The sequence below is a fragment of the Marinomonas alcarazii genome (assembly GCF_003208215.1).
GTDB classification, from domain to species: domain Bacteria; phylum Pseudomonadota; class Gammaproteobacteria; order Pseudomonadales; family Marinomonadaceae; genus Marinomonas; species Marinomonas alcarazii.
Genome location: NZ_QKLW01000003.1, coordinates 252579 through 352745, shown reverse-complemented (window position 1 = coordinate 352745; position 100167 = coordinate 252579). Strand labels below are relative to the sequence as shown.

Here is a 100167-nt window from a genome sequence, read left to right as displayed (position 1 = left end):
CCTAAAAACAATAAGCCAACATAAAGCGAATTGACGTGTTAGACGTTTCGCAAGACTTCAATTTTTTTGATCCTAAAAGGATCTTCTGAAGCCTCCAGCGAGCGCCCACACAAATTATCTGACTATCTATTTTAAAGAGCGTGCCGACTTGAATCGTTAACCAAATCGCATTTAGTTAGTTGAACTTGGTCTTCGTTGCTCTGAAGCCTTGTCCGTGTCAGCGAGGGCGTATATTAAGGATCTACAGATTTTGTGCAACCCTTTTTTAGCATTTTCTTTCAATTTATTTTAAATAAAAGCGCATTTGTTCATGAAGCCATCCAAAAAGCACTTTACTGGTTATAAAACAACCAAAAATTACCCATATAAGCCCATTAATCTCACAATTCAGGCATTATTACGGGGACCGAACGTACCACTTTCATCTCTTGGGGGTCAATTGCCACTTGGTAAGCAACAACTTCTACTCCTTTGCCCACTACTTCAATAAAAGCCTGTGCATACTTTTTATCAATATGAACAGCAGGCGTAACAGAATTTATCCCTGTGTGACTCACACAAAAAAACATCACTGCACGATGACCCTCTTCAACCATCTTAGCTAGTTCATATAAATGCTTACGCCCACGATCCGTCACCGCATCCGGAAAGTACCCAAATCCATCGTCTTCTAATAAGGTAACGTTTTTCACTTCAACATAACACTTACGGCCATCGCTACCAGTAAGCAGCCAATCAATACGGCTCTTCTCGCCGTACTTCACTTCAGCCTTCTGTTCTGCATAGCCAACAAGCTCTGTCACTACACCATTAGCAATGGCTTCGCCAACTAACTTGTTTGGATAACCTGTATTAATGCAGGCTAAATATTGATCATCGACTTCCACCAGCTCCCACGTATACGCCAACTTACGCTTTGGGTTATCGCTTTTGGATAGCCACACACGGGCATTATCTTGTTGGCAACGCTTCATTGATCCCGTATTCGGGCAATGAGCAACGACTACTTCGCCACTCGCCAATTCAATATCAGACAAAAAGCGCTTATAACGCTTAATTAATTTCCCTTCTATTAAGGGGATTGGAAATTTCAAACTACTACTCCAAAACTTCTTCGAGATTCCATACAAACAAAAACAGCTCTTCACTCTCCTATAAAGAGAACAAACAGCCGCTCTATTTAACCATACTCAAAGTAATAAACTATGGATCAGGGAGCCGAATCACTTCCCTCTCAATGTGTTTGGCTGTTTCTCTATTAATTCAATCGCAGAAACCACCTCTAACAAAACCATACATCTGTCGACATCAAACCGTATTTCTCTCTCTAAATTCATCAACACTTTTTCCATAACCATGGAAACGTCGAAGTATTCGGTATGAGGGTATATTTTCTAGAGCCAACAAATTTAAGGGTAATGCTGCTCAATTATGGTTTGAAGGTAGGTAAGAAAGGCTTTCACTTTTGCCAATGGGTATTTACGCCCCGAGTACAGTGCATGCAAGACCAAATCGTCTGGCTCATCTTCCGACAACTCGATTTTAATCAGCGTACCTTCCTCTAATTCTGCACGGCAAGCTTCCCAAGGTAATATGGCAAAACCTAAACCTCTCACCGCTGCGGCTTTAGCCATCTGCCCACTATTCACCTTATAACAAGAGGACACATTAACAGCCCCAGCATTCTTAAACCGCCAAGGCATGCCCTGCAATACCGACAAACTGGTGATACAAGGGAGCGAACTCAGCTGCGCAATGGAATTAGGTTTCGTATGTTGTTTCAATAAACTAGGAGACACCACCACACAGCTTGGCCAGCGTACCAGCTCTCTCGCCACCCAACCGGAATCTTCCATAAGGCCTCGACCAAAGCGTATCACCACATCAAAGCCTTCGAGCAAACCCTCTTCAGGATTCAGTTGCGTATCGCAGCTGAGCTGAACCTTAGGGTGTTGGTGACAAAACGCTGCCACCGCTTCCGCCATAAAAGGCAAATCAGGCGTGATGATTTTTAAATGCCCAGAAATGGTATCACCATCCTGATGAACTTCTTGCAGCACATCCCCCATCACCATAAGCAGCGGAGTGATATTGTGGTACAGCCGCTCCCCTGCTTCGGTAGCGATCATTTTCCTTGTGGTACGTTCGAGCAAGCGAACATTCAGCGCCTGCTCCAGCAATGCAACATGGCGACTCACATTCGACTTAGGCATCTGCCGTAACTCAGCCGCGCGCTTAAAACTCAACTGTTCATAAACTTTCTGAAAGCTCAGCAACCACTGTAATTCAATATTTTCCAGCACAACTGTCTCACTCAACGGGATAAATAAACCAAAAATAGCACATTTATCCCATTACTTTGACTTGAAATAATCGTCTCATCATTGACAAGGGAGACAATCAAGATGAACAACGTTAAAAATATGGCCATTATTGGGGCTGGCGTCGCCGGATTAGCCTTAGCTATTTTTGCCAGAAAACAAGGCATTAAAGTCACCCTATACGAACGAGGCAAACACTTCTCCTCAATCGGTGCTGGCGTGACCCTGTGGCCCAATGCCAATTTTGTCATTCAACAACTGGGATTAATGAATAAGGTGCTCAAAACAGGCGGACGACCCAGTTACATGCGCCAATGTAACCGCCAAGGTGAGCAGCAAAACGAATTTGATATAGCAGCCTTAAACGCGGCCTGTGGATTCCCGACAGTCAATCTACTTCGTCGCGATCTCATCCAACTTCTGGCAGACGCACTGCAACCGCTAAACGCTACCGTCATCTTCAACCAAGCCTTAACAAGCCAAGACATGCCTCGATTACAGCAACAATTCGATCTGGTGGTAGGGGCCGATGGACGAATGCACTCGCCTGCTCGTCAATATCTGTACGGCAACACAATACAACCGACGTATCAGGGCTTTATCAACATCATTGGTCTATGTGCAATGGATCACGATCAAAGCATTCACGAATACCGCGACAATGGCGAACGCTTTGGTATCGTCCCTGTCACACAAAAGGAAGGCTACTGGGCCGCCGCATGGCTGTGTGACATGGATGAATCCAAGACCTTAAAAAGCTGGTTTGACGAAATGCACCAACGCTTTCAACATTGGTCTGGCAAGGTTCAACACGTACTTGAAAATTATGATCCCAACAGCGTAAAACGCCTTTTTGTTCACGACCTCGACCCACTCCCTTATTGGCATAAAGACAACCTAATCATTATCGGCGATGCCGCCCACGCGCCTCTGCCCACATCAGGACAAGGCGCCAGCCAAGCCCTTGAAGACGCTTGGCATTTGTCCCAACTACTTAAACAACACCAACCACTCGATAGCCTGCTGTCAGAGTTCTACAGCACTCGCATTCACAAAACCTCCAGCGCGCAACATATTGGCCGACAAGTCGCCCAGCAAATATTTCATCAACCGCCATCCGCGACACAAACCTTACAGGGAATTTCTACTGAGCAATTGAGTAAACTCTATATGGAAGGGCTGGGTAGTAATCACTAAAGACAAAAAAACCCGCTTCGACGAGGCGGGTTTTTAGGTGTTTCTGTTTATTCAGTTAAAGCGTGCCTAACTGAATTATTCCCACTCGATGGTCAATGAGGGCCGCAAGCCCTTTAACTACGGCTGTTTGGGGCTTGGCTCTGTCGTAGTACCATTATTAGTACCATGTTCAGCGTTCTGTTTGGCCTTTTCTTCCCGGCGACGCTTCAGCTCGGCACGCGCCCAAGCAGAGGACTCAGCCATGTCTCGGCGGAGTTCTTGCTTTTCTTCAGCAGTAAGCATTCGCAGCCCCAATATAATTCTATCCACCTCACTTCTCCAGCTTAATTCCACTGTCAATTAGTTCATCCGGCCTGTAAAACACCAGCCTCCTTCCCTCTTAAGGTAGCGATGGCAAGTTTCTTTAGAAAGCGTTGCGCCTACGATACACGTTTCAAGAACTAAGTAAGCAGACACTCACATCACTTTGATATTGATACGATATTACCTTAACCTTTTCAGCGTACTCCAAATACAAGACTTCTTATACGCAATTACAGTGATCTGTATCTAGATTGGTGAAGCCACAACATCAACGTAATTGTTTAACTCAGAATATCGCAAAGCTCTTTCTTTAAATCATAGCATTTATCATTCGGATCATCAGGATGATGCATGCTAGCAAAAATCGAAATTAACTAGATATCCATCAGCTAGATCGATATTACAATTTTTTATAATGTAGTTTAACTTTCTCAATCTCGTCAAAGATGTACTTGAATTTATCAAAGTTGATTTTTGCTTTGTTTGAGCGAACAACCTTAGTAGAAAAGATATGTTTTCCGTAATGTTTGCTTATGTCAATATGATCAGCTGTTGAGAATGTTTTCCCATCAATTACAGTTCCGATAGTTGCTGCATCAAATAAGTCTTCCATTGCTGAATCTTTTCCGCCAGCATTTAAAGGAGTCAAAATAAGATACAGGTTATGGAACAAATGAATAAAACCACTACTTTTTAGTGTACCCATATCGTTGGGACATGACTTAACTTTATTCACTAAGTGTTTCAATAAATCTTTAGGGCCAGTATCATTATCAAGCACTAGAATGACTGGGTTCTTGGCTTTCTTGTTTTCAAAGCGCTTTAAATCATCAGCATACCTTTGGACAAACCTAACAAAAGGTGTTGCTCCATCACCTATATCGAGAAAGTACATTGTTTTACGATTTAAATCTGGGAACTTTAACTTCGGCGAATAATCTGATTTATCTGTTTTACCTTCAGTCAATATTGTTGGATACTCATTTGCGAAGAAGTGCTTGTATTGCAAAAACTCCGCATAAACTTTCTCTCTTGAGTTCAACTTCCCACGAAACTTATTAATTCCATTGTGTATCTTAGGCTCAGATTTTGGCTCTGGTTTTTTCTTTTCTTCTATATTGTTATAGAAATCAATAGAATCAATAAAAGTTAATCGCCCTTCTAGCTCTGATAGCTTTCCTTCTCTGTATGAGCCATCTTGTTCGGCAATCAGAAATTTTCCTGTTTTGAATAGAGAGTTAGCCATAGCCCTAGTTAATCGCCAATATTCTGACTTAACGCTGACTTTTTTATTAATAACTAAGCCTGTTGCTTCCTGTCTTGAGTCTTTAAATTGCAGTCTTGTTTTTTTAGGGTTTACAGAAAAACCTGCTCGTCTTATCTCGCCAAGCAATTTTGAGCCCAATATTACATTTTCAGCGTCTTTCAGAATAGCTGTAGGAAATATCTTCTTCCTAGTCGAAAAAGTTATATCATCAGCATATCTCGTATATGAGCAGCCATTTCTTTTAGCTAATTTTGAAAGTTTTATGTCCAAGCTATTGGTTATAAGATTCGCAATAACTGGAGAGCATGGGCTTCCTTGTGGCAGACGGTTTTCATAACATGCTATTTGAGCTATAACCGTTGCTATATGGGGGTCTAATTTGAAATCTCTATTAGAAATAAAATACCCGCGTACCCTACCAAAGTTGAAGCTTCCAAAAAAATCTGCCAAATCTAAATTTAATACATTTTTTTTACCACGATGGATACGCGCATTCGTTATGATAGACCTTTCTCGCTCAAAGCCATGAGAAAGAGAACATTCAACTTTGTTATCAAGATGAATAACACTTTTGCAATCCAATAATAAATCAGACAATTTACGCTGAAGGTCTTTCAATTCATCTGATGGTGCACTGATTGTTCTGACACCACCCGATTTCTTGGCGACATCAAATTGATGATAGTGCGAATTTACGTGTGATTGTACGCCAGGTTTGTACAAGGTTCTGGTAAGAAAAGCAGCTGAAACACCCAATATCTCGGCTAATTCAGGTTTCGTTTTAGTTTGCTTAAGTAGTAAATAGTTTCTTCTATGAATCACACTACTCTCTTTTTATAATTAGAGCTAAAGAAGTAGCTCACATGCACTCTTACGCGCCGCTAGCGAGTAATTCAAGAACGCAATGTAGCATCCTAGAAGGCGAGTCACTTGGACCATGTTGTCACAGGTTGCGAAACGCAACCAGCAAATCTGCATGTGAGCCGATTTCATACTACATTGCGACGATATTACATTCAAGTTGTTCAATATACCTGGTAGTCCCTCCCGAACCTCTAAATAAACGCGCGAATAAAACTGCAGGATGGCTTCTAATCTTAGTAGTTAACCCCTTTCTAGTTACATAATTGAGTTCTTCCCCACAAAACTCGCTATCTCTTCGTTCCGTTCCCTTTGCTTCTCTTGGGCGTAGTCGACGTAATCCTCTACATCAAAAGTGTGTTTCTCTGGATCACGCTCTTACCAGTCGGCGTGGGCTTGGCGGGCTTCTTCCTGGTCTGATTCAGATAGTTCACTAAAGCCACCGCTTTGATTTATCCAGCCTTCTTGGCCGCCTAGGGAGTCACTATCAAAAGATGGTGATTGTTCATCGCTGGAGCCATCCCCTTCTTGGTGTCCCATCGAGTCATCGCCTGAGTCCATGCTTTCGCGGATAGATGAAGCCAAACGGCCACCGGCGGTTTGGCCGCCAGACACAAAAAAGCCCGCTAGATAGCGGGCTTCGGAGTGTTTATTGCTGTTCAGTGCAAGGTGTTACCTAACGCTGAATTATTCCCACTCGATGGTAGCAGGAGGCTTAGACGATACGTCGTAAGTCACGCGGGAGATGTGTTCGATCTCGTTGATGATGCGACCAGACACTTTTTCTAGCAGTTCGTACGGTAGGTGAGCCCAACGCGCTGTCATGAAATCGATGGTTTCTACGGCACGTAGCGCAACCACGTATTCGTAACGGCGGCCATCGCCTACTACACCAACAGATTTAACCGGTAGGAATACAGCGAATGCTTGGCTTGTTTTTTCGTACCAGCCAGCGTTGCGTAACTCTTCGATGAAGATAGCGTCTGCACGACGTAGGATGTCGGCGTACTCTTTCTTCACTTCGCCAAGGATACGAACACCTAGACCTGGTCCTGGGAATGGGTGACGGTAAACCATGTCGTAAGGAAGACCTAGCTCTAGACCCAGTTTACGCACTTCGTCTTTGAACAGTTCGCGCAGTGGTTCAACCAGCTGCATCTTCATGTCTTCTGGAAGACCGCCCACGTTGTGGTGAGATTTGATAACGTGCGCTTTACCTGTCTTCGACGCTGCAGATTCGATAACGTCTGGGTAGATCGTACCTTGTGCAAGGAATTCAACTTCTGTCAGTGTCGCCGCTTCTTGGTCGAACACTTCGATAAAGGTGTTACCGATGATCTTACGTTTCTTCTCTGGGTCCGATTCACCGTGTAGTTTACCTAGGAATAGGTCTTCAGCATCAACACGGATGACATTAACACCCATATTGTCAGCGAACATTTTCATCACTTGGTCGCCTTCGTTCAGACGAAGCAAGCCGTTGTCTACGAATACGCAAGTCAGTTGGTCGCCGATGGCTTTGTGAAGCAATGCCGCCACAACAGAGGAATCTACACCACCGGAAAGAGCAAGAAGGACTTTCTTGTTGCCCACTTGTTCTTGCATACGCTCAATAGCGTCTTGCGCGATGTTGGCAGGAGTCCACAAGGTATCACAACCACAAATATCAACAATAAAGCGAGACAGAATACGGCCACCTTGTAACGTATGCGTTACTTCTGGGTGAAATTGTACACCGTAAAATTTCTTCGCTTCGTTCGCCATCGCCGCAATTGGGCAGCTGTCAGTTGACGCCATCAAGGTAAAATCTTCTGGCATTTCAATAACTTTGTCGCCGTGACTCATCCAAACGTCAAGCAAAGCAACGCCATTGTTTGCAATGTGATCTTGAATCTCATCGAACAAGGCTGGGCCTTCATGCTTACGAATTTGAGCATAACCAAACTCACGAATTTCAGAACCTTGAACTTTACCGCCCAACTGCTCTGCCATGGTTTGCATACCGTAACAAATACCAAATACCGGCACGCCCAATGTAAATACAGCTTCTGGCGCACGAGGAGATCCAGGCTCTGGAACGGATTCAGGACCACCAGCAAGGATGATGCCTTTTGGATCGAAGTCGATAACTTCTTGATCTTCCATATCGAAAGCACGAACTTCACAGTAAACACCGATTTCACGAACGCGACGTGCAATCAGCTGAGTGTACTGAGAACCGAAATCAAGAATAAGAATTTTATGAGCGTGGATATCTTGCGACATTATTAGCCATTCCTTTCACTCTACTCAAAGAACCAGGCTTATCGTAGAAGTAATCAATAAAATAGTAAGAGCAGTAAATAAAGATGGGGCGTCTTAAACGCCCCATCTCGGTTTCAACTTATCCCGCCTTAACCGACGTGATAATTTGGTGCCTCTTGAGTGATAGTCACATCATGGACGTGGCTTTCACGCATACCTGCACCGGTAATTTTAGAAAACTGCGTTTTGGTACGCATGGTTTCAATATCAGCCGAGCCTGTGTAACCCATGGAAGAGCGAACCCCACCCATAAGTTGATGAACCACTGCCACCATTGGGCCTTTAGAAGGTACACGGCCTTCAATGCCTTCTGGAACCAATTTCTCAACACTGCTTGAGTCTTGGAAGTAACGGTCACTAGAGCCTTGCGCTTGGGACATTGCACCCAATGAACCCATGCCTCGGTAGGCTTTATAAGCACGACCTTGAAACAAGACAACTTCACCTGGTGCTTCATCAGTACCAGCAAGCAAACCACCAACCATGATAACGCTCGCGCCAGCTGCAATCGCTTTACTGATATCGCCAGAAAAACGTACGCCGCCATCAGCGATAACAGGAATACCACGTGGATTCATTACTTCAGCAACATTCGCCACCGCACTGATTTGAGGAACACCCACACCAGAAACGATACGCGTTGTACAGATAGAACCAGGACCGATACCCACTTTCACACCATCCGCACCGGCATCCGCTAGCGCAATTGCCGCTTCCGCTGTTGCGATATTACCGCCAATAACTTGGATGTGAGGGAAGTTTTCTTTTACCCAACGAACGCGATCAATAACGCCTTTGGAATGGCCATGCGCCGTATCAACAACAATGATATCAACGCCAGCATCAGACAAAGCTTTCACTCGATCGCCTGTATCTGCACCAGTACCAACAGCCGCACCAACACGCAAACGACCATGTTCATCTTTACATGCATTTGGGAACGTCGTGGCTTTATTAAAGTCAGTCACTGTGACCATACCGCGCAATTCAAACTGCTCATTAACAATCAGCACTTTCTCAATGCGATTTTCATGTAGCAATTTGCGGATAGAACCAGATGAAGCACCTTCAAGCGCCGTCACAAGACGATCTTTTGGTGTCATAATGTCAGAGACTTTTTTATCGAAGTCTTTCACAAAGCGCACATCACGGCTTGTTACAATACCAACCAAGTCAGTACCTTCAACAACAGGCACACTTGAGATGCTATTCGCCGCAGTCAAATCCATAAGGTCTTGAACGCTGGCGTCAGGATTAATAGTAACAAGATCACGAACGATGCCACTCTCGAACTTTTTCACACGGCGCACTTCACGTGCTTGCTCTTCAATGGTCAAGTTTTTGTGCACAATGCCAATGCCACCTTCTTGAGCCAAAGCAATCGCCATGCGATGTTCGGTAACCGTATCCATCGCTGAAGACGTAAGCGGAATATTTAGCTCAATGTCTTTAGTGATTTTCGTTTTGAGGCTAACATCCTTAGGAAGAACTTCGGAATAGCCGGGGACAAGCAGTACGTCGTCAAACGTTAAAGCTTCTTGAATAATTCGTAACATAATGGGGAGTTTCCAATGCCAACAAGGGTGTTAAGATGGCAAGTAATTCTACTCCTTTAGTTGCATTGGGTAAATCAAAACCACGAGAGATTGATGAAAAATTTTACAACTTCTGCGTCACAAGAAACTGCTTTTACCGTATCGCAGCTAAATAGACAGATACAACAACTACTTGAAGCCAGCTTGCCGTGGATTTTAGTCGAAGGCGAAATCTCTAATTTGGCCAAACCTGGCTCGGGTCATTGGTACTTTTCTCTCAAAGACGACAGAGCTCAAATTCGCTGCGCCATGTTTAAAGGCAAGAATGCGGCGGTTCGCTTCAAACCCAAAGATGGAGACATGGTTCGTCTGCGTGCCCGCGTCACTTTTTATGGCCCAAGGGGCGATTGTCAGCTTAGTGTCGAAAGCATGGAATCAGCAGGCGAAGGTGCGCTGCAACAAGCATTTGAGCGGCTAAAAAACAATTTACAAGCTCAAGGTCTGTTTGCGGCAGAACACAAAAAACCACTACCGACCAAACCAGAACGTGTTGCGATCATCACCTCACCGGTCGGTGCCGCGGTTCGCGATATGATCATCGCCTTTCGCAGGCGTTTCCCGTTAACCGAACTCACCATTCTGCCCTCTTTAGTGCAAGGTCAAGACGCGTCTAAAAACATTTTAAGACAACTACAGCGGGCCGATGGAAGCGGGCACTTTGATGCCATTATTCTAGGTCGCGGTGGTGGTTCACTGGAAGATTTATGGTGCTTCAATGACGAAGCCTTGGCACACGCTATTTTTGCCGCCCAAACGCCGATTGTGTCAGCGGTGGGCCATGAGACAGATTTCACCATTGCGGACTTTGTCGCTGATGTTCGCGCCGCCACACCAACGGCGGCCGCGGAGCTTTTGAGCCCTGATCGCAATCAGCTGATTCGTCAAATCGAGCAGCAAGAAAAGCAACTGGTTCGACGCATGTCGCGCATTCTCGAGCAAAGCCAGCAACAGCTCGACTTTATGATCAAGCGCATTCGTCACCCAAAAGAACGCATTGAGCAACAACAAAACCAGCTTGATCAACTAAAACGCCGTTTGCAACACAGCATGCAACGCAAAGTATTAGAGCAACAAACCCAAACTGCGAATTTGGCGCATCGACTGGAACGAAACAGCCCCATTCGTCGCATTGATCAAGACAGACAAAAGCTCAAAGACATAGACGCTCGACTTGCTCGCGCATTAAGCAACACCCTCACCAACAAACAAACCGCCTTTGCTCGTATTATCGACAAGCTCAACCTCGTTAGCCCGCTCAACACCTTAGCCAGAGGCTACGCCATTGCTTCTAAAGACGAACAAGTAATTCGTTCCGTTAAGGATGTTAAAAAAGGAGACGCTATTTCCGTCAGGGTTCAAGACGGCACCATTGCCTGCGATGTAACAGAGCATTAGAGCCGCACTATTAAGCGAGCGTACGTTTTCTAGTGCGCTCGCTTATCGTACCGCTGCTATCTTTGGCAAAATACACAAAACAATAAACATCCGAAATAGGCAGATAAAGACGCTTACCGCCTTTTCTAATGCCCCAAAATGGACACTCTAGGTTTCTAATAAAAGCAAAGAAGTTTTAATAAATGAATAATTGTGCAAACACTTTTCATTCCCTAGTATCGATTGAAGACTAACTAGCAATATATAAAATATTATAATGGAGTGACATAAATGTCGGACACTTACCACGTCGGGAGCGGACAGGCCTCAACCACCCAAAAGCCAACAGACAAAAAATTATTAAAACTCATTGTTGCCTCTTCCGTTGGCAACGCATTGGAATGGTTCGATCTAATCGTCTACGCATTTTTTGCTCGTACTATTTCAAAACTATTCTTTCCTACTGACAACGAAACCTTGTCACTCATGCTGGCGCTTTTCACTTTCGCCATGTCTTACCTTATTCGCCCAATTGGCGCGATCGTTATTGGTAGCTACGCGGACAAGATAGGCCGTAAAGCAGCCATGTTACTAACAATCTGGCTAATGATGGCCGGAACCTTTTTAATTGCAGTAATGCCAACCTATGAAACTATTGGACTACTTGCACCATTAGGCATTTTGCTTGCTCGACTTCTACAAGGCTTCTCGGCGGGGGGAGAGTTTGGTAGTGCAACAGCCATGCTGGTCGAACATTACCCTGAACGCAAAGGCTTTATATCCAGCTTTATGTTTGCCAGCCAAGGGCTTAGCGGTTTATTAGGTGCAGGATTTGGTCTACTACTAACGACTACGTTAACCACTGATCAACTGGAAAGCTGGGGCTGGCGCATTCCCTTCTTCTTTGGCCTACTAATCGGCCCGGTTGGTTTATACATTCGTCGACATATTGAAGAAGCGGGTGAGTTCACCACATCAAAAGAAGAGAAAGTGCCATTAATAGAATTGTTTGCGAATAACAAATTGGGCATTCTATTTAATATCGGTGCCATGATACTGTCGACCTCAGTCACTTACTCCATTATTTTCATGCCGACTTATGCCACAAAATACCTTGGCTTAAGCAATTCCATCGGTTACGGCGGCACCCTTATCAGCTACACCGTGCTTATGTTCCTGACACCTTTCGTTGGCATTTTATCCGATCGTATTGGACGCACTCGCCTTATGATTGCGGCAGGCATACTCTTCTTTATAACGGTTTGGCCAGCATTTTTCATACTGTCTAATCACCCAACATTAATCATGCTTGCCTGCGTTCTTTTTTGGCTAAGTGTACTGAAATCCATGTATTTTGGTGGCCTACCAGCCTTGATGTCGGAAATGTTCCCTACACGAGTCAGAGCAACAGGCATGGCGTTGAGCTACAACATCAGTACGACTCTTTTTGGCAGCTTCACGCCTTTCTTACTTGTCTGGTCTATCAGCGCAACAGGTGACCAACTGGCGCCAAGCTATTACTTATTATTAACCAGTTTCGTCAGCCTACTTGCTCTGTATGGCATACGTAAACACTTCAAGATCAACTAGAGATCTGACGCATATTGCTTTCTAACGCCACGTTAACGTGGCGTTTTTTTTGCCTTACATTTGGATTTTGCGACAAATAAAAACGGTGGCCCAAATGGGCCACCGTTTTAAATACACATTATCTAAATACACACCAAGATGTTTACTCTGGCCACTGTTCACCCAGATCCCAGAACAAACCTGCCGCAGCGGCTAAACCTTGCTCAACAACACTTTCCAACAAATGCTCATCGGGCGCGTGCTGCTTACAAGACGGATAAGAGTGCGGCATCCATACCGTCGGCAAGGCCAACACATCTGCAAAACAATGGTTGGGAATCGTACCGCCTAAATTAGGTAAAACCGTTACTTTCTGTTCCAGAGACGCTTCCATCGAGCTCTTAACAAACCCAACCCAAGGGTGAGCTGGATCTAAGCGAGTTGCGTTATAGCCACCTTCGTAAACGACTTTCACGTCTCCCAAGCCTTGCTCCTCTAAGAAAGAAGACAAATTAGCGACTAGGTTTTGCCAATCTGTACCAGGCACGATACGCAAATGACACACCGCTTCCGCCACATCGGGAATGGCACCAATGGGCTTTTTGATATCACCAGCGCCAATAGCAATCACCTCTAACGTGTTGCAACCAAACAATCGCTCACCGACAGTCAGTTCTTTCTCCCCCCATTGATCATTCAATGTTGGGTCGCCAGCATAACCACCAACGGGTAACGCTTGCATCATCTCGGCAGTGACGCCACTTGGTAACGGGGCTCGAAGGCACTCAGCGGTGACTCGTCCATCCGCTGTCGTTAAACTAGCTAGCGCGTGCTGCAAACGTGTCACAGGATTGGTAATAACGCCGCCCCAGTTGCCAGAGTGGCGCGCCCCATTCCCTGTTTCACAACGTAATCGAAACTGACAAACACCGCGTGAGCCCAAGAAAATAGTCGGTGTTTGAGCATTTAATCTTGGTCCATCAGACGCCAAAAACAAATCCGCTTTTAGCGATTCTTTTTGCTCGCCACAAAAACGTTCTAATCCTTTAGAGCCAACCTCTTCACTCATCTCAAAAAGTATTTTAACGTTGTAACCCAGCTTCCCTTTACGAGCATCTAATACTGATTCGAGCGCAAGTAGGTTAATCGTATGCTGCCCTTTGTTATCGGCTGTACCACGTCCAAAGATCTTTTCTCCGATTTGTGATAATTCCCAAGGATGAGTACCCGTCTGCCATAATTCGGCCTGCCCATTAGTTACATCGCCATGGCCATACGTTAACAACGTCGGCAACGATTCATCTTCAATACGCTTAGCAATTAATAACGGCGGACAAGATTCGATAGGATTTGGAAAAATTTCACACTCAAAGCCTAATTTCGCAAGAGTCGGCTGAATTTCATCCGTTAAATATTTCATGAGTTCAGCACTGGCGTCCGGATTTTGGCTTTCTGAAGCAAACGCCACACGACGCGTTAACGTTTCGATAAACCGACCATTTTTAAGGGTCGAAGTAGCCTGTTGTAAGGCGGTTTGACGGCCATTTTGACTCATTGCTTGAGACATAATTTCTCCAAATACACAGATTTATTATGGCATTTAGCTTAAGATGTAATAAGCTTTACAACAATTATCAATTACACAACAAAACCTTCTATAAAATAGAAAGCTTATGAATGACATCTCGTTAAAATACTTTCATGCTGTTGCGAAAACAGGCTCCTTATCCGCAGCTTCTGAAGAACTCCATGTCGCAGTTTCGGCTATCAGTAGACAAATCACCCAACTAGAAGAAAAGCTACAGTTGTCTTTGTTCGAACGTAAAGCCAGAGGTATGTCTTTAACGCCTGCTGGCGATATTCTGTACACTTACTCATTGCGAAATACGTTGGAATTTAAAAACGTGATGTCGGAAATGAGGGGCATAAGTAATATCCAACAACAATCTATTGCGCTGGCTTGCCCAGAAGGTATGGCTTGGGACTTTATCCCTCACATCATGGCGGAATTTCGCTTGAAATACCCAAGTGCACGCTTTTCCTTACAAGTTGTGGATTCGGGCAGAGCAACACAACTGGTAAGAGAAGGCAGCGTCGACGCGGCTTTTACTTTTAATTTGCAACCAGAGCAAGGCGTTGAGGTTTCGTTGCAAGTGCCTTCTCCAATCGTCGCGTTGTTATCCAAAGATCATCCTCTTGCCAGTCAGCAAGACATCAGTATTCGGGAATTAACCGAATACCCTATTGCCATATCCGGATCAGGGACAACGCTCAGTTACTTATTCGATATCGCTTGTCATATTGAAGGGGTGCAAATCATCCCAGCACTGTCTAGCGACTCAGCAGGTTCCATTTACACTTTTGCGAGCGAAAGCCAAGATGCCATTGCGCTCTGTGGGGAGTTAACGGTTGCAAGACGGGCAAAGCGAGATGGCATGGTTATACGACCAATGCGAGAAGCCGCGTTAGCTCAGCGCAGTTTACAAGTACAAATTATGTCGAGAAGAAAGCTGCCTGTTATCGTGAGGTATTTCCTCACTCACCTCACCGAGTCACTTAAAAAGCAAAACGAGCACCAAGCATAAGCAATCTTGAACCAAGCCAATTAACTTGGCTTGGTTCAACTGATTGCATTACGTCACTTTGAACCGCTCAACTTTATCTTTCAGGTGTCTCATTTCATCGCCAATAGCATTGGTTGCCGCTCGGCTTTGATGGAAGAGTTCTACTGTCTGCTCACTTTGTGCCGCCAACATTGACAGGTGCTGGTTGATATCCTCAACGGAAGCATTCTGGATTCCTGCACGCTCTGCCACTTGCTCGTTCATATCAAACAATTGCTGTAAAAACGTATCAAGCGCCATCACTTTTTCAGAAACCAGTTTTTGGCTATCCAAAGTCTGAATGCTTTTCTCACACGCTACGTCCATTTGTGAAGTCACTTGTGTGGATGCAGATCGCAGCTGGGTAATAATGCTTTGAATTTCATTGGTTGATTCACTGGTACGCTGGGACAACATACGCACCTCATCAGACACCACTGCGAAGCCTCGGCCATGCTCGCCTGCACGGGCGGCTTCAATTGCTGCATTTAACGCTAATAAGTTCGTTTGCTCGGAAATAGAGCTAATAACATTCAGCACAGAAACTATTTTTTCAATGTTGTCATTCAATTCCGTTAAGCTGGTTTTACTTTGCAGCATATCGACTTCTAAAGCTTCCAAGAAAACCAAACTGCTTTGCACTTCTTTGCTCGCTTGCTGAAGTTCAGCGTTGCTCTGATCAGACAACTCACCTGCTTTTGTTGCCAAATCCTTCACCTGAGCACTTTGTTCAGTGATGTCTTGAGTGGAAATGAAAATCTGTTCTACCGATTGCTTCTCCGCTTCCGAAGCCTGCGAAAGCTCATCGACCTGATGGTGCAATCCTTCGATTGCACCGTCTGTCGTCTTAACGGCATCATTCACCGTAAGCAATGATCCTTTTAGCGTCAGCAACAGAGAGTTTACCGTCTCCGCTAAGGCACCGATTTCAGCCTTATCAGAGCTCTTAATTTGATAACTCAGATCTAAATTATCGGACACATAGCGCACTTCCTTGCCGATAGCGACAATTGGACGTGTTAAAGAGCCAATCACAAAATGAAGAATGAGCAGAGAAATTAAAATAAAAACGATAGAGTAGAGAAACGCATTCTGTAACTGAGAATAAATCGGCGCCATAATTTGCTGTTTCGGCACAGCAAGCATGATAAATCTATCTAACAGAGGCACCCACAGAGAGCCAAGGTAATAAACCTGCCCATCAATGGTCACATCATTAATGACCATGTCATTTTTATTGTTTAACAGGCTAGAAATTTGGCTTTTATCGACTATTTCCATAAAGGCTGAATCGCCCTTAGCTTGGATAACCCCATCACTTGTCACCAACATAGCACGCCCTTGCAGGCCTACGTTTAGCTTCTTAACCATATCAATCAGCTTATCAGCTTTAATCCCTAAACCTGCGACAGAATAAGGCTTATTCGTGTTCGGGTCCGTGGTATCGCTTCGATAGTTAATAAACAGCATTTCGTTTTCATACTGTAAGTTCAGTTCATAATCATGGCCTGTGGCCAAAAAATTTGGGTAGAACTCTTTGTAAGGATAGTCTTCTAACGGTGTTTTAAAAAACGCTTTGTCATAACCATAATAATCCAACCCGTTTGGACCCTTTACAACATAGAAGGTGGAATCACTGCCCAAGATGTCTTTTACAGACTTCAGCTTATGCTCAATAAAAGGAAGCTTATCGGGGCTCGCTCCGTTACGTACCCAATCTTCAACAAAATTATCGTTTGTCATTAGATGGGAAGCGGTAATTAACGGGGTAATTTCGGTACTGATTTGCGAGGCGAGGTTACTAAGGTGTGTCGGTAACACTTCTTTTTTTAACTGTTCTAACTCTATGTCTAGTGTTGAAATGGCTTGAGTACTGACCGAAACGACAGAACTCACAACAAGCAATACAGCAAGAACAGAGAACATACGACTTCTGATGGATAAACTTTGCCACTTCATAATAACGTCCTTATTATTTACCCTTATTGTAAATTTATCGTCAAATACTACACCGCAAATCATGACAAAAACAAAACAATTTTCTTATCGCAAATAACAAAGTTATTAATAATCGATAACATTGACTCCTATCAATAAAAAAACAGACCCTTCTGCCCCATCGATAAAATCATCACACCCCATATCGCTCAATTTTTTTAATCAGCCCTTGTCGTGAAATGCCCAATTGCTTAGCGGCTTGGGTGCGGTTGCCTTGGTTTTTTTCTAAGGCTTGGTTAATCAATCGAATTTCAAGGTCCCGAACTTGTTCGTCTAATGAGGCGTCGTTCGTTGGTGTGCTTATTGGAGTTTGACGAATAGCCTCACCACTGGGATACAGCAGCTGAATGTCTTCCATGGTAATTTGCCCTTGTGGGCAAATAGACGCGACGCTTTCTAAGGCGTTTTTCAATTCCCGAACATTTCCAGGCCAAGTTTGATCGCGGAACCATTGCACAGCTTCAGGACTGAGCTGTAGCTGCTTATTTTGCTGGTTTTGCAAACGCTGTAAAAATGATTGCAGCAATACTGGGACATCTTCTAGCCGTTCAGCAAGCGCTTGAGTCTCGATGTTTACGCCTTTTATTCGGTAATACAGATCCTCTCGAAAGCTGCCTTCTTGCACCTTGCTCAGTAAGTCGGCGTTGGTCGCGGAGACCACTCGAATATCGATGTGTTTTTGCTCTCGTCCGCCTACAGGGAAAAAGGTACCTTCTTGCAACACGCGCAGCAGTTTCACCTGCATCGCCAACGGCATTTCACCAATTTCATCTAAGAATAAGGTGCCACCATCGGCCAAACTCAATAAACCGACTTTGTCTTTTTCCGCTCCGGTAAAGGCGCCTTTCACATAACCGAACAGCTCACTTTCTAATAAATCCGCTGGAATAGCACCGCAATGTACCGAGATAAATGGTTTGGCTGCACGATGACTTAAATCATGTAAAGTACGCGAGATAACCTCCTTTCCTGTACCTGATGGCCCTGTCACCAAGACGCGCACATCCGTCGGGGCGATTCGCTCTACGAGCGCTCTGACCTTTTGCGAACTGATTGAATGACCGATATACGCTGACGCACCCTTTGCAGAATTACCCGTTTGCTTTAGCTGAGTTAACTCTCGCTCTAAAGTGGTTTTAGTGATTGCTCGACGCACCACAACCGCCAACATATCTGGATCAATCGGCTTGGCAATAAAATCCCATGCGCCAAGCTCAATGGCTTTAAGTGCCAAATCCCGATCCGCATGGCCTGTAATAATGATCACCGGACGACCATCAAATTCGCCTATCGCATCCAAGGTGACTTGTGGATCAAAACTTGGCGGCATGGAAAGATCCAAGAGCACCAGATCCGCATCAAACGATGCCAACGCACCACGGGCTTCATCTAAGCTGCCTGCCGTTTTCACATGATAATCTTGCTTTGCCAACCAGCGACTGGCTAATTCACGAAATGCGGGCTCGTCGTCGACCAGTAATATTTTATTTTGAGTCATGGAATTCTCTATTTGAAATGTCAGTACCAGAAAAGTGGCGAGGTAAAATAAGCTCGAAGGTTACAGGCCATATCGAATCAGAACGATGCTGAATCTTCCCGCCATGAGCATCGACAATACGACGCACAATGGCTAAACCAAGACCACTGCCGCCAGCTCGCTTGGTCACAAAGGGCTGAAATAAGTTGTCGCCTTGTAAACTTGGATCAATCTCAGGTCCATTGTTATTTACTTGGATAACGATCTGTTGATCTCGTTCTTCCGCTTCAATGGATAACTTGCCATCTGGCATATTGCGCAAAAAAGACACGGCGTTATCGATCAGGTTAATGAACACCTGCTGAAGCCGTTGCGGGTCAGCATCCAACTCAATCGTTTCATCAATATCCAGCTCAAACGTGACACCTTCTAGCTGAGCTTGCGCCAAAATACTCGCCACTAAAGATCGCAACGGCGTGGCAACTATTTGTAATGACAAGCCACCTGAATACACCAACATATCACTCACCAAACGATCGGCGCGTTTAAGCTGAGTCTGAATATGCTGACGCGTCTCGGCTGGTGCGTCATAAGCCGCCATAGAAATTATATTCAAAGGATTACGCAGTTCATGTGCCATTGCCGCAGACAAACTCCCCAACTCGACAAGATGCTGTTCGTCCATGCGTTTTCGCTCGGCCACGGCCAAGGCCAAAGAGCGCTCAAGCAAGCCGCAACTGGTTGAAAACAAGGATGCAAACACTTCCGCCGTCAAACGCATACCAGGGCTAGCGTCTTCCCAGCCTATTAAAGTGAAGTGCCAATCAGTACCTAACCGAGAGACTCGTATCGCTAAGACGTCATTTTTTTCTTGAACTGGATAAGCGGAGCTTTGTAGCTGGATCGCCACATTGCGTCTTATCTGCAAAGAAAGTAAACGCTCACCAATGGCAATTAATTGTGGCCAATCTTGCGCCTCTTTTAATTGCGTTGACCAGGTGTCCAACACAGCTTCATTCAATGAGGCTCCAGGATAAATCAGCCGAGAAATCAAGCGACTCAAAGGCTGATAAATCAGCGCAGCCACCACCAAGATCAGCAAGGAGTACAACCACAGCTGCCAACTGGGCACATTTGCTAACGCCTGCAAACCAATACGGCCAGACACCACACTGATCACGGCAATCACACAGAGAATCACCAACATCATGGCAACCCAAAGCAAGGCTCGATTGGCGAAGGCATTCACCGATAAAATCTGGTAGCGCACTACCGCGTAGATCAATAACAGCAAATAGGTTGGCAGCAGTAACATGGGATAAGGAAACCAGCTAATGCCAAAAGAGGGAAACACAAAACTGGTCGCTAACAACAACCCCCACGCTCCAACACCAAACATAGCAAGTATGGAGCGCTTCTTGTTACCAGAATGACGATACCAACCAAATAACAAAACACCATGAGCCAGCATACCGATCAACACGGTATAAGCGAGATTCCACGCCCCCGCCTCGGTGAAGATAAAAAAGGAACGTGTATCCAAAGTGCTAATAGCATCGCCCGCGCCTATCCACCAGCTCTGTAAAACCACAGCAAAACTAGTGAGGTAAAACCAAGGCACCGCTTGATATAAGCGCTCAAGCATCGCTTCTTTGACTGGGCCAGAGTTCACAAAACGAATGGCAAAATGCAGGAAAAAAGTCGGCATTAAGGGATTAGCAAGAATAATGTGGATACCAACTTGCTCGTAGCCTTGGAACAACATCACATGCCCGAAGCACCAAATCGCCATCATAATGGCGAAGCCTGCCAAGGCCTGAAGATCGCTTTGATTTCGTGCTCGCCACAATAACCAAACAGCGACCAAGATGCCGCACACACTGGTCACCAGCATGGCGACTTCAAACATCAACGAAAGCGTCAAAATCGTAAACCTCGTTTACATCATAAAGTGAGAAAATCGTAAACTTTTTTTACACCTCAAGCAAAATTATAAATTTCCCCTTTAAAATCAATAATATAAATTCAGCTAATAGTTGGCCTGCCCTTTGCTCTACTGAAAGAAACCTTTGATCTATATCAAACCACCTTCAACTTATAGGACAACTATCATGAATACTGAATTTTTAATGACTGAAATCATCGCACTTTTTAGCATTGTAGGCTTAGCGCTACTCCCTCTGGCTTTGCAGCAAATGCGTACGCTAAGAATTAAGAGAAATGCCTAGTTTTAACTTCAATCTCTTAACGCTTACTGACACCCAAGGGAGCCATTATGGACCTCGACGTCGCCATTTTATCTCGTATACAGTTCGCCTTTACGGTGAGTTTTCACATTATTTTTCCCAGTATCACCATTGGTTTGGCAACGCTGATTGCCATTTGGGAAGGGCTGTGGCTTAAAACACACAACCCTTACTATTTGCAGCTTGCCAAATTTTGGATCAAGCCGTTTGCCATTACCTTTGGTATGGGCGTGGTATCTGGCATTGTTTTGTCCTACGAATTTGGTACGAACTTTTCCAAGTTCTCCGAAATCACCGGTGCCATTCTTGGTCCTTTGATGGCGTACGAAGTGCTGACTGCCTTTTTTATGGAAGCAGGCTTTCTTGGCGTCATGCTATTTGGTTGGCAGCGCGTTGGCCGCAAGTTGCATTTCTTTGCAACCGTCACCGTAATGATAGGTACTTGGATTTCTGCATTTTGGATCATTGTGGCGAACTCATGGATGCAAACACCAACAGGCTACAAGATCGTCAATGGTAAATTCGAAGTCTCGAGTTGGATGGAAGTCATCTTCAATCCGTCTATGCCCTACCGCCTTACTCACATGCTGGTTGCGTCATTGATTACCGCGACTTTTGTCGTGGCGGGCATCAGTACTTACTACTTGCTGAAAAAGCAAAACATTCCCTTTGCGAAAAAAGGACTGTCCATGTGCATGTGGTTTGCCTTGGTACTAACGCCACTGCAAGCATGGATTGGCGATATGCACGGCTTGAACGTCAAAGAACATCAGCCAACTAAACTCGCTGCAATGGAAGGTATTTGGCCTGCGGAAGAAGAAAACGTGCCGCTGTTACTGTTCGCTATGCCAAACATGAAAACGGAATCAAACGATTATCAAGTCGGCATTCCAAATCTCGGCAGTTTGATACTCACTCATTCTTGGGATGGTGCAGTACAAGGTCTAAAAGCCGTACCGCCAGAAGACAGACCCAATGTGCCGTTAGTGTTTTGGTCTTTCCGTGTCATGGTGGGTATTGGTTTTGGCATGATGGGCATCGCGGCGCTAGCACTTTTATTACGTCGTAAAGGCCGCTTGTATGAAAACAAAGCCTTCTTGTCTATCGTGACATTTTTTACGCCTATGGGTGTCATTGCAGTACTAGCAGGTTGGTATGTGGTGGAAATCGGCCGCCAACCTTGGATTGTCTACAACCTCGTTAGAACATCGGAGATCGTATCACCACTTCCTCCAGAGCGCGTGCTGTTTACCTTAACCATGTTTGTGATCATTTACAGTTTGCTGATTGGTGTTTACCTCTACTTCATGCGCAAACTGATCAAGAAGGGGCCGCCGTCAATGAAAGCTCTCGAACAACAATTGATTGGTATGAAAGCACCAGGCTACGCATTGGCTTGGGTAAAATCCCTAAACACTGAAAACCAAAGTTTAAAAGCACAAGGAGATAAATAATGGATTTAGCACTTTTCTACTTCCTTGTCTTAGGCTTTGCCATCTTCATGTACGTGTTACTCGATGGCTTCGATCTAGGGATTGGCATTCTCTACCCTTGGTTTAACCAAGAAGGCGAGCGAGATCATTTAATGCGTTCTATTTCACACGTTTGGGATGGTAACGAAACTTGGTTAGTATTTGGTGGTGTGGTGTTGTTTGCGGCGTTTCCCGCTGCTTATGCTGGCATTACCTCAACCTTTTACTTGCCTATCATGCTGATGCTGTTTGCTTTGATCTTTCGTGGCGTGGCGTTCGAGTATCGATTTAAATCCGATACATCTCGACCTTATTGGGACCTTGCATTTAGCGCGGGGTCAGCCATAGCAGCATTTTGCCAAGGCATATTGCTCGGCTCCATCGTTCAAGGCGTGCCAGTCGGTGTCGACAGTTTGTCTAGCTTACATTGGCTAACACCTTTTTCTATATTAACTGGCTTTGCCGTAATGGCAGGGTATGCTCTGTTGGCTGCTTGTTATTTGTTTATGAAAAGTCGTGGGCGTATCCAAGATCACGCAGCCAAATTAGGCAAGCGACTCTTGCTGATCACCATTTTAGCCATGGTTATTGTCAGCGTGTGGACAGTAGTGAGCCAAGTAGACATTCGTCAACGCTGGTTCTCCGGCTTAAATTTTTTATGGCTATCGCCCTTGCCTATTATTACCTTAGTCGTTGCCGCATTGGCTTGGAAAGATTTAAACAGTCACTCCGCTGGTATCACTCATCATGAAGGTCGACCATTCTGGTACGCAGCAACCCTCTTCTTACTAGGCTTTGCAGGACTTGTCGTTGGTTTATTCCCGTACCTTATTCCAAGACAACTAACCTTTATGGAAGCCGCTTCGCCAGACAGCAGCTTGCTTTTCTTGCTGCCTGGTATCTGCATCTTTGTGCCCTTGATTTGTACTTACACTTTATGGGGTTACCGCGTCTTTGCCGGTAAGGTGGAAGATTATCAGGAGGGTTACTAATGTCGCTCAAAAGCCTGAAAGAAAAAGCCGCCAAACTCAAACCGTGGCAATGTTTTTTGCTGCTCTACGGCATTGGCTTTATTGCCATATTAACCGCATCTTATGGTATTAAACTGCTGATGACAGGATTGCCTTGAGCAATGCTATTCGTATAAAAAAGCCCCGCACTTTACAACTTTCAATGCGAGGCTTTTTAGCATTATTAAGTAAAAGATTACGATAATGATCGTTACACTTTAGCCGCTTTAAGCGTATCAGCTTTCGCGCCCATGCTCGCTTTCAGAAGCAAAACGGCAAACACCATCACACCCAATACTCGCGCACAGACTACAAATAAGGAAGTGTCCGTAGCAGCCGCAGGCCAAGCAATAAGTATCGCGGCAACAACATATAGTATACGAGTCACCCAAGATAAATTCTCACGTAACCAGCCAGAAAAGCCGATGCTCATCGATGCGGTTGCCAAGGTAGCGAACGAGATTGCCGCGATCACACTCGTCGTTGTCCCAATCAATAAAATACCCGGCATGGTCACGAATAAGAACGGAACCAAAAGCTTAACAAAACCTAACCGCATGGATTCAACGGCCGTTTCATTCGGTTCGGCACCAGAAATTGTCGCCGCCGCGTAAGCTGCTAATGCAACAGGTGGAGTAATGGCAGACACTAAACCAAAGTAGAAAATGAACATGTGCGCCGACAGGGTTTCCATACCAAGTTGTGTCATCGCAGGCGCAACCAATACTGCGAGCAACAAATACGCCGCTGATGTTGGTAATCCCATACCCAAAACAAAAGACGCCAATGCAGTGAGTAATAAAACGGCCCATAAATTGCCATCACCCAGTTCAATGATCAAACCAGACAACATCAAGCCCATACCAGTCAAATTCAGAATACCGATAATCACGCCAGCGGCTGCAACAGCCGCCACTATCGGTAGCGTCGAAGACAAGGTTTCCTTACAAGCCGCTATCAAATCGACCACATTTATACGAGTGGCTTTTTTCCAAGGACAAACAAGCAAACCAGCCAAAATCCCCATAACGGCAGCTTGGGTTGGTGATTTACCTGAAATCATCAGACCGATTAAAACCACCAGCGGAAGCAAAAGATAGCTCTTTGTTCTCAGTGTATTTAATAACAATTGTAAGCCAGCTTCGGTATCCCTTTCTAAATTAAGGCGTCCAGCTTCTAGCCGCACTGAAATCATCAGCGCTAAAATATACAAAAGTGCAGGAACCAAAGCGGCCATTGCAACTTCCGCATAAGGAATCCCAATCATTTCTGCCATCAAGAAAGCAGCAGCCCCCATGACCGGTGGCATAATTTGCCCCGCCGAAGATGCAGCGGCTTCGATCGCTCCAGCCAGTTTTGCACTGTAGCCTACGCGTTTCATCAACGGAATAGTAAAAGTGCCTGTAGTCACTACGTTGGCCACAGCGCTGCCGTTAAGGGAGCCAAGCAATGCGCTAGACAAAGCCGCAGATAAGCCAGGGCCACCTTGCACACGTCCAGTCAAACCACGGGCCAAATCAACAAAAACTTCACCCGTACCAATTTTAGTTAAAATGGCACCAAACAAACCGAAGAGGAAAATATACTCAACGGCGACCCCCATTGGTACACCATAAACCCCTTCAGTCGATAACATCAGAGTTGAGGTGAAACGGCTAATGTCATAGCCACCATGACCATATTTACCAGGGATCAAATAGCCAAAATACGCATAAAGAAAAGCAAGGGCCATCAAAATAATCAATGCCCTACCTACAGCAATACGAACAAAGACAAACACCACCGCAATCAGAGCAATAAAGATCAACCTATCTTGCTCAACCGACATAGCGCCGCGCATGACAATATCAATGTAGTAATGCCACAAGTAAGGCCCCGGAATTAAAGCCAATAGGGCCAATAGATAAAACACGCCACGGCCCATGATATTCTTGTACCTTAGCGCGTAAAACAGCATGGCAGCAGCCGCAACTAGTGAGAAAAACGAAGACCTCAATAGCAACGCGGTAATGCCGCCATAATACGCACCATACAGCACAAGACTGGCGATTCCAGCGGCGATCACACTAAACAATAAAGAGACTGCTAGACGTTCCTTGCCACCAGCGAATTTTGATTCAAGGAGCAAACTTTGAAAGCCATTGCTGGAATCTGATTTCAACATAATAGCTCTCCTAGTTTTCGCTTACTTCGTCATAATATTTTTTCGCACCTGGGTGCAATGTAACAGGAGTGCGTTTTGCGGTTTCTAACGAAATTGCTTTTGCTTGTGGGTGAATTTGACCAAGCTCATCTAAATGAGAAAAAATTGCTTTGGTGATATTATAAATTTTGCTCTGATCTTCTTTACCGCTGGTGAACAAAATAGCAGGATCATTAATCATCAAAATCTGTTTGGTTTGATCTGGGTAGGTTTCAGCAGGCAGAGAGTAAGCTTGATAGAAAGGGTATTTTTGGATCAAACTATCGAGTTTATCAATATCAGCTGACAACAATTTCATGTCAGTTTGTGAGTCGAGATCAATCAAAGAGGAAGTCGGTGCACCTGCCAAAACCACTGTCGCATCAACTTGGCCGTTTACCAAGGCTTTTACCCCTTCGTTATAAGAAAGAAAACGTGGTGTGATATCGTCAAAGACACCATATTCCTGTAACAAACGAGTTGCTAAAACCGCGGCATTACTTCCTGGAGGCCCCATGCTAACACGCTTGCCTTTTAAGCCTTCAAAGGAGTCGACTCCTTTTCCGGAAATCGTTGCGACCTGCAACACTGCTGGATATAAATAGGCAATACCAGCCACGTCCAAAGGTCCGCTAACTTTAAATGGGCCTTGGCCATTTTTTGCTTCAAACAAAGTTGAAGAAGAAGATAATCCCATTGTCATTTGGCCTGCTGCAACGCGGTGATTGTTTTCCACAGACGCACCAGTTACTTCGGCCCGTGCCGTCGTATTGTCCATGTGTTTGTTGAGAGTTTCAGAAATCCCTGCACCAATCACATAAAACAAGCCGCCCGTTCCGCCAGTTCCAATGGATACACGTTCTGCCGCTTGAACAGGACTATTGACTAAAGTCGTACACAAGGCACTCGCTATAAGCAGTTTTTTAAACATAATATTCTCCAACTTATTTTTGTTTTGTTATTGCTTAGAACACTCTAGCGAAGAAACCTTTCATGAACCTTTCATGGATCTTGAATACATCATAAAAAATAAAAGCTATTGAGAAAGATTGTTAGGCTCAGCAAACATAGCATTATCCCATTCATGATAAATAAGTTGTTTTTTGGCATCGTCTGTTTGAATAAGCAGTTCTAAGCCAAGAGGAATTGGACGAAAAATCCCATGTGGCAATTTACTCAATTCATCTCGACTATATGGGCCTTTAACCTTTGTGCTTATTGGCGTAATACCTGATTGATTTGCAAGTACATGCTGCCCTTCTGAAGACAATAAGAGATCAATAAAACGCTTCGCCAATATCGGCTGCTTAGCATCACGAGGAATAAATGCGGTGCGCATTATGATCGTCGTATAATCTGTCGGCATGATGGTTTTGATCCATTCATACTGTTGCGACCATTTATAGGAATAGGCACCAACAAGATTATAAGCGATGAATATCTGGCCTTTTAAAAGCGCATTTAGCATAGAGGATGTATCCGTATAAAGCCGAGCTTGATGCCTCCCAAACGCTTCCAATAACCGACCATAACTACGGGATTGCTGACCGTCATAGGCCCATGTTAAGTAACCCAATCCAGATTGCTCAATATTAAACAAGCCCATTTTATCGTCTAAGAGATGATTTTTATTCCGGATCAAATTCAATAGCTGCTCACGGCTTTGCGGCAACTCGTCCCCCGTCAGAATATCGCTGTTTATCGCCGTTACGATGGGTTCGTAGGTAAAACCAAACAACTCATTTCGCCAATGTGACCCCTTGGGAACATTAACAAGCTCTGGCGAGTTATAAGCTAATGCGTAACCATCATTTGCCAACTTAAATTGAAGATCCATCGCCGGGCTAAGCATCACGTCCGGTCTAATATTAGGCTGAGAGATAAATTGCTCGTATAAATGACGAGTATTCGACTCTGTGTAGTGAATGGCTACATTCGGGTACTTTTCTTGATATGCCCTAAACAATGGTTCAATGGCCTGATGATTTACGGCACCATAAATAGCGAGTACATCCCCCTGATACTTGGGTTGTTTATTCAAACTTGGAAAAGCGATATAAGAATCTTGTGGTACGGCATCAGCAAACACCATACGACTGACCAAAAATAAACCAAGCCCTAAAAGACAACTAACCTTCATACGACAGTCCTTTTCGTTGAGGGAAAATGACTTCTACAATTAATCCGGTTGGCTGATTATCTTTTAAGTGAAATCTAGCATCATGGTGTTCTGCTACGTCTTTAGCAATCGATAAACCGATTCCGGAACCTGATGCAAAATTGTCAGGACTACGATAAAAGTACTCGAAAATATGTTCCTTATCCTGATCCGATACACCTACTCCTTGGTCTCGAATTTGTAGCACAATTAAGGGTACGGATTGCTCAAAAACAATCATTAACTCAACTTCAACCACACCGCTTTTTGGGCTGTATTTAATGGCATTTTCGATGATATTTTGCAGCATTTGTTTGAGAGCAAACTCATCTCCGTTAATTGTTGCCTTTATATCTCCAACATATTCAATCTCCACTTCCCGCTCTAAAGCCCAAACCACTAGATCACGACAAGTCTCTTTGATCACATAGTCCAAAGACACAGGGCTAAAAGGATGACTCTGATAACGATGTGTCAACGTAGCGCGGCTAAGAAGCTGATTGACCGTATTGGTCAATAGGTTACTACTTTCTAAAATATGCTGTAGCTGCTTTTGTCGTAACATTTCATCGGTTTCATCTATTGCGTTTTGCGCCTGTGAATTTAGGCCAGCCAAAGGCGTACGGATCTGATGAGCCGCTTCTGCTGTAAAACGTTTTAGTCGATTTAACGTACTATCCAGCTGAGCCATAAAATAATTAATACTTTTTAGTAAAGGTGCTATCTCACTGGGAACATTTGCATCTAAAGGAGACAGCTCTTGAGACGAGCGCTCTGTAATGGCTTGCTTGATCGTTTGCAATGGTTGCAATACTCGCCAAATAACGAAAAGCAATAAAAGTAACGTGATAAAGAAAAACAAAGTAACAAATTGCAGTGCCATTTGGCTGATTTCCGTCGCCGCTGCGCGCCGAGCATCTAATGTTTGGCCAACAATAATAAAAACATCGTTAACACTATCTCCCTCTAACAGGCGTTTCCCTAACGCAACAAAACGAACCATCTCATCGCGATACATAGCTTCATAATAAATAGGAATAAATTTTTCTTTCTCGCTGGATTGCTGAAGCAACTGGGTAAACGGGATATTAGGAAGATCTTTGTAACCTGTCAGCACTTGATATTGTCCATTCATAATGGAATAAAAAGCACGATCTGAGGCAGATAAGGCTAAAGTTTCAAATGCAGAAACGGGCAAATCGATAAAGTATTGCGAATCCAATATGTTGATATTTTCGGCCATCTGTAAAGCAGAGCCATAAAGAAGCCGATCATAAGACTCTTTTGCCGCTCTATTTGCATAAATATGCACACTCCAAAGAGCCACTGCATTAATCACAATCAACACGGTCGCCACCATTAGAATCAATTGCCGACGAATCGAGGTAGTTGCCTTAGCCATGATGTTTTTCCAGCAAATAGCCAAGACCTCGAATAGTTCTAATGTTGATGTCACTGCTTTGCAAAGATTTCCTCAAACGTGCTACGTAAATCTCAATGACACTAGGGTTCGGGTTTTCATTGAAATTATAAATATGCTCTATTAAAACTTCCTTGCTTAGAACTCTTCCGGTATGACTGATAAACACTTCTAATAAACGAAACTCTCGTTGCTTTAGCTCGATTAGGTGATCGCTAATAGTCACAGTGCATGCTTGCAAGTCTAAACTGACATTTCCGTATTCTATTGTATTTTGCGCTTGCCCTTGGCTGCGACGGAGCAAAGCACGACAACGAGCTTCAAGCTCACCAAAGTCCACCGGTTTGGTCATATAATCGTCTGCGCCCAGATCCAAAAGCTCTATACGATCTTTTACTTCATCACGGGCAGTTAGAACAATCACCGGCGTATTAGAGTGTTTTTTTCGAAGCGTTTGTAATATTTGAGTACCCGTCATATCTGGCAAATTTAGATCCAGCAACATGAGATCGTATTCTTGCAATGCCAACATTTGATTTGCCTGTAAACCAGTCTGCGCAAGATCAAGGCCATGCCCCATTCGACTGATTCTTTGGCTAATGGCTTCGCCTAAAATACGATCATCTTCTACTACTAAAATACGCATGATACTGATGCTCTTGTGACTTCTTTGTTGTTATAAGGCAGATTAAATGTGTGATAATCAGTTTTTACTCGGGAATTTGTCAATTTAGCCTATATTCCAATATGAATGAATGGGCTATCACTTCTATTAATGGATTTGCTGAAAAATGAATACCGTGTATCCCTCAACAATAAAGGATTCTCTTGATCTGCGTCCTCAATTCTTCCTTTATCTGTCCATGTGCAAACTCAGCGAAACAACGTAAAGTAGTTAGCTTATTTTGCCTCACGATTACCAAGTTAAGGACTCAACATGATTCGCAAAGATATGTTTTTGGCGCTCTTTATTATTGTCGCGTGGGGCTTTAACTTTATTGTGATGCGCTGGGGCTTAGATGAGCTTACGCCGATGATGTTAGGCGGGTTGCGTTTCCTCGTTATCGGCATGATTGGCTGCTTCTTTTTCTCTCGACCTAATACGCCATTACTTTGGTGTATTGGTTATGCCTTATCATTGAACTTCGGGCAATTTGCGTTTTTATTCAGCGCCATGTCATTTGGCATGCCAGCAGGCCTTGCTTCGTTAGTACTGCAATCTCAGGCGATTTTCACTTTGTTGTTCGCTATTTTGTTATTAAAAGAAGCCGTTCGACCTTATCAAGTACTCGCCATTGGCATTGCCATTGGTGGCTTAGCAGTCATCGGCTTAGATAATGAAGATACCACCATGACAGCGCTTGGATTTGGCTTAACTTTGGCGGCGGGTTCTAGCTGGGCGTTGGGAAATATTTTCACCAAAATCATTAGCCGCAAAGGCTACGATGCCAACCTAAATCTAATCGTTTGGTCGAGCTGGATTCCACCTATCCCTTTCTTCCTTTGCGCATACTTCATTGACGGTGGTGATGTCATGTGGAGCAACATCACTGAAATAAGCTTTAAGTCGATTGCTTCACTTGCTTACCTGTCACTCTTTGCTACCTTAGCCGGCTATGGTTTGTGGAGCTATTTGCTATCACGCTATCCAGCGGCGACCGTAGCGCCACTTACCTTAGGCGTTCCGGTTGTGGGCTTAACGTCAGCGGAAATCTTCCTCTCTGAAACAGTAAGCGCTATGCAATGGGCGGGGATTTTTATCGTGTTACTTGGTTTGATGCTGAATACATTCGGTGGCCGCTGGCTAAAGAAAGTTAGCCAGCAGGCCGTTTGAACCACTAAGGGTTAGTCTTTTTTATCTTGTTGCGCGTCGATTTTATCCACAAGGCGTGCGACTTGAGCTTGTAACTCAGAAATTTGTGTTACTAAGGCTTGGTGATTACTTTCTTGATTCTCGTGTTCTTCTTGCGCGGTTTCGCGGGTCATCACGTCCAACACCACACCGACCATCATGTTTAAAAACACAAATGCCGTTAGGAATATAAAGATGAGGTAAAAAATCCAACTGAACGGATAAACATCCATGGTTTCATACATGACATCTGTCCAATCTTCGAACGTTGCAATGCGAAATAGCGTCAGCATAGAAATGGCAATATCGCCCCAAAGTTCCTCATTGACGTGATGGAAAAAAATGGAACCAACCGCAGCGAAGATGTAAAAAATGATAAACATCAACAAAGCGATGTAACCCATTTGGGGAATAGCTTTTAGCAAAGCATTAATCAAAAAACGCAGCTCAGGAATAATTGAGACCAGACGCAAGACACGGAACACACGCAGCAAGCGTGCCACAAGAATCATTTCTGTTTCTGAAATAGGTATTAAACTGCCGACAACAATAACCGTATCGAATAGGTTCCAAGGGTCTTTAAAGAAATGACGTTTATCATCACAGGCAAGAAAGCGCAGGCTAAGCTCGACCAAGAAGAAAACGGTGATGAAATTGTCTAAGTAGTTTATGCCTCTCTCAATACCATAAGGTAAAGCATAAGTTTTAGCGCCCACGGTAAGTGCCGCGACCACAATGATACTAATGATAAAGCCCTGAAACCACGCACTGCGCTCGATGCGCTTCATTATGGCAAACAAACTTCCGGAATGATCTATTTCCATTTTTACCTACACCTAATATGCAATCTTTATAGCCCGAATAAAAGACAGGCCACGCCATATTAAGTTCATATCCGGCAGAAGAAAAGCAGAAGTAGATTTAGAGGCCAGACTTGCAAGTTATGTACGTTTTACTCGCACAACTTTCATAATCTCAACAGGAATACCCGCCACCATTTCTTGCGTTGGGTAATAAGTCAGGTTCACACGAGCGCCGCGCAAGGTGCGATATTTGCCTTGGCGTTTGAAACGAAACGGCACATCGTAACCTTCAATCATTAAGGTATGCAGCACCCAATCTTCTTGCGGTCGTTGGGCGTGGGATTTGACTTTCAGCGCATCCGAATGAATGAGCTCATCATTGTTTTTTAATAAGGACTCAGGATCAGATTTCACTAGAGGCTTCTCTTCTTATCGATGAAAGCCTCTTAGTATGACACAAATATCTCAAATCTTAAAAAAACTGATTATTTTTTGTTCAGCATTAAGGAGAAGGGCTTTCGCCTTCCACTTTATCGACTGACGTTTTAGAGGGTTGAAATTGGCTCATGGCCAGTGCGGCCTCTCGATTATCAAAACGTACAACGGCTTTTTGTAGAATCAAACTATTAGGATACGTCACGACATCATTAGACAAACGCTGAATAATCACATGGAAGGTCGATATCTCTAAAATTTGCCCCAAAATCTCGTCGTCTCTATCAACAACTTTGACCCAATCTCCTACTCGATAGGGAAAGCTAAAGAAGATAATCAGGCTTGCTGTGATATTGCTTAAAATCGACCATTGGGCAAATAGCGCCACACCAACAACCGCAAAAACAGAGGAGAAAAAGATGGCTAACTGACCATAGCCAATACCAAGAACCAAACAAATCAATAAAACAAAAATAGCAGTGAAGCCAAGGTGTAGCGTTTTAGAGACATAGGTTATTCGTACTTCATTCGCGTATTTTTTTTGTCCTAACAAAGTGATGCTCGACTTTAAAATCCGCGAGACAATGACATACGCCACCACTAATAGAGCGATTAAGCCAACCTGCACCATCATGCTTTTTCTCCTAATACGGATTTATAAAACATAGAACAACACACCAGGAATGATGCCTATGCTCATCAAATTACTAATCAATACAATCGACGCTACTTTATGGGGCTCCTGTTGGTACAACTCGGCGACCATGTAATTCAATACCGCAGGCGGTAGACAAGCAAAGATCAGTAAGTAGGCAAAGTTTTCTGGTGACATACCAACAGCATAGTACCAAATAACAGCAATAATCAGACCACTTAATGGACACAAAAGGCCGCTAATCACACCAAGCTTCCATTCACTAAAGTCGACATTCGTCATGCGCACACCAAGCGCAAATAGCATCAGAGGAATGGCAATTTGTCCCAGCATATCCACAGACACCTTCACAGCGGGCATAACCGTCCAACCTTGTAGACTCCAAATTAACCCCAAGATGGTTGCGATGATCATTGGCATTTTTAGAACATTAAGAAGGTTGGTTTTTGGGTTAAGCAAATACATGCCAACGGTAAAATGCAGTAAGTTTTCGGTAAGAAATAACACCACAGCAATAGGCAAAGCTGACTCGCCAAATGCCAGCACAATCAAGGGAATCCCCAAGTTGCCGCTGTTGTTAAACATCATTGGGGGAACCAAGGTTTTAGGTGAGATTTTTAACCACTTACACAGTGGCCAAACCAGTAAGCCAGAACCCAACACAACCACAGTAGCAGCAATAATCAAATCGACATATAAAGCGATATGAAACTCTTTCGAGGCCATGACAGAAAAGATAAGTGCGGGGCAAAAAACACTGATGTTTAAACGATTCGCCACCGTCATATCAGTCGGTCGCACTCGCGCATAAAAAAATGCGACGAGCACAATACTTGCTAGGGGGAAAACCGTATTAAATATTTGTGTGAATAACGTAGAAGTGTCCATTAATAGCCTCTATAACGAAGGCCGTTAGCTTAACGTCCTAGCCAAAAAAGACCAAGAGCAATTACATACCAAATGGGCTTAGGGTTTCTCAACCAATACGGATGGAATCAAGATAAATCGCTGAGCCACCTCTTTGCCTTTCAGCAAATCCATACCAATTTCTATGGCTTTTTCCGCCATCGGCACAGGTCTCTGAACTGCCGTTGCTATCCAAAGATTGTCTTTTTGCTTGATAATATCTTTTGCAAACGGAGCACCATCAACAGAGGCCATTAAAAACTCGCTCCGGCCTGCTTGTTGTGCGGCACGCAATGCTCCAAATGCGGTTGGGTCATTAATGGTAAAAATGGCATCGATATGATCGTACTCTTCCATTAAATACGTCATGGCTTCCATACCGCCCTCAACACTGCCCGTGCCATTCATTCGGTCACTTAACAAGGTGATGTTTGGGTATTTATTCAACGCAGACTTACAACCAGCGACTCGCTCTATAACCGACGACACCAATACGCCATTAATAATGACAAAATTGCCTTTATAATCGGTTTTCTCTGCCAGTTTTTCACAAGCAATAGCACCAGCTTGAACATTGTCTGTCGTAATAGTGGCATCCGCACCTTGTGCATTGACATCCACAGCAATGACTTTAATACCCGCTCGCTGAGCCTTTGCTACCACCGCTGCGACCTTGTATTCATCAGCCGCAGTTAGCACGATCAAATCAACCTTTTGTTCGATAAAATCATTGATTTGACCAATTTGTCGCTGCCAATCATACGCATCTGAACGGATCAGCATTTTTACTGGCTCACCAGCTAGCTCATTTGCTTTTGTCGTTGCCGATTCGACCAACTGCACAAAATAAGGATTGCCTAAATCAGCAACACTGATACCAATGGATTTGAGGGGTTGAGGTTCTGAGGATTGCGAGGCCAATGGCGACAGCGAAACAGCGACAATCGAAACAGCCAATAAACTTGGCATTAAGCGATAAGCCTTCCAAAGCTGTCGGGCTTTTTTCGAACTCGACATTAACTGTTTCATTAAACTCATTCTACTTCCCTCGGTGCAATGCCGCTATTTTGCCCTACTTAATGACAGATAAAAATAGCGGCCTAGCTTAGGCCGCTTCTCCCTCTGACTCACCAACCTCCATTGCCCCCGTCATGATGGCAACGGCGTCAGACATAGTATGAGACTGAGGCGTAACAATCGCCGCGCGCTTACCCAAACGATGGATATGGATACGATCCGCCACTTCGAACACATGCGGCATGTTGTGACTAATCAAAATAATAGGCAATCCGCGATCACGCACCTCTTTGATCAAGTTCAACACACGGCGGGATTCTTTAACGCCAAGTGCCGCAGTTGGCTCATCCATAATGACCACTTTACTACCAAACAAAGCCGAGCGCGCAACCGCCACACCTTGACGCTGACCACCGGAAAGAGACTCAACCGCTTGGCTGATATTTTGAATTGTCATTAATCCCAGCTCGGTCATTTTATCCTTCGCGCGACGCTCCATCTCTTTTTTGTCGAGCATGCGGAAAACTTTCCCCAAGATACCAGGCTTCAATAACTCTCGCCCTAAGTATAAGTTGTCAGCGATATTTAACGCTGGCGACACAGCTAAGTTCTGATAAACCGTTTCAATGCCTAATGCCCGCGCTTCCATTGGAGAAGAGAAATGCACAGGTTTGCCGTCCAATAATATTTCCCCCTCGTCCGGAATAAGTGCGCCAGACAAGGCCTTAATCAATGAGGATTTACCTGCACCGTTATCACCAATCACCGCTAATATTTCACCGGGATACAGTTCAAAGTCGGCGTGGTCAATCGCGGTCACACTGCCATAACGTTTTACCAAATTCTTTGTTTGTAACACGGGTGTTTTATCGTATTGTGCCGTCATTATGCTGTTCCTCTTCGAATCCACTGATCAATGGCCACAGCCGAAATAATCAAAATACCGACGGTAAACTCTTGCCATAACACATCAACACCAGCAAGCGCTAAACCATTTCGGAAGACCCCAACAACCAAGGCGCCAATTAGCGTCCCGTAAATAGAACCTCGCCCACCAAACAAGCTACAGCCACCAATCACCACCGCCGTAATACTGTCGAGGTTCGTCATAGTGCCTGCTTGTGGGCTTACTGAGCCGATACGACCGATCAGTACCCAAGCGCCAATAGCACACACTACGCCAGCCAATACATACACAGACATCAAAATGCGTGTGGTTCGAATACCAGCCAATTTCGCGGCTTCCGGATCATCACCTGTTGCGTATACATGACGGCCCCAGGCAGTCCAATTTAAGGCGTACCAAATTAGAAAGAAGATCCCCAGCATCAACAAGGAACCGTAAGTCAGCCTTGCACCAAAAAAATCAATTGTTTGACCTGTCCATTGCAATAATGGCGCAATATTGCTGATGTCTTGCGAGCGAATGGTTTCGCTCTTTGAGTACCAAAGGTTCAACGCAAAGAACACATTCCAAGAACCTAAAGTTGCAATAAAAGGCGGGATTTTTAAGCGTGTTATCAACAAGCCATTGATGAACCCCGCTAACGCACCAACACCGATACCGATCAAAATAGACAAACTTGGATCGATTCCATGATTCACCGCCATCCGCCCCATCACAACCGAGGTCAAAACCATGATGGCACCAACCGACAGATCAATGCCTGCGGTTAAAATAATCAATGTCTGCGCCACACCAATTACACCGATAATCGTTACTTGCTGTAACACCAATGACAAATTGAATGGGTGCAAAAAACGGTCACCGACAATGACGCTAAAACTCACAATCGCTAACAGCAACACAATCAAAGGCGCAGCAATTGGATAATGATGAAGAAACTTTTTGAAACGCTGCAAAGGGGTTTCTTTACGCTCGAACTTGGCGACATAGGTACTAGCTTGATCCGCTACTTTGTCGTGATCAAGAACCGCTGTAGACGGTTTTGTGTTGTTAGAACTCATAGGCTACTCCAGAGAAGAAACAGTGCGCTGGATAGAAAAAGTGCCGCTAGCCAAAAGCTCGACTAACGGCAAATAAAGGCGCCTTCACACCCATCTATCACAAAAGATTAATTAGCCCCAACACATGCTCAAGCCAGTTTTAGACGAAACAGATTGAACGCCTTTTACGGGTTCATCAGTAATTAACTGAACGCCTGTATCGAAGAAATCTAGACCATTTGATGCTGAAGGACGTGAGCCAGATTTGGCAAACTCAACAATCGCAGTGACCCCTTCAGAGGCCATTTTAAGAGGGAATTGCATAGAGGTAGCGCCAATCACGCCATCTTTAATATTTCGAACACCTGGACAGCCGCCATCAACAGAAACGATCAATACGTCTTTTTCAAGTCCAAAGGATTTCAACGCTTCATACGCACCCGCAGCAGCTGGTTCGTTAATGGTGTACACCAAGTTAATTTCTGGATCTTTTTGCAGTAGGTTTTCCATCGCGCGACGGCCACCTTCTTCAGAGCCTTGCGTCACATCATTACCAACAATGCGAGGATCTGTTTCATCACCCATACGTTTTGGGTCTTTAAGATCAATACCAAAGCCTTTTAAGAAACCTTGATCACGAGCTACGTCTACCGTGATTTGGCTTGTACTCAAATCCAGTAAACCAATTTTCGCGTCTTTTGCTTTGTCGCCCATTTTGGCTTTTGCCCACATACCAATCATTTCACCGGCTTTGAAGTTGTCCGTTGCAAAAGTCATGTCTGCTGCACTAGCAGGGCTTAGAGGTGTGTCTAACGCGATGACAAGCAAGCCAGCATCACGTGCTTTTTGAATCGTCGGAACAATACCTGCGGTGTCACTTGGCGTAATAAGAATGCCTTTCGCACCCGCGGCAATTAAGTTTTCTACTGCTTGAACTTGAGTTTCATTATCGCCATCGTAACGACCAGCGAAAGTACGCAACTCAACACCAAGCTCTTCCGCTTTTTGCTGAGCGCCTTCTTTCATTTTTACGAAGAATGGATTGGTGTTGGTTTTGGTGATTAGACCAATAATTGGGGTTTCAGCCATAGCCACGGTAGACAATGTGCCAGCAGCAACAAGACAAGCCAGTTTCTTATAAGGGATGAATTTCATTGTTTTATAACTCCGATTTTTTGTTTTTATTATTGGCAGCGATGCCATGTAAAAACAGATCCTGTCCCGACTCTGTTTCTAACAAAACACTATGGAGATCAAAAACTAATGAATAATTTCATACTTAAATCTTTTTTTGTAATATTTGTAATATTTCATTTTTCAAGCTGAAATATCTGACTTAACTCCTTGATAGTAAAAGGTTTCGAGATAAATAAATCGTCGTCCTTTAATTGGTATTTTTGTTTTAATTCATCTTTTGGCAAGCCTGACATCAACAATATTGGCCCTGAAAAACCAGATACATCAGACTGTAAATTGTGAGCTAACTCCACACCACTCATGGTGCCTGATAGGTTTACATCCGACACAATAGCATCGGGTTCAATCGCTTTGTTTAAGGCGCGCATAACCGCTTCGGCACAGTCAAAGGTTTGCACCATAAAGCCCATTTTTTCCAATTGCTCGCGCATAACCCGACACACTTCATCATCGTCTTCCACAAGCCACACCAAGCTGGACTCTGGCAAAAGAATCACACCTTGCTTGCCAGCTTGTTCTTCTGATGCAGGTTTTTTCTCAGCTAAAAGGCCATGCGCTGTCACTTGTTGAGGCAAAAACAAGCAAACACGTGTCCACTTGCCTTTTTCAGAGGTTACTTTGATTTCGCCACCGCTTTGTTTTACAAAGCCATAAATCATACTCAGGCCCAAACCACTGCCCTTACCGACAGGCTTAGTCGTGAAAAATGGCTCAAATATTCGGCCAATGACGTCATCATCAATGCCTTCACCCGAGTCTTCCACTCGAATACGAATGGCAGGAACGTCGCTGTCTGGTAAGGTACAAACCTTAGTTGAAAAAGCCAAACGTCCGCCATCCGGCATGGCACTGGCGCTGTTCAAGGACAAATTCAACAAGGCATTTTCTAGTTGCGAGGGATCAATCAGGCTCACCACATCTGGGCATTGCAGATCGCTTTCAACCACAATATGCGAACCAACACTGTATTCGACCAAATCCAGCATACCTTCGATTAAATCGTCTATCGCAATAGGCACAGGGAAAAGTTGCTGACGACGACTAAAGGCCAATAAGCGCTGCACCAAATTACTGCTTTTTTCTGAAACCACCAGCGCGCGCTCTATGTATCGAGCTTGATCTTCTGTCTGAGGATAAGAGTCAGACAGCATTTGCAGGTTGCCCATTATGGCCGCCAAAAGATTATTGAAGTCGTGGGCTACACCACCTGTCAGTTGCCCTAACATCTCCATTTTTTGCGCCTGACGAAGCTGGCTTTCGACGCTTTTACGCTCAGTTAAATCCGTATACAAGGTAACAAAACCACCTTCAGGCATTGGCTTAGAGCGAAACTCGATAATTTTTCCAGAATCAAAGTGACGCTCAAAACTCTGCACTCTCAAATGGCGCGAAACATTCACTTCTTCCATATGAACTTGCTGATTTTCTAAGTTGAGATTTTTATGTTGCCCTTGGTTAATTAAGTTCTGAACGTCATCAATCGCCATACCGATATGCAAGTCGTCGTCAGACAAATCAAACAATTTCTGGTAGCCAGAGTTCCAAGCAAGTAAGGTTCCTTTAGAGGAAAACACACTTAAACCATCGTTCATGTTGTCGAAAATGGTTTCCAGCAAACGCTTTTGTTCCGATAGCTCTGCTGTCACTTCCAAGCGCCTTAACGCATCACGACGAAAAACCTCAAAGGTATCCGCCAAGGTACCGATTTCATCGTTACGACGTATTCCCGTATGTTTTGAATCCACACGACCTAAAGAAAGCTGTTCCATATCGTTGGTCACAACGCCCAAGTCTTTCGTCATGCGCTGGCTATACCAATACAAACGCGTCAGCCCCAACAGAAGAAACACAGAAATGCCGATAATCCAGTTCTGACCACGGGCCACAAAAGTCGACACTTCCTGACGCTGTCGGCTCACTTTCTTCTGCAGTCCGCCTACAAAGTCACTCACTTGTTTACTCAACTGTTCCGACTTAGCTCGAATAGCAATCAGCAAATAGTTTTTGCGTTCTTGTATTTGATTCAAACGACGATGTGCCATCAATAGGTCTTCAGCAATGCTTGCCACTTGCTCGTTTTGTTGAGAAAACTTCAAGTTTTCCAAGAGACTCTCGGGCACCAAGCTAGGCGATTCTAACAATTGCAGCAACCACACCAAGCCTTGCTGATTAGTCACACTGGCAACGCCATCATCCGAGGGTAACTGTCGAATTCTAAACTGTTGGGCCAAGCTGTCTTCACGCAGATACAACTCTTCTCGCACCAAGGCGACAAGCTCCTCAAGCGTGGTTTGTAGATCGTCTAATCGCTCGTCGATATCACGTTGGAAAACAGAATCTGCCAAACTGTCCGCCACACCACGAAGCTCAAGAATTCGTCGATGAATGCGTTCTGATTCGGTTTGTAACTGGAAAGGACGCCCAGATCCTGCGGTATAAGGCGCAATGGCGGCCAGTTGCGCAACGCCTTCCGCTAACGTTAAAGAAGTGCTTATTTCTGGTAAGGTTTCGGATTCGAATTCGGATAAAGAAGCTTCACTCACACGCATGGATTGCCAGCCAATCCCCACCATAAAAAACGCCACTAAGCTAATTGCCAGAATAGACAAAGAGGCTTTTTGACGAATACTGGTAAAGCGCATCTAATTCATCCGCACTGGGCCTTGGAAAAAATAACCAAGTCCACGTTGGGTTTTTATAAATTCTGGTGTTTTCGGATTTGCTTCTATTTTACGTCTTAGACGAAGAATCAAGACATCCACAGTTCGATCAAACACTTCGGTTTCCAAGCCCCGACTTTGCTCTATCAGCTGCTCACGAGAAAAAATACGATCTGGATGACGCGCTAACACTTCTAATAGGGAAAACTCTCCCAACGTCAGGGTCACTAATTTTCCCTCTGGATCATGCAAAAGACGCGCAGTGAGATCCAAGGTCCAATTCCCAAAGAGTAAACGTTCATGATCTTGGTTTATGGTATTTCCCACTGTTGGCGGAACTTGATAAGAACGGCGTAACAAAGCATGAATTCGCGCTGTCAGTTCCCGCAAATTAAACGGCTTCATCATGTAATCGTCCGCGGCGAGCTCTAGCCCCAAGATCCGATCGGTTTCATCGCCTTTCCCCGTTAGCATCATAATCGGCATGACAAAACGCTCACGAATTTCACGAGCAAGGCTCAGCCCATCTTCTTCTCGGAGGTACAAATCCATCAATACCAAATCAACGGGCTCGGCATCTAAATGAAGCCACATCTGAGTGCCATTTTCCGCTTCCAGAACTCTGTAACCTTTTTGCGACAAGGCATCACAAAGCAATTGACGAATATCTTGATCGTCATCCACTACCAATAAAGTCTTTTTATGTTGTTCTGTCATTGTCTGGGTTGGAATCCATTATCGTTGTTATTCAAACTAACAAACCGTTATAGCTATATTATTAGAGACCTTTCACGATGTTACGAGCTAAGCTCTCATTAATATCATGGTAAAGTTAATAGACGATTAACAAAAGGAAAAGCTTCTCGTGCAGCAGAAAATCCAACCTCAGAAGAAAAACATCCTGCTCACTTTTTTAGATCCTGAGCAATTCATCCACATAGATCAAGATGAAACCGTCTTGGCCGCGTTAGTATCTGCCGGGATCCCGATCAAACAAGCGTGTACGAATGGTGTTTGCGGTGTTTGTCTGACACAACTGCTATGCGGTGAAATTGATTATGCGGATCGCCACCCTCACGGCTTAAACAACAAAGAAAAGCAAAATGGCTTTTTCCTTCCCTGCATCGCGACGTGCAAAACCGATATCTCTATTGCTCGCCCCAAAGTTCTATTTAAGCAGAAATAGCAAAGCGCCTCATGCAAAGGCGCTAGAAAAACAAGGGGGCTCGTTCGTTAAGCTATTCTCGAGACCGTTAAACAGTCTTAAATTGCCCCACCAGCTCACTTTGCTGACGAGCAAGGTCATTCATTCTTTGGCAATTTTCTTGACCTGCAATGGCGTCTAACATGGCACCTTCTGAGCTCTCTGACATTTCATGAACACTTTGATTAATCTCTTGAGCCACGTGAGATTGTTGTTCCGCTGTGGTAGCAATTTGCATGCTCAGACCGCGAATTTCACCCATAAATTCACGCAGTTCAATCAGCGATTTACCGACCGCTTCTGCATCATTCATGCTTTCCTGAGCACTGTTACAACTGTTTTCCATGGCGTTGACCGCCTCTCCCACACCACGCTGTAGATCAGAAATAACACGTTGGATTTCTTCTGTTGATTGATGTGTTCTGTTCGCAAGCGTCCGCACCTCATCAGCAACAACAGCAAAGCCTCGACCTTGCTCACCCGCTCGTGCGGCTTCAATCGCTGCGTTTAACGCAAGCAAATTAGTTTGTTCTGCAATATTTTGAATCACTTCCAAAATATGACCGATATCCTGTGAATGTTTATCCACTTGGTTCACTATGTGAGAAGACGATTCCAATTGCTCAACTAATTGACCAACCTGCTCAATATTCGCATTCATTCGATCTAAACTCTGATTGGCGCTGGCATCCACCTCTTGTACTTTTTTCAAAGTAACGTCAGCATTCTGAGCTACTTCGCTAACAGTGGACGACATTTCATTCATCGCGGAAGCAACCGTCGTCATCTTATCATGTTGTGATTGCATTCTTTTTTGCGTTGACCCCGCTGACAGATGAACACTTCCAGCGGACTCTACCACCTGAGTTGAAGCATGATGAATGTCCTGCATCACGGAACTAAGTTTTTCAACCAGCATATTTACCCAATGAGATAACTGACCAAATTCATCTTTGGTATTAATGGTTAGACGCTGTGTTAAATCCCCTTTGGCGATTAGGTCCAAAATAGCCAAGATTTTAACCAAAGGTTTACGAATGCTTCGGCTCACCCAAATAGCGATTATTAAGGCAACTATCACTGAAATAGCCACAATAAAGAATGATGTATACTTCGCTTTTGCAGAGGCGCTCAGAGCATCTTCTTTTGCTTGATCTCGTAGCACACTCACGGAAGACACTAATTCATTTAGTCGTGTTTGCACTGATACCAGACTGTCAAACAGTATGCTTGCAGCCGCTTCGGACTCAACCTGAATTCGGTTTAGCTCAAGGTATTCGGCAACCACATGGTCTTGATCTTGAACAGCCACCTGAATGGCTTTTACTTGCTCACTGATAAATTCATCATCCAACTGAGACAAAACATCATTAAGCGGCACGAACACTTTAGACATTTCAGACTGAATATCTTGGAGCGCATCCACATCTGTGGAATCAAAGAAATCTCGAATAAGACGCGTTAAAGTCGCCACTTGCGTTTGCACCAAGCTCACCGCAAACGCCTGCTTATCGTTTTGCGGATAACGGGCAATTGCTTCTAAATCTTCCGATAAGAAAACAAGCGCATCTTTTAAATCCAGTTTTTTATCCGCCAAGGTTTTCTGTAAAGTGACTTGGCGACTATGGTCTTTAATCGCAGCATTGGCGATAGTAGAAAAGCCTTCATATTGACCCACAATGTCATCAAGAGAAGATTGGATGTCTGGGTAATTAACAACCATTTTTTGTAACCTATCGGTCTGCGTAAAAAAGCGTTGCTCTTCTTCTAAAAATTTAGCCAAGGCAACCTTTAATACTGAATCGCTAGAAACAATTAAATATTGCAAAACCGCACTGCTAGCCTGCGCAGACGTCACACTCAACTCATTACTACTATCAGAGATATTCGCTATCTCTCCGGTTACCGTTTCGATTCGCTTCTGCACACTATTCAGCCCCATCACACCTGAAGCGGCCACAATAAATAACAAAACGAGCAATAGAATAAAGCCAAGCAGAACTCGCTGGACCACCGATATAGACATACACTAATCTCCCATTTAAATAGAACTGCTGACCGACATTTCTTATTCGATAGCTCTAATTATTCACAACTACCTACTTCCTTTTTCCCTGACAAAAGTTGTAACCACCTTTGCTACTTAGGGCATTCTTGAAACACTTTCTTAGTACACTCGGCACATACACTTCGAGGAATTTGCTCTACCATATTGGCAATAGCGGTTTGCATTGATGGCTTTAGCACCCCATCTTTCAGGCGCTCTATTAGTTGCTCATCCGTTAACTCATCCTGCACTATGCCTTTTAATGAACTGAAGAAGATGGTACCTCCCTGTTGATGAATTCTGTCCACCTCATCAACCAAGCTATGCTGCCCTGAAACGTCGATGAAATTCACGCCTTTAAAAATCAGGATTAATCGTTTGTGCCCAGAACTTAGTAGCTCTCGAATAGACGCTTTTAATGACTCGGAAGCGCCATAAAAGACAGAGCCATCTAGACGAGCCATTTTTATTTCCGGACACTCAGGCAATTGATATCGTTCAACATTACGAATTTGACGAGGATGACCATCAAGCGCTAGCGGGGCTACTACGGTTACTTTTGGTCGTGCCGTCTTAGCGAGGTAAAACACGAGCGAGGCCGCGATACCTAAATAAATGGCGTACTCCAAAGGGACAAGAAGCGTACCGAAAAACGTAAACAGGAAGGGAACTGATTCGGCCTTTGGCGATGACAAATTCGCTTTCACGCCCTGCCAATTAAATAGATTCCACGCAATTACTAGAATGCTGCCAGCCATCACAGGAACAGGAATAAATTGCGTTGCTCGGGGAATAAAGAGAATGACCAGCAATACTAGAAAGGCTGAAATAACAATTGCCAAAGAGGTCTTCGCACCAGAGTCATAATTACCACCTGAACGAGTAAATGAGCCAGAACTTGGATAGCATTGAAAGAAAGAGCCAACAACATTCGATAACCCTTGCCCTAAAAACTCTCTATTTCCATCAATCGATTGCTTTGAACGTATTGCGATCGAACGAGCGATAGAAACGGCTTCAATAGCCCCAAGTATCGCAATCGATAAGGCGCCAGAACTAAGCGCCATAATCGAAGCGAGGCTGAAATCAGGCACTTTGAATACGGGTATCACATCAGGCAAGGCACTGATCAGGCTGACTGATGCGTTGTTCGCAAACAGCAAGTAACAGCTGACAGCACCAATCACTATACTTGCTAGTAAGTAAGGAATCGCTTTAAACCAAGACTTAATGACTACCGCACTAACAACCGTAATGACACCAATCCAAACAGAAGCCTGATCAATACGCTCGGTACGAAAAATAACCGCAGACGCGTAATCAATAAAGCTAGTTCCTTGGTTATTCGACAAACCAAGGAAGTTACTTAGCTGGCTCATTGCAATAAGCACCGCAGCACCAGAAGTAAAACCTTGTACAACGGAGTGCGAGATGAAATTCACTAGAAAGCCAAAGCGTAATAGGTAAAACAACAACTGAAAGCAGCCAGTCAAAAATGACAATAGAAACATCAAGGACAAGTAACTACTCTCTGATACGCCTACCAAGCCTCCAACCACAACCGCAGACACAATAGATAGCGCAGCGGTTGGTCCAGAAACCATATGCTTAGATGAACCAAATAGAGACGCAATAACGGCTGAAAATATAGCTGTGTACAAACCAAATTCTGGTGGTAGCCCTGCAATCATGGCGTACGCAATCCCCTGAGGAATAACCAATATTGCCCCAGTAACACCTGCGATTGCATCTGATTTGACTGAACTTAGAGACCAATGCTCTCTTGCTATTAACGAAGAAAACTTACTACTGATCATAAGACTCTATACTTTACTAGAATAAAAAAAGGCAACATTACTGTTGCCCAAAGCCAAAAAGGGAGGCGGCTAAACTTTTTTCGCTTTGCGCTGCCTTTGCAGTAAAACAATACCTGCAAGCAAAGCTAAACTCGGAATATACACAAAGAAATTCGATGGCTGATCATTAGAGACATCAACGCCTTTAAGCACTTGGAAAGCCTCAAAACCTGCGGCGTATGCGTCACTACCAATCCCCACACTGTCCACTTCGACAACACTGTCAGCGATGTATAAATTCAAACCAGCATGTTCAAGAATCACCTTCGCATCACCAGATTCACGGGCAATTAACATGTGCGTTGAACGTTCAGGTTCTCCAGAATAGCCTTCTTCACTCACATGAATACGCAGCGGTGTGCCACTATTGACTGTCTGGTTTTGCTCTAGAAACTCAGACATCGCAACATATTGATAAGGCTCAACAACTTTATCGATCCAAAAACCTGGACGGAAAATACTGAATGCGATGAGCAACAGTAAGGCACTTTCCCACCACTTATTTTTCACGATGAAATAGCGCTCCATCGCCGCAGTAAATATCAGCATGGCAAGAGTCGCAATCACAAAGATAAATACACCTTGAGTCACAGTGACATTAATCAGCAATAAGTCTGAATTAAAGATAAACAAGAAGGGTAACAGCGCGGTTCTTAGTGCATATTTAAATGCAATAATGCCTGTGCCAATTGGCTTTCCGCCAGATACTGCTGCCGCGGCAAAGGAAGCCAATCCAACCGGAGGTGTTACATCGGCCATCAGTCCAAAGTAGAAAACAAAAAGGTGAACCGCTATTAAAGGCACAACTAAGCCATTGGAAGCACCAACATCTACGATAACGCCCGCCATCAAGGAAGAGACAACAATGTAGTTGGCTGTCGTTGGCAGCCCCATTCCCAAGATCATGCAGAGAATGGCCACAAGAATAAGCATCAGGGTAATATTGCCAAACGACAACACTTCAACCACATCGGCGAGCACTGCACCAACACTTGTCTGAGACACTACCCCTACGATAACCCCCGCCGTCGCAGTAGCGATCGAGATACTGGCCATATTGCGTGCCCCAGACACCATTCCATCGAACAGGTCTTTAGCGCCGCGGGACATTCTCACATAGGCTTCTTTGCGAAACTTACCCTCTAAATAAGGCTTTGTAAGAATCATAAATATCGTCAGCAATGCCGCCCAAAATGCGCTCAAACCAGGGCTCAAACGTTCGATCATCAAGCACCAAACTAGGACTATAACAGGTAATAAATAATAGATACCTGATCTAAATATCACGCCTGGCAGCGGTAGCTCGGATAAATCTTGATCGGTTGTGTCATTCAATTTTGGGCTTTTCGAACCAACATACAACAAACCGACATAACTCAAGATAACCAAGATCGAGATCACATAAACAGAGGAATCCCCTGCCAGCTGCTTAATCCAGCCCAGCCCGAAATAAACCAGAACACTAAGTACACAAAGGGCGAGAAAGCCAAACAGGAAAGAAGACAATTTGCGAGCAAAACCAACACCAGAGCTTTTACGCGGCAAGCCCTGCATATTGGCTTTCAATGCCTCAAGGTGCACGATATAAACTAAGCCAATGTAAGAGATCAAAGCGGGTAAGAAAGCATGCTTAATGACATCCAAGTAACTAATACCGACATACTCGACCATCAGAAATGCAGCGGCACCCATTACTGGCGGCATGATCTGCCCATTCACAGAAGACGCCACCTCAACAGCTCCGGCTTTTTCGGAAGAAAAACCAACCTTCTTCATCATTGGGATAGTAAAAGTACCCGTTGTCACGACATTCGCGATAGAAGAGCCTGAAATTAGCCCTGTTAACCCCGATGCCACTACAGCGGCTTTGGCTGGACCGCCTCGAAAATGACCAAGGCAAGAGAAGGCAAGTTGTATAAAGTAGTTACCAGCACCGGCTTTATCAAGCAGAGCACCGAACAACACAAACAAGAAAACGAAGTCTGTTGAGACACCAAGGGCAATACCAAAAACGCCTTCCGTCGTAATCCATTGGTGATTGACGACTTCATAGAGGCTAAAACCTTTATGAGCAATCATCTCTGGCATGTAATTACCAAAGAAGTTGTACACAAGGAAGATGGCAGCAATCAGTGGCAAGGTAATGCCTAAGCTTCGTCTAGCAGCTTCAAACAACAAAGGGATGCCTATGCTAGCCACAATAACATCCTGCAAGATAGGCGCACCTACCCGAGTAGCAATGCTGTCGTATTCAACTAAATAATAAGAAGTACAGAGACTGGCGAGAATAGCGATACACCAATCCGTAAGAGGAATTTTGTCGACGGGCGATTTACTGCAAAACGGAAAACTCAAAAATACGAGAAAAATCGCAAACGACAAATGAATCGAACGCGCCTGATTACTGTTCCAACGCAATAAATCTGTTTCGAGTAAATAAGGAAACGGAGACGCAATCCATAGCTGAAAAAGAGCCCAAACAAATGCCACAACTAAAATAATTTTTAACTGAAGGCCTTTTGGTTTGCGGCCTCCCATGTCATTTGATGAAACTAGCTCATCTAAATCGGTCGAGCTACTGCTCTCCTTATATTGACTCATATTACAACCCCAGGAGAATACTTAAAACGCCACCGGATCATCTCACCGGTGGCAACAATGGATACCAAGATAGCTAGGGTTATTCGATCCAACCACGCTCTTTGTAATACTTGACCGCACCGTCATGAAGCGGAGCAGTTAGGCCAGCGCTAATCATTTCTTTAGGGTCTAAATTAGCAAAGGCTGGATGCAAGCGCTTAAAGCGTTCAAAGTTCTCAAACACGCTTTTTACTAGGTTATAAATCGTTTTTTCTGATGTAGCCGTTGAAGTAACCAATGTCGCTTTCAAGCCGTAGGTATTAACATCGTTTGGCGTGCCTTCATACATACCACCTGGAATGGTAGCGTAGCTGTAATAAGGAAACTCATTGATTAAGCTATCAACCGCTTCGCCATTTACATCGAGAATGTGAGTTGCACATGTGCTGGTTGCTTCTTTAACATTCGCAACAGGATGGCCGGCTACCATGACAAACGCGTCGACTTTGTTATCACATAGAGCCTGAGATTGTTCAGATGACTTCAGTTCACCAGCTAGTTTGAAGTCAGACAGTTTCATGCCTTTCTTCTCCATCAAGGTCAGCATAGTGGCGCGTTGACCGGAACCTGGGTTGCCGATATTAACACGCTTGCCTTTTAGATCTTCAAACGTTTGGATGTTCGCGTCATCTCTAACGACCAATGTAAAAATATCAGAGTGAAGAGAGAATACGGCACGTAGATCTTCATAAGGGCCAATATCTTTAAAGTTTGACGTGCCATGATAGGAATGATACTGCCAATCTGACTGCACGATACCAAGATTCAAACCACCAGATCGGATCGAGTTTAAGTTGGCAATGGAACCACCAGTCGACGGCGCTGAACAACGTAAATTGTGCTCTCTGGCATCGCGGTTTACCATTTTACAAATCGATTGACCTACAACGTAATAAACACCCGTTTGTCCCGCAGTACCGACAGAGAAATGCTCAACATCAGCCGCAAAACTCGATGTCGCACTTACGCCTCCTGCTACGACAACCGCCGCAGTAGTGTGTATTAACTTATTCATCAACTTACTCATTTTATATTCCTTCGTTTCTTTCGTGTTATTGTAGCGAGCGAATGCTCTTCTTGATTGCTTAAGGCAATTTCTAATCTAATGTTCACGATGAACCTGAAAACAGAATCAAAGTAACCGTATTATTCCCATTACTCTGCACTGGCTAAGCAAGCTCTTCGCTACGCTGGCGAGCAGCCACACAACAGGCTGTCACACGTTCTTTTAATTCTTCATTGCGCATCAAAGCTTCCAAACCAGCTTGTGTTGTACCATTTGGGCTTGTGACATTTTGACGTAAGGTTTCAACATCAATACCACTTTCTTCAATCAGATGAGACGCACCAGTCAAGGTGTCTAGCGCTAGTGCTTTTGCGAAATCCGCATCAAGCCCCAGAGATTGGGCTGACTCAATAAAGCACTGAGCAAAGTAGAACAAGTACGCAGGACCACTTCCGCTGATCGCCGTTACGGCATGCATTTCTTCTTCTTTTGACACCCAATAGAACTTGCCCAATGAAGAGAATAGGCCTTCAATTAATCCAGAAAACTCACTGCGACTTTCTGAAAAGCCAACCATCACACCCTTACCAATCATGGCTGGCGTATTAGGCATGACACGAACAACATGCTTTGCATTAGGCAGCATAGACAATAAAGTCTGAACCATTACCCCTGCCGCAACTGAAACCAAACATGTTGAATGGGAGATGAGGCGATTAAACTGCGAAATGTGCTGCATAATAATTTGAGGCTTAAGTGCCAATAAAAACACTCTAAACTCTAAATCCAGAGGCACATGATCAACACTCTCGAAAGTGTGTAAACCCTTTTGCTCATAGGCTTTTAAAGTGTCCAAATTATTGTCGATCAAATAAATAGAATCTGGCGGAGTACCTTGCTGCAACCATCCTTCAATAATTGCAGACCCCATTCGTCCACCACCAACAACTAGCACCTTATCCGATACGCTCATTATGCTGCTCATCTCCTCTTCTCCAGTGACTAATTATGCGGTTGCCAGTGCTTTATATAACTCACGAATGCGGCTTACCATTGGCCCAGGTTTACCATCACCAATCTCGCGCCCATCGATTTTTACAACAGGCGTTTGGCCGCCAAACGTACCGGTTACAAATGCTTCATCCGCGCCATACACTTCAAATAAAGAAAAATCTTTCTCATACACTGGGATGTCATTTTGCACACATAGATCGATGACCTTTTGGCGAGTGATACCATTCATGCAGTAGCGAGGAGTCGACGTCCAAACTTCACCATTGCGAACAATAAAGAAGTTAGTGGAGTTACAAGTAGCGACAAAACCATGCGGGTCAAGCATCAAGGCTTCATCAGCACCTGCTTTTTGAGCATGAGTCAGAGCAGTAATACAATTAAGCTTACTGTGTGAGTTTAGTTTTGGGTCTTGGCTGTTAGGTTGGCCACGTACGACATGAACAGTAAACAGGGTCATGCCGTTTTCCAATACAACGGCACTTGGCTTACTGTGTTCTGCAATAATCACGGTCGTTGAACCAAAAACACTTAGTCTAGGATCTTGAAACGGATGCTTTTTACGGCCACGAGTCACCATCAAACGTAAATGAGCATCATGTGTCATTTCGTTCGCTGCTAATGTGTCGTATAACGCACTGACCATTTCTTCACGTGTTAGGTCGATTTTGAAATCAAGCACTTTGGCTGAAGCATATAAGCGATCAAGGTGATCATCGAGAAAGGCAATTTTACCGTTGTAGACACGCAGACCTTCCCAAATACCGTCCCCCAACATAAAGCCGCTGTCATATACAGATACAACGGCCTCATGCTTTGGTAAGAGCTCTCCATTTACATAAATTTTAATTAACTCATTCCTGCTATCTTCATCTGCTGAATGCGCACTAAAAGAATGGGACGACATATTTCACTCCAAGATACCGACAATTAATATGATCTTATTTTGATCAAAATGATGCTTTGAGAATATAAGTCTGAAAATAAATTGTCAACTGTATGATTGTCAACAATCATACATTAATTGATAATCCTATTTCTCTGGATGAAAGACTTTGCTATCTTTACCGCATCGCAGTGCGTTATCTGTATCGCTCTATCAGTCAGGAATTTATGTCTACACTAAAGCTAAAACCCATCCATAAAGATCGAACGCTTCGTGCAAATGTTGTTGAACAGCTTCGAGAAGCCATCATTAATGGTGACTTACGACCCGGAACAAAATTGGTTGAGTCACAACTATCCAGTTTATTGGGTGTAAGCCGAGGACCACTAAGGGAAGCTATTCGTCAACTCGTTGATCAAGGGTTAATTGAAAGCATCCCTTACACAGGCACATACGTTGCAGAAATCACCGTAAAAGCCATACAAGAACTCTACTCGTTTCGAACTGAACTAGAGCAGTTTGCTTTCAAATTGGTATGGGAAAAACGAGATGAGAACTTTAAAGCCGAGTTAACCACTCAGCTAAAAAAACTGACCGAAGCTATAAAAAACAACGATAGAGAAGCGGCTATTTTTGAAGAGTTAGAACTGCACAATGTTGCCTATAAATACAGCGGGCACGAATTACTGCAAGATACTTGGCAACGCCTAAGAGGCCGACTACACCTTTACTTTACACTACACCAAACAGCTCACAATCGAGCAGGCCCGTATGTAAATGCCCATGATCTCTACGTAGAGTTGGCAAACGGTGATGACCTAACGGCAATGCTTAATCACATTTCCGAGCACATGCAACAAGGCTATGACAAAGTGGAAAAACTGGTGACAGACATCCAACAAAACACGCCTTAGCCCTTTGGTCTAAAAGAAGCAAACGCCTCGTCTTTTGCTTCTTTTAGCAACAAGCAATTGCCCATCCCACTTCTTCTCTCTAACGCCCTAAGACATCCCTAAAGTGAGACTGCGTTAACGGTCTAAAAGCGTTATCATGAGCGCAGCGTATTAATGAGCCGTCTTATGTCCAGCGAACTACCCATTTACCAACTAATTCCACAGCTAAAAAGTCAGTTATTGCATCACCATGAAGCGATATTAGAAGCCGCGCCCGGTGCAGGTAAAACCACGGTGGTGCCAATCGCCTTGATGGATGAAGCTTGGCTCAAAGGTCGAAAAATCATCATGCTGGAACCAAGGCGCTTGGCAGCCAAAGCGGCCGCAAAACGCCTTGCCGATACCTTGCAAGAACCGCTTGGAAAACGGGTTGGCTATCGTATTCGCCATGAAGGAAAAGAAAGCGCTCAGACACAAATTTTAGTCGTCACAGAAGGCGTGCTAACGCGCATGCTGCACGATGATCCCAGTTTAGATAACATTGCTTTAGTGATCTTTGACGAATTTCACGAACGTAATTTGCACTCAGATTTAGCCTTTGCTTTATGCTTGCAAGCACGCGAACTGTATCGCGATGAAGACCCGCTTAAGCTGTTAGTCATGTCCGCCACACTCGATACAGAAACGCTTGAAACACGACTCGGCTGCCTGACACTAACCAGCCAAGGCCGTAGTTTTCCGATTACCGTTCGTTATAGCAACAAGGCACTCAAGACCTTTCAGGTAACCGATGAAGTCGTTCAACTCACCTGCCAAGCCTTTAATGAAGAAACGGGCAGTTTGTTGGTTTTCCTCCCAGGTCAAAAAGAAATTCGCCAAGCGGCAAGCCAGTTGCAACAACGTTTAGGCCATGAGCCACATTTAAGCATCTTGCCTTTGTATGGCGAGCTCAGTTTAAAAGAACAAGAGGCCGTGATTGAGCCAACCACAGCACCTAACCGAAAAATCGTACTGGCGACCGCCATCGCTCAGACCAGTTTGACCATTGATGGCATCCGAGTCGTGATCGACAGCGGCTTAAGCCGAGAAGCGCGCTTTGATGCCAGCACCGCGACTACACGATTGCATACTCGTCGCGCAACCCAAGCGGAAACAACCCAACGCATGGGTCGCGCAGGACGAACGGAAGAAGGGATTTGTTACCGCTGGTGGAGCGAAGGCCAACAACATCAGCTTGCCCCACAAGCTCAGCCGCAAATAGAGATCAGCGACCTCAGCAGTTTGGTGATGGATTTGGCAAAATGGGGCGTGCAGGAACGTCTTGAATTAGATTGGATTACGCCGCCACCGAATAGTCACTGGCAACAATCGATCGACTTGCTAACCAACCTACAAGCTCTTAAACAGAATCAAACGTCACAACCGTCTTTAGAGTTAAGCCAACTGGGTGAGCAAATGAGTCATCTCGGTATCGAGCCCAGACTGGCTCGATTGCTTCTCGATGGAAAACAAAATGATGACAGTGATTTAGCCAGTGCCATTTGCACCATTCTGTCGGAAGGCGACCCTTTTGCGAATCATCACAGCGATTTGTCAGATAGACTGAGTTGGTTAGCAGGCCATCATCAAGCCCAGAGCAAGCGCCCAAGACAACATTATGTGAAGGCTCAACAGCAATGGCAAAGACGTAGCCAAGGCATCAGCACGCAACCGTCTTGTAGCAAGCATAAAGGAGACACAGCCTTTCTATTGATCCGAGCGTTTGCAGATCGCATTGCTCAGCGTTCAGGACAAGACCACGACAAGACCCGCTACAAACTTGCCAATGGAAGAATGGCGAGCCTATCGTCACTCGATCCTTGTGCACAAAGCGAATGGCTTATCGCGCTGGATATCGGCGGCCATCATGGCCAAGAAGAAGATCGTATTTTTCTCGCCTATCCGATCGAACTGTCTATGCTAACAGACAATTTCGCGGACTTATTCCTCATCAAAAACCACCTCGCTTGGTCAAAAAAAGACGCTCGCCTGTTAAGTGAATCACAGCGTTGGATCGGCAAACTTTGTATTGATAAACAAAAACTTAACAAACCGTCAGAAGCAGACATCAGCCAAGCCGTTTGTCATTATATTCGCCAAGAAGGTCTGTCCGTTTTGCCTTGGAACGAATCCAGTGAACAACTCCGAGCGCGCCTACAATTTGCCTTCGTGCACGACAAACAAAACCTCTGGTCAGACTGTTCTGATAAGGCATTATTGGCCGACCTAGAAGAATGGCTCGGGCCATATCTTGGTAAAGTAACCAATCAACAAGCGATGAATAAGCTCCCGTTAAACGATATATTGTTATCTCGGTTAGATTGGAACCAACAGCAATTTCTTAATCAAAAAGTCCCCGCGAGAATCACGGTGCCATCTGGGGCGAGTCATGCCATTGATTATTGTGAGCAACAACCAACCCTAAGGGTTAAACTGCAAGAGATGTTTGGCTACACAAACAGCCCAACCGTTCTCAACCAAATCGTACGTATCGAACTGCTTTCGCCGGGACAGCGTCCCCTGGCCGTAACCCAAGATTTGGCTTTCTTTTGGCGTGAAGCCTACCCAGAAGTACGCAAAGAAATGCGTGGAAGATACCCAAAACACCCATGGCCTGAAGACCCTCTCAGCGCCCAAGCCACCGCGAAAACCAACCGCGCACTAAGGTCATCTTAAGTGTCTTAGTGCCTGCTCGGTAAGCTGTTGACTAAAAGGCGTGTTCTTCGGATGAGTCGGAGACCAGCCCATAATAAAGCGATGAAAGTCTGCCCAAGCGATAGGGAATAAATATTGCCACTCTTCAACAACCTCTTGGGCAAAGGCTTGAGACTCTCCTTGCGCCATCAGCTCACGCCCCAACTCAGAGAAATAGTACTCCAATAAATAGTCTATATTTTTCGCTAACTCAGACTCAGATAATGCGCTCCCTAAAAGATACGCAAAATCTTGAACACCAATGCCACCACCAACATACTGAAAGTCCACAGCGGCCACCTGATTATCGAGTGGAGAAAAACAAAAATTCGCCACCTTGGCATCACCATGAACAAGGGTTTTAAAACGTGCGTTATCCAAACATGCAGCCAATTCAGATGCAGCAGATTTCAACTCTCCCTCCGCCATAACAGACCACTCATCCTGTCGAGTATCAAGGTGCCAGTAGGTTCCCTTGCGCCATAAATCATTCGGCCAATCAGCAGGCGGCGTTTGATGGATAAAGCCCGCATGAAATGCCGCCAGCCAATGGATGCAAGACATGACATACTCGAGATTATGAGCGCTATATCGGTCCGCATAACCAGCAGCGTCTAAATCTTCTAATAAGGTTAATCGCTGCCCTGTGCTCTCGTCATGAAAGTTCCCATAACACCGCGCAACACGCGCCGATAGATTGCAACGGGGCGCCCAATGTCGATACCAATTCTGCTCTACTTCATAGGAACGCACTTTACGTAGATGCGCGTGATCCGAATGCCAGCCCCTAGGATGACTCACTTCCGAAGGAAACGAGCAATGCTTGGCAATAATAGACGATGGCGCTTCTTTTCCTGTAAGTGAATAACGCACTACCTCGCCATAACCGCTCCACAGCGACTGAATCAACGACGTTCGTTCTACTGTGTCGGCTTTGCATTGGCGCTTAATAAAGATCTCGGGCGTCATCATTTTTCTAAAATCCACGTAAAAGACGCGACTATTTTACCTATAAAGCGTTATTCTAAAACGCCTTTTACAATGATTACTGATCTATCATGAGCCTTATTCTTTTTTACCTTAAGAAATTTATCGGCTATATGCTGATGCCAATTCCTCTCACTTTGCTGGCCATGTGTCTCGCGCTTTTGCTGATGAATAAATGGCCCAAACTCGCCAAACTCATTCTATTCTGCGCCATACTTTTATTAGGCTTAACCAGTTGGAGTCCTGTAGCGAATTCACTCATTGCAACGGTCGAACACGATTATCCTGTGTTTAATATTGAACAGCCAGTGGATGCCGTTATCGTCCTCGGCAGTGGCCACAAAGATTTAAGCGATACACTGGCAATCATGGCACTTGGCAACAGCGCACTGTTCAGACTTGAGGAAGGTTTGCGCATTTTAAAGGCCAACCCAAACGCGCAATTATTTGTGTCTGGTTACTCTGGTGAAATGACAGAACCTCACGCAGAAGTCATGCGCCGAGCAGCCATAGAATTAGGCGTACAACCCAACCGAATTAAAGCCTTTCCTCTCGCCAAAGACACCGAAGAGGAAGCCAACATGATGAAACCGTATTTAGAAGGGAAACTCGCAGCCTTGGTAACAGAAGCCTCACACCTAAAACGTGCGTCTATTTTCTTCGAAAAAGCAGGGATAAACATCATCCCGGCGCCTGCTATGTATTTAGGGTCTGAAAAGAGCGACTGGCAAATCGACGCCAACGCAGCCTACAAAAGCCAACGCGCCTTTTACGAATGGCTTGGACGCACTTGGCAATGGATTAAGGAGTAAGCAATGACATCTAAAATGGCATTTGAAACGAATAAAAAAGATGACCCAATATCTCACGATACTTGGTTAACACAACAAGTTAACGCCGCTTTCGATCGCATGGAAAACGGCCTTGCTGTATTTGTGTCAAACGAAGAAGCCAACGCTCAGATGGATGATTTTAAGGCAAAAGTTCGTGCTAGGAATAAGAGCTTATAGTTATACAAGATCTACACATAAAATATGGCTCTGTGACATTTGTAAAAAATAGACTTGGAAACCTCATCTATAACCCTTTAATATCAAGTGACCTTGATTGTCTCTTCTTATAAGAGGTGGTCATATATTTATCTTGTATATATAGCGCAGTGTGACAATGAAGAACTCTGTAGAAAAATACCTCTTAGAGAATGGGCCGAGTTTAAGCTCTGAAATATCTGAGCATTTAGTAAAGCAGCACGGAATTTCTGCAGTTGCAGCCCGTCAAAGAGTGTCTAGAGAAGGCAAAAAAGCTATTCGCTTAGATCTATCATTTCCTAGAAGAGCTAGGTTTCTTTACCTGCGCGACCAATCTGGTAAAGGCATTTTTTGGAATAGATTAGAGAGTGCTTTACTAAATACAAATTCGGCTTATGGATATGCTTTACAAGCTTTAGAAGAGCGGGGTGGCATAATGCCTCGTAACCACTTTGAAATTGCATGCGGCTCACCAATTCGACAACAAAAACACCTTTCTTCTTCAATTATTTTAAAAAGACTTCAAGATACAAACTTAATAAAAGAAATTGAGGTTAAAGGTATTGGTCTTTGTATCTACAAGGGCATACATTTCAATCATGTCGAATCTTTAATTCCTAACATGAAAGCAAGACTATTAGCAGAAGACATGATTCTTAGAGCTTTTAGCGACTGGCTGAGAAAAATGGGATTTGTCGCATACAATCAAGTTAGAATTCGTTCAGACATCAAAAACCCTAACATTAGCACTACTGCTTGGGATCTAGCTGGACCTTCATATTTGTCACCATTAGTAACCTTCAAAAGTGACGGCAAACCAAACCCTGGATTTATTGCATGTGACATACTCCTTACAGACGAAGTCTCTCTAATAGGAATAAAGCCATTTCTTTTAAAGTTAAATTCGCTTAGAAGTCTTAAAAAAGTGGGCAAACAACTATGTTTTTTTGTTGCAAATACATTCCACCAAGAAGCATTTAATAAACTAAAATCCGAAGGAATTTCACCAACAACAGTATCAACACTCTTTGGCAATGATGTTAGAAGCAGCTTATTAGAGTTAATCAGACTTCTATCAGATACCGCACTACAAGTAGTTGCTCCAGAAAAAATTGATAAAATATTTAGTTCATTAGGCAAAATTGAAGGGTCTGCTGGTCAGCTTCGAGGTGCATTTTTCGAGTATATTGTAGCCGAGGCAATGAGAGCCGAATCACATCAAATTATGCTTAATCGACTTTGCCAAACCGTCATAGGACCTAAAGAGGCTGATGTCATTTGTGTGACTAATCACTCGATAAAATTTATCGAGTGCAAAGGTTATAACCCTAACAAAAGAGTCACTTTAGATGAAGTTAACTATTGGCTGAATGAGCAAATCCCAGTATTCAGAACTTTTTCACTTACACACCCAGATTGGAAAAATACAGATTTGATCTTTGAATTCTGGACTACAGGAACATACGAACTTGATGCCTTAAAACGACTTGAAGAAGCTAGTAAAAATACAACCAAGTATATAATCAACTTTAAAGACAATGTCCAAGTCCATAAAACCATTAATAACACAAAAAACTCAGCCTTGATAAAAACATTTTCAGATCACTTCTATAGCCATCCTATGGAAGTGATCAGTATTTCAAGGAAGTAATAAAGCCGAGCGTTAACCCATATTTTCCTTTTTGAAATTAATGCTGAAACAAAACATTTTTCTAAATTTTTATTTCAAACAAAGAAGCCCCTAATGCGAAGCCGTAACCGAGTTTGGCAACGGTTCCCCTACTCTCTCTTTGGCAATTTCAATCACCGCATGGGCCAGTTGTACCAAGGTGGCAAAGTTAGGCTTGGTTTCAGGCTTTAAAGACCGGTAAGCACTGGTTCGACTTTTAATATCCGCTCTTGCGATCACAACGCGATGGCCAAATAACTCAACATAGGAACGAATGGCCGCTTGCAAAATATCTGGGCGACCTTCTGTCATAGAATCCCATGACGCCTGTTTAATCACCTCTTCCATTTGCTCCACATCAAACCGCATAGCAGCAGCCTGATAAGCTCCTTTTGTGATGCTTCGTAATGTGTTTGCTGTCAGTTCATTACCATTCCAGTTCAAAGCGCCGTCAGAGGTTAAAGCAAAGCGTTTAAAACCTTTCACGTTAGCAAATGGTGGTTTGGAAAAGTAATCCGATAAGTCTGCCTCACCTTCAAATCCGTCGTTAAAGGTTAATGCTAAGGTGTGATCTTTAACCCAGTCGACATCAATAATTTTTAACATACATCCTCCAACTTCCCCGGATTCTCACCTTTCACAGCTTTCTTCCACATCTGCATGAGTTGATATCTAAAACTACAGACCAGTCTCTCAAAAGAGACAAATATATTTTGTAAACAAAAAAACAGCACCCATCACTGAGTGCTGCTTTTCGATTACTTCAAGAGTCGAGCCTTTTCGAACTCATCAAACCTGAAACAAGAAGTTTTTGATCAAGTCTTTACCACCTTCGGTTGCAAAGGATTCTGGGTGAAACTGAATCCCTTGAATTGGGTATTCTTTATGACGAACGCCCATCAATTCAAACTTACCGCCTTGGTGAATCGTCGCGATGTCCTTAAAGTCTGCTTCTTTTAACTCACCAACGGAAGCGGTAACTTCCAACACGTCTGGGAAGCTTTCTGCTTCGGCGATGAGCGAGTGATAACGCATGACTTCTAGTTGGTCTGGAATGTCATGAAAAATACCTTCGCCGTTGTGAGTAATCGGGCTGGTTTTACCGTGCATTGGCAATGGCGCTTTGACCACTTTGCCGCCAAATACATGACAAATGCCCTGCATACCAAGACAAACACCCATTAATGGAATGGTTTTACCGAACTCTAAAATCACGTCCGCACACACACCAAAGTACGCCTTGTCGTCTGGTGAACCTGGCCCTGGGGAAATAATAATACGATCTGGCGCAGCGGCACGAATGTCGTCTAATGTCACTTCATCGTTACGCTTAACAATCACCTCAAACGCGTCGATTTCGCCACGGCTTTTCTCGGTTTCTAATACTTCACCAATAAACTGATACAGGTTGTAAGTGAAGGAATCGTAGTTGTCGATAATATAAACTTTCATGCTTCCCTTACTCCTGATTCGCGTTTGGCGCGAAACTGTCTAATACGCGCTTGGTGCCAGCAAATTTGCGTTGAATTTCTTCGTATTCGTCTTCGGCATTGGAGTCATACACATTGCCGCCACAGGTTTGCACATAAGCTTTGTTACCCTTGGCAAACACGGTTCGAATTGGAATCGCAAACATACAATCGCCATTGAAAGAGAACTGACCCACCGCGCCACCATAAGGGCCACGGCCATCGTTTTCCAAATCATCGATGATCTTCATCGCTTCGATTTTCGGTGCGCCCGTCAAAGTTCCCGCAGGGAAGTTGCTTGCCAACGCTGAAAACATGTCGTGATTTTCCGCCATAATGCCGACAATTTCGCTAGAGATATGCTGAACATGACTAAAACGCTTAATGTCCATCAAGCTGCGCACTTTTACCGTACCGAAACGCGCCACACGGCCAATGTCGTTGCGATGCAAATCGACAATCATATTGTGCTCGGCGATTTCTTTTGGATCGTTCAACAAAGCGCGCGCAAAGGCGGTATCTTCAGCCGCGTCTTTACCACGCTTCGCCGTACCCGCTAGCGGGAAGGTTTCCATTTCCCCTTGACGCACACGGAACAATAATTCTGGGCTGGCACCAATCACCTTTTGCTCACCAAACTTGATGTAGTACATTTGCGGCGAAGGGTTCACTTCACGCAATTGCTCGTACAAATTGATGGTGTCGCCTTCCATATCGAACCATTTTTTAAAGCCCACTTCACACTGGAAGATCTTACCGTCGATAATGTCTTGCTTCACCTTAGCAACCGCATCCGCGTGATCGCTCTTACTCATGGACTCGCCTGCTGGCGTCACCACGAATGGACCGTTTTCTGGCGTTTCTTCCGCCATCATACTGTCCACTAATTCCACACGGTTTCCATCACCAGACTCGTCTTCATAATAGAAATAGAAAACTTCGCCCGTCATCTTGTCCAGTATCAGACCATCTTTGTACAGGCCAAAACGGAAGGCATCGAACATCTCGCTCGATTGCAGATCCAAGCTTGGCTCGAAATAATTCATGCTGTCGTAACCGATATAACCCGTTAAACCACCAGCAAAACCGCGCGACAAAATATTCTGCGGCACAATGTCACGTAGCAAGTAATATGGATTGTCGGATTCAAACGATTCCGTGCTGCCATCACGCTCTTGGATAAACAGCTTCTTGCCTTCGGCCCAAATCAATTTCTCAGGATCAAAACCGATAATCGAATGGCGGGAAATAAAGCTCTCTTCACCAAGAGATTCCAACATAAAACAGTTGTCAAAACGCTTCTCAACCTTCTTAAACAGATCAAAAAAATCGCAGGCAGAGCTGATGGTAATGTACTTAGGCTTGCGCGGCAGCGTGATGCGCTGCGGCTTTTTGTTATATGAACTCATATCTCTTTTAATTCCTTCAATGCTCTGGAACCACGGGTCACAGTGGCAATACCCACACCCAATTGTTTCGCAATGTCTCGCTGCGGAACACCCTGCTCCAACAGAGATAAAATTTGTAACCTGTGTTGCATTTCGTTGATTTCCTTCGGTGTTAGCAAAGCTTTCAAGCGCTTCTCCAACACCACATCGTCACCGGCTTCGGTTAAAAACTGGACCAAATCTTTCATAGGATTCGACTCTCACAAGGAGGCTTTGTATTCACGTACTAGTACAATATAGATTTCGAGGAAGGGAAGCAAGGACATAAGCATGAAAAATGCGCTAAAATAACAACAGCCTAATCTAAGCTAAATAGGCTGTTGAAATGGGCTTTTACGAAGATTTAAAATAACCATTAGAATAAGCTGTCGCCATCCAGAATGAATTTCAACTTGTTGAGGAAGTCAGAAGCTGTTTGCCGAAGGCATAAAGTACTAGCAACCATTCAAGACAATCCAGATTTCAATCAGGTGTTATCGGTACATTAAAATGATTATAAGATTTTTTCGTGTTGAGATTTACCCTGAATATCGAGAAGAGTTTGAAACTAAGTTCCGCAGCTTATCTGTCGGCGCCCTTGAGACTCAAGAAGGTTGTGAGTCTATCGAAATTGGTTTTCCTGTTGAGTCAAATCCCAATGAGTACTCAATGATTTCCAAGTGGCAGAGTAAAGACAAGCTAATCGAGTTTTTAGGAGAAGACTGGCATAAAGCCTTTATTCCAGATGGCATGGAACATTACGCCAAGCAATATTCTGTGCATCATTATGATATCTGAAAAGGTCTCACGGTATTATTTTTCCGCAGTTTAGGCTTCTGAACATGACAAAAATGTGCTCCCTTTTTAACCAAGATTAGGAATAGAAGCCTGTAATAGACTAGGTTATACTGGATAAACTTACTCGCTAAGGGAATCAAAATGAGACACAAACCAACGCTATCTCTGACTTCTAAACAGCAAGCTTACACAAGCAAAAAAGGCGATAACTTCGTCGAAAGCATGCGTTTAGAAGGTTATTCTGTAGACAAATCCTTACTTTCTCTCAGCGCATCAGAAAGAAAGGTAAAAAAAGAACAACTTTTAAAGAAATACTTAGGTTGATCCTGTGGTAGATAAATACGGTGTAGGCCAAGACCCGTATACCTATTCAAACTCCAGTACTTTAATCAATAAACTTGGTATTAAAGATTCCGTAGAGTTAAGCGATATAGAGAACCAGCTATCTACTCTTGCGCTTGCTGATATTGACTTTCAACCCGCACCCTACGACTTCCCCTATCTTTGCCTTCTGCACGAAAAACTCTTCGGAGATTTATATGAATGGGCAGGAAAAATACGAACCATTGCGATTTCAAAGCAAGACACCCGTTTTTGCCAGCCTGAATTTATACAAAAAGAAGCCAACAAGTTATTTGACCAATTAAGAAAAAAAGACTTTTTTGAACACTTAGGTTTCGATGATTTTTGCCAAGAAATGGCAGAATTTTATATTGAATTGAATATGGTTCACCCATTCCGAGAAGGGAACGGAAGAACACAGCGCCTATTGTTTGAACATCTGGCTATCCATTGCGGCTACAATTTAAGCTTTGAAGGCATATCAAAAGATCAATGGATTGAATCTAATATTCTTGGATGTTTAGAATGTAACTATGGACCAATGATAGAGATATTTACTAGAAGCCTCTCCCCAATTATCTAACATGCCAACACTTTGCCACATCCAGCCCGTATTTTGACTTTTATCACTGCCATTTTAGCCTAAGACATATCGACGCCTTGTCTTCACAGCCATGGCATTCTAACGTCGTGTTATCTCTATTATTTAGGAATCAAACAATGACATTCATCACAGCCAAAGACTTCACCGCAGATCGTGCTTGGGCTGCTTTGGACATTGCCAATATGAATGGTGTGACGACTAGTTTGCATTGGACGAATCAGCCTCATAAATGATATTTATAAGCATAGCTAACAAGATCCATCGCTTACCGTTATATGTCTGAACCTCTTTATGCTTCCCTAGATGCCCACACCAAAATAATACTGACATGGGCACCTTCTCCGCTGTTATCGAGCAAGATGGTAAGGCACATACAGAGCTAAATCAGGCCAGAACCATAGTAATACCGCGGTGACAATCATAATGACGGCAAAAGGTAACGCTCCTTTGGAAACATCCTGCAGCGATGCTTTTGCCACCCCTTGAATGATAAACAGATTCATTCCTACTGGCGGTGTAATCAAGGCAGTCTCAATCAAGATCACAAAGAAAATACCAAACCAAATCGGGTCTATCCCCATATTCAGTACCGCTGGCAATAACACAGGGACCATGATTAGCAACATGGATAGACTTTCTAAAAAGAAGCCAATCAAAAACAGAACTAAGCCAACCGCAAGAATGAACAGACCTGGCGTTGATATATGTTGCGTCAATAGCATGCTGATAGTTTGCGGCAACATGTACAACGTAATCGCATAAGAGAATACTTTGGCACCCGCTACGATTAACATCACCATCACAGTTGTCTTTAACGTATGCTCAACACTCTCTTTAAGTAGTGCCCAGTTCATCCGTCCCATGGCAAACGTCATTAACAGCGCCAAGACAAAGCCAAGTCCAGCACTTTCTGATGGCGTTGCAATACCTGCATAAATAGAACCAATAATACATACTGCTAATAGTACAGTAGGCAATGCTTTTAATGAGGCCTGTAAGCGTTCCGGCCAGCCAACCTTCGGCATAGCTTGGTACTGGCTAGAAAAGCGAGCAAACAATACACCGTAAATAATAAAGGCGACCGCCAAGAATAATCCCGGTGCAACGCCCGCTAAGAATAACGTTTTGATAGATGATTCAGAGACGATGCCATATATAATTAACGGAATAGAAGGCGGGATTAAGATCCCCAAAGTGCCGCCCGCCGCCAACATGCCAAAGACAAACCGACGATCGTAGCCACGCTGAATCATCTCCGGAATGGCTATCGTACCAATGGTCGCTGCCGTAGCAACAGATGAGCCAGAAATCGCGGAGAAAAGCGTACAAGATAAAATCGTCGCAACACCCAACCCTCCGGGAAAATGCCCGACCCAAGACTGAACACCTGCAAATAAATCTTTGCCAACTCCGCCTCGCAATAGCACATTCGACATCAGCAGAAACATAGGTACCGCAAGCAACTCAAAGCTATCCATTGCGCCATGAAGACGCGTTGGAACCCCAACCATGGGCAGGCCTTTCAGCGCCAATAAAATAATCCCTAGACCACCCAGAGCAAAAGCAACAGGCGTGCGTAGGACCAATAGAGCCAACAATGCCACTAGAATAAATAATGCTTCCATTAGTGTGTGGCTCCTGATACTTCTTCGTCATTGGGAACAGCAGTCCAGACGCGAATTAACTCAGCGATTCCTTGTAGCACCAGTAAACCGGAGCCCAACCAGACAGGTGCATGAGTAAACCATTTTGGCAATGCTAAGTAAGTATCCGTCGTATGGCCTGCTAAAGTAGACTTCATCCAAAGCTCAAAACCATAGAAGCAAGAAACAACCGCAAAGATAAACATAAACACCAAGGCAAAGCTGTCGCTAAGTTTGCGCCCAAGAGTCCCCGGCGTACGGAATACCAACTCAATCACCACCATTTCTTTATGCTTTAACGCAAACGCAGCCGCTAAATACACAGACCATACCATCAGCACACGGCTGACCTCATCCACCCAAATAGTGGGCGCATTAAACACATAACGCATGACCACTTCATAGGTTATGAAACATCCCACCGCGAATAGACTCCAAGCACATAACTTGCCCGTCCACTCAGATACGGTGTCAATACAGCGCAACAACATGTGTTACTCCTAACAAGAATAATGATATCTATTGAACTGAGCGGATTGCGGAGACCGCTGCCGCACCAGTTTCACCTGTTTCTTCTACAAAACGGTCCACAACAGACTGTGTCGCTTGCTGCCAAGATTGGCGCTGCTCAGGCGTCAGGGTGACAACATTCATGTATTGCTTCATTTCTTCGACTGTTTGCGCTTCTTCTGCGTAAACCTGATCACGTAGTTGCTGCTCTACTGTTCGAGCCGCTTCCTGAATGATCGCCTGCTCTTCGTCAGAAAGGCTCTCGTAGACGTCATTATTGATCACAGCGAGGAACTCAATCGCGCTATCAAATGTCAACGTCATATTATCCATCACCTCGTATAGCTTACGAGATTTCACTGCAGACGCGCCGGTCATACCCACGTCAACAGCACCCTGTTGATAAGCAAGAAACTGCTTAGAACCAGACAGCAACGTCGGCGCGCCATTCAATGCCTCGATAGTCCAACCATGAACCTTGCCGTAGGTACGTACTTTTTTGCCCTCAATATCGCCAGGCTCAGTAATCGCATCGCCATTACTCAAGTACACATTACGACCAAATGCCTGCCACCAAAGTACACGAGCACCGGTTTCTTCTAATATTTTACTGTCAATCGCTTTACGTAAATCAGAGCCCGGAGCAACGGCGGCACGAATATTATCTTCATCGTTAAAAATAAACGGAACAGCGACCACATCAACCGCAGGAACAGATCCTGCAAAACGCCCAATAAAGGTCGTGCCTGCATCAATAGCACCAGAACCTACCGCTTCAGGAACTTCTTTGTCTTTAAATAGTTGCGCTGATGGGAACAGTTGCACACTTAGCTCACCATCAGATTTTTCTTCAATAAGGTTGCCAAAATCGATCCAGTTTTTACTAACGGGATGAGTGGCGGGCAACTGAGATGTTACACGGATGGTTGTATCGGCTAGCGCATTGGCTGCAAACCCTGCAATTGACAAGGTTAAAATGGAACTGCTAATTAGTTTATTCATAAGTGCCTCATTATTATTTAAATACCCCATCGCACGGCCCACTCCGCGCATTGATTAAGAGCGTCTTGCTACACTAACTGTTGTGTTAGTTATGCTGGAGGGGGTTATTAACTCAATCAATCTAAAAATGCAAAAAAACGCATTAAAAAGGCCTTTGATATTCTTATTGCATGCACAATCATCCAATCCCCCTACATGGAGCAAAGCACTACAAGGTATACCGTCAACAAGCACATACTATTTTTAAGACTACTGACTCGGCTTGGAATGGGGCTAAATTCAAAATAAGATCAACATTAATTAGCAAAGATTCTGATTATGCTGCTCACCGTAAAAACAACTTTCCATGCGGATAATTGAGAGGAATTGGGGCACGCTGGATATTGCCGTGTCACCACGCGTTTGCATTGCACGGATCAGCCTTATAAACAGCACTGAACACGTTGCACACTCTGTTGGTAAAGCACGCATTTTAGTCATCGAAAAAGAAGGCAGTGTGTGATGTGAAAATCGCCTTATCTATATTCCAAAATAGTTTATTTAAAGACATTGTAATAACTAAATCTTTTAAGTAACCTCACTCTTAATGAAATATTAAGCTTCCCAGATGAGGTCACTATGAAATCTAAGCCACGCTTTTTAAAATCTATTATTGGTACATTATTGTTGAGCGGCGCCGTTCAAGCGTCGGCTGCAGATCAAACTATCCTTAACACGTCTTACGATATTGCACGTGAATTGTTTGCCACTTACAACCCAACCTTTGAAAAACATTGGCTAGAAAAAACCGGCAAAACGATCGAGATCAAACAGTCTCATGCGGGTTCTTCAAAACAAGCCAACGCCATTATGAATGGCTTGTCTGCCGATGTGGTTACTTTTAACCAAGTCACTGATGTTCAAGTGTTGCATGACAAAGGCAAAATGATCCCAGCAGATTGGAAAAACGAATTTCCAAATGCCAGCTCGCCTTATTATTCAACAATTGCCTTCCTAGTTCGTAAAGGTAATCCCAAGAACATTAAAAGCTGGGGCGATCTAGCAGGTAATGATGTGGCATTGGTGTTTCCAAACCCTAAAACATCGGGCAACGGTCGTTACACTTTCTTAGCGGCTTACGGTTACGCACAAAAAACGTTTGGCAAAGACAACGAAGCAAAAATTGATGATTTCTTAGGTACTTTCCTGAAAAACGTCTCTGTATTTGATACAGGCGGCCGTGGTGCAACAACGACGTTCGTTGAACGTGGCATCGGTGATGTATTGATTACGTTCGAATCTGAAGTAAACAACATTCGTAACCAATATGGCGCAGACAAATACGAAGTGGTTGTACCTAAAACCTCTATCTTGGCAGAATTCCCTGTCGCTGTTGTAGAGAAAAACGCGAAGAAAAATGGTACAGAAGACGTGTCTCGTGAATACCTAAGCTACTTGTACAGCGAAGAATCTCAGCGTCTATTGGCGGGTTTTAACTATCGTGTACACAACGATGTTGTTAAAGCTGAGTTTGCAGACAAGTTTCCAGAGGTTAGCTTACTAACCGTTGAAAACATTGCTGGCGGTTGGCCACAAGCCACTAAAGAATTATTCTCAAATGGTGGTAAACTAGACCAACTACAGCGTCGCTAATATCAGAATAGATAATGTCTAGCCGGATACGCTTGCGTGTTCGGCTTTTCTGTTTCTGACTTGTACGTTTTATTGTTGAAACTTTCTTACTAAGACCATAATAGGCAACCACATGGCAACACATCTAAGCGCGGCTGACACCAGACCTCGCCATAAGCGAGTCTTGCCCGGACTCAGTTTAAGCTTGGGCACGTCCCTGCTATTTATCAGTTTGATCCTTTTGCTTCCTATGACAGGTTTGGTTATGCAATCCGTCGACATGGGTTGGGACAGATATTGGCAAGTCATCAGCGATGAACGCGTGGTCGCCAGTTACAAAGTAACCTTGTGGGCAGCGTTGATTGCCTCTGTTTTCAATGGCTTTTTTGGCCTTCTACTCGCTTGGGTATTGGTGCGCTACGACTTTCCTGGACGCCGTATTCTAGACGCCTTGGTGGATTTGCCTTTTGCCTTGCCAACCGCGGTGGCGGGTATCACCTTAGCGACCTTGTACGCTCAAAACGGTTGGTACGGTGAAATACTCGAAAGCCTAGGTCTAAAAGTTGCTTATACGCCTTGGGGGATTGTCCTTGCTATGGCATTTACCAGTATTCCCTTTGTGGTTAGAACGGTTCAGCCCGTCTTGGAAGAACTTTCTCCAGAAGAGGAAGAAGCCGGAATGACACTGGGCGCGTCTGATTGGTCCGTATTTCGTCGGGTTATTTTCCCCGCCTTATGGCCTGCTTTGATGACGGGCATTGCCTTGTCATTTACGCGTAGTCTAGGTGAATTTGGCGCGGTAATCTTTATCGCGGGCAACATGCCATACGTTAGCGAAATTACGTCTTTGATGATCTTCGTTAGCTTACAAGAGTTTGACTTCCCAGCCGCCAGCGCCATTGCCTCGGTTGTGCTGATGGCGTCACTGGTTCTCTTGTTCGCCATTAACATTTGGCAGGCGCGTTATTTACGTCGCCTTCACGGACGCAGTTAGGAACAGAATATTATGTCATCTTCTAAATCTTCATCTGGGCAACACCAGCTGCGAGTCGGCGATAGCCCTCTGGTAAAAGGTTTGCTTATTGGCATCACCTTATTGTTGACGGCAATTTTGCTGGTTGTTCCGCTCATTGCCATTTTTCAGCAAGCCTTTGTGGAAGGCGCTGCGCACTATTTCAACAGTTTGGTGGAAGCCGATACCTTGCACGCCATTGGTTTAACCTTGGTTGTTGCGGCGTTAACCGTACCGATTAACTTGGTCTTTGGCGTGATGCTCGCATGGGCGGTAACGCGCTTTGAGTTCCCTGGTCGCAAAATTTTGATGACCTTGATGGATATTCCCTTCGCGGTTTCGCCTGTGGTAGCTGGTTTATTGTATCTATTGTTGTACGGCAACAACGGCTGGATAGGCTCTTGGCTGTATGACCAAGACATCCAATTGATGTTTGCTTGGCCTGGCATCGTCATGGTGACGGTATTTGTGACTTGTCCATTTGTGGCCCGTGAATTGATTCCCTTGATGCAACAGCAAGGCCGAGAAGACGAAGAAGCCGCGGTGATTCTGGGCGCTTCTGGCTGGCAATTGTTCCGCCGAGTGACGTTACCAAATATCAAATGGGCGCTGATTTATGGCGTTATCCTGACCAACGCTCGTGCTGTGGGCGAATTTGGTGCCGTTTCCGTGGTGTCTGGCAATATTCGCGGAGAAACCAATACCTTGCCGCTGCACGTTCAGTTGCAATATGAGGATTACCAAGCCGCTGCAGCCTTTGCCAGCGCATCGCTACTAGCGATGATTGCCCTACTTACCTTGTTGTTGAAAGCCTTTATTGAATGGCGTCAGGAACGTAGTTTAAAAATTGAAGCTGAAAAAGAAAGACAGGTGACACAATGAGTATTTTGATTGAAAACATTTCCAAACACTTTGGGCAGTTTCAAGCCTTGTCACCTTTGTCATTAGATATCAACGAAGGCGAAATGATAGGCTTGCTCGGACCTTCAGGTTCAGGCAAAACCACCTTATTGCGCATTATCGCAGGGCTTGAAGGCACCGACACTGGCCGTATTAAATTTGGCGACCGAGATGTGACCAACTTGCATGTTCGTGATCGTCGCGTCGGCTTTGTATTCCAAAACTACGCCTTGTTCCGCCACATGACAGTGGCAGACAATGTGGCTTTTGGTCTCGAAGTCTTGCCCCGTAAAGAGCGACCAAGCCCGACTGAAATAAAAACCCGCGTAATGCATTTGTTGGAAATGGTGCAACTTGAGCACCTTGCGAACCGTTTCCCGTCTCAGCTTTCTGGCGGTCAAAAGCAACGTATTGCCTTGGCGCGTGCATTGGCGACTCAGCCAGAAGTCTTGCTGCTAGACGAACCTTTTGGCGCATTAGATGCCAAGGTTCGTAAAGAGTTACGTCGCTGGCTGCGTGGATTGCACGATGAACTAGGTTTCACCAGCGTGTTTGTCACCCATGACCAAGAAGAGGCCTTAGAGTTGTCTGATCGTGTTGTGGTGATGAGCAACGGGCACATCGAGCAAATCGACCAGCCAGGTGCGCTTTATGCCTCACCAAACAGCCGATTTGTGTTCGACTTCCTTGGTAACGCCAATGTTTTTGATGGCAAAGTAGAAAATGGCAAATGGCACAACCAGCAAGCAAATATCGTCTTACCAGAGGGCGCTGAACAAAAAGACGGTCAGTTGTACATTCGCTCCCATGAATTCTTTGTCTCAAGAGAACCAACGGCGCAAGCCAACTTGCCGCTGCGCGTGATTGCGATCAACCCGATTGGTGCTGAAGTTCGCCTAGAACTGACTCCGATTGATTGGCAAAGCAACGACGTATGGGAAATCGATCTGCCTCACAAAGCCTTTGATAAGAACTGCTTTGAAAAAGGCCAAACTTTATACGTCACACCAAAAGCAGGTTACTTTTTTGCCAATGACGCACAAAAGCCCACATTGTTAAGCTGGGAAAAATAACAACATGCGTCGCCCTAAAATATAAAGCGCTTATCCCGCTGATTGTTACCAACAACCCAATTCTAAAGTCTATACTTTAGAATTGGCGGCATTTATTTTGCTTTGAAAATCGGATATTGTGTCTACAAAAAACTATAAAGGGTAAAGAATGTTGGAAGTCAGCGAAAAGCTCAATACCTCTTTGTTTCAGAGCCATCTGAAGCGCTCGAACCTTGCTTATTCTAGCTCGACGCCCACTAAAAACACTTCTACACCGACAAAAAGAGCGAACTTTGTTTTACTCGATCACTTCTCTATGTCGTCCTTCTCTATCGCGCTCGACACACTTGTAACGCTTAATCTAGTGCACGACCACCCGATTTACGAATGCAAAACGTACGGCTTAAAAGATAAAAAAGCACTGTCTGATATTTCTATCGAAATAGCCACCGATGGCACCATTGAAGACATAGAGCTCGCTAAAGACTCTATCTTAATTATATGCGGAGGCTTCCGTAGCTCCCTCAAGCCAGAGCCTTCTCTTAATAAGAAAATAGTCAAAGCAGCACAGGCAAACGCCACCATCATGGGGCTGTGGAACGGCAGCTTCTACATTGCCGACAGCAAAATCAAACTCGGTGATTCTATTTCTATCCACCAAGATAATAAGGCCATTATGAGAGAGCGCTTCCCAGCTCTGCACCTTTCGACCTCTTCTTTTACCGAAGACAGCGGGCTTTTCACCTGTTGTGGCCCAAACACAGCGCTGGACATGATGCTTCACTTTATAAAAAGCTCTTATGGTACAGATTGCTCCCAAGCCGTAGCGGAAGTGATAGGTTCGGATCGAACAAACAATGCTGACACCAAAAGCACTAACCGTTTTTTACGATCCGAAACGCATACGCCTGATTGCATCAAAGAAGCCATCCAACTAATGGAAAATAACATTGAAGATCCATTAAGCATTGATGAACTCACTAAGTTAGTTGGTATTTCACGTCGACAAATAGAGAGATTGTTCAAAATTAATGTCGGCGTCACACCCGCTCGATATTACATGGAATACCGCTTAACCCGCGCACGTCAGCTAATACAACAATCGAACCTCAGCATTTTTGAAATATCTGTTGCTTGTGGCTTTGTCAGCTCGGCTCATTTCAGCCGTACTTACCATCGCTTCTTTGGCCAACCACCAACAGATACGCGACGCACTTTTCAAGACACGTAAAATCAGCATCAATCAAATAAGCCTGATTGCTGTCAGCTATTCCTCAACGGCTAAGACGGTGTCGCTTTCCATCAGTCTTTTGTCGTTATAGCGAACCCAACCAAGATAGAAGCGGCCTAGAGTGGAATGATCCCCACTCTTGAAGGAATAAAGTCATATGCGCCGCTCTAGCCTTTTGTTAGTTTCCATCGCCTTATCCCAAGCTCCATTCGCCTTAGCCGCCAAATTTGACTTCTCAAACGAGTACAATGCGACATCAATTCACGCTGAAGGCGATAAATATTTCATTGATCAAGTCACCAAACTTAGCAAAGGTGACATTGATATCACGCTTCATACCGGTGGCTCTCTCGGGTTTAAATCCACTGATAACTTTTACGCTGTAGCCGACAATGCTATCCAAATTGCTGATACATTGGCTGGTAGCATGGCCGGAATTGACCCTATCTTTTTATTGTCTTCATTGCCTTTTATCGTTGAAAACGAAGATCAAGCAGAGAAGCTTTATCAAATTGCTAAACCGTATTACCAAAAGGTCTTTGCTCAAAATGGACAAATTCTTCTTTACGCTTCTCCTTGGCCTGCCAGCGGCATTTGGTCTCAAAAGCCAGTTACAACAAAAGAAGAACTCGCTAATTTAAAAATCCGCACTTATGACAAAAATGGCACATTAACCCTACGTGAAGCAGGCGCCGAACCTATTAAGTTATCCTGGGGGGACGTTGTTCCTCAGCTGTCCACAGGTGGTATTAAAGCGGTACTTACTTCTGCTGACGCAGGTGCTAGCGGTAAGTTTTGGGAGCACCTAGATAACTACAGCGCGATTCAATACGCCATTCCTCTAAACATGGTTCATATGAACAAAGATGTGTTTGATGATTTATCCAGTGATGAACAAAGTGCCATTTTGAAAGCGGCCGCGTTAACAGACGAGCATAACTGGAAAACAGTAAGAACCCGCGTAGCAGACAACTACAAAGAACTTTCTGCAAACAAGGTAACCATCCATCAAGATCTTTCAAAAGACTTTATTGGCTGGCTTCAAGAGTCCGCTAAACCATCATTGAAAGAATGGTTAGAGGACACGGGTAAATCTGGTAGCGATATCATGGCGGATTTTGAGAAAAACAAATGATCATCCGTTCTTTGGCTATATTTTCCAGACGGCTGAACCAGCTGTCTGGTGCATTGGCAATGTTGCTTATCGCGTACCTGCTATGTCACATCTTGTTAGAAATTGTCTTACGTCTCTTCGGAACATCAACGTATGTTCTTGATGAGTTCGTTGGTTACGCAATCGCAACGATTACCTTTCTTGGATTAGGCTACAGTTTAGAAAGAAACGGACTCATTAAGGTTAATATTTTAAGCGACCGAATCCCTGAGAAGTACCATTGGGTATTAGATACGTTTATCTCTCTCGCTTCTTTTACCATGTTTTTTTGGGTTTCATGTTATTGGTATATCAATGTTTCCCGCAGTTTTAAGCGCAATATCACTAGTGAGTCTATTGCTGAAACTCCTTTGTGGATTCCTGAAGGCATGGTACTCGTTGGCTTAAGCCTTCTATGTTTAACGCTATTTGTCCGAATACTTACCCTCGTATCTACACGCCAAGTCCCCCGAATCGAGATAAATAAATAAGATGGAAATTGTATTATCAGCCGTTGGCGTTATCGCCCTAATTCTCTTGGTTCTCGGGCTTGGTGTTTGGGTATTTTCAGGCCTAGCAATCGTTGCCTTGCTGTCTCTCATTGTGATTGGCGATGTCAGCATGGACCGAGCTGGCGCCATACTCAGCCGTATTCTTTTTCGATCTGCCAACTCGTGGGAATTATCAGCCATCCCGCTTTTTATTTTGATGGGCGAGCTAATTTTTCGCTCTGATATTTCGGATAGATTATTTCGCGGATTAGAACCTTGGACAAAAAAAATCCCAGGCGGAATACTTCACACAAATGTGTTTGGCTGCGCACTATTTGCAGCGGTAAGTGGATCAAGTGCGGCCACCACGGCAACCGTCGGTAAAATCACCACAACAGAGCTGAAAAAGCGTGGTTATGACCGAAGCTTGTCCATCGGATCTTTAGCTGGCGCGGGTAGTTTAGGGCTGTTAATTCCACCGTCTCTTGTGATGATCGTTTACGGAATCCAGTCAGAAGTTTCAATCAGTAAGCTTTTTATGGCGGGAGTTTTACCCGGTATTTTAATTGCGGCGCTTTATTCTGGCTACATAGTGATCAGAGCCTTGTTAAACCCTTCGCTATGCCCGCCTGAAAAGTCTGACACAGCGGGAAAATTAGAAAGTATATTTCTCCTGCTGCCTGTTATTTCTCTGATCGTCATTGTTATGGGAGCCATTTACTCAGGCATAGCAACTCCATCAGAAGCTGCTGCTGTTGGTGTATTTGCAACACTTGTTATTCTAATTAAAGAGCGTCAGTTGTCTTTTAAAATGATACAAGAAGCAATGATTGCTACCTTGTTGAGCTCAACCATGGTCTGCAGCATATTGGTTTCTGCTGCGCTGTTATCCACCGCTATGGGATTTCTTCACCTACCGTCTGAACTTGCCAGCTATATCGCTAGTTTGGATCTTTCTCCTAGCTTATTGCTGTTAGCGCTGGCGGTATTTTACGTCATATTAGGTTTATTCTTAGATGGCATATCCATTACCGTAATGAGCTTACCTATCACCCTGCCGATTGTTATTCTGGCAGGGTTTGACCCAATCTGGTTTGGTATCTTTCTTGTCATTTTAATAGAGCTTGGGCAAATCACCCCACCAGTTGGTTTTAACCTGTTTGTATTACAAGGGCTTACCGGAGAAAAAATAGGGCAAGTCGCAAAATCCGCTTTCCCTTTCTTTATTTTGATGTGTGTTGCAGCCTTTATTCTCTGTCTATTCCCAGAAATCGCATTATGGCTGCCTAATGCCCTATCGCAGTAAGTTCGTCAGGCTTTAAATACCTAGCCCTAACATCATAGGGCTAGGTTAGTTTCAAATCTTCATCAAGCTACGAATATGGCAAAACGCAGCGCGACCAAGCGCGTCTATGTTGTAGCCGCCTTCTAAGACAGACACAATTTTCCCATCGCAATGGCGATCTGCCACATCCACCAAAAGATCGGTAATCCACGTAAAGTCCGACTCGCTTAATCTTAGTTGCCCCATTGGGTCTTCTTTGTGAGCATCAAAGCCTGCGGAAATCATAATCAGTTGTGGTTTGAAAGCTTCAAGAGCGGGCAAGAGTTGCTCGGAGATAATGGCTTGAAAGGCGTCACTGCCAGAACCGGCTTCTAGCGGCATGTGTAAAATATTATCGTGTGAAGCCCCAGGATCGCTGTAAGGATAAAACGGATGCTGGTAGCTGGATGCATAAAGCACTTTAGGGTCGGTTTTAAAAATGTCTTCCGTGCCATTGCCGTGGTGAACATCAAAATCCACAATCGCCACACGTTCTAAACCATATTGTTCAATGGCGTAGCGAGTACCAACGGCAATGTTATTGAACAGGCAAAAGCCCATGGCTTTGTCATATTCCGCATGATGTCCAGGTGGACGAATGGCGCAAAACGCGTTTTCCATCTCACCCGTCATGACAAGATCCACCGCTTTAATCACCGAACCTGCCGCGTACAAAGCCGCATCCAAGGTATGTGGCATCATCAAGGTTTCTGGCTCTAATTCCACATGGCCTTCTTCTGGAGCGCGCGCGAAAATAGAATTTACGTAGGCTTCATCATGGGCAAGAAGAACCTGCTCTCGCGTTGCCGGATCGGATTCCATTCGACGCAAAAAGTCCATCAACTGCCCCATGATCAGACGATTTTGAATCGCCCCAAGACGCAACGGAGACTCAGGGTGATCAGCGCCCATGTCATGCTTGTCGCAATAAGTGTGTGTGATGTAAGCCGTTGTCATTTTTATTCCAGTGTTTTTTATTTTTAAAAACTGCCGAGGTCTTTTCAGGATTTCATGAACGCAGTAAGCATGACAAGATCTCATGAATGAAAAAGACAGTCCACCCTACCATGGTCTACAATTCGCACTACAGAAGACTGTGCTACAGTTTCAATACTGTACTATCACCTCAACACACACATTGAATTTTGGAGAAGGTTAAGTGAGCCAACACGCATTACAATCTCTACTCGCCCCAAAATCTATGGTGGTGCTTACCGGCGACGATCCCCACGACCCGCTTATGTTGGCTTTATTAAGCTCGTTAACAGCAGCGCAAAAGTCTTGCCCTGTGTATTTGTCAGGTGTTGAGCCTGCTGTAACAACTCCCTTTCCATTAGTAGCAAGCCTAGCAAAACTCACCACTAGCCCAGACATTGCTGTCTTGGTTGGCACTCACAATACTCAATCGATGGAAGACATTATCGCCGACTGTGGCGCCGCAGGCATTGGCTCTTTGCTAATGTTATCCTGGACAGGAGACAGTCAGGAGTCGCTGATAGAAGCGCTGCGTAACCACAATGTGCGCTTACTTGGACCAAACAGCTTTGGTATTTGTCGTCCGAAACAAGGCGTGTTTGCTTGGCTTGGCCTGACTCAGCCATTATCAGGGCGCTTAGCCTTAATGTCACAATCTGGGACGGTCGCCAGCGCCCTTGTAGACTGGGCGACTTGGCAAGGCATAGGCTTCTCACAAGTCGTCTCTATGGGATCACCTGTTGATGTTATGCCATCGCAAGTATTGGATTATTTATCCAATGATTTCGACAGTCAGGCTATTTTAATGTATCTGCAAAAAATTGGTCGCCCGACACGTTTCCTCAGCAGCTTACGCGCCACAGGGCGAAGCAAACCGGTTGCGGTTGTAACAGAGCATTCTATTGGCGCTGATGAACGCGTATTGGACGCGGCACTCAGCCGAACAGGGGCCGTTCGCGGCCGACGCTTGAATGATCTAATCGCGGCCGCGTCTGTGATGACCAACGCCCGTCGGGTCAAAGACGGTTCCTTGTTAATCATTGGAAACGGCGCTGGACCGGGCGAATTGGCAGCACAACGCGCCACCGAACTTGATATAGATTTGCTCACGCCAGAAGGCGAGCTGCGTGATAAATTAGAAAACACCATGGCGGGTCGTGGCGGCATTGGCCCTGTGACAACCGTTTGGGCAAGTTGCGCGACAGATCTTTTCATCGACCTCGCTGCCGATGCGTTAAGCAGTCCAGACTGCGGAGCCGTGTTATTAACACTCAGCCCGACCGCTCTTATCGATATCGATTCCTTATACGATCTCATCATCAAATTACATCGCACCCAGAAAAAACTGGTCATGGTGTGTTTGCTAGGCGGTGGCAACATGACCAACATGCGCACACGCATTAACGAAGCAGGGATCCCAACATTTAGAACGCCAGAAACCGCCATCGAAGGCTTTCAATTTTTAGTGCAGTTTCAGCGTAATCAATTACTCGCCAAGCAATCACCAGACAGCCATGCGTTTCGCTTTAAGATCGATGTATCAGAAGCCACAAACACACTTAACCGGCTTTATAAGCAAGGGGATAAAGCGCCCACAGCAGATGCTTTACGAGATATTTTTGAGCTGTTTCATATTCGATTAATTACTCGTCGTCAGTCATCCAATCAGCTGAACGCCCCTATCCATTTACGCGTCTTTCAAGACGCTGTGTTTGGCCCAGCCATTGGCTTATCTTTGGAAGGTGCCCAGCAGCATAAACAAGCCGAAGCCGTGGCTTTACCACCACTCAATACCATCTTGGCAAAGGATTTAATCCAACGCGCCTTTCCCGGGGAAGAATCCTTTGAATTAGAAAGCTTGCTACGCAACTTATCCACCATGGTGTGCGAACTGCCCGAGATTGAAAACTTAGAACTGGCCGATGTGAGACTTCACGACAGCGGCAGTGTTTACGCAGATGTCACAGCCAATCTCCGTCTTTGCAAAAACTGGCGACGCTATGAACACCTCGCCATTCACCCCTACCCAAGACAATGGGTATCGGAACGCATTTTAAAGAATGAAGAAATCGCTACGGTTAGACCCGTTTTACCGAGAGATTCTGGCATTTTGGCGGATTTTGTTCGAAGCATGTCTCACGAGACTCGTTACTTTCGCTTCATTTCGAATATCGAAGAGCTGACACCTCGCATGCTCGCAAGCATGTCCCACATCGATTACGACAGAGAAATGGCCTTACTCGCGGTTATCCAGCGAGATGACAAAGATTTACTCATTGGTACAGCGCGCTATATCGACAACTTTGATGATCAGAGCTGTGAGTTCGCCGTGGTGCTGGGAGATGAATTCCAAGGTTTAGGCTTGGCCTCCTATCTGATGCGACGCCTGATGCAAGTCGCCGCAGACAAAGGCATTCGCGTGATGAAAGGGATCGTCTTGGCCGAAAACAAGCGTATGATCGAATTTTGCCGTCATTTAGGCTTTACGATTCAACGAGACCCAGACGATTTCGGCCAAATGGTAGCGAGCATAAAACTCACTCCAAGCGTTCTGGAAAAGTGTCGAGATGCTTGCTAGTTCAAGACCTCAATATCAACCTCAACCACCCCTTCGCGCGTATTAGCAATGCGCTGAAAAGCCGACTTACTAAGGTCAATAATCCGACCACGAACGAACGGCCCACGGTCATTAACTCGCACGACGACACTTTTGCCATTCTGAACGTTGGTGACTTTTACCCTAGAACCAAACGGCAAACGCTTATGAGCGGCAGTCATGGCTTTTTGATCAAACAATTCTCCACTGGCGGTTTTACGGCCTTGATACTTCATGGCGTAATAACTGGCTCCACCGCTTTCTTCGAACCCGACTGAATCAGAGCGACTAATTGGGCCACTGGCGCACGCAGTTAAGACGAGCGAAGAGATGACCCAACTTAAGATACTAATTGTTCGCATGGTTTTTTCTTTTCCTTTAAGTCGCATGGATTTTCAGACACTATGGTAACAGATACCTTCACCTAACAAACTCAACCTAACGAAACATCCGTCAGCTTCTTGTCAGGGTTTTGGCGTATCTTTCTATGCGCTGCCTTAATGCTCACGTCAATTCCCAACATGACAATACATAAACATAAGTTGCGAGTATGGTTAACATCACCAGAGGCGCCAATAAAACCAGCTTATTTAAGGTATGCTTGGCACCATTAAACCGCTGCTTTTTCGATAGATAGACATGATCTCTCGCTTTATATTACTTTGTAAAACCCCCTCTCGTTGGCCTACCACTTGGCGATTATCCGTCTTATTAGCCGTGTCTTTTGTTTTAGTGGTGTGCTTTGAATACGCCAATTTACCCGCAGCGCTTCTGCTCGGCCCCATGATTACAGCGATCATCTTAGCGGTTAGCGGAGCCGGAATGACAATGCCCAAGCCAATGTTTTTAATGGCTCAAGGCATTTTGGGCATGATGATAGCAAACAGCTTGCCACTCACAGTATTTGCGAAAATTTCCATGGAATGGCCGCTATTTCTGATGGGGACCGTCTCAACAATTTTGGTGTCTAGCTTTTTAGGTTGGCTGCTTAGTCGTAGTGGATTATTACCTGGCACCACGGCCATTTGGGGATCATCTCCCGGTGCCGCCTCGGCAATGACCATTATGTCTGAATCCTACGGAGCAGATATGCGATTAGTCGCCTTTATGCAATATTTACGTGTGGCGTGTTGCGCTATCGCAGCGACAGTCGTTGCAGCAATATTTCACGTCGATGGTGTTGCGGCTGAACCGATTGATTGGCTGGGCGTTCCTTCGTGGTCAGGTTTTGCCATCACGCTTTGCACCATCTTGGTGGTGAGCATTATTGGCGTCAAGCTTCGCCTTCCCAGCGGACCTTTACTGCTTTCGCTTGCGGTAGGATTGGTGGTCAAGTTCTCCGGTGTTTTGCCTATTGTTCTACCCCATTGGTGCTTGGCAATCAGCTTTGCCATATTAGGTTGGGGCATTGGTTTTCGTTTCACTCGACAAGTATTACAACATGCCTGGCATGTCTTTCCTCACGTGTTAGGTGCGATTCTAGCGCTCATTGCCATTAACGCTTGCTTGGCCATGCTGTTGATCACTTTTGCCGATATCGACCCGCTCACAGCGTTTCTCGCCACAAGTCCTGGTGGTGCTGACTCTGTTGCCATTATTGCCGCATCGACCAGTGCAGATGTGTCTTTTGTCATGGCTATGCAGGTGGCGAGGTTTCTGCTGGTGCTGATTGCTGGGCCAATGCTTGCTCGCTGGCTTTCGACGAATAAGACCGCATAAATCAATCAAACGACTAAAACGAAAAAACCACCCGAAGGTGGTTTTCATAAACATCAAGCTTTCAATCAATATAGATACTGATACTAGCTTGCTGCTTGTTCTAAATTTTCAGGGCCGAAGGAAAATGGCAGCAATTCATTCATAGTAAGGGATTTTCTTACCCCTTCCTCACCACAAATATGAATCATAGTGTCCGCAGAAGAGAACTCACGAATCTTCTGACGGCAACCGCCACAAGGCGTGACCAGCTCTTCACCTTTACCAATAACATAGATGTCTTTAATCAAGGTTTCACCGCCCAGCACCATAGACGCAATTGCACCTGCTTCGGCACAAGTGCCTTCTGGAAACGCGGCGTTCTCTACGTTACAGCCGGAATAAAACTGACCATCCGCCGTTAAGATTGCAGCACCAACATGAAAACGAGAATAAGGCACGTAGGCTTTATTCATCGCTGTTTTCGCTAGCTCAAAAAGCTCAGTATTTTGCGCCCTATTAGACATACTAAGCTCTCTCTTTCACGTAAGGACGACCTATGGCCTTAGGACCAATGGCTTTGCCGATGAAGCCCGCAAGCAACAAGACAGTTAATACGTATGGTAACACTTCAATCGCCTGCACTGGCACTTGGCCAATACCTGGAATCTCAACGCCCTGCATACGAACCGCCACAGCATCTAAGAAACCAAACAGCAAACAAGCGAGCAACACAGGGACTGGACGCCACTTACCAAAGATAAGCGCTGCGAGTGCCATGTAGCCTTTACCTGCGCTCATGTCTTTCAGGAAGCCAGCATTGTGGGCTGTAGACAAGTACGCACCTGCAAGACCACACAAGATGCCACAAATGATCAAAGCACGATAACGAATGAAAGCCACCGAAATACCAGCCGTATCGACCGCATGAGGGTTCTCACCCACGGCACGAAGGCGTAAACCAAAACGAGTCTTATAAATCACCCAATAGGTCACAGGCACCATAGCGAATGCCAAATACACCAAAATGTTATGACCGCTGAGCAAATTCGAATAAATAGGCCCAATCACTGGCACACTTGCTATTGCGTCAGCAAATGGGAAGGTGATATCTAAGAAGCGCGCATCACCAACCAATGCTGGGGTTTGCCCTCCCATACCAAACCAGTACATAGATAAGGTCACCGTCAAGCCGGCAACTATGGTATTAATCGCTACACCAGACACGATGTGATCACCACGGTGAGTGATACAAGCAAAGCCATGGATCATCGCTAAGCAAATGGAAGCAACGATACCGAAGCACAAACCTATCCAAGCAGACCCAAAAACAGACGCTGCCGCTGCCGCTGCAAAGGCACTGCCTAGAATTTTACCTTCTAGACCAATATCAACAATGCCCGCACGCTCAGAAAATAAGCCTGCTAATGCAGCAAAAATAAGCGGAGTAGAAACGCGCATTGTCGCGTCCAACATAAGTATCAATGTTTCAAACATAATCTTCCCCTACGCGACCGCTCTGCGAATAAAAAAGCCTTCGATACGATCTTTGAACATATGCTCAAGCGCACCAGAGAACAAAATCACCAAACCCTGAATTACCACAACGATTTCAGGCGTAATGGTTGGTAGCTCGAATGCCAATTCGGCGCCACCTTGATACAAGGCACCAAATAAGATTGCCGCCAAAATGATACCAATCGGATTGTTACGCCCCATCAAGGCTACCGCGATACCCGCAAAACCATAACCTGCTGTGAAGTTAAGCAATAAATTATGGTTCACACCCATGATTTCATTCAGACCAACAAAACCAGCCAAGCCACCAGAAATCAACATCGCCCAAATGGTTACTTTAGCAGTATCAATACCAGCATAACGTGCCGCCGTTGGATTGGTTCCCAATGTTCTTAACTGGTAACCCCAACGAGTATGCCAAACCAATCCCCAGACAAAGACACAGCACAACAAAGCCCAAATGAACGACAAGTTCAATGGCGAGTCACCGATATTAATGCCTAGAGGCGAAAAGAGTTCATGCAAATACGGCAGCCAAGCATTTTCTTCAAATGTGCGACTGTTTGGCGCCATACGGCCGTCTTCTTTTAACCAGTTCACTATCAAGTAAACCATCAACGAAGACGCAATAAAGTTAAACATGATGGTGGTGATAACAATATGACTACCACGACGAGCTTGTAAATAAGCTGGGATGTAACCCCATGCAGCACCGAAAACCGCCGCCCCGATCACCGCCAAAGGCGCAATCACATACAACGGCATCGTGTGGTCCAATGACAAACAGATCAAACCAACACCTAGACCACCGATATAGGCCTGCCCCTCACCACCGATGTTGAATAAACCGCCTTTAAAGGCAACAGATACCGCCAAGCCAGTGAAGATCAAGTTGGTCGCGTAATACAATGTATAACCGATACCTTCATCGTAACCAAAAGCGCCATAGATCAAATAACCAGCGGCCTCAATCGGATTTTCACCAATAGCAAGAATCACCAAGCCAGATACTAGAAACGCCAATAAAATATTTAACAGCGGGATAAGGGCGACATTTACCCAAGCAGGAACTTTTGCCTGACTCATGCAGATACCCCTTCTTCTTCATTAAAAGCGTTAGCCATCATCAAGCCAAGGGTTCGCTCGTCAGCGTCTTTTGCATCAAGCTCGCCAACAACCGCACCATCAAACATCACAATGATGCGATCACTTAGTGCCATAATTTCATCCAATTCAACGGACACAAGTAAAATGGCTTTACCTGAGTCTCTTAGTTTTACAATTTGTTCGTGAATGTTTTCGATTGCACCAATATCAACACCGCGAGTTGGCTGCCCAATCAATAACACTTCAGGGTTTTGTTCAACTTCGCGGGCAATAACGATTTTCTGCTGGTTACCACCAGAAAAATTCGCCGTTTTAAGGTGCGGGTTAGGTGGACGCACATCCCAAGCAGCCATACGCTCGTTACATTCATCAAGCATTGCCTTACGGTTCATTAGAATTTTACCGTTATAGACAGGCGAGTTATGGTAACCAAGAACCGCAGCCTCATAGGCTTCAAAGCCCGTCACCAAGCCCATTTTATGGCGATCTTCAGGAACATGAGCCATCTTTAAATCACGCATCTGTGCGGCATTTTTCGGTGCTTTTGCGTTAATCACTTGACCGGCAAAGTGAATCTCACCTTCGTCCATCGGCGTAATACCTGACAAAACATTCAATAATTCGCTTTGCCCATTACCTGACACCCCCGCAATACCTAAGATTTCACCAGCACGCAGCTCTAAACTCACATTTTTTAGACGCTTCACGCCCTGACTATCAAACTGAGACAAGTTTTTCGCAGACAGCAAAACATCACTTGGCTGAGCGTCATCTTTATGAACAGTAAGACGGACTTTTTTACCTACCATCAATTCAGCTAGGTCTTCCGTACTGGTATTAACGGTTTCTCGGTGCGCAACCATTTCACCTTGACGCATCACCGATACATTGTCGGTGGAAGCCATGATCTCGCGCAGCTTATGAGTAATAAGCAACACAGTTACGCCCTGTTCTTTTAGGGCTTTTAGGATACGAAATAGGTGATCAGCTTCCTGCGGCGTCAATACACCCGTCGGCTCATCCAATATAAGAATGCGTGCGCCACGATATAAGGCTTTTAAAATCTCAACACGTTGCTGTAAACCAACCGGAAGTTCTTCTACGATTGCATCTACATCAATATCTAAACTGTATTCATGAGCTAAGCGCTGCAACTCTAAGCGCGCTGCACCGATACCATTCTTTAGTACCGCACCGCCTTCTGCGCCTAAAATAACATTCTCAAGAACACTAAAATTTTCCACCAACATGAAGTGCTGATGCACCATGCCAATTCCGGCATTGATCGCATCTTGAGAGCTACGAATATCAACACGCTTGCCATCCACTTCTATATGGCCCGTGTCGGCTTCATAAAAGCCATAAATGATACTCATCAAGGTAGATTTACCCGCACCGTTTTCACCGATGATACCGTGAATCGTACCCGCTGGAACTTGTAAGCAAATGTCTTTATTGGCCTGAACGGCACCAAAACGTTTACTGATGTCTCGCAACTCAATTGCGTATGGCATTGTTTTATTCGTCATATCTAAAAGTAATTCATCTGCTTAAGAATCAAACACACTAAAACAAAAAAAACAGTTACTCACATAACGCGAGTAACTGTTTTTCTTGGAAAGTTAGTAGTTACATGTGTTGTCAGACATGTAATCGTGAACTTTGATGTCACCACTGATAATTTTTGCGCGAATGTCTTCCATTTTCGCTTTCATATCAGCCGTGATTAGATTGGCATTATTATCATCCAACGCCCAATCAACACCGTCTTCGGCAAGACCCAATACAACTAGACCAGGTTTCCATGTACCAGCGGCAGAATCCGCATAGGTTTTGAAAGCCGCTTCATCAACGCGCTTAACCATAGACGTCAACATAGTGCCTGGCTGAACATGGTTTTGGTTTGAGTCAACACCAATCGCCAACTTACCTTCGTCTTTTGCTGCTTGGTAAACACCAATACCTGTACCACCTGCGGCCGCAAACACAACGTCAGAACCCTTAGAGAACTGGCTCTTCGCAAGCTCTGATCCTTTAGTTGGGTCATTAAACGCTGCGCCAGTAGAACCCGTCATGTTTTGATAAACGGTTGCGTTAGGAGACTGATATTTAACACCTTGCTCGTAGCCACATGCAAACTTACGAATAAGAGGAATATCCATGCCACCAACAAAGCTTACTGTATTGGTTTTAGACGCCATCGCTGCCAAGGCACCAACAAGGAAGGAACCTTCATGCTCTTTGAAAACAACAGACTGAACGTTCGGAAGATCGATAACACCATCGATGATAGTGAAGTTGATTTCAGGGAAATCTTTCGCGACTTTCTCAACAGCAGAGGTCATGTTAAAGCCAACGGTAACGATTGGAGAGTAACCACGTTTTGCTAAACGACGTAGGCCTTGCTCTACTTGAGCTTCGTTTTTAGGTTCGAATTCGCGAACCTGAATACCAGTTTCAGCCGTGTATTTTTTAACGCCGTTATAAACACCTTCGTTAAAAGATTTATCGAATTTACCCGCTTGATCATAAACAACTGCAGGTTCTGATGCCGCTTGAGCTAAACTTGATGAGATAGCCAATGCAGTTACTGACGCAAGAAAGACAGCTTTCATTCCAATTCCTCTTATTTATGTAATATTTCCTAGGCAACCAAAAAATCTTGCCTAACTGGTCAAAAATAAACCGATTAACTCTATACCGCAACGCAATATGCACATTTTTAGCAATATTCTTACGTATATAGCAAAAAGCCAATCCAGAAAACACTTTTTCTAGGTAACGACAATTACCGATCATAGCTGAACAGCAATTCTTATGCCGCCATTCTTATGCAGACACAAACCATGGATCAAGATTGACAGTTTACACAAAAAACCGTGCTGCGCTGAGCCTGACGAATTTCTTTTAAGGGGGCATTACATGAGATACACGGCTTGTCCGCTCGACCATAAACCGCTAACTCTTGTTTAAAGTAGCCAGGCTTACCATCACCACCGACAAAGTCTTTTAGCGTCGTTCCGCCCTGTTTAATGGCAGCAGCAAGCACTACTTTAATGCATTCAACTAAGCGCGCTAAGCGTACCTTACTGATTTTACCCGCCATACGATCTGGACGAATGCCCGCTTTAAAGAGCGCTTCATTCGCATAAATATTGCCAACACCCACCACAACCTTGCTGTCCATAATAAAGGTTTTAATGGGCACTTTTCTCCCTTTCGCCCGCGCATACAACATATCAGCATTAAACAGGTCTGATAGTGGCTCAGGGCCTAAATGCGCGATTAGCTCATGCTTATTCCAATCATCTGTTGTCCACAGAATCGCGCCAAAGCGTCGTGGATCTGTGTATCTTAACCACACATCGCCATCGGTAAAGCAAAAATCAACATGATCATGAAATAGCGGTGGCGTCTCGGGAGGCACAAAGTACAAGCTACCCGACATACCGAGATGAACAATCAAGGTACCTTTTGATGTATGAATACCAATGTATTTACCACGACGAGAAAGATGCGTAATTTTCTCTCCCACCATGTCCAAGCTTAGCTCAGGCGTGATCAACCAGCGTAATTTAGGCTGGCGAATATCCACTCTAGCAAGAATGCGCCCAACTAATTTGGGTTCGATACCACGTAACGTGGTTTCTACTTCTGGTAATTCAGGCATGCTTGACCTCAATGATGACTAGATACACACAAACAATACTGAGTAAAAAATACAGTTCAGCTAATGGCCACAGAAAATACGCTGACCAAATGAACAAGGTGTTGCTACTAGATATAAAAAAACCGACTCAATGAGTCGGTTCCTTTTGACAAAGACCGAAAATTATTTAATTTTCGCTTCTTTGTACATAACGTGCTTACGTACAACTGGATCAAACTTTTTCATTTCTAGTTTGTCAGGAGTATTTCGCTTGTTCTTGTCAGTTGTGTAAAAGTGACCAGTACCAGCAGAAGATACCATGCGAATTAGATCGCGAGCGCCTTTAGAAGCCATGATTCAGATCCTTATACTTTTTCGCCGTTGGCACGAATTTCAGCAAGAACTGATTCAATACCTTTTTTATCGATAATACGCATACCTTTAGAAGATACACGCAAACGGATGTAGCGGTTTTCACCTTCGACCCAAAAACGGTGCCAGTGAAGGTTAGGAAGAAAACGACGCTTAGTACGACGCTTTGAGTGAGAAACGTTGTTACCTGTAACAGGACGCTTCCCAGTAACTTGACATACGCGAGACATAATTAAATACCTTTTGCTATCCAGAAAGTTTATTGGAAGTGTTTCACTTCCTCAGGCGGAGCATGATTCCTTATGAATCAAAAAAATCCCATACCGAGGATATAGCGGCGCGCATTTTCCCATAACCCAACCCATTGAGCAATTCTTTTGTTAAAAAAATGACCAACTTTAGCTTTTGAACATAAAGTATCTAATAAAAAGTCTCAAACAAAACCACAATGAGGCACAAAATCGAACGAACGCCTACACCAACCCTCTTTCCGCTAACGATACAGGCGAGCCATCGCCGACCACAAAGTGATCGAGTAATCGCACATCGACAAGATCTAACGCACGTTTGATTCTTTCAGTAATACTGATATCCGCTTGGCTCGGCTCCGCCACGCCACTTGGATGATTATGAGCGAGAATCACCGCAGCGGCATTGTACTGCAACGCCGCTTTAACCACTTCGCGAGGATACACTGCGGCAGCGTCAATGGTGCCCATAAAAAGCTCTTGATAACGGATCAACCTGTGTTGAGTATCTAAAAAAAGCACGGCAAAGACTTCGCGTGGCGAATGACGCAATTGAGAAGAAAGATAGGTCCGAACATGTTCAGCACTGGTAAACACGGTTTCGCGCATCAGCTGTTCTTGTAGATGTCGCTTGGACATTTCCAATACTGCTTGTAGTTGGGTGTACTTTGCATCACCAAGACCAAAACCTTGGCAAAACTCTTCACGGCTGGCAGACATTAATGCACGCAACCCGCCAAACTGGCTCAACACTTGCCGAGCTAACTCTACCGCACTGATCCCTTGCGTTCCGGTACGAAGAAAAATGGCTAATAACTCTGAATCGCTTAACGCGCTAGCGCCTTGCTGAATTAACTTCTCTCGCGGCCGCTCTTGTTCTGGCCAATGCTTAATACTCATAATCTACTCCTTGATCCATGATCCATGTTAATCTTGCACCCATTTTAAAGAAAAAGGCGTCCTGCCTCTTGCTAACCTTATCTATCACAGATCGGATTGAGAAGTTTTTATGTCAAATCTCGCTCAAAAACGCATTTTATTAGGCATTACTGGCGGTATTGCCGCTTATAAAAGTATTGAGCTAATTCGCTTATTAACCAAAGCAGGCGCTGACGTTCAGGTCGTCTTAACGGAAGGAGCCAAAGCTTTTGTTACCGAGATGACGCTGCAAGCCGTTTCTGGCCATCCTGTACGCAGTACATTATTAGATCCAAATGCAGAAGCTGGAATGGGACACATTGAATTGGCAAAGTGGGCTGACTTAATTGTCATCGCACCCGCTTCTGCCGACTTTATGGCCCGTTATGCTCAAGGCATGGCAAATGACTTACTAAGCACTTTATGCATCGCCACAGAGTCGCCCGTTTTACTTGCACCGGCAATGAACCAAGCCATGTGGCGCCATCCTGCAACACAAGCCAATGCAGCACTACTCACTGAACGAGGTGTCTTAAGTATAGGGCCAGCTGATGGCGCACAAGCTTGTGGAGACATTGGACCTGGCCGCATGAGCGAGCCGAGTGATATTTTTACCGCCATAAATACCCATTTTCAATACTCGCACATTGAGCAAGATTTATCGGGACAGCACTGGGTTATTACCGCTGGTCCAACTATGGAAGCCATCGACCCCGTTCGCTTTATCAGCAATCACAGCTCAGGCAAAATGGGGTACGCCCTTGCCAAGGCGGCGATTGCCCGTGGTGCGAAGGTCACCTTAATCAGCGGCCCAGTGCAAATAGCACCACCTGCTGGCGCAACAATCATTGCCGTAAAAAGCGCCGATGAAATGCTGGCGGCTTGCGAGCAGAGCATGACAACACAAGCGGATGTTTTCATTGGTGCCGCTGCGGTTGCCGACTTTAAAATGAAAGTTGCCAGCAACCAAAAAATGAAAAAGCAGTCTGACACAGAAGAAGTGACTCTGACGTTAGTTAAAAACCCAGACATCATCGCCACGCTTGCCAAACACAAACGTGCAAAAACCATCGTTGGCTTTGCCGCAGAAACGCAAAATGTGATCGAGTATGCAAAAAGCAAACTAGAACGCAAAGGGCTGGATATCATCATCGCCAATGATGTCTCACGCAGCGACATTGGCTTTAACCAAGACGAAAACCAAGTCACCGTTATCACGCAAGACGCAACGTGGTTGCCTGACAAAGCCGCAAAAAGCGAACTGGCAACCCAACTTGTTGCGTTTATTCAGCAACACATTAAATCTGCGCTTTAAACACATACTGAATTAAGAGAAAAGAGAAGATAACCATGAAACAAGCGATTCAATTAAAAATCCTGAGCGACAAAATTGGCAAAGAAATCCCACTACCAACCTATGCAACAGAAGGTTCTGCTGGTTTGGATTTACGCGCTTGCCTTGATCAGGCAATAGACCTTGCACCTGGCGAGACAACACTTCTACCAACAGGTTTGTCTATTTATATCCAAGACCCAAATTTAGCAGCAACTATTTTGCCTCGCTCTGGATTAGGTCATAAGCACGGTATCGTATTGGGCAATCTTGTCGGCTTAATCGATTCTGATTATCAAGGCGAACTTATGGTTTCTTGTTGGAACCGTGGCAACACGACCTTCACTATTGAACCAGGTGAGCGTGTTGCTCAATTGGTTTTACTACCAGTTGTTCAAGCAGAATTTAACATTGTTACAGAGTTCGAAAGCACCGAACGTGGCGAAGGCGGCTTTGGTCACACAGGCACCAAATAAGCACAGAACACTTAGAAAAGGTGAGAATATTTCACCTTTTCTAAGTGCCTTACCACATTCATTCATCCATCTCCCGTTAGGCTGATAATATTAAGTTTCATAAGTCAAAACTTCGTCAGTTTCCTATAAATTTCTATAGTTAATCCTTCAATATCACGCTATTATTTCAAACCTAAGTGGTTGCTTACACTCGTTACTGGCCTTATCTGTCATCGTTTTATCAAACTGGATAGATAAAATGCTTGTCTTAAAATAAGTATCGCCAGCAAGATTGTTTCTATTTTTTTGTGTGACCCATTCTTTGTTTACAGGAGTACATAACCCGTGGCTTTTTCTCGTGAGTCTGCTTTAGATGTTGCTAAGGTACTAAGCGAATCGCTTCCTTATATCCAACGTTTTGCCGGTAAGACGCTGGTCATCAAATACGGTGGCAATGCGATGACAGATGAAACCCTACAAGCAGGGTTTGCACGAGATATCGTTTTGATGAAAGCCATTGGTATTAACCCAATCGTGGTTCATGGTGGCGGCCCTCAAATCGGCGACATGCTAACGAAGCTGAACATCGAATCAAAATTCATCAATGGCATGCGTGTCACCGATACGGCAACCATGGATGTGGTTGAGATGGTGCTAGGTGGCCAAGTAAACAAAGAGATCGTTAACTTGATTTGTGAAGCGGGTGGTAAAGCCATCGGTATCACAGGTAAAGATAGCCGTTTTATTAAAGCGAAAAAGTTATTTGTCAAACATCAAGCCGAAGGCATGTCTACTCCAGAACAAGTGGATATTGGCCACGTTGGCGAAGTTGCCAGCGTCGACACCAGCTTCCTAAAGTTCTTTGAAAATAGCGACCTAATTCCAGTTATTGCCCCCATCGGTGTGGATGATGAAGGTAACTCTTACAACATTAATGCAGACCTTGTGGCTGGCAAAGTAGCGGAAGCCGTTGGAGCAGAGAAATTAATGCTGCTCACCAACATTTCAGGCGTACAAGACAAGCAAGGTAAAGTTTTAACAGGATTAAGCACAGCACAAGTAGACGCGCTGATCGCTGACGGTACGATTTATGGTGGCATGCTGCCAAAAATCAGCTGTGCCTTGTCTGCAGTGAACGCAGGCGTAACAAGCGCACACATTATTGATGGTCGCGTACCGCACGCAACGTTATTAGAAATATTTACCGACACAGGTGTTGGTACGCTAATTTCCAATACCAAAGTAGGCGAATAGCCTCGGTAAACGTAATCAGCACAAGCAATGAATAACACTGGCAGAAAACTGGACTCGACACATGAGCAATAAGAAAAACGATCGCCGCACTCAAATACTGCAATCTCTAGCACAAATGCTAGAAAGCAGCCCAGGAGCACGTATAACAACGTCTGCGCTGGCAAAACAAGTTGGTGTATCGGAAGCTGCTCTGTATCGTCACTTCCCCAGTAAAGCAAAAATGTTTGAAGGCTTAATCGAATTTATTGAAGAAAGCCTTTTTACACGGATCAATTTGATCATCCAAGAAGAGTCGAATGTGGTTTCTCGTATAGAAGTGATCATGAAGCTTATTCTTGGCTTTGCTGAACAGAACCCAGGCATGTGCCGTTTGTTAACAGCCGATGCGTTGGCTGGTGAGACGGAACGACTAAGAGTTCGTATTGCACAAGTATTTGACCGTATCGAAACCCAATTAAAGCAGATCATTCGTGAAGCAGACTTAAAACAAGGTCTTCGACCTGCTATGGGCGTTGCGCCATGTGCGAATTTTCTGATTGCGATCATCGAAGGTAAGATCCGCCACTACGTTCGCAGCGAATTCAAAGTCAAGCCTATGGACATTTGGCAAGAGCAATGGGAAATATTGGCACAGAACTTGATGTTAAATCGTTAAGATTTTAGATTACCACCTAAAATCTTAACGAGATGTTTCGCATCAAATGCCGTATTTATGACGGTATTCTTTAACCGCATTAAGATGTTTTGCAAATTCAGGAGAATCCTGTTCTGCTAAATACGTCATAATGTCATTTAAAGAAACAATGCTAATAACTGGCATTCCGAAGTCACGTTCGACTTCTTGAATGGCAGACAATTCACCCTGGCCTCGTTCTTGACGATCTAGGGCGATAAGAACACCTGCGGGAGTGGCATTAGCGTCTTTAATAATCGCCATCACTTCTCGAATAGCGGTTCCTGCGGTAATAACGTCATCGATAATCATGACATTACCCGCCAAAGGAGCACCGACAAGAGAACCGCCTTCACCGTGAGTTTTTGCTTCTTTACGGTTGAAAACGTATGGTGTGTCTACATTATGATGGTCATATAAAGCAACTGCTGTTGTGGTTGCCAATGGAATGCCTTTATAGGCTGGACCAAACAGAACATCAAATGGAACATTTGCTTCCATTAATGAGGTTGCGTAAAAGCGCCCTAACTTTGCAAGTGCTTGGCCAGAACTAAATAAGCCGGCATTAAAAAAGTAAGGACTTACGCGTCCTGATTTAAGCGTGAATTCGCCAAAACGTAGCACATTTTGCTCAATAGCGAATTCGATAAAGTCTCTTTGGTAAGGTTTCATGCCAACTCCAGAAAGATAAAATAATACACAACAAAGCGCCGCCAAGAACGAGCGAAGCCATGCCAACATTGGATAGGTGCTAATATAACACACGGCTAGGAATTGTAGGGACCAGAAATGAAGGTCATCAGCCTTAATGTAAACGGTATAAGACAAGCAGCAGAACGCGGCTTTTTTGAATGGATGGTTCGTCAGGACCCAGATGTTGTATGTCTACAAGACATACAGGCAGACGAACGCTCGTTAAATGACAGTGTGTTTTTCCCTCCTGGGTACAACACATACTTCTTTGACTCCATGGAAAACCCAGAGCAAGCTGGGGTTGCGATCTATTGCAAAACCATGCCTAAAGCCATTATGACAGGAATGGGATTCCCTGAATGCGACTTTGAAGGACGCTTTATTCAAGCAGACTTCGATAAAGTCAGCATAGGTGCTTTTCTAACGCCTCATGGCTCCAATCATGAAGAAGCGCTGCAAGAACACAAATATCGCTTCATGGAAGGCTTTAAAAACCACTTAATAAAAACACGCCGCAAGCGCCGTGAATTTATTTTCTGTGGGACAGCCAACGTGGCGCGTTCACCTATTGATGTGAGCAGCTGGTTCGTTAACCAACGTAACTCTGGCTTCTTGCCAGAAGAGCGCAAATGGATAAACGAAATATTCAATGAGTTGGAATACGTCGATGCGTTCCGCCAAGTAAATAAGCAAGACAAGCAATACACTTGGTGGCCTGACTATGAGCGTGCTTGGAAATTGGATGAAGGTGGTCGTTTAGATTATCAAATCGCTACGCCTGGCATCAAAAACCTAATTCAAGGTGGCACGATTTATAAAGGTCAGCGTTTTTCTGACCATGCGCCATTAATAGTAGAATACAACATTGACTAAACGCGCTTAAGAACACGTCTTCTTAAACGTCTTTATTTGATGATCAAAAAAGCCCGCTAGGATCACCTAGCGGGCTTTTTGCGTTTAAGGAAAGTGAAGGCTATTCGCTCACCAGCGGCTTGTGCCTCACTTTCAGTTTAAGCTGATGAATTCCGCCCGGAGGAATATCGTATTCGTCTGTGAGAGCGTTAGCCGCCTCCACGCAAACAAATCGTCGATAGTCTTCGTCTTCCATATCTACGCGTTGTTTTGCCAACTCAGCGCCTGGGTTCCACAACACAGTACTATGGCTCCCTTCGGTACTAATCACTAATTTTCTTTGTAAGCCTGGATCATGGATTTCGCACACATCTGGTGCAGATACATAAACACGATCCATATAATCACACGGCGTCACAGCACCTTGTTGAAGATGACGACTACCATTGTCAAACTTATCCACGTAAGTGACTTTATCTAGTCCATGCACTTCTGCAGTTTGGTTGTCAGAGATATTGAAGTAGGTGTGCAGCGCTTCGCTGACTGGCATGGCTTTATCGGATAAATTAGCGGCTGAGAAATTAATTCGGAATCCCTTGCTTGAAAAACGGAACACTTGGCGTAATTCAAAGGCAAATGGCCACATTTCTTCAATCAAGGGATGGTTTTCAGAGGCCAGACGAATCACAATTTTCACATCGCCATTTTTAAAACGCCCAGCTTCGATCAATTCCCAACGAAAATAGCGCGCTAGGCCATGTGCTGGGTAGTCATCATGAACATAATTGGCTCCAAACCAAGGCCAACATACAGGAACACCAAAATGACGGCGACCAAAGCGCCCTTCTCCACCTTGATTTGCTGATTGAAAAAGAAGGTCTTCTTGACCGGCAGGAATAAAGCTTTCTAAATGCCCGCCCCATAGCGCGATAGATGCGCTAAAGCCCGGTTGCTCAATAATGATTTGATCGCATTTTCTAAAGCTTGATGGGCGAATTTCACCACCCAGCTCTTCCAACTCTTGAATCAGTCGGCCATTCATTTATAACTCCAAAAAGTATTTTAATACGCCCATATTAACGGCAGTCGATATGATTACAATAGTTTGCAGTTATACTAACAATTCAGCGGAGTAGATAAGCGATCAGAACTGCAATTAAAACTTAACCTCGCCACACTTTTAAGCTATAAAACACAACAATCTAGCCGGTCTTTCCCTGATCCCTAGACTATTCTATTTTTCTTTCTAGAGGCGCTGTATTTTTTATGAATCAACAAAATGATCCAAAAATAGTCATTGGTTGTGAGGAGTGGTGTGCATTTCCCTCTCTAAACATCCCAGCCATTAAAGCAAGAGTAGATTCAGGGGCAAAAACCTCTTCTATGCACGCGCTTCACATCGAGCGCTTTACCCGCAACGATGAACATTGGGTGCGTTTTGAGGTTCATCCAATACAAAAAAATCGCAAAACAACCGTGCATTGCGAAGCTCAGCTTGTTGATCAAAGAGTCATTAAAAGTTCAAGCGGAGACAAAGAAAGCCGCCCTGTTATTCGTGTACCTCTGACACTTGGAGATAAAACATGGGAAGCAGAAGTCACCCTAACCAATAGAGATACCATGGGCTACAGAATGTTACTGGGTCGTGAAGCGATGAATGGGCGCGTGCTCATCGATCCTGAGGGACTCTGCCTACAGGGTGACAAGCAAGAAGAAACACTGGTGGAAATTTATAAAATTCCTGCCAAGAAAACAGCGAAAAAGAAATAGTAGCAAGCACCCTCCTTTTCCAAAAACACGCAAAAGGAAGGTGCTGTTTAGAGAACAGTCACTTAAATTTATAGTACGCTATTTAGAAAGGGCTTGGCTCAAGCGTCGTAATTTGTGGTTAGCAGCAGATAGAGCCATTTTATTGGTCGCAATATCTGTAACATCATAGACAACCAAGCATATATTTTTGATTGACCCATCGGGGTTGGAAATAGGGCGTATTGCCACATTCTGATACATCTTATTTGCCATGCCAGTAATTGGACGATAACTTTTAAATGGAAAGAAGTGCGGTCGCTGCTCCCAAGATATAAAAATGGGTGTATTCAAAGCAAAAACGTTATCCAACTTCTGGTATAGCCATCCCGTATCCAGTTCTGGATAAAGTGCCAGCAAAGATTGCTCCTTAGCGATCGATGAACTCACACCGCTGTGATTTTCCATAAAGTTGTTCCACAGCTTTACGCGATATTTCGAGTCCAACACCACAAGCCCAACATCAATATGGTGAAGCATATCAAACATCCAATGAAGATCTACCATTCCATCAGCTTCATTACTCATTCGTCTTCCTCAACCAAAAAGGACAATAAATTTTCTAGTGTTGGCACAGAGTCTTCGGTGAAAAGCATAATTAAATCGCAACTAATCTGATAGTTTTCCACTTCATAGACAATTTCAACCGCTAACGTTCTTTTCCACATCGCTTTCTTTTCATTAATCAAGTCGGCAATTTTAACGTGCTGCCCCAGTAAAATTGGATGGCTGTGACTAAAATCGATATTAAGCTGCTTTCCAATGGCAGCCATAAATGGGCCAACCAAAACGGAAGAGACATCCATCAAGAGCTCTGTTTCTAACTCTCTCGTAATCGCATCCGTTACCCCCAATAGTTTCGCCATATCTGGGAAGCTGGAATCACTAAAAATGAGCAAGGTTTCAAACGCGATACCGGAGCCAACATAACCTTGTGACACAGCAGAGCAACTGTCTTTTTTAACGCTGTAGTCCAGCGCCATTTGCAGTTCACTGACTTCTAAAATATTCACAGTTGGCACAGGCAGCTTAATAAATACATTTAGCATCTCTGCCAGTACGCTGGCGGCACGCCCCATCGCAATGTTCGAAATTTCTTGTAAACATTCATTGAGAGTAAATTGCTCTGCAGCCGTCGGCTGCTCAACCACCTTGCCCTGCCAATTATCACCATCAACAGAAAAAAGGTTTAGCGAAATCAACAAACGACGCAGTTCTTCAGCAGAGGCTGGTTTTTTATGAAAGGCGATTGCCCCCATATCCTTTACCCGCTGAATCGCTTTAGGCTGCACGTCGCCAGAAACAACAATCACTGCTGGCGTCTTCGTAAAAGACTGCAACGCTTCAAGGGTTTCATAGCCGTCTTTCACTGGCATATTCAAATCTAGAAATAAGATATCAAAAGGTGTGGACGTCAACATATCCAGAGCCTCTTGACCATGCTCAGCAAATTCTACACTCACCTCCCAATCGGTAGGCAACGCTCTTGCGAGTTGCTTCCTAGCAATCTTAGAATCATCACAAATCAGTACTCGTGTACTCATTATTACTCTCTTTTGGTACGTTCCATATTTAGTGCGTTACGACATGAAAAACGATGCTCTCAAATTACAAATAGGCCGTTTGCACCCAATCAGTATATAACTAGTCTAAAAACGCTGCTTTTAATAAACGCAGCATATACTTTTTTTGTAAACCGAATAGACCCTTTATACAAAAGATAACAAAGCTCTAGCAACCAGATGTTCATCGTATTTGTGCTGCTTGCAAGTGATCAAAGGTGTTTTGATAACAGTCACTTTCAACTCATCCAAAAACGCGCTGTCTATTTCGCCGTAGTCATAAGCATCATCTAACAATAAATAATCCAATGAAGAATATGGCCCTGCATCATTAGTATCGGCCGATATCGTAGAAATTAAACGAGAAACACGTTCCATCAAGGATAAACCTTGCTGCTCAGGATCAACGCCCAAGTTTGGTAGGTAGACCTTGGGATTGGGGTTCGCACAAATTGAACGGCCAACGCCCTCGGGCATAAGGTTTGCCAACAAACTGCTATAAAAGCTCCCCGGAGGAAAACAAATCAAATCGGCGGTTTTAATAGCATCAACACGATCATCCGCAATATGACAATTGGTTGGCATAACATGACGTAAACCTTTATTCAGCCACATACGCTTGATTGGACTGGGTAATATATCGGTTTCTTTTCCCGTTATACGATGCTGACCTAGCACATACTCCCCATTCTCAAGCTCCACACCTAGATGAAGGCTCGCATTTAATGTCGTCTTAACCTCGCCCAATGCTTTTACCAAACGAGAAAATAGAAAAACAATCGGATCTAACTGGTGCTGGTTGTTTAAATAACCACCCGCCATGATCAGGTTACCAATGCTTGCCCCACGTAAATCAAAATCCTCGTTGATATTTGCCTGCGTAACAGCAAGTTGATTCTGAATTAACGCTTTCATTGGATTAGGAATGGTTTCAATAAGCGGATGAACGCCCATCACCAACTGCTGCAGTTGGTGCTTCAACGCCATAGGATCGGCTTTTTGCTCAAGCCGATGAGTAAACAGCGCATAGACCTCTGGCTGACCCATGACGGTTTCATCCGCCAGCGCCATTAAACGACTGCGCAAATCTCCCACAGCAGGAATATCAAACTCGGCACGCAAACGCGCTGAACTGCCGCCTGAATCAAACGGCGTGACCAAATGCACAGAGTGGTGCGTGTATTTTTTAAAAACTCGGCTAATTTTGTTTAACGCCGAGCCACCACTAAAAAAAAGCACTTTAGGGCCTTGCTCAGGCAAACTTTGATATCGATGAACACGAATAGGATCTGGCATTTCCATACGACGCCAAATGCGTAAAGAGTTCGTCATAAAAAACCTCTTATAAAAACCATAAGGCGAGCGATAACTAAGAGCGCCAAATCACTAACCAAGACTTCCCCTATATTACAGAAGGCGAAACCGAACATACAAACTACTCAAACAATAACACGTATGTAGACAGTAAATGTTATGGAATCAATGAACGCCTATCTATAATATTCAAAAAGCGTCACTCTATACTTAAAAGCATAATTCCTAACCCTTACCTGTAAATATTTTATTTACCATCAGAGCAAACGATCATGGCAATGACAGGCTTATTGGCACTTCTTGATGACATCACAACCTTATTAGATGATGTCGCTGTTTTTTCGAAAGTCGCGGCCAAAAAAACCGCAGGCGTTCTTGGCGATGATCTTGCTTTAAATGCCGAGCAAGTGTCTGGCGTCAAGGCAGACCGAGAACTGCCTGTCGTTTGGGCAGTGGCCAAGGGCTCTTTTCTCAACAAGCTAATTCTAGTGCCTTTAGCATTAGCCATCAGTGCTTTTATGCCGTGGTTGATCCAACCCTTATTAATGGTTGGCGGCCTATATCTGTGCTTTGAAGGCGTGGAAAAAGTCCTTCATACCTTCAGGGACAACCACGAAGAAAAAGAAGCCTTAAGGAAAAACGTCAAACAAGCCACTTCAGCAAAAGAGCTATTAGCATTAGAAAAGAGCAAAGTGAAAGGCGCTATTCGAACCGACTTTGTTTTATCTGCAGAAATCATCGTCATTGCCCTTGGAACGGTTGCAGAACAAAGCTTGTTAACACAAGCCATGGTAGTGAGTGTGGTCGCTTTTATTGTCACCGTCGGTGTGTATTTCTTGGTGGGATTAATTGTGCGCCTTGACGATATTGGCTTACACCTTAATCAGTCAAACAGTACCATCGTTAAACAGCTGGGCTTTGTCATATTGAAAGGCGCGCCAATGCTGATCCGACTGCTAACCATTGTCGGCACCATTGCTATGTTTCTAGTCGGTGGCGGCATTTTTGTTCATGGACTGCCAGCGCTGCACCATCTTGCAAACATCGCCGTGTCTGGTGGCATCGCCCAATTCCCTCTTATCACCAGCTTGATAAACACGGGGGTTAGCTTTTCGGTTGGCTTAATTTTAGGAGGCTTGGCCGTCGGTGTTGTGTCACTGTTCAATAAAATAAAACAGAGCAAGAAAAAAAACTGAGACACGCTATCGAGGGATCATTTAAGCCTGTCTTGCAGACAACACAAACTCTGCTAGCTCGGCAAAGCCTAAGCCGCCCGGTTGCGTCGTCTGATAACGAGGTCGATGACGCATCATAGACAAATGCTGAGCAATATTGGCGACACCAACACTCAGTGGAAAACGCGCAAACATACTTTCATCATTCGGCGCATCACCAACATAAAGCACTTGTGCTTGCTGCTGCGCTTCACTCAGACCATACACATCGCTTAAAACGCGCTGCGCCATAGCAAACTTGTCATACCCTTGCGAACACACGTTAATGTGTATCGAACTGGCCTTAGCGTTAAGCCCCATACCAATGAGAGCCGCCAAACAAGCGTCTTTGTCAGCCACTGCGGCAGGTTTAACGTCTTGCGCATAATCAATAGCCACATCGGTCAAGCGATAAGCCTGATCCCTTGCCAAACGTAAACGCGGAAATTGGGTGAGCACCTCATTCACTTGAGCAAGAATCGCCGCTTGCTCTGCACGCATTTCATACTCATTACGCCAAAACGAATAGGTCAAATGACGATCCGCTGTCCGGCCAATAAAACACGCCCCGCCTT

Annotated in this window: 92 protein-coding genes (1 of these 92 cut by a window edge); 35 read left to right on the top strand and 57 right to left on the bottom strand. The window is 44.5% G+C overall.

Going from position 1 to position 100167, the window contains the following annotated elements; all coding sequences use genetic code 11:
- Positions 1 to 380 precede the first annotated feature (380 nt).
- Both sfsA and DFP75_RS09840 read right to left on the bottom strand, forming a co-directional pair.
- Positions 381 to 1094, bottom strand: coding sequence for a DNA/RNA nuclease SfsA (gene sfsA / locus DFP75_RS09845; RefSeq protein WP_110575087.1), 714 nt, complete (start codon positions 1092 to 1094; stop codon positions 381 to 383).
- A gap of 315 nt (positions 1095 to 1409) precedes the next feature.
- Positions 1410 to 2303 (bottom strand): LysR family transcriptional regulator, encoded by an 894-nt coding sequence (locus tag DFP75_RS09840; protein WP_110575085.1) that lies wholly within the window; start codon positions 2301 to 2303, stop codon positions 1410 to 1412.
- A gap of 102 nt (positions 2304 to 2405) precedes the next feature.
- Between DFP75_RS09840 and DFP75_RS09835 the strand changes: the two genes are divergently transcribed.
- A complete protein-coding gene (locus tag DFP75_RS09835) occupies positions 2406 to 3518 on the top strand; it encodes an FAD-dependent monooxygenase (protein ID WP_110575083.1) in 1113 nt (370 codons plus the stop codon).
- A 117-nt stretch (positions 3519 to 3635) separates the two neighbouring features.
- On the opposite strand, the gene DFP75_RS18310 is transcribed toward DFP75_RS09835, so the two are convergent.
- The 5 genes from DFP75_RS18310 to guaB form a co-directional block, all read right to left on the bottom strand.
- Complete coding sequence (locus DFP75_RS18310; RefSeq protein ID WP_146219955.1) at positions 3636 to 3827, bottom strand: hypothetical protein; 192 nt, start codon at positions 3825 to 3827, stop codon at positions 3636 to 3638.
- Between the two features lie 394 nt (positions 3828 to 4221).
- Positions 4222 to 5910 carry a retron Ec67 family RNA-directed DNA polymerase/endonuclease gene (locus tag DFP75_RS09830; RefSeq protein WP_110575082.1) on the bottom strand — a complete coding sequence of 563 codons (1689 nt, stop codon included), beginning with the start codon at positions 5908 to 5910 and terminating at the stop codon, positions 4222 to 4224.
- 417 nt (positions 5911 to 6327) lie between these two features.
- The gene (locus tag DFP75_RS18510) at positions 6328 to 6564 is read right to left on the bottom strand and encodes a hypothetical protein (RefSeq protein WP_220032631.1); all 237 of its coding nucleotides are present in this window, start codon (positions 6562 to 6564) and stop codon (positions 6328 to 6330) included.
- Between the two features lie 72 nt (positions 6565 to 6636).
- Positions 6637 to 8214 carry a glutamine-hydrolyzing GMP synthase gene (gene guaA / locus DFP75_RS09820; protein WP_110575080.1) on the bottom strand — a complete coding sequence of 526 codons (1578 nt, stop codon included), beginning with the start codon at positions 8212 to 8214 and terminating at the stop codon, positions 6637 to 6639.
- Between the two features lie 128 nt (positions 8215 to 8342).
- Complete coding sequence (guaB, locus tag DFP75_RS09815) at positions 8343 to 9809, bottom strand: IMP dehydrogenase (protein ID WP_110575078.1); 1467 nt, start codon at positions 9807 to 9809, stop codon at positions 8343 to 8345.
- A 93-nt stretch (positions 9810 to 9902) separates the two neighbouring features.
- Here guaB and xseA point away from each other — a divergent pair, with 93 nt between their 5' ends.
- Both xseA and DFP75_RS09805 read left to right on the top strand, forming a co-directional pair.
- On the top strand, positions 9903 to 11243 hold the full coding sequence (xseA, locus tag DFP75_RS09810; protein ID WP_110575076.1) for an exodeoxyribonuclease VII large subunit: 1341 nt from the start codon (positions 9903 to 9905) through the stop codon (positions 11241 to 11243).
- 270 nt (positions 11244 to 11513) lie between these two features.
- Positions 11514 to 12812: an MFS transporter gene (locus tag DFP75_RS09805; RefSeq protein ID WP_110575074.1), complete on the top strand. Its 1299-nt coding sequence runs from the start codon at positions 11514 to 11516 to the stop codon at positions 12810 to 12812.
- Positions 12813 to 12954: 142 nt separating this feature from the next.
- On the opposite strand, the gene DFP75_RS09800 is transcribed toward DFP75_RS09805, so the two are convergent.
- Positions 12955 to 14358 (bottom strand): M20 family metallopeptidase, encoded by a 1404-nt coding sequence (locus DFP75_RS09800; RefSeq protein ID WP_110575072.1) that lies wholly within the window; start codon positions 14356 to 14358, stop codon positions 12955 to 12957.
- A gap of 106 nt (positions 14359 to 14464) precedes the next feature.
- On the opposite strand from DFP75_RS09800, the gene DFP75_RS09795 reads away from it, so the two are divergent.
- Complete coding sequence (locus DFP75_RS09795; RefSeq protein WP_110575070.1) at positions 14465 to 15376, top strand: LysR family transcriptional regulator; 912 nt, start codon at positions 14465 to 14467, stop codon at positions 15374 to 15376.
- 48 nt (positions 15377 to 15424) lie between these two features.
- Here DFP75_RS09795 and DFP75_RS09790 read toward each other — a convergent pair whose 3' ends face one another.
- The 3 genes from DFP75_RS09790 to DFP75_RS09780 all read right to left on the bottom strand — a co-directional run bounded on the left by DFP75_RS09790 (position 15425) and on the right by DFP75_RS09780 (position 20793).
- Positions 15425 to 17353, bottom strand: a complete 1929-nt coding sequence (locus DFP75_RS09790; RefSeq protein ID WP_110575068.1) for a methyl-accepting chemotaxis protein — start codon at positions 17351 to 17353, stop codon at positions 15425 to 15427.
- 172 nt (positions 17354 to 17525) lie between these two features.
- Positions 17526 to 18890 (bottom strand): sigma-54-dependent transcriptional regulator, encoded by a 1365-nt coding sequence (locus DFP75_RS09785; protein WP_110575066.1) that lies wholly within the window; start codon positions 18888 to 18890, stop codon positions 17526 to 17528.
- Positions 18877 to 20793 (bottom strand): sensor histidine kinase, encoded by a 1917-nt coding sequence (locus tag DFP75_RS09780; RefSeq protein WP_245927028.1) that lies wholly within the window; start codon positions 20791 to 20793, stop codon positions 18877 to 18879. The genes DFP75_RS09785 and DFP75_RS09780 overlap by 14 nt, the downstream gene beginning before the upstream one ends.
- A gap of 351 nt (positions 20794 to 21144) precedes the next feature.
- Between DFP75_RS09780 and DFP75_RS09775 the strand changes: the two genes are divergently transcribed.
- Genes DFP75_RS09775 through DFP75_RS18420 form a run of 3 tightly spaced genes read left to right on the top strand, consistent with a single transcriptional unit; the run spans position 21145 to position 23716 of the window.
- Positions 21145 to 22569 (top strand): cytochrome ubiquinol oxidase subunit I, encoded by a 1425-nt coding sequence (locus DFP75_RS09775; protein WP_110575061.1) that lies wholly within the window; start codon positions 21145 to 21147, stop codon positions 22567 to 22569.
- Complete coding sequence (gene cydB, locus DFP75_RS09770) at positions 22569 to 23579, top strand: cytochrome d ubiquinol oxidase subunit II (protein WP_110575059.1); 1011 nt, start codon at positions 22569 to 22571, stop codon at positions 23577 to 23579. Before DFP75_RS09775 ends, cydB begins: the two co-directional genes overlap by 1 nt.
- Positions 23579 to 23716 (top strand): hypothetical protein, encoded by a 138-nt coding sequence (locus DFP75_RS18420; RefSeq protein WP_181417018.1) that lies wholly within the window; start codon positions 23579 to 23581, stop codon positions 23714 to 23716. Before cydB ends, DFP75_RS18420 begins: the two co-directional genes overlap by 1 nt.
- Positions 23717 to 23808: 92 nt before the next feature.
- On the opposite strand, the gene DFP75_RS09765 is transcribed toward DFP75_RS18420, so the two are convergent.
- From DFP75_RS09765 to DFP75_RS09745, 5 genes are all read right to left on the bottom strand, one after another.
- Positions 23809 to 25761, bottom strand: a complete 1953-nt coding sequence (locus DFP75_RS09765; RefSeq protein WP_110575057.1) for a TRAP transporter permease — start codon at positions 25759 to 25761, stop codon at positions 23809 to 23811.
- A gap of 10 nt (positions 25762 to 25771) precedes the next feature.
- Positions 25772 to 26710, bottom strand: coding sequence for a TAXI family TRAP transporter solute-binding subunit (locus DFP75_RS09760; protein WP_110575055.1), 939 nt, complete (start codon positions 26708 to 26710; stop codon positions 25772 to 25774).
- 105 nt (positions 26711 to 26815) lie between these two features.
- Positions 26816 to 27919 (bottom strand): ABC transporter substrate-binding protein, encoded by a 1104-nt coding sequence (locus DFP75_RS09755; protein WP_110575053.1) that lies wholly within the window; start codon positions 27917 to 27919, stop codon positions 26816 to 26818.
- Positions 27909 to 29339 (bottom strand): sensor histidine kinase, encoded by a 1431-nt coding sequence (locus tag DFP75_RS09750; RefSeq protein ID WP_110575050.1) that lies wholly within the window; start codon positions 29337 to 29339, stop codon positions 27909 to 27911. Before DFP75_RS09750 ends, DFP75_RS09755 begins: the two co-directional genes overlap by 11 nt.
- A complete protein-coding gene (locus DFP75_RS09745; protein WP_110575048.1) occupies positions 29332 to 30003 on the bottom strand; it encodes a response regulator transcription factor in 672 nt (223 codons plus the stop codon). The genes DFP75_RS09750 and DFP75_RS09745 overlap by 8 nt, the downstream gene beginning before the upstream one ends.
- Positions 30004 to 30294: 291 nt before the next feature.
- Here DFP75_RS09745 and DFP75_RS09740 point away from each other — a divergent pair, with 291 nt between their 5' ends.
- The gene (locus tag DFP75_RS09740) at positions 30295 to 31191 is read left to right on the top strand and encodes an EamA family transporter (RefSeq protein WP_110575046.1); all 897 of its coding nucleotides are present in this window, start codon (positions 30295 to 30297) and stop codon (positions 31189 to 31191) included.
- An 11-nt stretch (positions 31192 to 31202) separates the two neighbouring features.
- Here the strand turns inward: DFP75_RS09740 and DFP75_RS09735 are convergent, their stop codons facing one another.
- The 10 genes from DFP75_RS09735 to DFP75_RS09690 all read right to left on the bottom strand — a co-directional run bounded on the left by DFP75_RS09735 (position 31203) and on the right by DFP75_RS09690 (position 41546).
- Complete coding sequence (locus DFP75_RS09735; RefSeq protein WP_110575044.1) at positions 31203 to 32033, bottom strand: ion transporter; 831 nt, start codon at positions 32031 to 32033, stop codon at positions 31203 to 31205.
- Positions 32034 to 32150: 117 nt separating this feature from the next.
- Positions 32151 to 32426, bottom strand: coding sequence for a hypothetical protein (locus tag DFP75_RS09730; protein WP_110575042.1), 276 nt, complete (start codon positions 32424 to 32426; stop codon positions 32151 to 32153).
- An 88-nt stretch (positions 32427 to 32514) separates the two neighbouring features.
- Positions 32515 to 33081, bottom strand: a complete 567-nt coding sequence (locus DFP75_RS09725; RefSeq protein WP_110575039.1) for a mechanosensitive ion channel domain-containing protein — start codon at positions 33079 to 33081, stop codon at positions 32515 to 32517.
- 21 nt (positions 33082 to 33102) lie between these two features.
- Positions 33103 to 33990, bottom strand: coding sequence for an AEC family transporter (locus DFP75_RS09720; protein ID WP_110575037.1), 888 nt, complete (start codon positions 33988 to 33990; stop codon positions 33103 to 33105).
- Between the two features lie 78 nt (positions 33991 to 34068).
- Positions 34069 to 35046: a substrate-binding domain-containing protein gene (locus tag DFP75_RS09715; RefSeq protein WP_245927027.1), complete on the bottom strand. Its 978-nt coding sequence runs from the start codon at positions 35044 to 35046 to the stop codon at positions 34069 to 34071.
- A 67-nt stretch (positions 35047 to 35113) separates the two neighbouring features.
- Positions 35114 to 35911, bottom strand: a complete 798-nt coding sequence (locus DFP75_RS09710) for an ATP-binding cassette domain-containing protein (protein ID WP_110575035.1) — start codon at positions 35909 to 35911, stop codon at positions 35114 to 35116.
- On the bottom strand, positions 35911 to 36993 hold the full coding sequence (locus DFP75_RS09705) for an ABC transporter permease (RefSeq protein ID WP_110575033.1): 1083 nt from the start codon (positions 36991 to 36993) through the stop codon (positions 35911 to 35913). Before DFP75_RS09705 ends, DFP75_RS09710 begins: the two co-directional genes overlap by 1 nt.
- A 111-nt stretch (positions 36994 to 37104) precedes the next feature.
- Positions 37105 to 38127, bottom strand: a complete 1023-nt coding sequence (locus tag DFP75_RS09700) for a sugar ABC transporter substrate-binding protein (RefSeq protein ID WP_110575030.1) — start codon at positions 38125 to 38127, stop codon at positions 37105 to 37107.
- Positions 38128 to 38282: 155 nt separating this feature from the next.
- Entirely contained in the window at positions 38283 to 40811 is a 2529-nt protein-coding gene (locus tag DFP75_RS09695) for a PAS-domain containing protein (RefSeq protein ID WP_110575028.1), read from the bottom strand.
- Complete coding sequence (locus DFP75_RS09690) at positions 40812 to 41546, bottom strand: response regulator (protein ID WP_110575027.1); 735 nt, start codon at positions 41544 to 41546, stop codon at positions 40812 to 40814.
- Positions 41547 to 41694: 148 nt separating this feature from the next.
- Here DFP75_RS09690 and DFP75_RS09685 point away from each other — a divergent pair, with 148 nt between their 5' ends.
- Positions 41695 to 42015, top strand: a complete 321-nt coding sequence (locus DFP75_RS09685) for a 2Fe-2S iron-sulfur cluster-binding protein (RefSeq protein WP_245927026.1) — start codon at positions 41695 to 41697, stop codon at positions 42013 to 42015.
- Between the two features lie 67 nt (positions 42016 to 42082).
- Here the strand turns inward: DFP75_RS09685 and DFP75_RS09680 are convergent, their stop codons facing one another.
- The 6 genes from DFP75_RS09680 to DFP75_RS09655 all read right to left on the bottom strand — a co-directional run bounded on the left by DFP75_RS09680 (position 42083) and on the right by DFP75_RS09655 (position 51500).
- Positions 42083 to 44059, bottom strand: a complete 1977-nt coding sequence (locus tag DFP75_RS09680; RefSeq protein ID WP_110575023.1) for a methyl-accepting chemotaxis protein — start codon at positions 44057 to 44059, stop codon at positions 42083 to 42085.
- Between the two features lie 113 nt (positions 44060 to 44172).
- Positions 44173 to 45897, bottom strand: coding sequence for a SulP family inorganic anion transporter (locus DFP75_RS09675; RefSeq protein WP_110575021.1), 1725 nt, complete (start codon positions 45895 to 45897; stop codon positions 44173 to 44175).
- A 69-nt stretch (positions 45898 to 45966) separates the two neighbouring features.
- On the bottom strand, positions 45967 to 48537 hold the full coding sequence (locus tag DFP75_RS09670) for a TRAP transporter permease (RefSeq protein ID WP_110575019.1): 2571 nt from the start codon (positions 48535 to 48537) through the stop codon (positions 45967 to 45969).
- Positions 48538 to 48616: 79 nt separating this feature from the next.
- Complete coding sequence (locus tag DFP75_RS09665; protein ID WP_245927025.1) at positions 48617 to 49603, bottom strand: TAXI family TRAP transporter solute-binding subunit; 987 nt, start codon at positions 49601 to 49603, stop codon at positions 48617 to 48619.
- A gap of 142 nt (positions 49604 to 49745) precedes the next feature.
- The gene (gene proC / locus DFP75_RS09660; protein WP_110575018.1) at positions 49746 to 50567 is read right to left on the bottom strand and encodes a pyrroline-5-carboxylate reductase; all 822 of its coding nucleotides are present in this window, start codon (positions 50565 to 50567) and stop codon (positions 49746 to 49748) included.
- A 21-nt stretch (positions 50568 to 50588) separates the two neighbouring features.
- Positions 50589 to 51500 (bottom strand): aminotransferase class IV, encoded by a 912-nt coding sequence (locus tag DFP75_RS09655; protein ID WP_110575016.1) that lies wholly within the window; start codon positions 51498 to 51500, stop codon positions 50589 to 50591.
- Between the two features lie 92 nt (positions 51501 to 51592).
- On the opposite strand from DFP75_RS09655, the gene DFP75_RS09650 reads away from it, so the two are divergent.
- Positions 51593 to 52393 (top strand): GntR family transcriptional regulator, encoded by an 801-nt coding sequence (locus tag DFP75_RS09650; RefSeq protein ID WP_110575014.1) that lies wholly within the window; start codon positions 51593 to 51595, stop codon positions 52391 to 52393.
- A gap of 165 nt (positions 52394 to 52558) precedes the next feature.
- Positions 52559 to 55087, top strand: a complete 2529-nt coding sequence (gene hrpB, locus DFP75_RS09645; RefSeq protein WP_110575012.1) for an ATP-dependent helicase HrpB — start codon at positions 52559 to 52561, stop codon at positions 55085 to 55087.
- Here hrpB and DFP75_RS09640 read toward each other — a convergent pair.
- Entirely contained in the window at positions 55079 to 56077 is a 999-nt protein-coding gene (locus DFP75_RS09640) for an ecdysteroid 22-kinase family protein (RefSeq protein WP_245927024.1), read from the bottom strand. The genes hrpB and DFP75_RS09640 overlap by 9 nt on opposite strands.
- Before the next feature lie 86 nt (positions 56078 to 56163).
- Between DFP75_RS09640 and DFP75_RS09635 the strand changes: the two genes are divergently transcribed.
- From DFP75_RS09635 to DFP75_RS09625, 3 genes are all read left to right on the top strand, one after another.
- Complete coding sequence (locus DFP75_RS09635; RefSeq protein ID WP_110575008.1) at positions 56164 to 56904, top strand: ElyC/SanA/YdcF family protein; 741 nt, start codon at positions 56164 to 56166, stop codon at positions 56902 to 56904.
- Positions 56905 to 56907: 3 nt separating this feature from the next.
- The gene (locus DFP75_RS09630) at positions 56908 to 57102 is read left to right on the top strand and encodes a hypothetical protein (RefSeq protein ID WP_110575006.1); all 195 of its coding nucleotides are present in this window, start codon (positions 56908 to 56910) and stop codon (positions 57100 to 57102) included.
- A 157-nt stretch (positions 57103 to 57259) separates the two neighbouring features.
- A complete protein-coding gene (locus DFP75_RS09625) occupies positions 57260 to 58771 on the top strand; it encodes a nuclease-related domain-containing protein (RefSeq protein ID WP_110575004.1) in 1512 nt (503 codons plus the stop codon).
- A gap of 90 nt (positions 58772 to 58861) precedes the next feature.
- On the opposite strand, the gene dhiA is transcribed toward DFP75_RS09625, so the two are convergent.
- The 4 genes from dhiA to DFP75_RS09605 form a co-directional block, all read right to left on the bottom strand.
- Positions 58862 to 59395 (bottom strand): type II toxin-antitoxin system antitoxin DhiA, encoded by a 534-nt coding sequence (gene dhiA / locus DFP75_RS09620; protein ID WP_110575002.1) that lies wholly within the window; start codon positions 59393 to 59395, stop codon positions 58862 to 58864.
- A gap of 183 nt (positions 59396 to 59578) precedes the next feature.
- A complete protein-coding gene (locus DFP75_RS09615) occupies positions 59579 to 60241 on the bottom strand; it encodes an anthranilate synthase component II (protein WP_110575000.1) in 663 nt (220 codons plus the stop codon).
- 7 nt (positions 60242 to 60248) lie between these two features.
- Positions 60249 to 61667: an anthranilate synthase component I family protein gene (locus tag DFP75_RS09610; RefSeq protein ID WP_110574999.1), complete on the bottom strand. Its 1419-nt coding sequence runs from the start codon at positions 61665 to 61667 to the stop codon at positions 60249 to 60251.
- A complete protein-coding gene (locus DFP75_RS09605; RefSeq protein ID WP_110574998.1) occupies positions 61664 to 61894 on the bottom strand; it encodes a Trp family transcriptional regulator in 231 nt (76 codons plus the stop codon). Before DFP75_RS09605 ends, DFP75_RS09610 begins: the two co-directional genes overlap by 4 nt.
- A gap of 301 nt (positions 61895 to 62195) precedes the next feature.
- On the opposite strand from DFP75_RS09605, the gene DFP75_RS09600 reads away from it, so the two are divergent.
- The 3 genes from DFP75_RS09600 to DFP75_RS09590 all read left to right on the top strand — a co-directional run bounded on the left by DFP75_RS09600 (position 62196) and on the right by DFP75_RS09590 (position 63408).
- The gene (locus DFP75_RS09600) at positions 62196 to 62483 is read left to right on the top strand and encodes an antibiotic biosynthesis monooxygenase family protein (protein WP_110574997.1); all 288 of its coding nucleotides are present in this window, start codon (positions 62196 to 62198) and stop codon (positions 62481 to 62483) included.
- A 141-nt stretch (positions 62484 to 62624) separates the two neighbouring features.
- Entirely contained in the window at positions 62625 to 62807 is a 183-nt protein-coding gene (locus DFP75_RS09595) for a YhfG family protein (protein ID WP_110574996.1), read from the top strand.
- A 4-nt stretch (positions 62808 to 62811) separates the two neighbouring features.
- Complete coding sequence (locus tag DFP75_RS09590) at positions 62812 to 63408, top strand: putative adenosine monophosphate-protein transferase Fic (RefSeq protein WP_110574995.1); 597 nt, start codon at positions 62812 to 62814, stop codon at positions 63406 to 63408.
- A 368-nt stretch (positions 63409 to 63776) separates the two neighbouring features.
- Here DFP75_RS09590 and DFP75_RS09580 read toward each other — a convergent pair whose 3' ends face one another.
- The 3 genes from DFP75_RS09580 to dctP are packed head-to-tail and all read right to left on the bottom strand — an operon-like array spanning position 63777 to position 66584.
- Positions 63777 to 65054, bottom strand: a complete 1278-nt coding sequence (locus DFP75_RS09580) for a TRAP transporter large permease (protein ID WP_110574994.1) — start codon at positions 65052 to 65054, stop codon at positions 63777 to 63779.
- On the bottom strand, positions 65054 to 65563 hold the full coding sequence (locus tag DFP75_RS09575; protein WP_175404880.1) for a TRAP transporter small permease subunit: 510 nt from the start codon (positions 65561 to 65563) through the stop codon (positions 65054 to 65056). The genes DFP75_RS09580 and DFP75_RS09575 overlap by 1 nt, the downstream gene beginning before the upstream one ends.
- Before the next feature lie 28 nt (positions 65564 to 65591).
- The gene (gene dctP, locus DFP75_RS09570; protein WP_110574992.1) at positions 65592 to 66584 is read right to left on the bottom strand and encodes a TRAP transporter substrate-binding protein DctP; all 993 of its coding nucleotides are present in this window, start codon (positions 66582 to 66584) and stop codon (positions 65592 to 65594) included.
- 346 nt (positions 66585 to 66930) lie between these two features.
- On the opposite strand from dctP, the gene DFP75_RS18505 reads away from it, so the two are divergent.
- From DFP75_RS18505 to DFP75_RS09530, 9 genes are all read left to right on the top strand, one after another.
- Positions 66931 to 67086: a hypothetical protein gene (locus tag DFP75_RS18505; protein ID WP_245927023.1), complete on the top strand. Its 156-nt coding sequence runs from the start codon at positions 66931 to 66933 to the stop codon at positions 67084 to 67086.
- A gap of 116 nt (positions 67087 to 67202) precedes the next feature.
- On the top strand, positions 67203 to 68216 hold the full coding sequence (gene cysP / locus DFP75_RS09565; RefSeq protein WP_110574990.1) for a thiosulfate ABC transporter substrate-binding protein CysP: 1014 nt from the start codon (positions 67203 to 67205) through the stop codon (positions 68214 to 68216).
- A 112-nt stretch (positions 68217 to 68328) separates the two neighbouring features.
- Positions 68329 to 69189, top strand: coding sequence for a sulfate/thiosulfate ABC transporter permease CysT (gene cysT, locus DFP75_RS09560; RefSeq protein ID WP_110574988.1), 861 nt, complete (start codon positions 68329 to 68331; stop codon positions 69187 to 69189).
- A 12-nt stretch (positions 69190 to 69201) separates the two neighbouring features.
- Entirely contained in the window at positions 69202 to 70089 is an 888-nt protein-coding gene (gene cysW / locus DFP75_RS09555) for a sulfate ABC transporter permease subunit CysW (RefSeq protein WP_110574986.1), read from the top strand.
- On the top strand, positions 70086 to 71180 hold the full coding sequence (locus DFP75_RS09550; RefSeq protein ID WP_110574984.1) for a sulfate/molybdate ABC transporter ATP-binding protein: 1095 nt from the start codon (positions 70086 to 70088) through the stop codon (positions 71178 to 71180). The genes cysW and DFP75_RS09550 overlap by 4 nt, the downstream gene beginning before the upstream one ends.
- A 148-nt stretch (positions 71181 to 71328) precedes the next feature.
- Positions 71329 to 72390, top strand: a complete 1062-nt coding sequence (locus DFP75_RS09545; protein WP_110574982.1) for a GlxA family transcriptional regulator — start codon at positions 71329 to 71331, stop codon at positions 72388 to 72390.
- 157 nt (positions 72391 to 72547) lie between these two features.
- Positions 72548 to 73525 carry a TRAP transporter substrate-binding protein gene (locus DFP75_RS09540; protein ID WP_110574980.1) on the top strand — a complete coding sequence of 326 codons (978 nt, stop codon included), beginning with the start codon at positions 72548 to 72550 and terminating at the stop codon, positions 73523 to 73525.
- On the top strand, positions 73522 to 74034 hold the full coding sequence (locus DFP75_RS09535) for a TRAP transporter small permease subunit (protein WP_110574977.1): 513 nt from the start codon (positions 73522 to 73524) through the stop codon (positions 74032 to 74034). The genes DFP75_RS09540 and DFP75_RS09535 overlap by 4 nt, the downstream gene beginning before the upstream one ends.
- Before the next feature lies 1 nt (position 74035).
- Positions 74036 to 75340, top strand: coding sequence for a TRAP transporter large permease (locus DFP75_RS09530; protein ID WP_110574975.1), 1305 nt, complete (start codon positions 74036 to 74038; stop codon positions 75338 to 75340).
- A gap of 51 nt (positions 75341 to 75391) precedes the next feature.
- Here DFP75_RS09530 and DFP75_RS09525 read toward each other — a convergent pair whose 3' ends face one another.
- The gene (locus DFP75_RS09525) at positions 75392 to 76315 is read right to left on the bottom strand and encodes a histone deacetylase family protein (protein ID WP_110574973.1); all 924 of its coding nucleotides are present in this window, start codon (positions 76313 to 76315) and stop codon (positions 75392 to 75394) included.
- Between the two features lie 202 nt (positions 76316 to 76517).
- Between DFP75_RS09525 and DFP75_RS09520 the strand changes: the two genes are divergently transcribed.
- Complete coding sequence (locus DFP75_RS09520) at positions 76518 to 78911, top strand: bifunctional acetate--CoA ligase family protein/GNAT family N-acetyltransferase (RefSeq protein WP_110574970.1); 2394 nt, start codon at positions 76518 to 76520, stop codon at positions 78909 to 78911.
- Here the strand turns inward: DFP75_RS09520 and DFP75_RS09515 are convergent.
- Entirely contained in the window at positions 78908 to 79291 is a 384-nt protein-coding gene (locus tag DFP75_RS09515; RefSeq protein WP_110575123.1) for a septal ring lytic transglycosylase RlpA family protein, read from the bottom strand. The two genes, DFP75_RS09520 and DFP75_RS09515, sit on opposite strands and share 4 nt — an antisense overlap.
- Before the next feature lie 277 nt (positions 79292 to 79568).
- Between DFP75_RS09515 and DFP75_RS09510 the strand changes: the two genes are divergently transcribed.
- The gene (locus tag DFP75_RS09510) at positions 79569 to 80648 is read left to right on the top strand and encodes an AbrB family transcriptional regulator (RefSeq protein WP_110574968.1); all 1080 of its coding nucleotides are present in this window, start codon (positions 79569 to 79571) and stop codon (positions 80646 to 80648) included.
- An 83-nt stretch (positions 80649 to 80731) separates the two neighbouring features.
- On the opposite strand, the gene cdd is transcribed toward DFP75_RS09510, so the two are convergent.
- The 9 genes from cdd to radC all read right to left on the bottom strand — a co-directional run bounded on the left by cdd (position 80732) and on the right by radC (position 88418).
- Positions 80732 to 81151 carry a cytidine deaminase gene (cdd, locus tag DFP75_RS09505; RefSeq protein WP_110574966.1) on the bottom strand — a complete coding sequence of 140 codons (420 nt, stop codon included), beginning with the start codon at positions 81149 to 81151 and terminating at the stop codon, positions 80732 to 80734.
- A 1-nt stretch (position 81152) separates the two neighbouring features.
- Complete coding sequence (locus tag DFP75_RS09500; protein WP_110574964.1) at positions 81153 to 82121, bottom strand: ABC transporter permease; 969 nt, start codon at positions 82119 to 82121, stop codon at positions 81153 to 81155.
- A 9-nt stretch (positions 82122 to 82130) separates the two neighbouring features.
- Complete coding sequence (locus DFP75_RS09495; RefSeq protein ID WP_110574962.1) at positions 82131 to 83228, bottom strand: ABC transporter permease; 1098 nt, start codon at positions 83226 to 83228, stop codon at positions 82131 to 82133.
- Positions 83225 to 84778 (bottom strand): ABC transporter ATP-binding protein, encoded by a 1554-nt coding sequence (locus tag DFP75_RS09490; RefSeq protein ID WP_110574960.1) that lies wholly within the window; start codon positions 84776 to 84778, stop codon positions 83225 to 83227. Before DFP75_RS09490 ends, DFP75_RS09495 begins: the two co-directional genes overlap by 4 nt.
- A 93-nt stretch (positions 84779 to 84871) precedes the next feature.
- Positions 84872 to 85864: a BMP family lipoprotein gene (locus tag DFP75_RS09485; protein ID WP_110574958.1), complete on the bottom strand. Its 993-nt coding sequence runs from the start codon at positions 85862 to 85864 to the stop codon at positions 84872 to 84874.
- Positions 85865 to 86100: 236 nt separating this feature from the next.
- Complete coding sequence (gene mutM / locus DFP75_RS09480) at positions 86101 to 86919, bottom strand: bifunctional DNA-formamidopyrimidine glycosylase/DNA-(apurinic or apyrimidinic site) lyase (protein WP_110574956.1); 819 nt, start codon at positions 86917 to 86919, stop codon at positions 86101 to 86103.
- 162 nt (positions 86920 to 87081) lie between these two features.
- The gene (rpmG, locus tag DFP75_RS09475) at positions 87082 to 87252 is read right to left on the bottom strand and encodes a 50S ribosomal protein L33 (protein ID WP_011978459.1); all 171 of its coding nucleotides are present in this window, start codon (positions 87250 to 87252) and stop codon (positions 87082 to 87084) included.
- Between the two features lie 11 nt (positions 87253 to 87263).
- Positions 87264 to 87500: a 50S ribosomal protein L28 gene (rpmB, locus tag DFP75_RS09470; protein WP_063332439.1), complete on the bottom strand. Its 237-nt coding sequence runs from the start codon at positions 87498 to 87500 to the stop codon at positions 87264 to 87266.
- Positions 87501 to 87743: 243 nt separating this feature from the next.
- A complete protein-coding gene (gene radC, locus DFP75_RS09465) occupies positions 87744 to 88418 on the bottom strand; it encodes a RadC family protein (protein WP_110574954.1) in 675 nt (224 codons plus the stop codon).
- Between the two features lie 109 nt (positions 88419 to 88527).
- Between radC and coaBC the strand changes: the two genes are divergently transcribed.
- From coaBC to slmA, 4 genes are all read left to right on the top strand, one after another.
- Positions 88528 to 89751 (top strand): bifunctional phosphopantothenoylcysteine decarboxylase/phosphopantothenate--cysteine ligase CoaBC, encoded by a 1224-nt coding sequence (gene coaBC, locus DFP75_RS09460; protein WP_110574952.1) that lies wholly within the window; start codon positions 88528 to 88530, stop codon positions 89749 to 89751.
- Between the two features lie 35 nt (positions 89752 to 89786).
- Complete coding sequence (dut, locus tag DFP75_RS09455) at positions 89787 to 90245, top strand: dUTP diphosphatase (protein WP_011978451.1); 459 nt, start codon at positions 89787 to 89789, stop codon at positions 90243 to 90245.
- 324 nt (positions 90246 to 90569) lie between these two features.
- Positions 90570 to 91478 carry an acetylglutamate kinase gene (gene argB, locus DFP75_RS09450; protein WP_110574950.1) on the top strand — a complete coding sequence of 303 codons (909 nt, stop codon included), beginning with the start codon at positions 90570 to 90572 and terminating at the stop codon, positions 91476 to 91478.
- 61 nt (positions 91479 to 91539) lie between these two features.
- The gene (slmA, locus tag DFP75_RS09445) at positions 91540 to 92133 is read left to right on the top strand and encodes a nucleoid occlusion factor SlmA (protein WP_110574949.1); all 594 of its coding nucleotides are present in this window, start codon (positions 91540 to 91542) and stop codon (positions 92131 to 92133) included.
- 42 nt (positions 92134 to 92175) lie between these two features.
- On the opposite strand, the gene pyrE is transcribed toward slmA, so the two are convergent.
- Complete coding sequence (gene pyrE, locus DFP75_RS09440; RefSeq protein ID WP_110575121.1) at positions 92176 to 92823, bottom strand: orotate phosphoribosyltransferase; 648 nt, start codon at positions 92821 to 92823, stop codon at positions 92176 to 92178.
- A 117-nt stretch (positions 92824 to 92940) separates the two neighbouring features.
- Between pyrE and DFP75_RS09435 the strand changes: the two genes are divergently transcribed.
- Complete coding sequence (locus DFP75_RS09435) at positions 92941 to 93717, top strand: exodeoxyribonuclease III (protein WP_110574947.1); 777 nt, start codon at positions 92941 to 92943, stop codon at positions 93715 to 93717.
- Between the two features lie 100 nt (positions 93718 to 93817).
- Here DFP75_RS09435 and DFP75_RS09430 read toward each other — a convergent pair whose 3' ends face one another.
- Positions 93818 to 94738, bottom strand: coding sequence for a D-hexose-6-phosphate mutarotase (locus DFP75_RS09430; protein WP_110574945.1), 921 nt, complete (start codon positions 94736 to 94738; stop codon positions 93818 to 93820).
- A 224-nt stretch (positions 94739 to 94962) separates the two neighbouring features.
- On the opposite strand from DFP75_RS09430, the gene DFP75_RS09425 reads away from it, so the two are divergent.
- Complete coding sequence (locus DFP75_RS09425) at positions 94963 to 95466, top strand: ATP-dependent zinc protease family protein (RefSeq protein WP_110574943.1); 504 nt, start codon at positions 94963 to 94965, stop codon at positions 95464 to 95466.
- A 78-nt stretch (positions 95467 to 95544) separates the two neighbouring features.
- On the opposite strand, the gene DFP75_RS09420 is transcribed toward DFP75_RS09425, so the two are convergent.
- The 3 genes from DFP75_RS09420 to DFP75_RS09410 all read right to left on the bottom strand — a co-directional run bounded on the left by DFP75_RS09420 (position 95545) and on the right by DFP75_RS09410 (position 98396).
- Positions 95545 to 96030: a PAS domain-containing protein gene (locus DFP75_RS09420; RefSeq protein WP_110574939.1), complete on the bottom strand. Its 486-nt coding sequence runs from the start codon at positions 96028 to 96030 to the stop codon at positions 95545 to 95547.
- Complete coding sequence (locus DFP75_RS09415) at positions 96027 to 97046, bottom strand: response regulator (protein ID WP_110574937.1); 1020 nt, start codon at positions 97044 to 97046, stop codon at positions 96027 to 96029. The genes DFP75_RS09420 and DFP75_RS09415 overlap by 4 nt, the downstream gene beginning before the upstream one ends.
- Before the next feature lie 165 nt (positions 97047 to 97211).
- Positions 97212 to 98396 carry a GAK system CofD-like protein gene (locus DFP75_RS09410; RefSeq protein WP_110574935.1) on the bottom strand — a complete coding sequence of 395 codons (1185 nt, stop codon included), beginning with the start codon at positions 98394 to 98396 and terminating at the stop codon, positions 97212 to 97214.
- A gap of 254 nt (positions 98397 to 98650) precedes the next feature.
- Here DFP75_RS09410 and DFP75_RS09405 point away from each other — a divergent pair, with 254 nt between their 5' ends.
- A complete protein-coding gene (locus tag DFP75_RS09405; protein ID WP_110574933.1) occupies positions 98651 to 99574 on the top strand; it encodes a DUF808 domain-containing protein in 924 nt (307 codons plus the stop codon).
- Positions 99575 to 99595: 21 nt separating this feature from the next.
- Here the strand turns inward: DFP75_RS09405 and DFP75_RS09400 are convergent, their stop codons facing one another.
- Positions 99596 to 100167, bottom strand: the 3' portion of a protein-coding gene (locus tag DFP75_RS09400) for an HAD family hydrolase (RefSeq protein ID WP_110574931.1). 277 nt of this gene lie beyond the right edge of the window; 572 of the gene's 849 nt are visible here — the last part of the coding sequence; its start codon lies off the right edge, out of view; the stop codon is at positions 99596 to 99598.

What these genes read in the sequence shown, in the direction of transcription:
- DFP75_RS09785 (WP_110575066.1), bottom strand. Translation starts at nt 18,890, where the DNA reads ATGACTCAAAATAAAATATTACTGGTCGACGACGAGCCCGCATTTCGT.
- DFP75_RS09510 (WP_110574968.1), top strand. Translation starts at nt 79,569, where the DNA reads ATGATCTCTCGCTTTATATTACTTTGTAAAACCCCCTCTCGTTGGCCT.
- DFP75_RS09530 (WP_110574975.1), top strand. Translation starts at nt 74,036, where the DNA reads ATGGAAATTGTATTATCAGCCGTTGGCGTTATCGCCCTAATTCTCTTG.
- DFP75_RS09695 (WP_110575028.1), bottom strand. Translation starts at nt 40,811, where the DNA reads ATGCGCTTTACCAGTATTCGTCAAAAAGCCTCTTTGTCTATTCTGGCA.
- DFP75_RS09600 (WP_110574997.1), top strand. Translation starts at nt 62,196, where the DNA reads ATGATTATAAGATTTTTTCGTGTTGAGATTTACCCTGAATATCGAGAA.
- xseA (WP_110575076.1), top strand. Translation starts at nt 9,903, where the DNA reads ATGAAAAATTTTACAACTTCTGCGTCACAAGAAACTGCTTTTACCGTA.
- DFP75_RS09795 (WP_110575070.1), top strand. Translation starts at nt 14,465, where the DNA reads ATGAATGACATCTCGTTAAAATACTTTCATGCTGTTGCGAAAACAGGC.
- DFP75_RS09790 (WP_110575068.1), bottom strand. Translation starts at nt 17,353, where the DNA reads ATGAAGTGGCAAAGTTTATCCATCAGAAGTCGTATGTTCTCTGTTCTT.
- coaBC (WP_110574952.1), top strand. Translation starts at nt 88,528, where the DNA reads ATGTCAAATCTCGCTCAAAAACGCATTTTATTAGGCATTACTGGCGGT.
- DFP75_RS09775 (WP_110575061.1), top strand. Translation starts at nt 21,145, where the DNA reads ATGGACCTCGACGTCGCCATTTTATCTCGTATACAGTTCGCCTTTACG.
- DFP75_RS18420 (WP_181417018.1), top strand. Translation starts at nt 23,579, where the DNA reads ATGTCGCTCAAAAGCCTGAAAGAAAAAGCCGCCAAACTCAAACCGTGG.
- DFP75_RS09715 (WP_245927027.1), bottom strand. Translation starts at nt 35,046, where the DNA reads ATGAGTTTAATGAAACAGTTAATGTCGAGTTCGAAAAAAGCCCGACAG.
- DFP75_RS09485 (WP_110574958.1), bottom strand. Translation starts at nt 85,864, where the DNA reads ATGAAAGCTGTCTTTCTTGCGTCAGTAACTGCATTGGCTATCTCATCA.
- guaA (WP_110575080.1), bottom strand. Translation starts at nt 8,214, where the DNA reads ATGTCGCAAGATATCCACGCTCATAAAATTCTTATTCTTGATTTCGGT.
- slmA (WP_110574949.1), top strand. Translation starts at nt 91,540, where the DNA reads ATGAGCAATAAGAAAAACGATCGCCGCACTCAAATACTGCAATCTCTA.
- DFP75_RS09800 (WP_110575072.1), bottom strand. Translation starts at nt 14,358, where the DNA reads ATGTCTCAAGCAATGAGTCAAAATGGCCGTCAAACCGCCTTACAACAG.
- DFP75_RS09650 (WP_110575014.1), top strand. Translation starts at nt 51,593, where the DNA reads ATGATTGTCAACAATCATACATTAATTGATAATCCTATTTCTCTGGAT.
- DFP75_RS09745 (WP_110575048.1), bottom strand. Translation starts at nt 30,003, where the DNA reads ATGCGTATTTTAGTAGTAGAAGATGATCGTATTTTAGGCGAAGCCATT.
- DFP75_RS09630 (WP_110575006.1), top strand. Translation starts at nt 56,908, where the DNA reads ATGACATCTAAAATGGCATTTGAAACGAATAAAAAAGATGACCCAATA.
- DFP75_RS09515 (WP_110575123.1), bottom strand. Translation starts at nt 79,291, where the DNA reads ATGCGAACAATTAGTATCTTAAGTTGGGTCATCTCTTCGCTCGTCTTA.
- cysT (WP_110574988.1), top strand. Translation starts at nt 68,329, where the DNA reads ATGGCAACACATCTAAGCGCGGCTGACACCAGACCTCGCCATAAGCGA.
- DFP75_RS09545 (WP_110574982.1), top strand. Translation starts at nt 71,329, where the DNA reads ATGTTGGAAGTCAGCGAAAAGCTCAATACCTCTTTGTTTCAGAGCCAT.
- DFP75_RS09525 (WP_110574973.1), bottom strand. Translation starts at nt 76,315, where the DNA reads ATGACAACGGCTTACATCACACACACTTATTGCGACAAGCATGACATG.
- DFP75_RS09750 (WP_110575050.1), bottom strand. Translation starts at nt 29,339, where the DNA reads ATGGCTAAGGCAACTACCTCGATTCGTCGGCAATTGATTCTAATGGTG.
- DFP75_RS09740 (WP_110575046.1), top strand. Translation starts at nt 30,295, where the DNA reads ATGATTCGCAAAGATATGTTTTTGGCGCTCTTTATTATTGTCGCGTGG.
- rpmG (WP_011978459.1), bottom strand. Translation starts at nt 87,252, where the DNA reads ATGGCTTCTAAAGGCGCTCGCGATCTAATTCGCATGGTATCTTCTGCT.
- DFP75_RS09735 (WP_110575044.1), bottom strand. Translation starts at nt 32,033, where the DNA reads ATGGAAATAGATCATTCCGGAAGTTTGTTTGCCATAATGAAGCGCATC.
- DFP75_RS09725 (WP_110575039.1), bottom strand. Translation starts at nt 33,081, where the DNA reads ATGATGGTGCAGGTTGGCTTAATCGCTCTATTAGTGGTGGCGTATGTC.
- DFP75_RS09540 (WP_110574980.1), top strand. Translation starts at nt 72,548, where the DNA reads ATGCGCCGCTCTAGCCTTTTGTTAGTTTCCATCGCCTTATCCCAAGCT.
- DFP75_RS18505 (WP_245927023.1), top strand. Translation starts at nt 66,931, where the DNA reads ATGCGGATAATTGAGAGGAATTGGGGCACGCTGGATATTGCCGTGTCA.
- guaB (WP_110575078.1), bottom strand. Translation starts at nt 9,809, where the DNA reads ATGTTACGAATTATTCAAGAAGCTTTAACGTTTGACGACGTACTGCTT.
- DFP75_RS09595 (WP_110574996.1), top strand. Translation starts at nt 62,625, where the DNA reads ATGAGACACAAACCAACGCTATCTCTGACTTCTAAACAGCAAGCTTAC.
- pyrE (WP_110575121.1), bottom strand. Translation starts at nt 92,823, where the DNA reads ATGAAACCTTACCAAAGAGACTTTATCGAATTCGCTATTGAGCAAAAT.
- cysP (WP_110574990.1), top strand. Translation starts at nt 67,203, where the DNA reads ATGAAATCTAAGCCACGCTTTTTAAAATCTATTATTGGTACATTATTG.
- DFP75_RS09410 (WP_110574935.1), bottom strand. Translation starts at nt 98,396, where the DNA reads ATGACGAACTCTTTACGCATTTGGCGTCGTATGGAAATGCCAGATCCT.
- DFP75_RS09575 (WP_175404880.1), bottom strand. Translation starts at nt 65,563, where the DNA reads ATGTTGTTGCGCTGTATTGACACCGTATCTGAGTGGACGGGCAAGTTA.
- DFP75_RS09700 (WP_110575030.1), bottom strand. Translation starts at nt 38,127, where the DNA reads ATGAAATTCATCCCTTATAAGAAACTGGCTTGTCTTGTTGCTGCTGGC.
- DFP75_RS09500 (WP_110574964.1), bottom strand. Translation starts at nt 82,121, where the DNA reads ATGTTTGAAACATTGATACTTATGTTGGACGCGACAATGCGCGTTTCT.
- DFP75_RS09405 (WP_110574933.1), top strand. Translation starts at nt 98,651, where the DNA reads ATGGCAATGACAGGCTTATTGGCACTTCTTGATGACATCACAACCTTA.
- DFP75_RS09665 (WP_245927025.1), bottom strand. Translation starts at nt 49,603, where the DNA reads ATGAGTAAGTTGATGAATAAGTTAATACACACTACTGCGGCGGTTGTC.
- DFP75_RS09675 (WP_110575021.1), bottom strand. Translation starts at nt 45,897, where the DNA reads ATGATCAGTAGTAAGTTTTCTTCGTTAATAGCAAGAGAGCATTGGTCT.
- DFP75_RS09535 (WP_110574977.1), top strand. Translation starts at nt 73,522, where the DNA reads ATGATCATCCGTTCTTTGGCTATATTTTCCAGACGGCTGAACCAGCTG.
- DFP75_RS09605 (WP_110574998.1), bottom strand. Translation starts at nt 61,894, where the DNA reads ATGAAAGATTTGGTCCAGTTTTTAACCGAAGCCGGTGACGATGTGGTG.
- DFP75_RS09550 (WP_110574984.1), top strand. Translation starts at nt 70,086, where the DNA reads ATGAGTATTTTGATTGAAAACATTTCCAAACACTTTGGGCAGTTTCAA.
- DFP75_RS09710 (WP_110575035.1), bottom strand. Translation starts at nt 35,911, where the DNA reads ATGACGGCACAATACGATAAAACACCCGTGTTACAAACAAAGAATTTG.
- DFP75_RS09610 (WP_110574999.1), bottom strand. Translation starts at nt 61,667, where the DNA reads ATGAGTTCATATAACAAAAAGCCGCAGCGCATCACGCTGCCGCGCAAG.
- rpmB (WP_063332439.1), bottom strand. Translation starts at nt 87,500, where the DNA reads ATGTCTCGCGTATGTCAAGTTACTGGGAAGCGTCCTGTTACAGGTAAC.
- DFP75_RS09495 (WP_110574962.1), bottom strand. Translation starts at nt 83,228, where the DNA reads ATGAGTCAGGCAAAAGTTCCTGCTTGGGTAAATGTCGCCCTTATCCCG.
- hrpB (WP_110575012.1), top strand. Translation starts at nt 52,559, where the DNA reads ATGTCCAGCGAACTACCCATTTACCAACTAATTCCACAGCTAAAAAGT.
- DFP75_RS09835 (WP_110575083.1), top strand. Translation starts at nt 2,406, where the DNA reads ATGAACAACGTTAAAAATATGGCCATTATTGGGGCTGGCGTCGCCGGA.
- DFP75_RS09425 (WP_110574943.1), top strand. Translation starts at nt 94,963, where the DNA reads ATGAATCAACAAAATGATCCAAAAATAGTCATTGGTTGTGAGGAGTGG.
- mutM (WP_110574956.1), bottom strand. Translation starts at nt 86,919, where the DNA reads ATGCCTGAATTACCAGAAGTAGAAACCACGTTACGTGGTATCGAACCC.
- DFP75_RS09680 (WP_110575023.1), bottom strand. Translation starts at nt 44,059, where the DNA reads ATGTCTATATCGGTGGTCCAGCGAGTTCTGCTTGGCTTTATTCTATTG.
- DFP75_RS09805 (WP_110575074.1), top strand. Translation starts at nt 11,514, where the DNA reads ATGTCGGACACTTACCACGTCGGGAGCGGACAGGCCTCAACCACCCAA.
- radC (WP_110574954.1), bottom strand. Translation starts at nt 88,418, where the DNA reads ATGAGTATTAAGCATTGGCCAGAACAAGAGCGGCCGCGAGAGAAGTTA.
- proC (WP_110575018.1), bottom strand. Translation starts at nt 50,567, where the DNA reads ATGAGCAGCATAATGAGCGTATCGGATAAGGTGCTAGTTGTTGGTGGT.
- DFP75_RS09640 (WP_245927024.1), bottom strand. Translation starts at nt 56,077, where the DNA reads ATGATGACGCCCGAGATCTTTATTAAGCGCCAATGCAAAGCCGACACA.
- cdd (WP_110574966.1), bottom strand. Translation starts at nt 81,151, where the DNA reads ATGTCTAATAGGGCGCAAAATACTGAGCTTTTTGAGCTAGCGAAAACA.
- DFP75_RS09430 (WP_110574945.1), bottom strand. Translation starts at nt 94,738, where the DNA reads ATGAATGGCCGACTGATTCAAGAGTTGGAAGAGCTGGGTGGTGAAATT.
- DFP75_RS09615 (WP_110575000.1), bottom strand. Translation starts at nt 60,241, where the DNA reads ATGAAAGTTTATATTATCGACAACTACGATTCCTTCACTTACAACCTG.
- DFP75_RS09490 (WP_110574960.1), bottom strand. Translation starts at nt 84,778, where the DNA reads ATGACGAATAAAACAATGCCATACGCAATTGAGTTGCGAGACATCAGT.
- DFP75_RS09580 (WP_110574994.1), bottom strand. Translation starts at nt 65,054, where the DNA reads ATGGAAGCATTATTTATTCTAGTGGCATTGTTGGCTCTATTGGTCCTA.
- DFP75_RS09690 (WP_110575027.1), bottom strand. Translation starts at nt 41,546, where the DNA reads ATGACAGAACAACATAAAAAGACTTTATTGGTAGTGGATGACGATCAA.
- DFP75_RS09415 (WP_110574937.1), bottom strand. Translation starts at nt 97,046, where the DNA reads ATGAGTACACGAGTACTGATTTGTGATGATTCTAAGATTGCTAGGAAG.
- DFP75_RS09655 (WP_110575016.1), bottom strand. Translation starts at nt 51,500, where the DNA reads ATGTCGTCCCATTCTTTTAGTGCGCATTCAGCAGATGAAGATAGCAGG.
- DFP75_RS09670 (WP_110575019.1), bottom strand. Translation starts at nt 48,537, where the DNA reads ATGAGTCAATATAAGGAGAGCAGTAGCTCGACCGATTTAGATGAGCTA.
- dhiA (WP_110575002.1), bottom strand. Translation starts at nt 59,395, where the DNA reads ATGTTAAAAATTATTGATGTCGACTGGGTTAAAGATCACACCTTAGCA.
- DFP75_RS09720 (WP_110575037.1), bottom strand. Translation starts at nt 33,990, where the DNA reads ATGGACACTTCTACGTTATTCACACAAATATTTAATACGGTTTTCCCC.
- DFP75_RS09625 (WP_110575004.1), top strand. Translation starts at nt 57,260, where the DNA reads ATGAAGAACTCTGTAGAAAAATACCTCTTAGAGAATGGGCCGAGTTTA.
- DFP75_RS09420 (WP_110574939.1), bottom strand. Translation starts at nt 96,030, where the DNA reads ATGAGTAATGAAGCTGATGGAATGGTAGATCTTCATTGGATGTTTGAT.
- DFP75_RS09635 (WP_110575008.1), top strand. Translation starts at nt 56,164, where the DNA reads ATGAGCCTTATTCTTTTTTACCTTAAGAAATTTATCGGCTATATGCTG.
- DFP75_RS09435 (WP_110574947.1), top strand. Translation starts at nt 92,941, where the DNA reads ATGAAGGTCATCAGCCTTAATGTAAACGGTATAAGACAAGCAGCAGAA.
- DFP75_RS09705 (WP_110575033.1), bottom strand. Translation starts at nt 36,993, where the DNA reads ATGAGTTCTAACAACACAAAACCGTCTACAGCGGTTCTTGATCACGAC.
- DFP75_RS09760 (WP_110575055.1), bottom strand. Translation starts at nt 26,710, where the DNA reads ATGTTTAAAAAACTGCTTATAGCGAGTGCCTTGTGTACGACTTTAGTC.
- cysW (WP_110574986.1), top strand. Translation starts at nt 69,202, where the DNA reads ATGTCATCTTCTAAATCTTCATCTGGGCAACACCAGCTGCGAGTCGGC.
- dut (WP_011978451.1), top strand. Translation starts at nt 89,787, where the DNA reads ATGAAACAAGCGATTCAATTAAAAATCCTGAGCGACAAAATTGGCAAA.
- DFP75_RS09755 (WP_110575053.1), bottom strand. Translation starts at nt 27,919, where the DNA reads ATGAAGGTTAGTTGTCTTTTAGGGCTTGGTTTATTTTTGGTCAGTCGT.
- dctP (WP_110574992.1), bottom strand. Translation starts at nt 66,584, where the DNA reads ATGAATAAACTAATTAGCAGTTCCATTTTAACCTTGTCAATTGCAGGG.
- cydB (WP_110575059.1), top strand. Translation starts at nt 22,569, where the DNA reads ATGGATTTAGCACTTTTCTACTTCCTTGTCTTAGGCTTTGCCATCTTC.
- DFP75_RS09765 (WP_110575057.1), bottom strand. Translation starts at nt 25,761, where the DNA reads ATGTTGAAATCAGATTCCAGCAATGGCTTTCAAAGTTTGCTCCTTGAA.